Raw genomic sequence first — 115,343 nt, forward strand, 5'->3', positions numbered from 1 at the left:
AAATTTTCCTTAATTTTCCCAATATCGAATTTGCAGATTTTCAACATCTTATGCCTCAAATTCGCCGTATTGACGGGATCGATGATGTGAAGACGACCCTTTTCATGCCAGGAGAGCGTGAAAAAAATCAGCTGTCCGCGATCTTAAGAACGCTGCCCGACCCTGTGTTCTCAATAGACGCTAAAGGTAACATCTTATTGTGTAACGAAGCGGTGAGCGCTGGGCTTGAGATACCGAGCAGTGAAATCGTAGGTACAGATATCAGCGAGGCTGTTAAGGGGTTCAACTTTACAAAGTGGATGGATGGAAAGTCACCAGGTCCACAATCTTCAAAAGTGAAGTTCATTCAACAGGATTATCTTGCCGATATGCTGCCTATAACTGTACCTGATGGTGAGAAAAATATGATCATGGCGGGTGCCGTAGTTATCTTGAAATCAGAAATGCGCCTTGGTCAACAATTTACAGCTTTTCACCAGTCGCCCACCGACAGTTTTGATCGCTTTATTACTCAATCTCCGTTTATGAAACGCGTCGTTCATGAAGCGAAGCGAATCGCTGATTTAGACGCTCCTATTTTAATATTCGGCGAAACGGGAACGGGTAAAGAAATGATTGCCAGAGCATGTCATCAGTCTAGCCGCCGCAGCGAGGGTGCGTTTCTGGCGCTTAATTGTGCTTCATTACCTGATAGTGTGGCAGAAACTGAGTTATTTGGTTATGCGGCGGGCGCATTTAATCAACCAAATGCAAAAGTAGGTCTGCTGGAGCAGGCGAAAGGCGGTACTTTATTACTTGACGAAATAGCGGATATGTCTTCACAGCTTCAGGCCAAATTACTACGCGTTCTTGAAGATGGTGAATTTAGAAGAGTAGGAGATTCTGAGCCCGTTAAGGTAGATGTTCGATTTATTTGCACTACCTGCCGTGATTTAGGACAACTTGTAGAAGAAGGGAGATTCAGAAAAGAACTCTACTACCGCTTAAATGTACTAAGTCTAGTTATGCCATCATTAAAAGACCGAAGACAAGATATCGTGCCTCTTGCCGAGTCGTTTATTGTCCAACACAGCACAAAGCTAGGCCGTCGTCCTGCGAAGCTGAGCAAATCATGCGTTGATTTTCTACAGCAGTATCCATGGCCCGGTAACGTAAGACAGTTGCAAAATGCATTATATCGCGCGTTGTCACTGCTTGATGGCAAGGAAATAACGAAGGAAGATATTCAACTTCCAAGCTGTGCCCCCAGTGTCACCTATATAGATGAGAACTTTGACGGAACATTAGATGAGGAAGTGAAGAAATTTGAGAAGGACCTGCTCAAGCGATTGTACCCTTCCTATCCGAGTACTCGCCAATTAGCCAAAAAGTTAGGTTTGAGCCACACAGCTATTGCTAACAAGCTGCGAGAGTACGGCATCAACAAAGCGACGGTTAAGCTTTAATTCATTCATGTGCTGACCTTTGTTATTTGGCTAGGGTCAGCGCGTTTCGTTATTGTCTCTTATTCATCCAATAGCACAACAACATTACCTGTTACGAAAAATTTACATTGCCTGAATAGCAAGCCTGCTGTGGCATATCTATATGACAGTCGATGTAGTGCGTACATCCTTTCTTACAGCGGAATAAAACTTCGTCGCTCTAACACTTCTCAAGTTATACCGACTAGTGGCATAACTATACCTAGAAACCTAACGCTTATGCACAGAGCTGTAGCGCTGAAGCATCAAATTCGTTGTTCACGCCAATTGATCTAACACTCAAGCTATAAGCGCAGCAAGTAAATTATTCGTCGAGGAAAGAACAATGAAATTAGCGACCTACAAAAATGAAACCCGCGATGGCTGCCTGATGGTAGTGTCGAAGGATCTTTCTCGCGCGTGTAGTGCACAAGACATTGCGAAAACGATGCAGCAAGCATTAGATAATTGGAAAGAGATTGCTCCTCAGCTTCAGATGAAATACCAAGCACTCAATGATAACACGTGCGACAGCGTACCCTTTGACGCGTCTCGCTGCGAGTCACCGTTACCTAGGGCTTATCAATGGGCTGACGGAAGTGCTTATGTGAACCACGTAGAGCTTGTGAGAAAAGCAAGAAATGCAGAAATGCCGGAAAGCTTTTGGACTGATCCCCTGATGTATCAAGGTGGTTCTGACGATTTTATCGGACCTCTTGATGACATCATATTGCCAAGCGATGACTGGGGAATAGATTTTGAAGGCGAAGTAGCGGTTGTCACCGATGACGTTCCGATGGCGTGTTCACCAGAGCAAGCTTCAGAGCGTATCCGTCTTGTTATGCTGGTTAACGATGTCTCGCTTAGAGGGTTGATACCTGGCGAACTAGCGAAAGGGTTCGGCTTCTTTCAATCAAAACCTGCTTCTAGCTTCTCTCCTGTGGCGGTAACACCTGATGAATTAGGCGATGCGTGGAAAGATAGTAAAGTGCACCTGCCTCTGCGTTCAACCTATAACGGTGAATTGTTTGGCAAGCCAGAAGCGGGTCAGGACATGACCTTTGATTTTGGTCAATTAGTTGCACATGCAGCGAAGAGCAGAAATCTAGGCGCCGGCGCTATCATTGGCTCAGGCACGGTTTCAAATAAGCAAGGTACTGATCACGGCTCAGCTATTAGTGAAGGCGGAGTGGGTTATTCATGCATTGCCGAAGTTCGAATGATTGAAACGATTCGCGACGGTAAACCTTCCACGCCTTTCATGCAGTTTGGCGATCGCATTCGCATTGAAATGCTTGATAGAGAAGGCAACTCAGTATTTGGTGCAATCGAACAGCAGGTTAAACCATTGAGTTAACTACTTAGCAGGTTGCTTTAAACGGATATAAGCATTTGAGTGGGTAAATAGGTTTTACCATTAAGATGCTTTGTTGTTTTCCGCACTATTGTTGATGAAGGAAGTTGACTGCAGATAAACAAGTACGAGCAGGCGCTTCCTTAACACTCGTTTGATAAGTGGTGAGTACATGAGTATAAAACTATACGGCTATTGGCGTTCAACTGCTTCGTATCGAGCACGCATTGCGCTTAACTTAAAAGGTGTTGAATACGAGTATGTGCCAGTACATCTTGTAAATAATGGTGGTGAACAGCATAGCAGTGAGTATTCACGGCTGAACCCCGCACACCTTGTTCCAACTTTCGTCGACGAAAACGAAGATATCATTCTTAATCAGTCATTAGCCATCATTGAATATCTTGATGAGAGATATGAGAGTGAACACAGGCTAGTGCCTGAACACTTAACAGATCGGGCGAGAGTGAGAGCGTTGGCGCAAGATATCGCTTGTGATATTCAGCCCATCGGCAATCTTCGCGTGTTAAATGCCCTAAAGGGGCACTTCGATGCTTCTCAAGACGATGTGGCTAAATGGGCCGCTCACTGGATCACGCTTGGTTTTGATGGCATTGAAAAACGTTTACAAACTCAAGCGGGTAAATATTGCTTTGATTTCGACGTGACATTGGCCGACATATGCCTAGTGCCTCAAGTGTATAATGCACAGCGTTTTAATGTGGATATGAATCGCTATCCGCTAATCAGTAAAATCGTAAAAAACTGTAACGAGTTGAGTGCATTTGAACACGCACGGCCTGAAAACCAAGCAGACGCAATTTGAGTGTTAGGGTCAGAGTCGTGACACTGACCCCATAATTCTTTACTACTGTCGCTTAATGGGAAGTTCGGTGGTGTTTTTCACTTGTTTGAGCGCAAAAGTTGAACTTAAGTGGTCAACAAGAGGGAGGTGCGTCAATTTCGTTTTAAGTAAAAACTCGTACTCTTCAATACTTTCCACTATCACTTTCAGCAAATAGTCTTTTTCGCCGCTAGTTGTGTGGCATTCAACAATTTCATCAATGTTTTGAACTGCGTTTTCAAAATCGGTCAGTGAGTCGCCGTCATGATTCTTAAGCGTGACATAGATGAATACTGACACGCCCAAATTCAGCTTTTTGCTGTTTAGCAGAGTGACCTTACCAAGAATAATACCGTCGGCTTCCATTCGCTTGACCCTTCGCCAACATGGCGTATGTGACAAACCAACACGCTGACTTAAATCTGCCATTGATACCGTGGCGTCCTGCTGAAGTACGCGTAAAATCTCACGGTCAAACTTATCCAATTTCATTAACACTGCTTCCGTCGTTTTTATGATGTTTATTATATATCAAAAAAAATTCTAGGATAGCTGTCCTAGAAAAATAGTATTCAAATCTGTTGTGTTTCAGTTTGTAAAATTCATTAACAAACTTCGCAAGGCCTGTCCTCAGAGCAATCAGATACACTTGGCAAAATGTTGCCGATGTTTGCAAGGCCGACTCTAAGGCTCCAAGTGTATCGCAAATAGTTATCATACACTCACATCGACCCAAACGAGCACTGTTTAGAATTCGTGACAGCTCGGGCTTGGGTAGGCTTTAACTCATTACAGTATTAATAGGGAAAATATGTCAGTTTTTGATCACCCAGAGTTCGATAATCACGAACATGTTGCGTTTTATCACGACGAGAAGGCGGGCCTGAGTGCCATTATTGCTGTACACAACACTAATCTTGGCCCAGCACTTGGTGGCTGTCGAATGTGGCCTTATGTCAATAGCGGTGAAGCGTTGACCGACGTACTGAGGTTATCTAAAGGTATGACTTACAAAGCCGCAATGGCTAACTTAGAGCTTGGCGGCGGCAAGTCGGTAATAATCGGCGATCCTCGTAAAGCCAAATCGCCGGAAATGATGAAAGCGATGGGTAAGTTTGTAGAGTCTTTGGGTGGCAAGTATTTCACCGCCGAGGACTCAGGAATTTCTGTAACAGATTTGCAAACTATGGCAACGGAGTCTGACTACATAGCGGGTGTTAAAGCGCAGTATCACTACGCCGGTGAAGTGCCAGATGGAAACCCTGCACCGTCGACTGCCTATGGCGTGTTTGTAGGTTTGAAAGCGACAGTAGAGTATGGTTTAAAGCGTAATTTAGACGGGGTGAGCGTGGCTATTCAGGGAATGGGACACGTTGGGTATCGACTTGCCAAGCATCTACACGAGCAGGGCGCTAAACTCTATGTCGCTGATATTTATCCGGAAGGCGTTCAAAAAGCGGTGGCTGAATTTGGCGCAACTGCAGTGGCACCAGAAGAAATTTTAAGTTTAAACGTTGATGTGTTGGCGCCATGCGCATTAGGTGCTGCAATAAACGATCAAACGCTACCGGCAATAAAAGCAAAAGTCATTGCTGGTGCCGCTAATAATCAGTTGGCACGGGAAGATATTGGTGAATTGCTTCAGCAACGCGGTATCTTGTACGCACCTGATTACGTAATCAATGCGGGTGGGGTGATTGACATCTTTCATCAGCGTATGGAATCAAGTTCTAACGAAGCACTTCGCACACATATTGAACAAATCGGTGAGACGCTAAAAGAAATTTATACCCGCGCAGAGCGAGAGGGCGCCGCGACTAACCGTGTTGCAAACCTTATTGCTGAAGAGAGATTTTCTATAAAGGGTTGAAAACTCAAAGCCAAATAGTCATAATGCGCCCCGCAATCAAGCAGGGGCGAATGACTTTGCTTTGAATGCGAGTTTCTATGGTGGGCTTTTGGTCCTCCCGCAATGATACTCTGTGAACCCGGTCAGGCCTGGAAGGGAGCAGCCGCAGCAGACGACTCATGTGCCGGGATGTGGCTGGAGGCCCGCCACCCAACTATCTACTCTATTTCTTCTATATTGTCTTTTCTGCTTTTTTCAGTTTCATCTAAGTATTTCAACCCCTTGCTTATTGCGTGCTCAACATTCATTTCCATTTGATTGCGTTCACTTTGCGGCAGATAGAATGCCATGTCGACCTCATATCGAATATAGCGCGGTGGAACCTGATTTAACGCAAGGCAACATAAGTCGGCCAAATAGTCGGGACTTTTAGTTTTATCAAGCCCAAGCTTACTTATCCTTTCTAATACAAGATGTTCATAATAGTTGTGAATGTCATCGTCTAGTTTCACCTTGGTTCCCCTTATAATTTTTGGAAGCATCTTGCTTTAGCGGTTTGAATAGTATGCGAGCAATAAATTACACAAGAAGCATCTAGCTTAAAAGCATCTTTAGCTTATACAAACCCTTCAAGCTTGAAATGGATACATTCGTTTACGCCCATCGCGTAACGACGTTACCCTAAGCTATGTAACCTTATAATATATAGCTTGTATTCTGGGTATGTCGAGGTGACGGTGATAGAATTACCCGGTCAAAACCAGTATTAAGGCAGCACTAAAATGAAAAAGAATATAGAGCCTTGCTATTACGGCGATTACTTACATTTAGACAAAGTATTGGGCGCACAAGAATTGCAGAGTGAAAAATACGGTGATGCTGCGCACGAAGAGATGCTATTTATCATCGTACATCAAGTCTACGAACTCTGGTTTAAACAGGTTCTTCACGAACTTAATGCCGTTATTGATACCTTTAATCAAGAAACGGTAAAAGATCAGCAGCTAACTCTCGTTGTACATAGGCTCCAGCGAGTCATACAAATACAAAAATTAATGAATGACCAAATTGCTATTATGGAAACCATGACGCCACAGCAGTTTTTGTCATTTCGAGATTACCTTGTACCTGCGTCTGGTTTCCAAAGTATTCAGTTTAAACGTTTAGAAATTTCTCTTGGTTTAAAACGCGATTTTAGAATCGATTTTGATAAGCAAAGCTTTTATAACCGACTGAACGATAAAGATAGAGCGCTACTAGAGAGTCTCGAGAGCAAACCGAGTTTGTTTGAGCTGGTCGATAATTGGCTAGCTAGAATGCCGCTATTAAAAACAGAGGGGTTCGATTTTTGGCAATACTATAAAAATGCAGCTGACGAAATGTTGAAAGATGACCATCACACCGTTTCTACCAGTGATATGTTGTCGGAGACTGAAAAACGCCAGGAACTTAAAGACCTTCAAGCCACTAAGGAAAACTTCGACGCCCTGTTTGATGAAGCAAAATTCGAAAAGCTTCGAGGTGAAGATAAGTTCCGGCTAAATCATAAGGCGCTATTATCTGCGCTATTTATAAAACAGTATTCAGAAGAGCCTATCTTTAATCTTCCGTTTCAACTGATTACAGCATTAACTGAAATAGACGAACAACTCACTATCTGGCGCTACCGTCATGCAATGATGGTTCAGCGTATGCTGGGTACTAAGATTGGGACCGGAGGGTCTTCTGGGCACCATTATCTGAAGAAAACTACTGAATCTAATCGTATCTATTTAGACTTTTTTAATATGGCAACATTTTTATTGCCTAAAAGTGCGTTGCCTGAGTTACCCGAATCTGTGAGAAAGCAGTTAGGTTTTTATCTACAGTAAATATTAATATGCGAAAAAGTTTATTTATATTAGTAGTTTATCGAAATTTTTGGAGGGTTCTACGGGTAATCGCTCAAAAGAATCGTTTCGTCGCAATTTGTCCTCAAATGAGTTGATCGCTCCGCTCTGTATAGTCAATTATCCTTTTGGATAATATTTATTATCTTTAATAAATACAAAGATTTAGGTTGGCTTAATTGATTTTTCATAAAAGCTTAATACTAAATCGAGACTAACCAGGGAATACGTACATGTATCAAATCAAGAGAAGTGCAGTTGCATTAGCGGTTGCAATGTCAATTGGTGCAACTGCACCAGCTTTAGCAAATAACACCAATGGCTCTATTCAAGGAACATCTGTTCAAATAAATGGCAGCAGCCTTGCAAATGTTAACGTTACCATCGAAAACTTAGATACGGGTCTAACACGTTCTGTACAAAGTGATGAGTCAGGAAACTTCCGCTTTCCATTACTTCCTGCTGGTAACTACAAAGTTACCGCCGAAAAGAATGGATTTCGCACTACCATTCAAGAATCTGTAAAAGTTGGCATTAGCGGCAAAACAAATCTAGATATGCGTCTTGCCAGCGATGACGTAGAGCGTATTGAAGTGACTGGTACTACGATTGCGATGGTTGATGTAACAAGTTCAAGCACGGGTATTATTGTAGATAGCGTTACACTCGATAGAGTACCGGTCCCACGTAACCTGACTTCTGTAGCGCTATTAGCACCAGGTACTACTCAGGGGGACTCAGCATTTGGAGATTTGCCTTCAATTGGCGGTGCGTCTGTGGGCGAAAATGGTTACTACATTAACGGATTAAACATCACTAACTTCCGTACTGGCGTGGGTTCAAGTGAGCCACCGTTTGATATGTACGAAACGTTTGAAGTAAAAACGGGTGGTTATTCAGCTGAGTTTGGACGTGTAACAGGCGGTGTTATCAACGCTAAAACCAAAAGTGGTACTAACGAATTCAAAGCGGGTGCCAACTTTTACTGGGAACCAGATGCACTACGTGAACAGCGTGATTCGTCTCGTAATAACAAAAACAATTTGTATCGCATCGACAATACGCGAGATGAAATAGACGAGTGGGATGTCAATGTCTGGGCGAGCGGTGCACTAATAGAAGACAAGTTGTTCTTCTATGCACTATTTAACCCTCGTTCAGCTGAAAATAATTACGTAAGTGACCAAACAAACACCAGTAGCGGCGTATCACAAAACGGCTTTTTTGAAAAAGATGATGATGCATTTTGGGTTGCCAAATTAGACTGGTACGTTACAGAAAATAATATTCTTGAAATTACTGCATTTTCTGATGAACGTTCAACAGAAATCACGACTTATGACTCTGTTGACGGCGGTGAATTCACTGACGGTCGTGTAGGTTACGAAGATGAAGGTGGGCTAAACTACACGGCCAAATGGACAAGCATCATTAATGATGATTTCTCAATCTCTGCTCAGTATGGCATTAACAAACAAGACAGAACCGTGCGAAGCGAGTTAGATGGCAACCCGGTTGTTTATTACCGCTATGACAGCACGGCAGCGTTCGTTCCAACAAATACATGGGCTAACTTTACGGCAGAGCAAGGCGATGATGAACGTGAAGTTATTCGATTGGATGCTGATTGGTACGCAGGCGATCACTCAGTACGATTTGGTGTTGATTATGAGAAGCTTACTTCAAACAGCAATACCATAAACTCAGGCGGTGCATACTATCTATACTATGTTGATGACAGCGATCTAGCTAACGAGGAAATTTACCAAGTTCGTTATCGCGATTATAACGTCGGTGGTCAGTTCGACTCTGAAAACTTTGCTTTTTATGTTCAAGACCAATGGCAGGTTACTGACACCTTGGTCATTAACGCCGGTATTCGTAACGATACATTCGAAAACTTCAATGCGGACGGTGAGTCTTTCGCTAAACTCGACAATCAGTGGGCACTTCGTCTTGGAGCAGTATGGGACGTGTTTGGTGATGGCGAGACAAAAGCATGGGCGAGCTACGGCAGATACTATTTACCTATTGCTGCAAACACGAATATTCGTCTAGCAGGCGCTGAAACTTACACACAAGAGTACTACGCGTTTGAAGGTTTTGCTGATGAAGCCTTGGGGATCCCTAATCTGACGGGCGCTAAAACTCAGCCTGATGATGTATTTGCTGACGGTACCGCGAAATCACCAGATGAAATTGTGGATCAAAACTTGGATTCAATGTACTCGGATGAATTTATCGCGGGTTACCAATTCCAATTGAACGATGAATGGAGCATGTCAATTCAAGGTACATATCGAGAACTTTCTACCACTATAGAGGATATGGCAATTGATGCGGCGGTTATTGAGTGGGCCGCAGCGAATGGCTACGGCGACGTATCTGATATCTGGGATGGGTTTCATCAGTATGTACTTACAAACCCTAATTCTGATATGCGTATTGGTACTACCGAGCTGCCAGGTGCTGAAGGTGAGTTAGTTTACATGGACCTATCAGCCGAAGATTTGGGCTACCCTGATTCAATTCGTAAATATGCAGCGGTAGACTTTATGTGGCAACGAGCTTGGGACGGAGTATGGATGCTGAACGCGGCGTACACGTGGTCACATAGCTGGGGTAACAACGAAGGCTATGTACGCTCAGACAACGGTCAGGATGATGCAGGTTTAACAACCTTATTTGACCAACCAGGTCTGCTTGATAATGCTTATGGTGACTTACCGAATGACAGACGTCATCAAGTTAAGCTTTACGGTGCTTATGCTGTAACTGACGACTTAACCCTTGGGGCAAACTTACAGTTTTGGACTGGCCGCCCTATAAATGCATTTGGCTATCACCCTACAGATCTCTTTGCTCAAGCCTATGACTCTGAGTCGTTTTTTGCCGGTGGTGAGCCAGCGCCTCGTGGCTCGCGTGGCCGTACGAGCAGCTATTACTCAATCGATGTTTCTGCCTCATACAATATAGATATTGGCGAAGATCAAACATTGGTAGTTCGAGCTGATATTTTCAATTTGCTTAACAACGACCGTGTAACAGAAGTTAATGAAATATATGACGATGAGAGCTCGGCTGACCCAACAAATCCTGATGTAAACCCAAATTATGGTCTACCGACCGCATGGCAAACACCTAGATATGTTCGTTTCAGCGTAAATTACTCGTTTTAAATAGTGTTATAACTTAAAATAAGAATAGGCGCGGGTACACTCTAGGTGTAAACCGCGCTTTTTTATTTGCAAAGTTTAAAAAGTGTACAGGTGGGTTGTTTTTTGTGCTTCAAATGTTAAGCGTAAGTTAATATTTACAAAAGGAGATAAAAAGTCGAAAAAAAATTGAACTTTTGTGGAACACCCGTCTGATCTGAGTTGACCGTCCGCTTATGATGTGGTTATTATCAAAGTGAGGCTTCGACCTTATTAATAATAATTCGTTATATAAACGATTTAAGAAACACACACTAAGAGTTTTAGTGGTCCAGGGAGACAATACATGTTTACAAACTCTAAGCTGGCTAAGTCAGTTAAGCTAGCGTGCGCATTCGGTGCGGTAGCGGCGACAGGAATTAGCGTACCAGCGTACGCTCAAGAAGATGCACAGGTAGAAGAAGCTGCAGTTGAAAAAGTGCAGGTTGTTGGTTCTCGTATCCGCAAGGTTGACTTCGTAAGCAACGCGCCAGTTGCTACTGTTGGTATCGAGCAATTTGAATTAACCAACTCGGTTAACACCGAAGCGCTTCTAAACACACTACCACAAACAATTCCAGGTCTAGACCGTTCGTCTAACAACCCAGGTGGTGGTATCGCTACAGTTGACCTTCGTGGTCTTGGCACAAACAGAACATTGGTTCTTATTGACGGTGTTCGCGCTGTTCCTACTACATCTGGTGGTACAGTTGACATCAACACAATCCCAGCTGCGCTTATCGAAAACGTGGAAGTACTAACAGGTGGTGCATCTGCGGTATATGGTTCTGACGCGGTAGCGGGTGTTGTTAACTTTGCGCTTAAAAAGAACTTTGAAGGCGTAGATTTCAATACAAGTTTTGAGACTACTGAAGAAGGCGACGCTGAAATTTGGAACGGCTCACTTACTTTAGGCGGTAACTTCGCAGATGATCGCGGTAACGTTGTTGTAAGTATGCAGTACACAGAGCGTTCAGCCCTTTTTGCTGACTCTCGTGATATCTCTAGCGTTGCACTTACAGACGCTGCAAACGAAGACGGTAGCCTATTTTTAGAACCATTTGGTTCATCAGGTGTACCTGGTACGTCGATCTTTACTTCATTACCTGATAATTTTGGCGGCGCAGCGATCTTCAATCAAGATGGTTCAATTCGTCCGTTTGTGAGATCTGGTGCTGAGAATGATTTCTATAACTTCGCTCCAGTAAACTATCTTCAGTTGCCACAGCAGCGTCATAACATCACAGCAATGGGTCATTTCGAAATCAATGACACTACTGAAGTGTATATGCGCGGTAGTTTTGCAAACAGTGACGTTCCTCAGCAGCTAGCAGCTACACCTATTTTCCAAACGTCGACGTTTACGCTTGACGGCAATCCATTTATTGACCCAGCAGCTCAACAAATTTTGTCTGATGCAGTCGGTGGTGATGTTGATACTGATGGTGATGGTATTGCAGACACAGGTACCGCGTTCCTTCGTCGTCGTTTGCTAGAAGTTGGTCCTCGTATTGTTGAAGATGACAACACGATGTTCTCAATGCTTGCTGGTCTTCGTGGTTCATTCGGTGATTCAGCATGGACATACGACACGTACTTCCAAACTGGACGTGTTAATCAAAACTCAATTCAGCTAGGTAACGTGAATCGTGGGCGTTTTGACCAAGCGCTAATTCTGGCAACAGACGAAGCCGGCAATGTTGTTCTTGATGCAGACGGAAACCCAAGCTGTGCAAACACTGCAGCGAATGGTTCACTAGTTAGCTGTTCACCTATGAATCTATTCGGTGAAGGCAACATTTCTGCTGATGCAGCAGACTTCCTTCGCACTCGCGTAAACTCTTCTTCAGAGTACGAACAGAAACTTTACGGTTTCAACATCAGCGGCGACACAATGGACTTCTTTGAACTTCCAGGTGGCCCAATTGGAATCGCGTTTGGGTTTGAGCGTCGCGAAGAGAGCTACTCTTTTGACCCATCACAGGATCTTGCAGCAGGTACAATTGCTGGATTCAACGGTTCAGGCCCAGTTGCTGGTGGTTTCGACGTAAACGAATATTTTGTTGAAGCGTATCTACCTCTTGTAGAAGGTGTTGAGTTTGCTGAACTTGTTGATTTAGAGCTGGCATATCGCTACGCAGACTGGTCAACAGTAGGCGGCGTAAATGCTTATAAGATTGCGGGTTCATGGACTGTTAACGACACTCTTCGTTTCCGCTCAAGCTTCAACCGTGCGGTACGTGCTCCAAACATTGGCGAGCTTTTCTCACCACAGAACGAAGGCTTCCCACCAGCTGAAGATCCATGTTCATCTAAAGCGTCTAATCAATCAGATGCAGTTCGCGCAATTTGTACAGCGACAGGCGTTCCTGCCGATGCAGTGTTTACTCCAACACTTGACGCGGTATCTGGCCAGACTCGTCAGATAGGTGGTGGTAACCCTAATCTTCAAGAAGAAACAGCTGACACAATGTCTGTTGGTTTCGTAATTACGCCAATGGACGAACTAAGCGTGTCTGTTGACTACTTCGATATTGATATTGAAGACGCGGTATTCGGTTTTGGTGGTGGTACTAACAACGTTCTTTCTACGTGTTATAACCCGTCAAATGAACTAGGTGGTGTAGGTTCTGCATTCTGTGATGTTGTTAACCGTCGCCCAGATGGCTCTATTGATTTCGTAGAAATTCTTAGCCAGAACGTAGGTTCAATCAAACTTACTGGTGTTGATATCGTAGCTGACTACGCTATGGAAGTAGCGGGCGGTGACATGCGTGTTAACTACCTTGCTACTTACACAACTGAGAGCTCGTTCCAGTCATTCGCTGGTTCAGAGGTTATCGATTGTGCGGGTACATTTGGTAATACTTGTGGCGAGCCAACTCCTGAGTACGTTCACCGTATGACAGTCGCTTGGGGTATGGACGACTTTGACGTTCAGCTTCTATGGCGCTTTATCGGTGCAACTGAAGATGATGATGAAGGTACTGTTTACTTCCAAGAAGACACTGGTTCATTCAGCTACTTCGATCTGTCAGGTACTTACCACATTGGCGAAAACTATCGTCTAAACGCAGGTATTCGTAACCTAGCAGACCGTGAAGCGCCTCGCTTCGGTGGTAATGCTGAGCAGTCAAATACATATCCTGCAACATACGATGTATTTGGTAGAACTTACTTCGTAGGTATCTCAGCTAGCTTCTAATAGCTTATTGCTTTATAAAAAAGTGGGCATTGCCCACTTTTTTTTTGCTCTTTATAAGGAGAATCATGGGTACAATAGACGACTGGAATCAGTACTGGAAAGAAAATCCTGATAGCAAAGTGTTGTTCACTGAAGACAATGGCAAAAGCATTTCAGATTTTGAGCAGTTTTGGTCTCAAAACATACCAAATGATACAGAAATGCAGAGCGTAATAGATATAGCTTGCGGTGCTGGTGCTCTTTTTCAAAGTTTCGGAGATAAACCTTTTAATCGCAAAGTAGGTTTAGATTGTAGTACAGATGCACTAAATTCCTTGAAAAAAAATGTTCCTGATGCCCAGGTTATTTTGAATAAGACGTCCAATCTTCCCAAAGAAAAACTGCTCGAGTTTGATTTTATTGTAAGTCAGTTCGGTATTGAGTATTTAGGTGTCGACGCAATTAAAAACATGCCAACGATGATGAAAGAAGGCTCGAAATTCATTGCACTTTGTCACTACAAAGACGGACACATATATTCTCGATATAAGCGTGAAAAGGAGGGGATGGAGAGCTTATTTGAAATTCATGCCTTCGAAAATGCATTGGAGATAGCTAATCTAATCGCGACTGACCCAAACGCTTATGAAAATCGTGCTAAACAATATCTATCTCATCTATCAACATTGGACAACAAGTGGTGTGCGGGAAGCCTTCATTTCGTCAATGGAATTAAGCAGTTATTTCTATCTTACAAACAATATGCCCATTCTGATATATTGGCATGGATAATGGGCTTTGAGCAGCAGTTAGGAACGATCTATCGTCGCGTCTCTGCTATTTGTGACGTTGCGTTATCAACATCTGACATAAAACAGATAACCAGTGGAAAATATTCAGATAGCTGGGGTGTTCGCCCGTTTTTACTCAAAAATAAAGAATTACCAGTAGCATGGGATTTGAGATTTAATAAAAGAGTGAATAATGAAAAAGCTTGAAAGCATAATGAGCCTTCATCAGAAAGGCCATTTGTCAGAGGCTGAGGCAGGTTATAAAGTACTGTTTGAGAGGAATGCTTCTGATATAAACTTAAATTATCTATACGGAAAATTACTTCTCGATACTAACAGAGCCGAAAATGCTTTGCCGCTTTTGACATATGCATATGAAAAGACTCAATCCAATATTACCGTACTATGTGAATATGCTAAATGTCTTCTAGGCCTAAACAGATATAAAGACGCCTATCGTTGTCTAGCACCTTTTAATAACAATTCATTCGAAACAACAAAGCTCTTTCTTCGAGCCGCTAGCGGTGTTTGTAATGACATCGAACTAGAGAGTTGGTATCAAAAATTAAAAACCTCTCAAAATAATATTGCTTTAACCAATCATGTCGCAGGGCTATTCGATAGTAGAGGAGTGCTTACAAAGGCCGCTGAACTTTATAAAACTGTTCTCAAAGAGGACCAGAATAACACTACAGCGCTGCATAATTTAGCGACAGTTTTTAGGCGTTTAGAAGATTCTGAAAAGGCGCTAAACCTTTTACAGCGAGCTAAATTAAATGGGCTTAACAATTTTCAGCTGTATCATAACCTAGGCAATGCGTATTCAGACCTGAATAAACTTGAAAGCGCAATAGAGTCATATGAAAGAGCCATCCAGTTAAACCCTTATTACGTCGACAGCTATAAAAATCTTGCATCTATATACGCAGAAGTTGGTTTAATCAATAAATCGTTAGCGATTTTTGAGTCTGCCATTCAAAGCGGGAATACTAGCAATGAAATGCTTATTGCATTGGCAGAACAATATTTGCGAATGGGGAACGTCGAGTTAGCTGAAACTTTATTGAATAGTCACCCTAATTTAGATCGTTCGTCGACAGCATATTTACAATGCAAGGCACGCCTATACCACGCAGGTGAAAATTACCAAGAAGCTTTTAAGCTGTTAAAGGATAAAACTGACTCAGCTTTGATGCTAGACGCCGCGCAGTACGCATTGCAGGTAGATAAGCCAGACTATGTACTTAATGCTATGCCACCATTAACAAAATCAAGCGATTCATCTGTTATGGCAAAGGCCTATTTGACTGTGGCAGAGAGACTTTCAAAGCGCAATCTGCATCGAGAAAGTTACTGTCGTTATTCAGAGTTAGTGCGAACTTTCCAGTTACCTGACGTGGTTGGAGGGAAAGCAGCTAGCCACTTTATTGCCTTGTTAAAAGATCACGTATCTCAGTTGCATAGTGCCAAATCGGCACCTCTTCAACAGACGGTCAATGGCGGTACTCAAACTCGTGGGAATATCTTGTCTTCGAAGAATGAGCACCTAGCAGAATTAGGCCTTTTTTTTGAAAACTCTGTCAGGGAATACATATCAGAAGTTGAAGCAATAGAAGATCTGCATGAGTTCGTTGTGTTGCCCAACAAGGATTTTACAATCGTAGGAGCGTGGTCCGTCTTTCTATCTGATAAAGGCTACCATACCAATCATGTCCATCCAGAAGGGCGATTAAGTGCTGTTTTTTATATTGAAATACCATCTGAATTATCACATGAAGAACATGAGGGATATCTGTCTTTTGGTACGCCAAATTTTAAACTTAAAACTGATCTAACTCATGAGTTCACTGTTCGGCCTGAAGTTGGAAAGCTAGTCATTTTCCCCTCTTATTTTTGGCACGGTACCATCCCATTTAAATCTGATGAAAAGCGTTTAACTATAGCATTTGATATCTCATCTTCTTGAATTATAAAAAGAGACAACAATGAAAAATTTTTGGAACAAAGACTTAAACTTCGATGAAATTAAATCGAACTTCGCTAAAGACGGCAAAGTAAGAGTTAACAAAGTATTGGACTTCGAGTTTGCTGCACTTTCATTTCAAGCATTAAACGAGAGAGTTGAATTCGATACCGCCATGTTTGTGGATGGCAAAAATGCTGTGATGAGTAAAAAAGAATGGACTGAGTTAGAAGACACGCAGCGTCAGCAGATATATTTCAATTTAATGGAAAATGCAGCAATGGGTAATGGTTTCTCTTACGGGCGTAAGTACATAACAGCCGAAGAAAAAGACCCATTTCTGCTCAACTTTTATAAAATTGTAAATAGTAAAGAGCTGTTAGATGTAGTTAGTAACATTACAGGAATAAATGATATTAACTACGCTAGCATGCAAGCAACAAAGTATATTCCAGGCCAGTTTTTAACCCGGCATAGAGATGACGTTCAATCTGAAGGCAGAAAATTGGCGTATGTTTTCAATTTGTCGCCAGAATGGCATCCTGATTGGGGAGGATTACTACAATTTTTCAAAGAAGATGGTGAGACCTTAGAAAGCTGGACTCCCTCATTCAATACGTTAAGTTTGTTTGACGTGAAACATATACATAGCGTCACGTACTTAACACCTTTCGCTAAAAAACCGCGATACGCATTAACTGGCTGGTTTGGAACTCGCTAGGTATTTGACCAACTCTCGCAGCGGCAAGCTACAACTTGACTTAATTGATTTAGAAAAGGACGCTTAAGTATATGAATATAATTTAAGCGATCAATCTCGAAAGTTGTAGATGTAAAGAGGTCGTTACTTGACTCATTACACCGTTCCATGTGAGTATACTACGTTCGTAGTACTGACTATTGACGTCAGTGCTACATTCCTGAAACAAAATTGTGAAAGTTTTATACGCCCCTTGCCCGAATATTTTCCTTATCGGCGAGGATTCAAATAAGAAATTTGGTTGGGAACTATGTCCAAAATGAGCAAGAGAACTCTTATTGCTTCTACTGTTATGGGTGCATTCGCACTAACAGGTAGTGCAGTCTCTGCAGATACGCTTGAAGATCTTCATAAAGAAGAAGCGAAAATCCACGCGGCTGCAGCGAAATCTCAAGAAAAAATCAACACGTTGTTTGAACAGTCTCAAGAACTACTTGTTGAGTATCGTCAAACAGTAGATGAGACAGAAAACCTTAAAATCTACAATGATTACATCGCTAGCCTTGTTGCAGATCAGCAGCGTGGAATCGACTCTCTACAGCGTCAAATCGACAGCATCGAACAAACTAAACAGGGCATCGTTCCTCTTATGTTCCGCATGATTGACAGCCTAGAGCAGTTCATCAAGCTAGATCGTCCAATTCACTTAGACGAGCGTCTTCAGCGCGTTGAGCGTCTTCGCGATCTAATGGCTAACTCTAACGTTACTGTTTCTGAGCAGTTCCGTCAGGTACTAGAAGCTTACCTAGTAGAAGTTGAATACGGTACGAAAATCAACTCTTACCAAGGTACTATCGACGACGCAGGCACAGAAGTTACTGTTGACTTCTTTAACCTTGGTCGTACGGCGCTAGTTGCACTTTCTCTTGACCAAACTCACGCGTGGGTATGGAACAACGAAAGCCGCGCATGGGAAAAACTGGGTGACGAGTATCTGTCTTCAGTTGTTGACGCAGTTAAAATGGCTAACAACGTCATTCCTGCGGATCTGATTAAACTACCAATTAGCGCAGCGGAGTAATTGTTAATGAAACCAGTATTCAAATCTCTTTTAGCCGCTGCGACAGTTGCAGTTGCAGCAACCGGAGCTCAGGCTCAGGAAGCAAAGAGCCTGCAAGATCTTCTAGATCAAGTTAAGCAGAACCGTGTTTCTGAAGCTCGTCTAGACAAGCAACGCGAAGCTGAATTCCAATCAGCACGCGCTGACAAACAAGCGCTTCTTCGCAAAGCTCAATCAGAACTTAAAGCTGAACAAAATCGTGGTGACCGTCTACAGAAACAATTTTCTGACAACGAAGTAACACTTAACGAGAAAGCAGCTGAGCTAGACCAAGCAACTGGTACGCTTGGTGAAATGTTTGGTGTAGTACGTCAGGCATCTTCTGAAGCCTATGGTCGTATCTCTACATCAATCGTTAGTGCACAGTTCCCTGGTCGCGGTCAGTTCTTAGCTGAGATGTCTGAAGACTCTAAAGGTCTTCCAAACATCCAAGAACTAGAAGACCTGTGGTTTGCACTACAGAAAGAAATGACTGAAGGTGGTGAAGTTGTTAAATTTACTACTGAAGTAGTTAACCTAGACGGCGGCTCTTCACAGCAAGAAGTTGTTCGTGTTGGTACATTTAACCTTGTTGGTGAAGCAGGTTACCTAGCGTATGACGCTGAAGCTGAAGTTGTTCAGCCTCTAGGTCGTCAACCGGATGGTCACTTCGTAGCTTCTGCTGACGACCTAATCGACGCGACTTCTGGTATCGTTCCTTTCTACGCTGACCCGTCTCAAGGTGCAATCCTTGGTCTATTGAAGCAGAAAGCAACTATGTCTGAGCGTTACCACGCAGGTGGCCCAGTTGGTTACACAATTACGCTAATGCTAGCGATTGGTCTACTAATTGGTGTTTACAAGATGATCACATTGACCATCACTGGTGGTAAAATGCGTTCACAGCTTAAGAACGTAAACAGCCCATCAGAAGGTAACCCTCTAGGTCGTATTCTTAAAGTTTACCAAGAGAACAAAACTGCTGATGCAGAGAACCTTGAACTTAAACTTGATGAAGCGATTCTTCGCGAGCTTCCAAAAATTGAAAGCGGCATCAACGTAATCAAGATTTTCGCAGCGATTGCGCCACTACTTGGTCTACTTGGTACCGTACTTGGTATGATCGAGACATTCCAAACCATCACTCTATTCGGTACTGGTGACCCACGTATGATGGCGGGAAGTATCTCAATGGCTCTTGTAACTACTGCTCAAGGTATTATCGCGGCTCTGCCTCTAATCCTTACTCACAGCATCGTAGCTTCTCGTAGCAAGTCAATCATCCACATTCTTGATGAGCAGACTGCGGGTATCGTAGCCGCTCACACAGAGTCGGAGAAAGCGTAATATGAATTACCTGATTGGATTATTCGAATCGGTCAGGGACTTTATCGCTACCGGCGGTGACGTACTTTACTTCGTTGCTGCCGCGCTCTTTCTCATGTGGGTTTTAATGATTGAGCGTTACTGGTATTTAACCTCGGTCTTCCCAAAGGTGAAGAAAAACATCATCGCGAATTGGGATGCCCGAGCAGATACCACATCATGGTATGCGCATAGAATCCGTGACGCGTGGATTTCTCAAGCGTCAGACGATCTAAACGCTAGAATGCTGATTATCAGAACCATTATTGCAATGTGTCCACTAATCGGTCTACTGGGAACAGTAACCGGTATGATCAGTGTTTTCGAGACAATGGCAACACAGGGCACCAGCAACGCACGTCTAATGGCAGCTGGTATCTCTATGGCAACTATCCCGACAATGGCGGGAATGGTAGCCGCGCTATCTGGGCTGTTCATCAGTTCACGTCTTGAAGCGAAAGTGAAGCTGGCAAGAGAAGGGCTAGTTGATAGCCTGCCACATCATTAGAGAGAGAGATTATGGCTCGAAAAGTCAGAACCGAGGAAGAAGATGCACAGATCGACATGACACCCATGTTGGATATCGTGTTTATCATGCTTATCTTCTTTATCGTTACCACTGTTTTCGTTAAAGAAGCAGGGATCGAAGTCAACAAGCCAGATGCGAGCCAGGCGATACTTCACAAAAATGCAAACATTTTCATCGCCGTAACGGAAGACGGAAATGTATGGCTAGACAAGCGTGAAGTAGCGCCGGACAGCGTAAGAGCGAATATTGAGAGACTGCTTACCGAGCAGCCAACTGACTACGTAATCATTCAAGCTGACGTAAAAGCGAAGCATGGTTTAGTAGTTGAAATTATGGATCAGGTTAAGGCCGCTGGCGTTAACCGAGTCTCGGTAGCGGCAAGGGGATAAGATGTTACGTATACTTGTATCTATTGTACTAGGTGCTGCGGTTGCATTTGCCCTGTTCGTTCTAATGGCTAAGTTGATTGAAAATTCATCTAGACCAGCAGACGAAGTACCGCCTGCACCGGTGATCGATATTGTTATGCAGGAACCAGACGACCAGACGCAAACGCGTACTCGTGTTCCACCACCACCACCGCCTCCGCCTCCTCAGCCTCCTAAAATGGAGCAAGTAGAGCCGGAAGCCGCGGAACCTGATGCAGATGGCTTTAGCTTAGCTATACCAGCTATCGACACAGGTGGTGTAGGTGTAAACATCGGTGGTGTTGGTGCAATGCAGCGTGACGGTGAAGCAACACCTATCGTTCGTATCGACCCGAAATATCCACCTGATGCAGCCCGAGATGGCCGCGAAGGTTGGGTAAGACTGTCTTTCACTATCAACGAAGTTGGTGGTGTTGAAGATATCGAAGTTATTGAAGCTGAACCTAAGCGTGTATTTGACCGTGAAGCACGTCGTGCTCTACGTAAGTGGAAATACAAGCCTAAGATTGTAGATGGCAAGCCGGTTAAGCAACCTGGCATGTTCGTACAGCTAGACTTTAAACTGGAGCAATGATCATGATGAAACGTACATTCAAAATGTCAGCCGTTGCTTTAGTGTTAGGCGCAGGTGCGGTGCTTTCAGCACCCGCTGCCCTAGCGCAGACATCACCTGTTGTTTGTCCTGGCTATGAGAAAGGAAAAACAACGCTTGTAGGTGAGCGTACCGGTAAGAAAGTTCAAAAAGCTTTCGAATTTTACAATGAAGACCTGGTAGATGAGGCGTTAAACGTTCTTTATGAAATCGATCCTTCCGAGGATTTTGATAAGGCGTACGTTAATCGCTTCATTGGTAACCTACTTGCAGCGCAGGAAGGCCAAGGTGGAAAGGCTTATAACTACCTTGTCGATTCTGTTAAAAACAAAGTGCTAAACGACCTAGAGCACGCTCAAACACTTAAGCTTTTAGGTGACTTGAGCATGCAGGAAGAGAAGTATACCGACGCTGTAAAATGGTATAACAGTTGGATGGACTTCACGTGTAAAGAAGATGCCGACGTTTATACTCGCTTGACTCAGGCTTATTATGAATCTAAGCAATTAGATAAAATGATTGAGCCAGCAGATAGAGCTATTGCTTTATACGAAGAGCCAAACAAGAATCCGTATGTTTTGAAACTTACCTCTTATTACGAGCGTAAGATGTATGACCAGACGGTTCTTGTAGCAGAAGAACTTGTTCGTAAATTCCCTGAAGAGCCACGGTGGTGGACTCAGCTAGGTATGTTCTACTTACAGGTCGAAGAGTATAAGAAAGCATTGTCTTCTTTCGAACTTGCAGATATGCAAGGTTTCTTGAAGAAAGAAAGTGAAGCTAAAGCGCTAGCTCAGCTCTACCAAAGTAATGGTATGCCGTACCGCGGTGCGAAGACTTTGGAAAAGTTCATCAAAGCTGGTGTGCTTGAAGAAACCGCTGAATTAACGGCTAGTATAGCGAATGCTTATCACGCCGCTAAAGATTTCAAAACTGCAGCTAAGCTATATGCGAAAGCCGCAGCAGAGACTTCTGATCCAGAATATTATCGCAAGCAAGGTACCTTGTTGCTTATCGCTGAAGATTACAAAGGAGCGGTTAAAGCTCTTGAGAATGCTCTTGAGCGTGGTATCGAAAATCCCGAAAAAGTTCACTTTACGCTTATGGAAGCGAACTTTTATGCTGGAGATTATCGAGCTGCGTACAAGCACGTTCAAGAGGCTAAAAAAGATCGCTCACTACGTCGTAATGCGGCAGCGTGGGAACCTTACATAAAGGAAAAAGCGAAAAACCGCGGTATTAATATTTAATATCCGGAATTAGCTACAAAAGCCTCCCTTGGGAGGCTTTTTTTTGCTTTTAGTTTAAGTGTAAGCTTTTAGAGTAGAAAAAACGTCGTGAAAGTGACTTGTTTGAATGGCTATAGCGTATAACGCATCTAACGGTAATTCACTTTACAGTGTCCAAGAAAGTTACTCAAATGCAGGGCGCAATATTGCTCTAATTGCTGCTGTAGACCCCTTCACACCGTTCACTTTAAAACCGTTGTCTTCCAATACCTCTCTTACAAGCGTCATATTCATATCTGATGCTTCAAATAGTGATATGAGGTAACGTTGAGTATTCATTATTTTTTTAAGCTTATTGAGTACGTATAGGTGAGCACTAAGCAATTCAGTGCCGCTATTGCCTTTGTTTTCTTGTTTGTCACTTATCGCTTCAGGGCGGAGTTTGGCATCGCTTGATAATTTTCTCAGTATGGGCCAAATATCATCTAGCGTTCGCGTTCCTTGGGTAAAGTGGTTTAGCTTGTTTATATAGATTTCTAGCACAGAGCTAGGAAGTTCGTGGAGGTTAAGTGAACTAAGGAAACTCGCTTTGAGGGCTAGAGCTTTTTCAACTAGTTCACCGGTATACTTGTTAAGAGGTAACACAGCCAAAGCGCTAGTTTCACCACTAGCTTTATTAGGTTTTCGACCATAATCAACGATATGAAAGCCATTGCTAGACCAAAATCCATCAAGCCTATTTGTCGCTCCGTAAGACGTTGATATTGCATCAATAGCGCGCTCATGGGCTTTTTCTATTATTTTTTTGATTAGTTGGCCACCAATACCTTTATTTTGAAGCTTTGGGTGAACAGCAATTCGGTTAATTCGCCAATAGCTTTGTGTAGCTGCTTTAAAGTCGACAGACAGCAGTGTTAATCGTTGCGCTCCTAGGTGACCTTTGGGACGTCGCTTACCTTCTGCTATATCAAGAGCAAGATCGCTCAGGTAGTCTCCGCCTTCTATGTTAATTATTGCTGTAGCAAGTACTAGGTCTTTAACTTTAAAAGTCACGACCAGAACATCTGGACTGTCCATTAGGCGCATGAAATCGTCAGGCGTGGTCTGGTAGTGAGCAAGTGAAAGCAAAGACATGATTTGCTGCAGCATGCTCTCGTCTACATCCTCAAAAGAGCAAATAGTAAACTCGCCTGCCGCTAATACCTCTGAGATATCGAGTGATGTAAGAGAGGCTATAGTCTTTTGTATACTGCTTTGTGAATTGGCGCTGCAATCAATACCTTTCACGCAACCATTTTCAAACAAACAGGTTTGATTTAAAAAGGCCTCAATTGGATCGTTTTCAGCCCAACGTAAAGAAGTCGATAGCGTTAGGTGTAAAGTCCCCTTTGGCAAGGAGGGAATGAGTTTATGAATAAACCCCTTTCCTGAGCCTTCGTAGCCTAAAAGTGTGGTGCTTAAAACCCACTGTGGGTTATAGGCTATTATACGTTTGATAACGGGAAGTGGCATGGACGCAGCCTCATCCACTATTACGAGGTCATATTTCGTATTTTCTATGTCAAAAAGCAACTCACTATCGGGCGGAACCCACTTAACTAAGCCTTTAGGCGCGGTTTGTTGTTTCGCTCGCCGAGTTTCCAAACTTGCTACTTGCGACATATACATTTTGACGTTCAGCTTGTCTGCTTCTTCAGATTCTGTAAAGCGGGATAAAACATGAGTTACATTTTCACTACGCTCGCTGGTAAGCAGAACGTTCTTACCTTCTTTGATAACGCTATCAATAAACAGGCCTAAGAGGGATGATTTACCCCTACCTCTTGGCGCTGTGATTAGCGCGTTAAGGCAATTAAGCATATATGCCTGATGCAATTGATAGTACGCGTGCTCTTGCTCTTTAGAGCGAAATCGGGCATGTGTATGCTCGTTGTGAATGGATTCTTGTTTTACACAGTAACTAGAAATATCGGGAAGAACAGTTTCTATTTCAGTATGAAAACCCACGTATGGGTTTTCACGCAAGTTCTTAATAAAGCGAGAACGGTATCGACTATGGTTAAGCGTAAACCCTTCTGATAAGAACGGCACCGATATATTCTCGACCCACTCGTCAGATTTTGGGCAAATAAGTATTAAGCAGCCACTACGCTTAACAATACCCGCTACTGCCATAATGTCACCAGGCTTAAAAGCGTCGCGGCAATCCAATATGGCAATGTCACACTCGACGCCAAGCACTTGCTTTCGCATCTTTCCTTTTAAAGCGTTGCCAGTGAGGTTCGAAATACTTAAGGATGACACCTCATCGGTTAAGTTTCGAAGGTTGGATAAAGTAGCTTCACAAAAGCTATTACTGCCTGAAATAACCAACATTCTTCGGTGAAGTAGAGTAGTAACACGTGAGCCATTTTCGCAGCTATTTTTACTGTAGGGGGCAAGAAGCCATTCGCGTAATTGAGTTAGCGCCATGAATCAACTTTTTAGGTATAATCTAACGCTATATTAGCGATTTATTGTGAGGAATTCGAATGCGCTTTCTTTCTCGGCGTTTAGTTATGCCAAATGATCTTAATTACGCCAATTCTTTGTTCGGTGGCCGCGCGTTAGAATGGATAGACGAAGAGGCTGCCATTTGGGCAATTTGCCAGTTAGAGACCAATTGTTTGGTGACTAAGCATATTGGTGAAATTAGCTTTGAATCACCTGCGATGCAGGGTGACATAGTAGAGTTTGGATTGGAAACCAAGGCGGTAGGCCGCACTTCGATTACTGTAAGCTGTTTGGTGAGAAACAAGGCTACTAAAAAAACTATCTGCTTTGCAGATGACATCGTTTTCGTAAAGGTTGACCCGGAAACTCGCCAACCAACAGCACACGGCAAAACGCTAGAAGGGTTAAAAGCACAGACTGACGATGAAGTACGTCGTCTTAATATGAATATTGACGCTGAATAGCCTCGGGCTTTCAATACCTTATATCTTATAAATATTGTAACCTTAGCTTGATGTCTTATCTGCTTGACGGCGTGTATCGAACTGGTAGACTCCGTCGCAGACGTTGAGGCTACTATTTGAGTGGCTCAACACTATACCAAGGGGTGTCCGTTATCGGTCTGAGATCCACACTTGTGGGAACCCTTAAACCTGATCCGGATAATACCGGCGTAGGGATGGTTCACAGCATAGCCTTATCACCTGCCGTTAGACCCGGATCTTTTTTCTTCAATAAGAACAAGAGATCCCATGTATAAAACACTTTTCACACTATCATTGTTAGCAAGTTCTGTTGCTGCCTATGCACAAGAATCTGCAGTGAACGACACGTCAAAAAACACGCCTTCTGACATTGAACGGGTTGTTGTATCTGGTGACTTTCGACAAACAACACTTGACCAGCTAAGTGCTAGCGCAACTATTTTAGACCAAGAGCGCCTTCGCAGCAGACAGCCGAGTCATATCGACAGTGTGTTAAACAGTATTCCAAATGTTAATTTTGCGGCGGGTGCGTCTCGTGGCCGCTTCGTGCAAATTCGTGGTATTGGTGAGCGTAGCCAGTTTGCTGAACCCATCAACCCTTCGGTGAGCTTTATTGTCGATGAATTTGATTTTTCAGGCCTTGCTGCAGCAGGTATCATTTTTGACACGAAACAATTAGAAGTTTATCGCGGACCTCAGGCTACGCTTTACGGTACAGGTGCACTGGCTGGGGCGGTTAAATTATCCAGCAATAACGTGGGTAGCGACGCGCCAGACTATGTAGAAGCCCGCATTGGTAACAAAGACAGTTACCGCATCGAGGGAGCAACGGGTAACGATATCAATTCCGACTGGGGTTATCGCGTAGCGTTAGTGCATAACCGTAGCGATGGCTTTGTAGAGAATACATTCCTAGATAGAAACGATACCAATAATATTGACGAAACTGCTTTGCGATTTGCTGTTGAAGGCAGCGTGGATGAACGAACCACACTTGCTCTTACCTACCGCTGGTATGATATTGACAACGGCTACGATGCATTTTCCCTTGATAACGACAACAAAACACTGTCTGACGAGCCGGGTTTTGACGAGCATCAAACTCACGCAGTAAGCGCACGCTCAACAACGAGTACAGCCGCAGGGGACTTCATACTTATTGCCACTCATGCCTCTCATAACATTGCTTATGGATATGATGAAGACTGGACATTCACGGGTTTTCACCCTTGGGGTTACACATCTTTTGATGCTTACTACCGCGATGTTGAAACGCAAACCGGTGAGGTGCGTTTCGTGTCGTCTGACAGTGCTGCGCTTTTCGACGGTATGACAGATTGGACCTTAGGCATATTTTATAAAAACACAGAAGAAAAGTTACTTCGTCAGTACACATACCTTGATAGTGACTTTGCCAGTGAATATACCCCAACGACTACCGCTATCTATGCTCAGACTGAAAGCCGTTTGAAGGACAACTTAGTGCTTGTAGCTGGGTTGAGAGTAGAAAACTATGACTTCGACTACGCCGATAACAACCAACTTACACGCGCGTTTGACACCACCATGGTTGGCGGAAAAGTAGCGCTTCAATACACCCAAGGCGATCACTTCTACTACGGCAGCATTTCGCGCGGTTTTAAAGGCGCTGGCTTTAACCCGGACAGCCGAGTGAACGATAGTCAGCGTTTCTTCGACGAAGAATACAACTGGAACTATGAGGTGGGTGTAAAAGGCCCATTGCTAACGCCTGATCTTATTGCTCGTGCTGCGATTTTCTACATGGACAGGACAGATACTCAGATAAGTGATTTTGATGTTGTTACCCGTGATGACGGCACGGCCGGTTTTGTTGATATTATCGATAATGCTGACTTAGGCACAAACAAAGGGGCAGAGCTTGAACTAAGCTGGTTTGCTAGCGATGCATGGCAGTTAGATGCAAGTGTTGGTTACCTAAGCGCCACATTTGAAGGGTATAGACTAGCAGACGGTACTGAAGTGTCTGAGCAAAGACAGGCTCAATCACCTAAGTGGACGGCAAACCTTTACAGTGAGTACGCACTTACAGACACCATACTATGGCGAGTAGATGTAGACTATAAAAGCGAATACCGTTTTTCTGACGGCCATGATGTAACTGCGCCAAGTACGACTCTGGTTAACTCTGAAATTGTTGTGTTACACGGTGATTGGCAGACCTCGTTATGGATCCAAAATGCATTTGACCGCGAGTATTACACTCGAGGTTTTGGTGGTTTTAGCAACGACCCTCGCGATGAATACGCGTTTAACGAACCATATTACCAAATAGGTAACGGTCGCCAGTTTGGTATCACTGTTAAGTACGCGTTTTAAAATAAAAGGAAACAGACATGCAAGTTATGGTTGAACTGTCGTTGTACCCTTTGGTTAACGAATATATTCCGCCTATTCAAGATTTTATTGATAGGTTAAATAGCTACGGCGATATCACGGTGACAACATGTTCTACTAGTACCCAGGTTACGGGGGATTACGCTGTAGTAATGAAAATACTCGGCGACGAAATGCAGAGAACTCACGAAGAAGTAGGGCAGGCCATATTCGTTGCTAAGTTTCTAAATTTCGATGCTATGCAAGCAAGAAAGTCATCTTAATGGCTAACTTCTTTTCAGAGTTTACTTCTCAAATTGCCGCTACTTCATTGTTAGAATGGGTAGCGGTTGTACTTGCCATCGCGTATGTATTATTAGCAGCTAAACAAAATAGCTGGTGTTGGCTGTGCGCCTTTGTAAGTACAGCAATTTACACCTGGCTATTTTGGCAAGTAACCTTGCCATTCCAGTCGGCGCTTAACTTCTTTTACATGATAATGGCGGGGTATGGTTATTATCAGTGGTCGAAAGGGGCGGAAGAAGGCGAGGTTAAGCCAGTTCTTCATTGGCCGCTTTGGTTGCACTTGATCATTGTCCCAAGCATGCTATTACTTGCTTGGGGTCTTTCTGAAGTGGCTGGTTCGCAATTTAATAGTGAGTACCTACTATTAGATGCAAGCATTAACTTACTAAGTGTGGTCACGACATTTATGGTGGCACATAAAATTTTGCAAAACTGGGTTTACTGGTTTTTCATTAATCTAGCTTCGGCATATTTATACCTGCAAGTGGGCTATGCATTGTCTGCTTGCCTTTTCCTAGGTTATGTAGGCTTCGCAGTATTTGGTTATTATCAATGGCTTGTACAATATAAGAAACAAGGTGAACAGGTTGGATATCATCGCCACGCTGCAAAAGGCGCTTAATCTTAGCGAGAATGCAGAGGTTTCGGTACATCCTGCTGGTGCGGTAAACCGTGTTTACCGCGTTCAAGACCCAGCAAATAGCCTATTAAGTTTAAGTGAAGGTAACCCTCAAATTACTTCTCATCAAAAGCTTGAAGATGTCCCCATCGATTTAGCCGTTAAGTGGCTGGGCGATGATGATTTCAGTGGTGTGGAGCGCAAACATCAGTTTGCTTTGCAGCAACAGTTGTATCAAGTAGGGATAGCGCCGCAGCCAATTTGGTTAAGCGATGAAGAAACCATCTGGGTAGAACAGTGGGAAAGTCATAATGCAAGCGATGAGCTTGCTTCAACTAGGCGTCCTGTACACACGTTGGCTGAAACCCTCGTGCGTATCCATTCGCTGTCTATTACCGCCAAGCCATTAAATCTAATTGCAAGGTGGCAGCATTACAGTGATGTCGCAAAGCTTGATACCAATAGTGAGCTTTACTTAAAGGCGCAGGCGCTCGAAAAGAGCGTAATTAAAAGCGAACAAGACGATGAAGACTGCGTATTGTGCCACAACGACTTATTGATTAATCACCTATTGCTTGGTAAAGAAAGCGCGGTCAAGATCATTGATTGGGAGTATGCAGCAATGGGAAATCGTTACTTCGATTTAGCAAGCTGCTGCCTTATCAATAAACTCGACGTGAATGAAAGCGAAGAATTAGTTGTTCACTACGCAAACGTCATGAATATTGACAAAGGCGATGCATTGGATAAGTTTAAGCTACATTCCAACATTGTTCATATAACGAACGACCTGTGGTTTGCTGCACTTAATGCGAATAAAAGTAACTAGACGCAAAGCGTGAAGCGCTATAGGCTTTCCTTTGCATAAAGCCAGTATAATGGTTAGCTTGAACAGGCATACTTGACGTTATTCGATTGAAAAATCAGCGCATTGCGTGTTAATTAAGCATGCAGTGCATGGTAGTGATAAAAAGGCTTTACCTTTTTAATGTCATCCGTATAATGCACAGCGCGCTAGGGGTGTAGTTCGAATTGGTAGAACAGCGGTCTCCAAAACCGATGGTTGGGGGTTCGAGTCCCTCCACCCCTGCCACTTTCTCTTCTTGTGAACAAGTCAGTTCAAACGTAAAAAATATTTTTATGTAAATTTCTTATCTAGCTTTTTCTTTATATTTATTTATCGTCATTTTGATTCGCAACGCATACCGTTAGTGCTTTGTCTCGTGGATTTAAATATTCAAGATTCTATGCGCGAGCTAATACTTGTAAAATAAAAGGTTCAATGTTTGGCTAACTTATGGGTAGGGTTTATTAAGCCTCATGTGCCCACTAAATAGCGCACTTTACGTAAAAGAATGCGATAGTTATTCATTCAGCTCAGCAACTTTAGTAAACTTAGATAAATAACGGTTTATTAGCTTTAGGTCTTTTACGCAATGTCTCTTAGTTCATATCAGCAGGCGGTATTACAGGAAATGGGGATCCCTGTGTGGATCACTAAAGACGCCCATGCGAAGATGAAAAAGCAAGAAGGCTTAAAAGAAGGCAATACCTCAGCGATAAAGTATAGCGCGGCTACTGGCACATCGCCACAAACACCTTTTAGCCAAAACGGCCAAGAAAATAAGTCGCCATCAACGCCAATCTCTCAAGAACAAAAGCAGTCACGCCTTGCCCAATTAAGGGCAAATGTGGGCGGCAGCGCAAAAGATAAATCTCGGTCTAACGATGTTGTCACAGCCAAAACGACGACTCATCATGCGCCATCAAATGAGGTAACTGACAGGAATGTTGCGAATAAATCAGAAGTTGCGCAACGCGAAGCAAAAGGGCCTGCATCGCCAGAAGGTATTCCGTTAAGTGCCGAACAGAAAGCAAAATCACAGCAATGGCTAAAAGACTTGCAGCTAGCCTGTGTTCAGTTGGGTATACCGTCACAGTGGGCTAGCACCATAATGATTGGCCGTACGCTATCGGTAACCGCAACGGCCATTATACTACCAGCCACACCGCTTAAACTGACAACTGTGCAAAAACGGGAGCTGTGGGTGCAGCTTATCAGCGCAGCACGCAAATTAAACCACTCCGCTAACGGCCAGTAGTCGCGTCGATGAAGTTAACAATCGTACCGCCGCAAGGCTTTAACGAGCACATTGAACTTGCCCATGCTATCCATCAAGAGGCGCAAGTGTCGCCTTGGAAATTAAGTACCTTCGCGGACTGTTTCACCAAACCCTATTATGGGGTGTTTGCTTTTGAAAATGACAAGATTATTGGCTATGCCATTATGCTTGAAGTCGTTGATGAAGCTACCCTGATGGATATTGCGGTAGACAGTGGCGCAAGAGGCAAGGGTATAGGTCGCGCTTTAGTTGATTTTGTCATTGAGACATCAGTGAAAAATGCAATGCGTGAAATGTGGCTAGAAGTGCGTGAAAGTAATCATACTGCTATTGCGCTTTACGAGAGCTCGGGGTTTGAGCATATAGAAACCCGCAAAAATTATTACACCGTAAAAAGTAATGATGACGGGAATGACAAGAGTAATGGAAACAGCGCACAAAAAGAAAACGCTAAAATCATGCAGTGGACAAACCCCACCTTAGCCTAGCTTTTGTATTCCTAGGCATATACGTTTCGCGTATATCAAAGCATTATCCGAACTCAGCATACGCTTCCCAGCTTATAGCAGCGCGTGTTTAAATCGCATCACGTTCTCTTCACCTAAGGTAGAATCAGCATGGCTAAAGTGCTCAACAAAGCGATAGTCTCATCAAAGCGATTTGCTATTAATGTGGTTACCTACAAAGAGGGTCATAGAGTGTTAAAACATAATGACCCTATGGGCAGCGGGCGTTACTTTAAATTTAATGTAGTACTAAAAAAGCCGAAGCGCGGCGGTCAATTTTGGGCAGAGAAAGTCATCTTTAATCTCTTTAACCGCATTTACTTTTTTCGGCCAGATAAGTACATGCACAGCGTAAGCAAAATAGAAAGAGGGGAGCGGAAGCTGCTGTCTGTTGCATTGTACCTGTAAGTCATAGTGTTTATCAGTGATTAACCACCCGTATAGCAAAGTTTCCACAAGGTTTTAAAAAGTTGACCATTTGGTCGATAAATTGGCGTGTTTGCACGGTCAGGAAGGTTTTAATCCCTTGCTAATTCACTTATATTTGCGCCCTCAAAATTCTCCGCCTACATTCAGCTTACCGGGCGGTAGAAACTTTTCTTAACGCAGTTCGTGTAATTGGATTTTTTAAAACGCATGTCTTCATCATCGGTGGCGGAAAAAGAGCAATCAAAAGGCATTAAAATGCTTCTGGTTGCGGTGTTGTGTTTAGGACTTAACTGGCCAGGCATGAAATTAGGGCTTGAGATTGTAGGGCCTGTATGGATGGTGTGCTTGCGCTTCTTGTTAAGCCTTCCCGTACTCGCGCTGTTTGTACTTATCACCAAAAAACGTTTACCGGTGCTCAATCGTAAAGATCGCTCGGTGGTGTTGGTCGTTGCCTTTTTCCAGTTTATCCTATCAATGGGGCTTATTACTGTCTCACTGCAGTTTATTCCTGCCGGCACGGCGAGTATTCTTATTTACACCACACCGCTTTGGATGCTGCTTATCGACACCCTATGGTATCGGCAACGTCCACCTTCTAAGCGATTAATTCTAACCGGTATATCTACCATTGGCTGTGCAATGATTTTATTTGCTTCGGGACAACCGGGCGCATGGCTACCGCTCTTTGGTATGTTGCTGGCATCTGCATTGTGGGCGGTCGCTATTCGAAGAGTGTCTTTTCACAAGTGGAAGGGAAGCGTCATTGAAGCTGTCTTCTGGCAGTTTACCATCGCAGGTTTCGCCATGCTTGCTATTGCTCTCATAGTCGAGCCAACACCTAATTTTGGGGCTTACGATATAAGCGATTGGTTACTATTGGCGTACATTGGGCCAGTGGCAACGGGTCTCGGTTTTGGCCTCATGGTAGCGGCGGGGCCTAAATTACCACCAGATAAAATCGTGCTTATTAGTACACTTACGCCGATAGTGGGCTATGTAAGCTCTGTGATATTGCTTAAAGAAACGCTACTGCCTATGGTAATGGCTGGCGCAATATTGATGATAGCCGCGCTAATAGTAAATGGCCTCCCCCAAAGCACACTTAAAAAAATATTAGGTAAAGGCCACGCGAAATAAAGGTTAGTTAAAGGGTTAGTCGAGGCTGTATAAAGTCTAAAAACGCAGAGATACGAGACGATACTGCACTATTTTTGTAGTACACCGCTTGTACCGATTCTCTGCGGTTTGGGCTGACGATGTCGTCGCGAAATAGCGCTACCAGCGTGCCAGCACTGATATCTTTGTGTACCATAAAGTGAGAAAGTAACGCGATACCTTGACCTGCCAAACACAGCTGGCGAATAGTTTCGCCGCTTGACGCACGAAGACTGTACTGCAAGTTAATATCTTGCTTAAGCGGCCATTTATTTAGACTTGGTGAGTCGCTAAAACCAATCAGTTTGTGCTTGTTTAGCGTGCTAATTCCATACTCGCCTTTAGATATGGGATATTTTTCAAGATACTGTGGGCTTGCCACAATATGCAGCTTACTTTTTCCTAAACGTCTAGCGTGCAAGTTAGAATCACTTAAATCACCAATACGTATTGCGATATCGGTTTTATGTTCCAACAGGTCGATAATGCTGTCGTGACTGGTGATATCGAGCGTTATGTCAGGAAATGCTTCTTGAAATTCACCCACTAACGGCGCTAGCTGGTGGAATACAAACGGGCTCGCAGCATCAACCCGAAGTTTTCCAGAAGGGGCGCGCTTTAATAGCCGTAATGCTTCTTCGCCTTTTTCTAATATATTAAGCCCGTCTCTGGCATATTGCAGGAAAAGCTCACCTTCCTCTGTTAGTTCCAATCGTCGGGTAGTGCGATTCAATAAGGTTACATCCAACCCATCTTCGAGCCGGGTTACCGCTCTGCTGACTTTCGCAACCTGCTGATTGAGTAAATTGGCAGCACTGGAAAAACTACCTGTATCCACAACGGTTAGGAACGCTTCTAAATCTTCAGTTTTTGATGAGACTGGCATCGCACACCTTATATTTTCAAATATCGCAAAAGTATTTTGTCATTAGTGCTGTTTTTTGCAAATAAATTTATCGTCAAACTGTACGCACTTTATTAATGGCTTTCAAAAAACGGCGTAGTTGTTCGTTCTAGAGGCCAATGGTGGCGTTGTTAATCAAGCCATCTCGTTAATTACTTTTTGAGGATAATTGAAATGCCTATTGCATTATTTGCGTTGACGTTAAGTGCGTTCGCTATTGGCACAACAGAGTTCGTGATAGTGGGGCTTGTCCCCACCATTGCTACTGATCTTGGCGTTACGTTACCGAGCGCAGGCTTACTGGTAAGCTTGTACGCCGTTGGTGTTGCCGTTGGCGCACCGGTTCTTACCGCCCTTACGGGAAAGTGGAATAGAAAGCATGTTCTGCTTAGCTTAATGGCGCTATTTGTGGGTGGTAATATTCTTGCTTGGCAAGCGCCCAGCTACGAGAGCTTAATTCTAGCTCGCATTTTGACAGGCTTAGCGCACGGTGTGTTCTTTTCCATAGGATCAACTATTGCTACAGGGCTAGTGGCGAAAGAAAAAGAAGCCAGCGCTATTGCCATTATGTTTACGGGCTTAACCGTAGCCTTGGTTACTGGCGTACCTTTGGGTACCTGGATTGGTCAAAACTTCGGTTGGAGGGCAACCTTCCTAGTAGTTTCCGCGCTTGGCACACTTGCGCTAATAGGCAGTGCGTTGCTGGTACCGAACAATCTTAAACAAAGTAAACCGGCCACCTTGAGTGAGCAAATGAAGGTGTTGGTTCAGCCTCGTCTGGTATTGGTGTATCTAATGACGATATTGGGCTATGGCGGCACATTTACGGCATTCACCTATCTCGCTCCTATATTACAGGAAGAGGCGGGGTTTGCGCCCTCAGCTATCAGCTTAATTATGCTGGTTTACGGTGTATCTGTCGCGGTAGGCAATATTTATGGCGGCAAGCTTGCTGACAAAAAAGGCCCAATCCGCGCGCTAACAATCATCTTTTCAGCCCTTGCATTCATCTTGTTTGCCCTGACGTTTACCATGGGCAGTAAAGTTGCCGCAGTGATCACCGTTTTAGTGTGGGGCGCCTTTGCCTTTGGCAATGTTCCAGGACTTCAGGTGTACGTTGTTCAATTAGCAGAGAAGTTTACCCCTAATGCTGTTGATGTCGCTTCAGGTTTAAATATCGCGGCATTTAACATTGGCATAGCAGTGGGGTCAATTCTGGGCGGTGCAATTGTAGACGGCATGCAGCTATCTGATACCGCATGGATTGGTGCAATTATCTCTGTTGCAGCGTTACTTGTTACACGTTACAGCGGCTATTTAGACAAGCGCGCACTCAGTACTGCGAATAACACAACGGGCGCGTAGGGAGGTCACAATGACGACAAATACCTTTGATAAGCTTGCACAACATACGTTCTCAGTAGGTGTAGAGCTTCCGCTAGATAACGACTGGGCGCATTTCGACGCCACAAAAGGTACGCCATTCGGCGTACCTGATATGACCGAGCATCACAGCCGTATTCAATTAGCCGACAAACTAGGGTTTAAAGCAGCGTGGGTAAGAGATGTACCGGTTTATGACCCTAGCTTTGGTGACGCCGCTCAGGTTTTCGAAACCTTCACTTACCTGGGCTATTTAGCGGGTATTACAGACAATATTCTACTAGGCACAGCCGCTGTTGTTTTACCTCTTAGGCAGCCATGGCTTGTTAAAAAGGCGGCAGCAACGGTGCAGCAGCTAAGTAACGACCGCCTTATACTCGGTGTAGCCAGTGGGGATAGACCGGTTGAGTATCCGTTGTTCGATGTCGATTTTGACAGTCGCGGCGAGCACTTCAGGCAGTCACTTGAAATTGTAAAGCACGGTGAGAATTCCCTTAAGCCTGGCATGTCGCTGTTACCGCGCTCAACCACGCCGCCATTGTACGTTGCAGGGCTCGCTCAGCAAAGCCCTCAGTGGGTTGGAGAAAATATGGACGGTTGGCTGGCGTATCCAGGTACACCGAACGAGCATGTAAAGCGCGTAGAACTATGGCGAAATGTCGCGGGCAACAAGCCGTACGTTAGCTTTATTCATCTTAATTTGGTTGAAGACGATGAAGCGCCCATAAAACGCCACCGATTCGGGGTTGAAACTGGTGTAAATGGGCTTATCAAAGAACTCAATGCAATGAAAGACGCGGGGGTTGATCATATTGGCCTGCACTTCAGACGTAATACGCAACCAGTAGAAGGCGCGATGCAGCGCATTGCTGACAACGTATTACCTCACTTTCATAAATAACGGAACCAACAAGGAGGCATCATGCCGAATGTAAATCAGTCACAATCTAAAATTCCTTCGCTAGGTGCAGGCACGTTCCGCTTAAAAGACGATGAAGCCTATAACAGCGTGACAATGGCACTTGAAGTGGGTTTCCGTCACATTGATACGGCGCAAATTTACGGCAATGAAGAAGCGGTAGGGCGTGCTATTAAAGACGCTATTACAAACAACCTTGTTGCACGTGAAGACCTTTACGTCACCACCAAGGTGTGGAATGACAAGCTGAATAAAGCAAGTTTTGTGGATAGCGTGAAAGAGAGTTTGGAAAAGCTTCAACTGTCGTACGTTGACCTGCTACTTATTCATTGGCCGTCACCGGAAAACGGCGAAAGCATGGAAGAGTACCTAGGTGAATTGCTGCGCGTTAAGGAGCTGGGGCTCACAAAAGAAATTGGTATTTCTAACTTTACCGTTGCACAAATTGAAGAAGCGGTGAATATCTTGGGCGAGGGCGTTATTTCCACGAATCAGGTAGAGGTGCACCCTTATCTTACTAATGAAAAAGTGCGTGCAGCGTGTGAGAAACACGGTATTACAGTGACAGGATATATGCCGTTTGCTGTTGGTAAAGTGTTAAAAGACGAGACCATCATTGCAATAGCAGATAAGCACGGTGTGAGCACTGCTGAGGTAGTGGTAGCCTGGGAGCTGGCCCATGGTTTAGTCACTATTCCATCGTCGACTAAGCGCAAGAACCTGGAAACCAATTTCAAAGCGCTTGAACTTACCTTGGGCGCTGACGATATCGCAAAGATTGACGCGCTAGATTGTGGCGACCGTCAAGCTAACCCAGATTTTTCACCTGCGTGGGACTAATCGGAAAAATCACTGTGTTAAGGAGCTTTTATGCAAGCTAACGTTTGGCAATTTGAACAAGCTGGCGCATCACTGGTAAAGCAGGTACGCGAGTTTTCTGAGCCGAAGGCAGGACGTATTGTCGTGCGCAACTATGCTATTGGCATTAACCCAGTTGACTGGAAGTTTATCGATGATAACCCGCGCGACTGGGAAAAAGGGCATATTCCCGGTGTGGACGGTGCGGGTGTTGTTGTCGCTGTAGGTGAGGGCGTTGATAACAATCTATTGGGTAAGCATGTGGCTTACCATCATAGCCTAAGTGAAAACGGAAGTTTTGCCGATCATAGTGAAGTGTATGCTAGCCGTGTAATGGTCGTGCCGGAAAGCGTTGATTTTGCACTAGCTGCTGCGTTGCCATGTCCAATGCTTACTGCCTGGCAAGCGTTCAGTAAAGTGCCGGTCCGAAAGGGGGCTGACGTGTTAGTCAGCGGTATGGGCGCCGTTAACAAATTGCTGGCGCAAATGCTTTCTCAGGCCGGTTTTAATGTACATGTTATCTCAGGGAGCTTTTCGCAAGAGCAAGCCGGTGAGATGGGCGTAAAAGCCATCCATCGCGGTAAACCTGAAGGACAAACATTTTACGCGCTTTTCGACGCGAACGGGCCAGACTATGCGGCGTCACTTGTACCGCTTCTTGAAGCAAATGGTCATGTAGTGAGTATTCTAGGTCGTATTGAAGTGCCTGTTGATGCGCCTTTCACGCGTACTATTTCTTATCATGAGATAGCGCTAGGTGCGCTGCATGATTATGGCGATTTGTCACAGTGGCAGCGTTTGGTGAAAGACGGTGAGGCTCTACTTGAGCAAGTTGCTGCGCAAACGTTGGTTGTCGAAATACCTAACGTGTTTGAATTCGATAATTTGAACAAGGCGCTGCAATTTTCAAAAGAAGACAAACGAAAGGCAGTGGTTGCGGTTTCATAAAGCCGGAATGATTAAGTTTCTTCCCTTATCTTTGGCTACGTAAAGGGCTTTATCAGCTCGTCTGAAGGCTTCGACAATATCGTCGGGGCCTTTACATAAAGTCCAACCTATACATGCCCCTAACTTTCTATCGTCAATCGATGCAATGGCTAACTGGTTGATGGCACTGTGGACAGTTTCCAGTTGCTTTGCAAACTCGTCGGCTTGGGTGGTCTTGCTTGTATTGAGCGCTTTTACGCGCTTTGCAATGGCAAACTCTTCTCCACCATAGCGCGCTGCTACTTGCCACTCATCATTAAGCGGCGCAAGAATCTTAGCAATGCCTTTTAGTACTTCGTCACCGACATCGTGACCAAATGTATCGTTGATACTTTTAAAGTGATCTAGGTCAATTAGCGCAATGGCTAGCGCCTCATGATCGTGTAAGGTTTTATCAAACGTATTGTCTACGAACATATCCAGCGTACGCCGATTGGGCAATTCGGTTAAACTATCTTTGGAAGCCAGTTCTGCCAACGTGCTATTCGTTTGTTCAAGTGCAAGGGTGCGCTCTCTTACCAGCGCTTCTAATTTTGATGCCTGCTCACTTTTTAACTTAGCAGCTTCTTTCTGTGCGTCTCGTTCTCTTTGAACAACTTTCACCATATAGCTTGCGGTAAGTGCAACCATAAATAGGCATGTCATAACTAGCCCAGTCATAAAGGTGGCAACGGGTTCGAGGTAAAGGTCTACTTCAAAAAGTGCAATAATGGTAAGGATTAGCGTGCTAAAGGTTACAGGAAGCATAGCGGCGGCAAGCCATTTGGCTCTATCAGAGCCCCGTCTATGCTCTACAAAGATAACGATACCCGCTATCAGTATATAAGGGAAAAAGAGGAGTACAGGCAGTTTTAAGGCAATATCTAACCCCACTGTTTGCCACAGTAAAATACCCAGCAGCGGAAGCACTATGCAAAAAGCTTTAATTGTTTTTGCCCCGTAAACCTCATGGTCGTCTCGCGCGAGTGTCTGAAACAATACCCAAAATGCAGTAATCAATACCGAATAAATGCTTATGGCGTAGCTAATATCGTTCAACCCCGGCGTATTTGGCCACAGTAGTTCAAATGCGTAACCGAACACGCGGAAAAACCAAAATGTTGTTGCAAAAATAAATGATGCAAAACTCAAAAAAACTAAGTTACGGCTGGCAATATAGCCTAATACACAAAGTAGGGTAAGCAGCCCCATTGCGCCGAAAAATGCCATATCCCGCTGCAAGGTTTTCATATACAAGTTACTGTAATACTCAGGTGTGGCGACCGAGAAACTGTATCTTAAAATCTCACCAGACATAGTGCCGGTAAACTCAGTATAAGAAGACGGCTGCAATACAGAGGGGAAATGATAGTTGGGCGTATTCACCGCTCGAGTACTGTAAGGTGTACTGTCGCCGGTTTCCCATTGATAATTGCCATCGGTGACAACTAACGTTTTCATTGCAGGGAAACTTATTGAAAACCAGACGGGAACTTGCGTATCTAACTGATTGTAAATACGAACTTTGAAATGCAAATACTGTGACGGCGACCTATCAATAACATCAGTGCTATAAAACCATTCTTCTTCGCCGGTTATAGTTGCTGAGTTACTTACCGCAAAAACTACATCGTTATCTAAAGACAACATAGTTTGTGAGTTATTGAAATTAGCTGCGTTGGCCGTTTGGCAACAGCATGCTATTACAAGCCATGCGAGCAATGTTCGCAGCATTCATCGTCCTTGTTTTATTGGTTTTTTTTATTTACAGCTCAATATAGCACATAGTTTCAAAAATTTAGTACGCATTAAATAAAACATAAGTATAGGTAAATCGCCTATTTCTTGTAGCGTTTTTAGCGTGGATAACTAACTAAGGTCGTGACAGAACGCGAAGCTAATAAAATGTGTGATGTCGTGTCGCTTGATAGGTATTGAGAGCGCGATGTACAACGTAAATAACACACAGGCTAAGTGCAATGGCAACCACTACCGATGAAAAGCGATACAGCGCACTATAAATAATATCCTGCTGAGGTGAGAGTGACTGGCCGTACAAAATGCCAAAGGTCGTTAGCACACCGAAGCCAGTACCAGCACCACCTCCGCCTAAGACATGTTGGCGGCTGATGAAAAACACCAATATCCATAAGCTAAAGCTAGCAAAAAATAACGTATCACTGTAATTGAGCAAAATAAGCTGGGCGAGCAGGGCAAGATTACAACCAATGAGTGTACCCAGTGCCCGTTGCCATCCACTCATCGTTGCGCCTTTCCAACAAAGTGGAAATAGTATCAAGGCGCTCGCAGCTTGTGCTGATATCGAATCTACTAAGTCAAAGGTTTGGAACACAGCAAAGGATAATGTGGCGACTGTCGTACATAAGATAACTTCGTGACGAATACTCGCTTTATCTTTTGTCGCTTTGGGCAAAGGCGTGCGCGGCGCTTCATCTGGAAAAACAATATGCAAGGCGAATGCAATTATCAATGCCAACAGAATTGCACCTATGTTTGATATGACCAATGCATAGATATCTATTCCATCACTACTGTAGCTGGCAAAATGAAGCTGCAGCGATAGTCCTACAAGGGAAAAGGCCCCGAATAAATACAGCGTACCTTTACTCATTTGCCAAAACAAAAAAGCAAAGGTTGCTGCGATTAATGGTGTAATAAGCAGCGGATGGGTGCCAAACAAACCATACACTACTAGCACAACCATTGCCGGGAACACGGTCGCTGCAAGAAACTGTCTTATTATGTGCCCATTTAAAACAGCTACCAGCCCTAACAATAAGATGGGATAAAGGGTAAAAAATATTGGGTTCGGCCAGTCCATCGCCTTAGATATCGTAAACCCGAGAGTCGCGCCGCTGGCAATCCTAAGCATCTGTTGGAAATCGTTTTCACTGAGGTGTGTTTTCATAACCTGCTTTAGTAGATGTAATGCAATAAACTGATAAAGCGAATTTGTGCATTCGCAACAAAACTTTCTATAGGGTTATTAGGAACAATTTGAACCGTCGCCCGGGCACCACTTGTCAGATGGTTTAATGAAGCTTCACTTTCTTCTAAGCTGATGTGAACACGCTGGCGCTGCGCGTCACGTACCCATCGGTTCGATTTTTCAACTGCGGCTAGCGTACCGTTTGCTGACAGTTGGCCATCACTAACGCCAGCCTCGAAATCTTCCACCTGCGCCGAAAAGACCTCCCCAGGTATCGCATCAAAAACAACTTTAGCACGCACGCCTTTCTTTACATTGATTAGCGACTTTTCTCTAAAGTCAGCAACCAGGTCAAGCCTATTATCTACAACAGATGCAAGGGGAGCGCTTTGTTTGGCATAGGTTCCTTTTGTCACCTGCATATTTGCCATAATACCGTCGTGGGGAGCCTTTATTCTGGTGTATGCCAGATTTAATTCGGCAAGATTTTGCGCGTTGCGGGCTTCTCGATATTTGAGGTTACGATCTCCTCTTTCTCCTCTAGCAACAATTTGCTGGTTTAATTCAGCTTTAAGTGCGCTTAATTCAGCCTCGGCGCTTTGAAGTTGAGCGTTAGCTTTATCCACGTCTTGTTGAGAAACCACGTTGCTTTCAATTAGGGTGTTTAACCGTTGATAATCACTTTTGCGCTCTACGAGTGTGGCGGTCGCGGCTGCTATTCTTGCCTTCATTGCTTCTGCCTGGGCGTCAATTTGAGCGTTTTCTTGTGCCACATTTGCTAAGTCAATCTGCGCTTTTTCAAGCGCAATATGGTAGGGTGTATCGTCAATCTCGAACAATACTTGCCCTTTTTTAACATATTGGTTATTGCTAACTAGTACTTTAGTGATTGGGCCATTTAGCTGAGGTGATATTTGTGTAACCTGATGGTATACCCTTGCCTGAGGTGTCATTGGCATGCGAATATCAGCAACTACAAAATATACAAAACAAGCAGCAAAGGCTACTAACGCCAGTTTTACGTACCTTGCAAAAGCTTGGTCGGGTGTTCTTTCACTCACTAATTCGCCTCCAGTAGCCGAACGGCATTTTGCTCAATTTTGTTAATACATAAAGCCATTGTATTTAGCTCTTCATCGGATATACCTGCATAGACCTCATCCCGCAGTGCAGCCAGCGTGCTTTCAATATCGTTCATACGGCCTTTTCCCATTGGTGTGAAATAAAGCAAACGGCTTCGCTTATCGTTGTCATCAACAATACGCTTGATCAAACCCGCAGTTTCCAATTGCTTGATTGTTCTAGTCAGGCTCGGCATCTCTATTTCAAGACTTTCTGCTAATATTTGTTGGGTACATCCTTCGCCAAGCAAAGACATATGAATCATCACACGCCATCTCGATTCAGTGAGGTCAAGGTGGGCTACAGATTTAGAGACCGTTTTTCTGCACGTTCTTGAGGTACGTGCAAACAGCGCGATTAAGTGAAGCGGCATAGGTTCTGAAAACATCATCGTAATACCTGTTGAAATACTTAGCATGCTAAGTATTTTATTTGCTTAGCATGCTAAGTAAATGGTTATGGGACGAGTAGGTTAATAAGTTCGTCGAGCGTCTACGTGAAGGTTTTCGTTAAATTGAATGATAAAAACTTGAAGGCATCTTTGAAATTAAACCGTGGATTCATTTAACCCCTTATGAGGCAGATGCTACGTAATTTCGCTCTACTGTTACGGCCAGTAAAATGCTAAAATCCGCGCAATTAATTACCAAGCCGTATCAAGCGTTTCAACGCAATATACAATTTGCGCGGATAAGCATTGCTTATCCGGTGAAAAACGCGCCTGTAAGTTATTGGTTTACAGGGATAATAGATAACGAAGATAAGTATTGATGTCAGATAAGAAACTTCTAGAAGAGATTAAAAAGCGACGTACGTTCGCAATCATATCGCACCCGGATGCGGGTAAAACCACGATTACCGAAAAAGTATTGTTATTCGGGCGCGCCCTGCAAACTGCCGGTACCGTAAAAGGAAAAAAGTCTGGTCAGCATGCTAAATCTGACTGGATGGAAATGGAAAAAGAGCGTGGTATCTCGGTAACTACCTCGGTCATGCAGTTTCCTTATAGCGATCACTTAGTAAACCTGCTGGATACTCCAGGGCACGAAGACTTTTCTGAAGATACCTATCGTACACTGACGGCCGTTGACTCATGCCTTATGGTTATCGACGCCGCGAAAGGTGTAGAAGACAGAACCCGAAAGCTAATGGAAGTTACCCGTCTGCGCGATACGCCGATTGTAACTTTCATGAACAAGCTTGACCGCGATATTCGCGACCCTATGGAACTGCTTGATGAAGTAGAAACCGAGCTTGATATTCTGTGCGCACCAATCACTTGGCCAATTGGCTGTGGTAAGAGTTTTAAAGGTGTATATCACCTGCACCGCGACGAAACTATTTTGTATCAAAGCGGCCAGGGTCACACTATCCAAGACGTGCGCATCATCAAAGGGTTAGATAATCCTGATTTAGATACTGCAGTAGGAAGTGATCTTGCTGAAACCTTACGTGACGAGCTAGAGCTTGTACGCGGTGCATCTAACGAATTCGAACAAGAGCTTTTCTTGGAAGGTCAGCTAACGCCAGTATTTTTCGGTACAGCATTAGGTAACTTTGGTGTTGATCATATGCTTGATGGTTTGGTTGAATGGGCGCCAGCGCCACTAGGCCGTGAAACCGAAGAAGGGACTATTGAAAGTACTGACGGCAAGTTCAGTGGCTTCGTATTTAAGATTCAGGCCAACATGGACCCGAAACACCGCGACCGTATTGCGTTTTGTCGTATTGTGTCTGGTAAGTATGAGAAAGGCATGAAAATGCGCAACAGCCGCCTGGGCAAAGATGTTCGTATTTCCGATGCACTGACTTTCTTAGCAGGCGATCGAGCTTTACTAGAAGAAGCTTATGCCGGCGATATCATCGGCTTGCACAACCACGGTACTATCCGAATTGGTGACACTTTTACGTCAGGCGATAACTATCGCTTTACTGGTATTCCAAACTTTGCGCCAGAGCTATTTAAACGTATTCGCTTGAAAGATCCACTTAAGCAAAAACAGCTGCTGAAAGGCCTTATTCAGCTTTCTGAAGAAGGCGCAGTTCAGGTGTTTCGACCCCTTGCAAACAACGATTTGATCGTAGGCGCGGTTGGTGTGCTTCAGTTTGATGTGGTAGTGGCACGACTAAAAGCCGAATACAACGTAGATGCACTTTATGAGCACGTGAATGTTGCAACAGCCCGTTGGGTTTACGCGGATGATGAGAAGAAACTAGACGAGTTCCGCCGTAAAGGTGAGCAGAACCTTGCCCTTGATGGAGGCGACAACCTGACGTACATCGCGCCAACAATGGTGAACCTACAGCTATCGCAAGAGCGTTACCCAGATATTCAGTTTACGAATACGCGCGAAAACTAAGCTAGAAAAAATTAATTAAAGACAATATATATTATGAACATACATGCACTATTAGTTAACCGTTTCACTGAAGCGCTACAAGAGATGGGCGTAGAAAATGCGCCAGTGCCAGTTTCGCGCAGCGCTCGACCTGAATTTGGTGAGTATCAGTTTAACGGCGCGATGGCGCTAGCCAAGCAGCTTAAGCAAAAGCCTCGAGATATTGCAGAGAAGATTGTTGAGACCGTTAAACTTGACGATATTGCCAGTAAATTAGAAGTGGCTGGTCCTGGCTTTATTAACGTACATTTAAATGACGATTGGCTGTCTAATCAGTGTGAGCTATCGCTAACCGATCCGCGCTTGGGTATTGCTAAGTCGAAAGAACAGAACATTGTAGTAGACTATTCATCGCCAAACTTAGCGAAAGAAATGCACGTGGGGCACCTGCGTACGACCATCATCGGCGATGCAGTAGTTAAAGTACTCGAGTTCTTGGGTCACAACGTAATTCGCCAAAACCACATGGGCGATTGGGGCACCCAGTTCGGCATGTTGCTTGCGCATCTGTCAGACAAGCTTCAAGAGGAAGTGGCGGAAACTGCGCTATCTGACCTAGAAGACTTTTACCGCGAAGCCAAAGTACGTTTCGATGAAGAAGAAGGCTTTGCCGACCGCGCCCGTGAATACGTGGTTAAACTGCAGGGCGGAGATGCGCAGTGCCTCGCACTGTGGGAAAAGTTCATCGATGTATCTATCGCTCACTCAGAAGAAGTTTATGACAAGCTAAACGTAAGCTTGACCCGTAAAGATATTATGGGTGAGTCTGCGTACAACCACGACTTAGCTAATGTAATCAGCGACCTTAAAGTGAAAGGCCTTGCAGTAGAAGACCAAAGTGCACAGGTAGTATTTATTCCAGAGCTTGCTGATAAAGAAGGTAACCCTGCGGTTTACATTGTTCAAAAGTCGGGCGGCGGTTATCTATACGCAACAACAGACCTTGCGGCAATGCGCTATCGCAGTGGCAAGCTAAATGCTGACCGTACGCTGATTCTTACAGATGCTCGCCAAGCGCTGCACTTCAAGCAAACTGAAATTGTAGGCCGCAAAGCAGGCTTCATGAAAGAAGAGCAAACATACGAGCACTGCCCGTTTGGTATGATGCTAGGCAGTGACGGTAAGCCATTTAAAACCCGTACCGGCGGTACGGTTAAATTGGTTGAACTGCTTGATGAAGCGGTTGAGCGAGCAGGTAAACTGATTGCCGAGCGTGACAACGAGTTAAGTGAAGACGAGCTTAAAGAGGTTGCACGGAAGGTAGGTATTGGCGCCGTGAAATACGCTGACCTATCCAAGAACCGTACAACCGACTACATGTTCAATTGGGACTCAATGTTAAGCTTCGAGGGTAACACGGCACCTTACCTCCAATATGCATATACCCGAGTGAAAAGCTTGTTCAGAAAAGCGGGTGTTGATATGGCAACAATGCCTGTTGATATTAACATCGTTGAGAAACAAGAGCATGCGCTCGCTGTGCTGCTCATGCAGTTTGAAGAAGTAATTGGCATGGTATCGCGCGAGGCGACCCCTCACGTGTTGTGTACTTATCTCTACGATGTGGCGTCAGCATTCATGACATTCTACGAAGCCTGCCCAATGTTAAAAGACGGCATTGAGCCAACTGTACGTGATAGTCGTTTAGCCTTGTCAGCTTTGGTTGCCAATACGCTAGAGAAAGGATTAACTCTACTTGGCATCGAAACACTAGAAAAAATGTAGTGTTCGCGGTACAACATAGGTAGTGATATTGAAAAGGCTGACATTGATTGTCAGCCTTTTTTATGCTTAACGCAAACTACCAAGAGAGCTAGCTTGTCGGTATCAATAATTGATTTTGCATTTCAAATAAAACCGATAGGCCGACAGATCTTTATAAACAAGAAGACTAAATAGTCTATTCAAATTAACGACAGGAAACCCAAATGACTAAGATCCTTGCATTTGCAGGTAGTACCCGTAAAGGTTCGTTTAACCAAGCTATTGTTAACGTTGCTGCTGAAGGCGCCCGTGAAGCTGGCGCAGAGGTTACCGTTATTAACCTAGCCGACTATCAAATGCCAATATTTAATGAAGACGAAGAGGCTGAATTTGGCATGCCTGAAAAAGCACAGGCGTTCAAAGAATTGCTAATGAGTCATGATGGTTTTCTTATAGCATCACCAGAATACAATTCTAGCTACCCAGCACTGTTGAAAAACGCTATCGATTGGGCATCACGTATGGGAGAAGGCGAAAAGCCACTGCAAGCGTATCGCGGTAAAGTGGCGGGGATCATGGCAGCGTCGGCCGGCGGGCTAGGCGGTATGCGCGTGCTGGTGGTACTAAGAATGCTGCTTGAAAACTTAGGTACTATGGTGTTACCAAATCAAAAAGCAATCGCAAAAATAAATACGCTTATGGAAGATGGCGTAATTACGGATGAAAAGACGATTAAACAACTTAAAAACTTGGGTAAAGAAACAGCTGAGCTGGCAGGTAAGCTAGCTTAAGACATAAGAACAGAGTAGCTAGAGTAAGCCGTCGACACTCTAGCTACGCATAGCGCAGTTTTCGTATCCATGTTAAATAAATATGCTTTTGAAATTGCCTCAATTAAATGGTGCGCTACCTAACACGACAAACAGATAGCACCATCAAGCCTTCTCATTACCTTTCTTAGTAAGAATGAATTTTAGTTCACGAGACAACATAAAAAACCAACTCTTGGCCAGTCGCCAATATCGCTTTGATGTCATAGTCTAGCTAAGTGCTCTCGCACATCACTTAAATTGAAAAAGGAGCTTTATTATGGAAGAAATTAACATTAACGAACTCGATGAAGTCGCAGGGGCAGGGATTGTTGGCGATGTTATGTATGGTATTGGTTACGGTGCTGGGTATGCAGGTGGCTATTTCTACAGTCATGTGATGACGTCAAACCGCTGGTTAGACGATGTCGCTGAATTCGTACTGCCTTAAGGAGCTTTGCTATGGAAGAGTTGAATCAAGAAGAACTAATGCAATGTAGTGGCGGTTACTTAGGTCGTGTATTGACCTATATGGCTTTGGTTGATTTGGCCTATGAATTCGGCAGAGGACTTGGCAGCGGGTTCTACGATGGGGTAAACGAGCCAGAAATTCCTTAATATTAATCGAGCAGGCTTAGGTCTGCTTCTTTACCTTTAGTTAAGCATGGACAAAGTAAATAATCATGGAAAAGAAAAATTATAGCCACGTAGCATTTTGGTTTCTTGTTGCGATTAATATTATCTCTCTTTTTGAGAGTATCATCTCTACAGAAGGGTTTTCGCTTCTAACAGAGCCTGAGTTTCAGAACTTACTCTTACTCGCAATTCTTCAAAAGATTGCAAAGCTCTCAAGTACAGATGAATCGAGAGCAGGCAACATCGATTAAGGTATTATGTTTCGACCCCTTTATTTTAAATTGTTGACCGTGGCGAAAAAAGCCGCTTAATCGAGAGCGGCTTCCTTACTATATTTCCTAGAGCTATGTTTGAGCTATTTTATGCCGCGCTGCGTTTCTAAGTAGCTGGCAAAGCTACCAAGCCAGTGGCTTCCCATATAGTGCATATCACCAAACACAGCGTTTAATCCTGCTTCACGGTGTACTTTTAGGGTTTTCTTCAGTACCGGCAAGCGTGCATCATTATCTGGCAAAGCACTTATAATGCCTTCAATCATCCACGCACGGCTGATATTTAGCCCGTCTAGGTGAGCGAGCTTACCATCTGTTTTGTCAGTCACAGTCGCAGGCGCTAGCCAATTTGATGTGCTAGCTGTGAGGCTAGGAAAGAATGCTGAAAGCCATTGGCTGTATTCATTTTTAGCCATTACTCGACGCATTAGGTCGGCTTCGGCCAAACACGGTGATAGAAAATCCTGTCCTGAGGGCTCGTAGGCTAGGGGGCATTGCTTATCAGCTTGGTAATATTCTTTTACTCTAGATGTAAGCAGTGCTTCAAAGTCCTTGTTATCTGTTACCTTAGCCCAGTCTAACATTAAGCCAAAAGCAAAGGCGGTTTGACTGTGTTCACCGGTTCGGATTGGATAAGCCAGTTTGGGTAGCCAGGCACTTACTCTCGCCACAATTTCTTCTTCAAGCGGTAGTAGCGTGTCCAACCAGATCTTTGCTTCTGGAGTTGATGATTGACGTAGTTCCGCGGTTAATTGTAGAAACCAAGCAAGACCATAGGGGCGCTCAAACGACGCATTATTCTCACGCTTAAGGCTAGCCAATTCACCTTGAATGTTCTCTGTCGTAAAGCTGATATTAAGTTTTTCAATAATCTCTTCTTTATTCACCGCGTCTTGCGCAGTGTTTAGCATTCTTACTAAAAGCCAATGGCCATGAACTGATGAATGCCAGTCTAAACAACCATAAAATGTTGGGTAGAGTTGACTTGGTGCTTTAACGTCGTCGCCGTTATTCATCATGTGTTTCACTACATTTGGAAACTCTTGATGAATACAATGAAGCGCGAGGTTAGCAAAAACGCTTTCGTAATTGTTGTTAGGAACGCCGGCGTTGGCGGTCGCGTCTGCGGCTTGGTCAATACTAGTGTTGCTTGTGTTCGCAGTTTCAACAGTCGACGTACTGGTAGCAAAGGCAGTGTGTGCAGCAAACGCTGTGGCAAATGCAACCGTACAGCTAACAACGTTTTTTATTTTGATCATAATTTTGCGCGCTTTATCAATGAGAAGTATATCGCCAATGTATAGAGATAAACGCTTTGAATAAAGTGCTGCGCGATACATAACGCCCCAGCACTTTAAACAGCAGAAACAGGCTATTTAAGCAGGGACTCCGATGGCCTCTAGTTTGGTGGTGTATTCATCGAATGAGCCAATGGTCTTTTCTACCCAACCAGCATTATAGTAAGTTTCACCATACCGCTCTCCGCTGTCGCACATAAGCGTTACGATCGATCCCATTTCTCCTCGCTGCTTCATTTGTTCAGCAATACTTAATGCGCCCCATAGGTTTGTGCCGGTAGACGGGCCGGCTTTAATTCCCATGGTATTGTTTAACCAATGCATAGTAGCAATACTGGCCGCGTCGGGAACTGCGATCATGTCGTCTATAACGTCGTGCTGAAAAGAGGCTTCAACTTTAGGGCGTCCTATCCCTTCTATGCGGCTTCCACGGGTAGCAGTAAGTGTATGATCGTTGTTTTTGAAGCTATCAAAAAACACACTGAATTCTGGATCTACCACGACAAGCTGAGAAGAGAGACCTTTGTAGCGAATGTAGCGCCCAATGGTGGCTGATGTTCCACCTGTACCTGCACTCATAACCACGGTGTGTGGAATAGGATGGGGCTCGGCTTTCATTTGCTCAAAGATACTCTCAGCAATATTGTTATTGCCACGCCAGTCTGTAGCGCGCTCTGCGAAAAGGAACTGATCCATAAAGTAGCCATTAAGCTCGTGAGCTACTTTGGTTGCTTCGCTGTGCATTTGCGTAGGGCAATCTACAAAGTGACACTGCCCGCCATATCGCTCAATAAGCGCGATTTTACTTTGGGCGGTAGATTTAGGCATAACCGCAACAAACGGAACGCCAATCATTTTAGCAAAATAAGCTTCAGACACCGCTGTGCTACCTGACGAGGCTTCAACTACAGTAGTTCCTTCTACAATTTTTCCATTACAAAGGGCGTACAGAAAAAGGGACCGGGCTAGACGGTGCTTTAGGCTGCCTGTTGGATGGGTGCTTTCATCTTTAAGGTAGATATCAATATCTCTAAAAGCGATCTGCTCTAATTTGATTAAGTGCGTATCAGCCGAACGTTGATAATCTGCATTGATAATATTGATCGCTTTTGAAACCCAGCTTTTCATAACTTTCTCTCATTCACCCAAAATGCGAAACGTTAAGCGTAGTTCGCTTGACGCTAGCTGTATAAAACAAAATTAGAGTATCAGTTAAGAGCGAGTATTTGATTCTATTATTTTAGTATTAGTGCTTTATAGTAAAAAATATTTCTTTCATAGGTCTCATTTATGAAAATAAATTCCGTTTTTATGTAGGAGCGAGAGCATGACCATCTTGTTGATACAACGATCTTTATTAAAACAAAAAAGTTCAGATAAGCCGCTAAAGTTGCTATCTTTGCATTTCGCTTTTACTTACAGGTAACAACATGAAAAATAGGGCACTTTTCTGTGCAATAGCTCTTTTACCCGCATTATTCGTATCTACGCTGGCTAGCTCGCAAGAAGAGCAAATGCTTAAAGTCGCAACGTTTAATGTAAGTATGGAAGCCACTAACTACAAAGCCTTAGGCATGGAGCCGAGCGACAAAGTACTTCAGCATGTTCTGTCTACGGGCGAGCACTCTCAAGTTAAAAATATTGCTGAAGTTATTCAGCGCGTAAACCCTGATATCTTGATGTTGAACGAATTCGATTACATTGCTGATAAAAGTAAAGGGGTAGAGGCTTTAGTTAAAAACTACCTGAACGTCTCGCAACGCGGTCTTGAGCCTGTGGATTACCCATATACGTATGTGGCCACAGTCAACACAGGGGAGCCCACGAAATTCGACTTAGATAACAATGGCAAAGCAGAAGGTTTTGGTGGCGATGCATATGGCTTTGGGCTTTATCCCGGGCAATATGGCATGGCGCTTTTGTCAAAATACCCAATTGATGTTGATGGTATTCGCACCTTTCAGACGTTTAAATGGCATCACATGCCTCATCCACAGGTTCCTATTATTCCCGATGAGAGCGGAAGTACTGATAAGGGCAAGCCATGGTACGACGTAGAAGAGTGGGCCGCGCTAAGGTTGAGTTCTAAGTCTCATTGGGATGTGCCGGTGAAAGTAGGAGGTAAAACCGTGCACATACTTGCTATGCATCCAACACCACCTAATTTCGATGGAAGCGAGGATCGCAACGGCAAGCGCAACTTTGACGAAATTAGGCTTATGGCAGATTACCTGTCGCCCGATAAAGGTGCCTACATCTACGATGATAATGGCGAGAAAGTCAGCCTGTCAGAGAACGCGCGTTTTGTACTTGTTGGTGATTTTAACGCGGCGGATATTGGAGATAAACATCGCGAGGGTGTTATTGAACAGTTGACCGAGCACCCGTTAGTTAATAATGACATAATTCCAACAAGCGCAGGTGGTGCAGGCGCGTCAAGTGCAGAGTTTAGTAACCGCTTTACTGCCTATTGGGGAGCCAGAGCTGACTATGTTTTGCCATCTCGATTTGGCTTCGATGTGAACGATGCTGGCGTTTTCTGGCCTGCAAAAACCAGTGACCTATATCGATTAGTTAAAGACCGCGAAGCCAGCTCAGATCACAGGTTAGTTTGGATTAGCTTGTCGTTGACAGAAGATAACTAAAAACCACAATTTTTGTGTTAGTTAATAGATAGAGGTATTATTACACCGTCTATCTAATAACGTACCGAGAAGCCATTGAAGTTTGTGTCTCTCACTTTTGTGATGTGTTTGCTGTGGGTGATACCCATAGATGGCTTTTCGGTAGAGTCTTCTCAGCTCATGCCGCTCAACCGGTATTTCCCTCAATCGTGGGGAACGAAAGACGGGCTTCCTCACAATAGTATTCACGCATTAGCACAAACGTCCAATGGGTATCTATGGGCGGGTACTTGGGAAGGTGTTGCTCGGTTTAATGGTCAGCAGTTCACTGTATTTACCCGCGGCGCGCAAACAGGATTACCAGATTCCGGCATTCGAAGCTTGTATTACAACAAGCCCCGCGACGAGCTACTCGTGGCAGGAAACCGAGGCGGTGTAACGTCGCTTATTGCCGAGCAGTGGCATGCTCAAGCACCTCTGTCTTCAATGGTTAATCATGCATTCAGAGACAGTAATAACGTGTTGTGGTTTGCGCTGGAAGACACGGGTGTTGCAATGAGAACGCCTGACGGCACGCAAAAAGAATACATTGTAAATTCGAGTGCTTACCGCATAATCGAAGACGGATTTGGAGTAATCTGGATTGCAACAAATCAAGGCTTATTCAAATACATAAACGATAAATTTCAGCTAGCTGTACCCGACCACAACATACTCTCTGGTCCATCATTTACTCTCGCTCTTGATAGCAAAAAACGTGTTTTAGTTGGCACAGAACACGGTGTTTGGCAGCAAAGAAACGGTACCTTCGCGCTACTTCACAACTCACTTGCCGACAAATCAATTAGTAGTATTTTGCTTGATCATCAAAATAGCATTTGGGTAGGCACCATCAATCATGGCCTTTATCGTCTGAGTGACTTAGGCCTAGAAAAATTGGATGCGACAGCAGGTCTTCCCAATAACCGCGTTTTTTCACTGCTTGAAGATTTGGAAAAAAATATCTGGATTGGCACTAATGGTGGTTTGTTTAGGCTGCGTCGCGCGCTATTTACCACATTCTCGCAAAGCCAAGGAATGAGTGGAGACTTTTTGCGAACTGTTTTGCAAACGTCTGATGGCAAACTTTTATCAGGTGGAAGTGCTGGATTAGATATATTTTCCAATGATGCGTTTTCCAGCGCATCGCTCACTACGGGTGAAGCTTTTTCTGTACTCAGTTTGGCAGCGGTAACTGAAGAGGTAACGTTAGTTGGCACCTATACAAAAGGTGTGCTGCGATATGAAAATGACCAACTTACTCCTTACCTCAATAGAGATTTAGGGTTACCGAGTAATGAAGTAAGGGCCATTCTTTTAGCGAAGGATAACAGTGTTTGGTATGCCACGGCGCAAGGTATAGTTCAACAAACGCCAGATGGAAAGCTAATCCATTTTAATGAACAAAATGGGCTACCTGCCCATTTTTCGATGGGCTTGGCAGAAGATCGTGAAGGACGAATCTGGATTGCTACAGGGATAGGGCTCGCCTATATCCAACAGGGTATTGTGCACACAGTGTCGTTTCCTGAACATTCAGATGCGCAGCACGCGTTTAGTTTTAGCGTTGTTGAAAAGGGAACTTGGATTACAACCGATCGAGGCCTTGCGTATTTTGACAATGCTACTCAGGCACTTAGTGTAATCGAAAAGTCGCAGGGGCTTCCAGTAGATAAACTGTTTTCAATCGGTATAGATCACAACAGCGGTGTATGGCTAAGTTCAAACCAAGGGGTCATTCTCACTTCACTATCAAGTCTTAAGGAGTGTCTGACACATCCAAGTGCATTATTGGAATTTGAGCATTTTAAGGAAGAAAATGGCCTAGCGAGTATTCAAATCAATGGTGGGTCACAGCCATCTCAGTTTGTCGATGTAGACGGAAATGTTTGGCTTCCTACTGCGAAAGGGCTCGCCACAGTAACGCCTGCAAACCTTGCCATGTTGAGTGAATTCCCTATTCCGGTAAGTATAGAGGCGGTACTACTGGACGGTGCTGACCAGCAATTTGATACGGATAAAAGGGAAGTAGACGTAACGCCGTTAACCACGCGAGTTGCGTTTCAGTATGCAGGGTTGGGTTTCGCTATGCCTTCGCGTATAGAGTATCAGGCTATGTTAGTAGGATATGACCAAGATTGGGTTAACCGTCATCAATTTAGAATGACTGAATACACTAATTTAGCACCTGGTCGTTATCAGTTTAAAGTACGTGCTCGTTATATTGGTGGTCCCTGGCAAGAGATTACGTCACCATTTTCTATTCGCGTGCTCCCCAGCATTTATCAGACATTTGCTTTTAAATTCTCGGTATTTCTTTTCTTCTGCTTCGTTATCTATGCACTTTACAAAGTACGTTTTCATCACTTGAAAAAATCAGAAATGATTTTAAAACAAAGGGTCGATGAACAAACCAGATCACTAGAATTACAAACCAAGCGGTTCGAGTTCCAAGCAACTCATGATGATCTAACGGGTATTGCAAATAGACGAGCATTCGACCGCTGGCTTGTACAATATTTTGAAGAGGCTAAAGCGAAACAAACTCCTCTATGTCTTGCCGTTATCGATATTGACCATTTTAAACAGGTAAATGATCAGTACTCTCACTTAGTAGGAGATAAAGTCATTACTGAGGTCGCCCGTATATTAAATCGCGAAGTTCCGCATTATGCTAAATGTGCAAGGTGGGGCGGCGAAGAGTTTACTGTGTTGTTACCCGAATATGACTTGGTAAATGCAAGGGTTGCTATGGATCATGTTCGAAAAATCGTGGCAGCACATGATTTCAGTTTTATAGCGCAAACGCTGAAAGTCACAATCAGTATTGGTGTAGCAAGTGCAGATGGCGCGAGAGATCACGACAGAATGTTAACCCATGCCGACCAAGCACTTTACACTGCAAAAGAAAATGGCCGCAACCAAGTGACCATTTTCGAGTAAACGATAAGTGGTGTAGTGGTTAATTACTACAACATCTTTAACCTGGCTTTGCCGTAAAGCTTTACTGTGGCGATTGACCCAACTGCGCTTCTTCGCGTTCTCGTGAAACTGCCTCGAACAGCGTAAAGTAAGCCACCACAGCAAGATTAGCGACAAACCAAAGGTCTTTAATAACGAACTGACCTAGACGGTTGACGATAGTCGTGCTGTTAAAGGTATCCGGCACAGTAAACAAAAACGTTTGTGTCATCAGAAAAACCGATAAACAAGCCAGTCCGCTCGCAATGATCACCGGCTTGTTTTTAGTAAAGATGCCCGCACCCAATAGCAGTGCAAAGAGGACATCAAACCCACCAATTACATTCGATGCCCCCTGTATGCTAAACACAGCATATAGCCACGACATAAACGGTGATGTTTCAACTAGCCCCACAATCGCATTAGCTTCAAACTCGAAAAACTTCATGCCTCCTATCCATAATAAGACCATGGCTACAGGAGCAAAGTTGAGGTATGTCAGTTGCTTGTGCGAAAATTTTTCGCGATAAAACAAGAATAGGAAAAGCGGTAATACTGCGAAGTACTTGATGATGCCTTGACCGCTGCCAATAATCGGGAAGCCCCCTAAATCGGCCATCCATCTTGTTGGTGATAATAACGTCAGCAATGGAATGGCAGTTACAAAAGCGGCATATAGTGTTACTGCTTTTGCTGAAACAAGGTTAAAACGTGCTGCAATGGTCATTAACGGCAGTAACAGCAATGCGATACCAGAAAAAGCACCAAGGGCACTCTCGCTCAACACAGTGTCTAACGAGTAGAAATTAAATGTAGCGATAAGTGCATTGGGGTTTGCACCCAATAAAAATGTTAGGCCAAGAACTGCGAAGCTAATAGTGAGCAATGCGGTGACCATGTTTTCGGTTTGGTTTAGTGTCATAAAGCGTCCGTAAATACTGCTAGTTTTGCGAAGTGTATGTAGAGACCCGTCGAGGTAGCACTAAAATTTCATAGGTTTGATAATTTAGTAGGCATAGCGCAATAAGCAAATAAGGATTTATCGACAAAATAAGAATTTATCTAATAACGGTTGTCATAAGTAGCAGCGGTATTAAATAAATTAGATCTTAAGTAATGTGGGGCTTAAGTAGTTTGGCTTTTAAATAGTAGTGGTTTAAAAAGTAAAATAAATTGAGAGAAAAAAATGAAACAAGCAAGCAGTAGAGCACAGAAGCGCTTTAGGATCTGGTTAATAGCAGGCGTGTGTGCAGCCTTGTCTGCTTGTGGCGCTCAGCCCCCAGAACCTATTGATGAGCCAATCGCGAGTGTTGAAGACGTCGAAAGATTAGAGCAAGTCGTTGATACCTCATTGCCTTTGGTGCAGCAGGCCTATTCCATTGAGTCTGAAAAAGTGTGCGATAAACACGGTGGTAACTGGAAGAAAGTAGGCCGACAGCAGGCGCATGCTTGTGTGCTACCAGCAAACGATGCTGGTAATGCGTGTAATGACAGCAGCGAGTGTGAAGTGGCTTGTGTTACGGAAAACAATCAGGTGAAAGCTGGGCAAAAAGCCAGTGGGGTGTGTTTAGAAACTACCGACCTATTCGGCTGTAGAGCCTATGTGTCTAACGGCGTTGTGGAGCATACCCTTTGTGTTGATTAAGCGATCGTTAAATGAAGCGCACGCGTTCGGCAACGCGCTTCATGGAAATTACGTTAATTAGCGTTGGGGAACTCGATTTTGTCCAGTTCACTCGCCGTTTCATTGCACTCACCTAATAGGTGAAGCCTATCTTCGGTTTGGTGTGTATCTAGTTTTAAAAAGCCCGTTTGGCAGTAGCCGGTCTCATCCAGTTTCTCATCAAGAGATGTATAGAGTTGCTCAGTCATTCTATCGCTGCTATGTGACGAGCCTTCCCGACTTTCCTGTCCTTGGTGACCGCCACGACCACTTCGTTCGCCTCCCTGACCACGGCCGCCTTTACCGCCACCTTTGGCACCGTCACGATGCTGCATTAACGGAATGCTAAAGGCGAAGAGCTTGGTACCGTCTTGCTTGATCTTCGTTTCAAAAAATATTTCATCCATGTCTAAAGGTGGTGGCCTATGAGCGCACGCACTGACAATCAAAGAGGTCGTTATTACTAATAGTGTTTTATTCATTTTATTTAACGCTTATTTGAACCACGTCACTTTGAGATTCGGAAGCTTCTATGGTTGCAATTTGCAGTGTAAGTTTTAGGTAAAGTATTTCCGACTTTTTTGGCGTGTTTACTATTGAATGGATACCAAAGTTCAATGGCTATTTATAAATAAAAAACCTACTTTTATTGCAGAGAATATAAGAGTTAGCTAATGCCGTTGAATAAATTGAAGGTATTTATAATTTCAATTCTTCTGTGTTTCGCACTTCTAGTGAGTGAAGCGAATGCTCAAGATTTAACGAAATTAAGTCGCTACGATCAGGTAACGTTCAATGCGATAACCCTCTGGTCGAATAATAACGAACAATTGAATAATGAGTTAAGCGATCAAATTAAGTCGTCAGGTCTCCCTCAAGATGATTCCTCTCTGGGGCTTATCTTTAAACATGTTATCTGGGAAGGTTTTAATGGAGATAAAGCAGTTGAAAACTGGTTTAGTCGTCCAAGTAGGCTAATTGGTACAAATGATTGGGAAGCCCTTAGAAGCCTAGATGCTCAACTTTATGCTGGAGTTCGCTCGTACTTTATTTTTTCGAGTTCGGATAGACGTGATGGAAGTGAACAACAAGTAACTCCAGCGATAGAAAAGCTTAGACGCTTAAAATCTGAAATGCTCGAAGCCTCAAATAGTAAGGCTGTCGCTCTTGTTAGTGCATGGTTAGGCAATGAATTTCAATCAAATTCGCATATTGACGCATTAGTTGAATTTAAATATTCGTTTAATTATTTGAACGTTGAGAAAAAAGATTCGTTCAAAGCTATGCTAACTCAAAGAGAAATTGCCGCATATATAGCGAATATCCTTATAGAGCTTCAGCTTTACTCTGAAGCCTTGCTGTACGGAGATTATATTCTGTCGATAGTGCCTGTAAGTGAGCGATATTCTGTAGATTACATTGCTTCAGTCCAAGCATTGACGCAACTAGGGCGCTTCTCGGAAGCTTTAGCAAAATCAGAATCGGCTGTTGAATTAGCAACAGAGCAGGACGATACAGATAATCTGATTGTCGCGTTAATACTTAATTTATCTGTATATACGCATTATATGACCGAAGCCGAAGTCGATAAAATAAGAGGTTTGGCTGGGCGAATAGCGGCCGTTGTTGAAACAAGCACCGGCAATAGCTCTTCGCCAATGATAGAGGCCTATATTCAGACAGCTCTAACTCTAATTGAAGCATTAGATGGTAATGACCCTGTCATGTTCTCTAAGGAGGTTGATACTCTTACTGAAAAATATGAGACTTGGGCAGCACTGCATCCATTACCAACGGATATCAATCTTAGGCTTTATCAAAATCTCCAGAGAATTTATGAAGTAAAGGGAAACTACAAAAAAGCGTACCAATTCGCCACTAAATATCGGTCGCTTAAATTAGATAGAAACCAGCTTATCTCACCCTCAAACGCTAATCTCGGTAATGACTTTCTCTCAAAAGAAATTGAAATCACTGAACTTAGAAACATAAAAATTAATAGAGAAAAAGACCAGTTGACTAACCAAGCTAATTTTCTAAAAAGTATATTGTTTGGCGGTTTAACTATTATTCTCGGTTTCACCACGCTGTGGTACCGACGTCGACACAATATCGCCAAAGCCTTGGCAGACGTAGACTCTCTGACCGGTGCCTATACTAGGAGAGCTATGAACAGTTGGTTGACCTTTATTTCACCTGAACAGGTTAATTGTGCAGTCCTCTTAGATGTTGATCATTTTAAAAAAATTAACGACAACTATGGGCATAACTTGGGAGACGAAGTGCTCAAAGCACTGAGTCAAATCATCATAAAACGCATACGTAAAATAGATCGCTTATGCCGGTATGGGGGAGAAGAGTTTCTGTTGGTCATACAAGCTACAGATATCTCTGAAGCGTGCGCAATAATAAATGTTATTCGAAAAGAAGTAGAGGGCATTGAGTACTGGGGAGAACAGGAAGTACCATTTAACGTAAGCTTTTCTGCCGGTATTGTAACATTTAAAAGTACTGATAAGATTGAGTCAGTATTGGAGCGTGCCGATCATCTTTTATACGAAGCTAAAAGAACGGGAAGGGCAAAAACGTTAACAGAATAGCTCTGATAAAGGGGCATATGTTTACGGTCTACGCTTAGTTTAATAACCAAGAATAGAGTAAACTCATTAATATCACTCTATGCTAACAGGGATAAGTTCCATGCTTTCCAACATCATTCGCTTTGCGAAAAACATCATCGTGTCGTTAATTGCGATCTTTGTGTGTTTTGGTGTTCTCGACTTCTTGTGGCTTGGCGTTATTGCGGATGGCTGGTATCAAAGTGAAATGGCTCCTCTGCTTAGAAGTCAATTTATCACGTGGCCTTGGGTGGTATTTTACCTCATGTATGGATGTGTGGTGTTTGTACTTGCTGTGGTGGCGAACAGAGATAAGTCGTTACTTTATGCTGGGATCGATGGCGCGCTATTAGGGTTGGCCAGTTATGGCGCCTACAATTTAACGGCGTACAGCATTATTGAAGGTTTTACTTTGTTTATTATGTTGATTGACTGGGCGTGGGGCACGTGCCTAACCAGCGCAAGCGCCATGGCCGGCTGGTTAGGGTTTCAACTGGTTAAGGGAAAGAGTAGCGAATAATGCGTTTTAACACGCTGGCGTATTGTTTTAAAAAGCTGCCAGTGTTGTAGTGCATGCCGTGTTCTTCGAATACGGCTTTTACCTTGGGGGCCATCTCTCGGTAGCGTCTGGCTGGGATATCTGGAAACAGGTGGTGCTCAATTTGAAAGCTTAAATGCCCAGTAAGCACGTGAAACAGGTTTCCGCCCTTTATGTTCGACGAGCCCAGCGCTTGTCGGTAGTACCATTGCCCTCGGGTTTCATTAACACAATCTTCTTGTTTAAACGTTTCCACGTCGCCAGTGAAATGGCCGCAAAAGATAATAGTAGATGTCCATAAATTGCGTAGTAAATTGGCGATAAGGTTGCCGATAAACACCCACAAAAATAACGGCCCAGCTAACAAAGGAAATAGTACATAATCTTTTACTAACTGACGCGCCCCTTTGCTGAAAAAGCGCTTCTTAAGCTCGCTATGGGTAATCTGATTCTTGCGGTTATCTTTTTTCTTTCCAAAGAAGACCCGTTCTGCAGCCATCTCGTGATAAGACACGCCCCACTGAAACATCACGCTAAGTACGATATAAGTTGCGAACTGCCATAAGTTTTTTACACGCCATCTGAAATCGTTAGACAGGCGAAGCAAACCATAGCCAAAGTCTCTATCTTTGCCAATAATGTTGGTATAGGTGTGATGTTCGTAATTATGAACGCGATTCCAACTTGCGCCATCGCAGGCAATATCCCACTCATAGCCTTTCGAATTAATATGTTTATCGTTCATCCAGTCGTACTGACCGTGCATCACGTTATGGCCAATTTCCATATTGTCGAGTATTTTAGCCGTTGCTAAGCTTAATACGCCGGCAACCCAAAGCAGCGGTTGAATGAACCCCAACATCAGGAGTATCCGGCCGCTCCATTCGCAAATTCGCTGAATGAGAATAATACGTCGAATATAGGCCGCATCTTCAGCACCTACTTTCTGTTTAATGTCGGCTTTAATTCCATCAAGTTGGGCTGCAAGTAGCTCGTAGTTTGGTTTCTTTTCGGCGCTCGTTGCGCCAATTTCTTGAGTCTTATAAGTTTCACACTCAGGTAAGCGTGTTTGTTCAATCGCGCCTTCACGGTGTTGTTTGTCTATTGCAACGCTAGTGTTCATAGTTGAATCTCCAAATCAGTAACGGCTTGTGATACACACAACTGAATAAGTTGTTCTGCGCTATCTGAAAGTTCGCCAGTACGGGTATCTCTTACCACGCCCCTTTTCTTAACACATTGGCACTGATGACAAATTCCCATTCCACAGCCATAGGTCACAGGTTGCTCTGCTTGTTGAAGCTGTGAAAGCAGGGTTTGCTGATTGTCGATAGTCAAAGATTGGCCATTGTGAATCAAAGAGAAGGTTTCGCTTTCGGTAAGGCTGGTGTTGCTCACCACAGGTAGCGCAGCGAAATGTTCGCTTGAAACAGGCACGTTAATTGTTTTTGCATAAGTTTCTACTTGCTCGAACATGGTATGTGGGCCACACACTAACCAGTGCGAATCAGCAAAGTAAGATAAATGGGCTTCTACGTCCCCATCTTTTTGCTTAGTTAAAACATCATAGGTGAAGCTTTCACAGCGTTTACTGAAGGCAGATAGCTCGTTAAGCAATACGTGTTCATTAGGCTTAGCAAAATAAAGCAAATGCACCGCTTTTTGGTTTACCTGTGCATTGTTAATAGCATCGTCAAGCATGGCAATGAAAGGGGTAATACCTGAGCCACCCGCAATCATAAGAAGAGGCTTTTGCGTTTCAGGCCATACAAACTCTCCCATGGGGGCTGAGATATTTACCCATTGATTAGGCACACAGGTATGTAGGTAAGGGGTTAGCGCGCCTTGGGCTTTTACCTTAGTCACCAAGCGGATCTGCTTGTCTCTTTGGTGGCTATTAGCACCACTTGCTATGGTAAACACGCGAGTGGTGAGCCTGCCGTTAATTTCTATGGTCAACCCGATATGCTGCCCCGCGGTATGCGTGGGCCACGAACTATCTGGCTCAAGCACTACCTCCAGCATATCCGTGCTTAAGTTTTTTACTGTTACAACTCTGGCTCTGAAATATCCATCGCGCCATGCTGGCTTAATTTGCTGCATCAGTACTTCCCAATAGCCCTTCCAAGAGCCGTGGTGGAATATGCGATCAGTAAATTTATCTAGTAATAGTCTCAATGTAGAAGTCACACCTATTTATCGTCGAGATATTTTCAATACAAAAAAGATAAAAATATTTAAGCGTACAAGTGTACGCTAATTCAGCGAACAAGTGTAAGCTTAATTTTTTCTGCGTCAAGGGGGATAGTGAATATTTGGTGTAACGTCGTCGAAATGGACTAATACTTTTGCGAAAAATGCAAAAGTGCTTTGTAAAAAGTACGGGTTCTAACAAAGCTAATGGGCCTCATTTATGAGGTTACACAAAATGAAATTTCAAAAATGAAAAACTTAAAGGACCCGAAATATGAAATTACTTGAAACAGTATCACTGGCTGGAAAAACGCTTAACAATCGTATTGTCATGCCGCCGATGACCCGTTCTCGTTCAACCCAGCCTGGTGACGTGCCCAATGCCTTAATGGCAGATTATTACGCCCAACGCGCAAGCGCTGGTCTAATTGTCAGCGAAGGCACACAAATTTCTGCGCTAGGTAAGGGCTATGCGTGGACGCCGGGTATTTATACCAAGGCGCAAATTGAAGGCTGGAAGTTGGTAACAGATAAAGTGCATGAAGCGGGTGGTGTGATGTTTGCGCAACTTTGGCACGTGGGTCGGGTTTCTCATCCATCAAATACAGAAGGGCAGCAGCCTATCAGTGCATCAGCAATTCAAGCCGAAGGGGTAAAGGTATTCGTGGATGAAGACGGCAACCCTGGCTTTGTAGAATCGGTCATGCCACGAGAAATGAGCATTGAAGATATAAAAACCGTGGTAGAAGAGTATCGCGTTGCGGCGCGCAATGCCGTAGATGCCGGCTTTGATGGTATTGAACTGCATTCTGCCAATGGTTATCTACTTAACCAATTTATTGACTCTCAGAGTAATGCAAGAACTGATGAATACGGCGGAAGTGTACAAAACCGCATTCGCTTCTTACAAGAAGTGGTGCAGGCCATATCTGAGGAAATTGGCGCTGATAAAGTAGGTGTGCGTTTAGCTCCACTAACAACGTTAAATGGTACAGTGGATGACAAGCCGGAAGAAACTTACCTTGCAATAGCTTCAATGCTTAATAGTTTCAAGATTGGCTATATGCATATTGCCGAAGCCGACTGGGATGATGCGCCACAAATGCCAATATCATTTAAACAGGCGATTCGTGAAGCCTTTAGCGGTCTGCTCATTTATGCCGGAAAGTACGATACAGAGCGTGCCGAAAAAGCGTTATCTGAAGGCTGGGCAGATATGATAGGTTTTGGTAGACCCTTTGTGGCGAACCCCGATTTGCCCTATCGATTAGAGAACAATTTACCGTTAAATACGCACAACCCAGATACCTTGTTTGGTGGCGGTGAGAAAGGCTATACAGATTATACGTTTGCTAAATAGCCGTAAATGTTACGGGGTGGACACTACTGCGCATAAAGGAGTTAGGCTTCTTTATGCGCTTTTTAAACTATCTATACGCGCTAAACTTTATAATAAAGAAAACGTTAGTGTTTTTAGTTAATTTACGTTCGGCCAATTGCAATGCGATTGAAATATCACACCTGGCCTAGAAGTTGCGGTTTCGAAATAGCCAAGCGGCGATACCACTTCCAGCTATTACTATTGAGGCGATCAGCCATAGTTTTGAAACAGGATTACCGTTAGGGCACTGCAGCGCCATGGTTGCGCCGGCTAGATTTTGACAGTCAACAAGTTGGCCTAATGCCAATACTAAGAGACCAAGCAGTACTCCGATAACAGCATAAGACAAATTATTTAACGACATACCTTTCCTATTACTTTTCCATTTATCGCTTATAACGACTTTACGGTTTGCACTGCACACTTGCACAAGGCGTAAATGTGCTAAACCAGTGCATCAAATTTAGATGCCAAGAAGCGTCGGGTGCTTCATAAGTTTAATCTTATGGGCTTTGAAAGTATTACCAATGCCTCCTGTAAGCCGTTTATCGGTAATATCATTCAATTCACCTTAAGCGACTAAAAAATGTTCGCTAGCTTACGCAAAAATTGGGTCGCAATATTTGCGCCAACCCCTATCAAAATTCCTTCAAATTCGGTACTATCCGCGGTCTTAAATTTTTAACGAAATAAGCGGACTATGTTTGAAATAAACCCCGTTACTAATGCGATAAAAGATATCCGCGAGCGCACCGAAGCGCTTAGGGGGTATCTTTGACTTTGATGCAAAGTCAGAGCGTTTAGAAGAAGTTAGCCGAGAGTTAGAAAGTCCTGATGTTTGGAACGAGCCAGACAGAGCACAGGCACTTGGCAAAGAAAAAGTGGCCCTTGAGCAAATCGTTCAAACAATTCATCAGCTTGATCAGGGAACAGAAGATGTCGAAGGTCTTGTTGAACTGGCTGTTGAAGCCGAGGATGAAGACACCTTTAATGAAGCGCAACGTGAACTAGAAGGCTTAATTGAACAGCTAGAAGTGCTTGAGTTTCGCCGTATGTTTTCTGGTCCCAATGATGAAAACGACTGCTATATTGATATTCAGTCGGGCTCTGGTGGCACAGAAGCGCAGGATTGGGCCAATATGCTGCTTCGCATGTATCTGCGTTGGGGTGAAGCCCACGGTTTTAAAACTGAACTTATTGAAGTATCAGACGGTGATGTAGCCGGTATTAAAAGCGCAACTTTGCGTATTCAGGGCGAATATGCATTTGGTTGGCTACGCACTGAAACAGGCGTACACCGCTTAGTACGTAAATCGCCGTTTGACTCGGGTAACCGCCGTCATACTTCATTTTCATCAGCGTTTGTATATCCAGAAATTGACGACGATATCGATATAGATATTAACCCGTCTGATTTACGTATAGATACCTATCGCGCATCGGGCGCAGGTGGACAGCACGTAAACAGAACGGACTCTGCGGTACGTATCACCCACGAGCCAACGGGGATTGTGGTGCAGTGTCAGAATGACCGCTCGCAGCACAAAAACAAAGATCAGGCGATGAAGCAGTTAAAAGCAAAACTTTATGAGTTTGAACTGCAAAAACAAAACGCTGAAAAACAAGCGATGGAAGACAGCAAGTCTGATATCGGCTGGGGAAGTCAAATACGCTCATACGTACTGGACGACTCTCGCATTAAAGACTTGCGCACTGGCGTGGAAACACGTAACACTCAAGCCGTGCTAGATGGCGACTTGGACAAATTTATTGAAGCCAGCCTGAAGTCCGGGCTGTAAACCGAACAACGAAGTGAAAGGTTATGACTGACCAACAAACAGACGATAACAAATTGATTGCAGAGCGCCGAGCTAAGCTAAGCGCTATTCGCGAGCAGTGCCGTGCGAACGGTTTCCCAAACAGCTTCCGTCGCGAAAACTATGCGGATGAGCTTCAAGCTAAGTTCGGTGAATTCGACAAGGAAACGCTGCATGAGCAGGGTAACAAGGTAAGCATTGCCGGCCGTATCATGGCAAAGCGTGGTCCTTTCATGCTGCTTCAAGATATGACAGGCCGCATTCAGGCATACGCAGATAAAGACACGCAAAAAGCCCTTAAAGCAAAATACGGTGCGCTGGATATTGGTGACATTATTGGCGTAGCGGGCGACTTGCACAAGTCAGGTAAAGGCGACCTATACGTAAACGTGGAACAATACGAGCTGCTTACTAAAGCACTGCGTCCATTGCCAGAAAAATTCCACGGTTTGAGCGATCAGGAAACTAAGTATCGCCAGCGTTACGTTGACTTAATTACCAGTGAGCAAACCCGCAAAACCTTCATGATCCGCAGCAAGATTGTAAGCGGCATTCGCAACTATCTTACCGAACGTGACTACCTAGAAGTAGAAACACCGATGCTACAGGTTATTCCAGGTGGCGCGACGGCTAAGCCATTCGTAACGCATCACAATGCGCTAGACATCGATATGTACTTGCGTATTGCGCCAGAGTTATACCTTAAGCGTTTAGTAGTTGGTGGTTTCGAGCGTGTGTTCGAAATTAACCGCAACTTCCGTAATGAAGGTTTATCAACGCGCCACAACCCAGAGTTCACTATGCTTGAGTTCTACCAAGCATATGCAGACTACAATGACCTGATGAACCTTACAGAAGATATGCTGCGTACTCTGGCCGAAGATATTCTTGGTACAAGTATCATCAAAAACACAACCAAGGACGCTGAAGGTAACGTAACGTCTGAAGTTGAATACGATTTTGGTAAGCCGTTTGACCGCTTAAGCATGGGCGAGGCTATTCTTAAATATTGGCCAGAAGCTGATGAAGCCGCTATCCGTGACCCGGAAGCTAACCTAGATGCGCTTAAAGCGATGGCAAAACAGCTTCACATCAAAGAGCCTGAAGTTGACGGTATTTGGGGTGCAGGTAAGTATCTTTGTGAAATCTTCGAAGCAACAGCAGAAGAAAAGCTAGAGCAGCCTACATTCATTACAGAATACCCTTGGGAAGTATCACCGCTTGCCCGTCGGAATGACAACAACCCATTCATTACCGATCGCTTCGAGTTTTTCGTAGGCGGGCGTGAGTTAGCAAACGGCTTTAGCGAGCTGAACGACCCAGAAGACCAGGCGGAACGCTTCGCGAAGCAAGTTGAAGAAAAAGATGCAGGCGATGATGAAGCTATGCACTTTGACGACGATTACATCCGTGCCCTTGAATACGGCTTACCGCCAACAGCGGGTGAGGGTATTGGTATCGACCGTCTAGCGATGTTGTTTACCGATAGCTCTACCATTAAAGATGTTATCTTGTTCCCACACATGAAGCCTCAAGCGCCAAAAGATGGGCAAGAAGCGGGTGAGCAAGAGTAAAAACGGTTATAAATGCTAAGGCTTTAAACACTTAGCGCTTTAACACGCTCTACCAAAAGGGTGTTCTCGGGAACGGGGATACCCTTTTTCTTTGCCATTTCCACAATATAACCATTAATGGCATCGATTTCTGTTCGCCTGCCGTGGACCACATCTTGGTGCATGCTGGAGTAGTTTTCACCTGTTGCTTTGGCTACCGACAGTACGTTTTCATGGACTGACCGCGCATCGAAATCTAGCCCGTACGCTTTCGCTACCTGTGTGAACTCGTTGCAAATAGCAATACGGATTTGTTCAAACTCAGTGTTACCAATGTGCTTATTTTGAATATTGTGAAGTGCCGTTAGTGGATTAATTACGGCATTAACGGAAAGCTTGGTCCATAGTGCTTTTAAAATGTCACTTTGGTATTGCACGGGCGGGAGCGCACTATCTAAGGTAGCAATTGCATTTGCAAGCAACGGTGCTACTTGAAAAAGGTCTGCAAGCTTTTGAGGTGATGGTTTATCTACATTAGGCGCGCCAACTTGCGTTGCCCCTAGCCCAGTAGACTTCACATAAAAATCGCCGCTCAATGTACTTTCTTTTAACGCGCCATGACTCGTTGTAGCAAGAAGCAGCGGATAATCAACGCCTAACAAATCTCGTGCAGCCTCTAGCCCGCCCATACCGTTGTGCATCAGCACAACCGTCGGTTTTTGAGTGAGGTAGGGAAGCCATTGTATTAGAGCAGCGTTAAGTTGATACACTTTAAGTGGGAGTATTAACACATCACCTTCTTCAAGAACGACAGGCGCTGGCATAGCGGCTTTTAGTGCAATGCTTTGACCATCTTGCCAACGTGCGCAAGCCGGCATGGTCCTAATATTTCTGGGGTAGCAATCATACGGCACGCCATTTTTATGAGCACTCGCTGCAATTAAACTTCCGATGGCACCGCCACCGACTATGTGTAGTTTTCCCATTAATATTTATCAAATGTTGTATTAGGTTGCTGTTGTACTTATGCGGAACTGGTTTATCTTAATGACGCTCTTCTAAAGATTCGGACAAGAAGCGCCCTGGAATTGACGGCCATGGGTAAGAGTCTGGTGCACTAAGCTCCTTGACCCAAGCGCGTACGTCTTCTTGGTTAATTACTTCGCCTGTATCAAAAGGTGCGGTTACCGCTAATTCACCTTTGGATAAAGGAAGGCGCAAGTGCCAAGCATGAAGGTAGAGCCTGTCTGATGCCGCACCGCCGTATAGTGTATCACCCAAAATAGGGGCCCCGACGCTTTTAAGCGCGACGCGAATTTGATGGGTTTTCCCTGAATGAGGTTTAACGACAAAGCCACGAGTTCCGGGTTTAGCTGCGCTACTGAAAAATTGAGTTATCGCTGGACTTTCCTGGGTTTTAAGCAAAATACGCTGGCCGCCGCGACGATTTTTCATATCGCCGATTATTATGCCCTGTTTCTTTTTCGGTTTGCTTCCGCTTAAGGCTAAGTAGTATTTGCTGACCCGTCTTGATGAAAAAAGTTCGCCGATTTCTGCCGCCACAGTAGCATTTTTAGCCAAGCATAAGCATCCTGAGGTACCGGTATCCAAACGGTGGCAAAGGTGCAATTCTTCAACGGCGAGCTGCTTTTTTAAAACAGTAACAATGCCGTCTACCTTTCCTGCTTTAACGCCTTTAGTTGCCTCTTGTTTTACGCCAGTGTCGTCGACAGCGTCGTGCATGGCAACGCCAACAGGCTTATTAACGACAATAAGATCAGCGTTTTCAAAGAGGATAGGGATCTGCAGCACTAGCTATTTTCTAACTCTTCGATTGCGTCTTCGTAATCTAGTTCGTCGACTGCATCGATAATAGCCGTGCGTTTTTCTTGCGGTAAGGCAAGAGCATCTAGCCATTCGTCCAGCTTATCCTGGGCAATAAACTCACTGGCTTTAAGTGCAGCCAATAGCTGCTTTCGCGCTTGTTCAGCGGCTGCGCCACTTGCAGGAGCTGAAGCGGTAACCTCTGGCTCTGTGATTAACGCATCTACCGTAGCAATGGTTTCATCTAGCACGGCGATAAAAGCAGGGTATTCATCAGCTACCCGCCCGTCGTTTCGAAAGCTACTTTCAACCGGCTTGCTGGCGTTATGAAGCGCAAACATACCTAGGTTGCCCGTTACGCCCTTGAGGGTATGAACAAGTGAATACGCCTCAGTGAAGTCACCCTTTTCAATATGCGCTTGTAAGTCAGCGTCAATAGAACGATATTCGTCCGTGAACTTACCCAGTAGGGTGAACAACAGTTTTTTGTTACCACTCAACTGTGACATTCCGAAGTCTATATCAAGTACTGTTGTTGACTTATCCATACATCTATCCTTTTATTTCGCAACTTCTTTTTGGACAACTTCTAGTCCAAACGCAAACCATTTGTCAGTTCATTCGTACCACTTAACGAATTCAACTGGCTAAAGCCTTTATTACTAAAGACTATGAAGTGTAAGTGTATTTCAGAAATACACAAATTAATACAGTCAGAACAAAGTCGAAGCAAGTAAAGCGTTAAAAAGTCTGGTAGTCTTCGAAAATTCGCTCGTGCTTATGAGATCGCAACTTCATTCTTAACCGTCAAGTTAAGTGGTTACGGCAAAGTGTTGTTAGAGTGAAGGCGAGTGAAAACATGTAGTAATTGAAAAGGAATCATCATGTCAGGAAAACTGACCCTTCGTACCTTCTTTATAGCCATAGGCGTCATTGCAGTATCAGCGTGCCAGCACGTGCAGGAAGAACAGGCGAATAGTAAATCAGGTACCGCCGCAACTACGTCAAGTAGCGTTTCTATTCCTTACGAAAAGTATACGCTTGATAACGGGCTGACCGTCATCCTTCACGAAGATCATTCTGATCCGCTGGTTCATGTCGATGTAACCTATCACGTCGGCTCGGCACGAGAAGAGATTGGCAAATCTGGCTTTGCTCACTTTTTCGAACACATGATGTTTCAAGGGTCAAAACACGTTGCTGATGAACAGCATTTTAAAGTTATCACAGAATCTGGCGGCAATCTAAACGGCACGACTAATACCGATCGCACTAACTACTTTGAAACTGTGCCGGCAAACCAGTTAGAAAAAGTGTTATGGCTTGAGTCTGACAGAATGGGCTACCTGCTAGAAGCCGTAGACCAAACTAAGTTTGAAAATCAAAGAGAGACAGTTAAAAACGAACGCGCACAGCGGGTAGACAATCAACCTTACGGGTTGCGTTTTGAGCTTAATGGCGAAGCGCTTTATCCTGAAGGGCATCCTTATTCGTGGATGACTATTGGTTATGTAGAAGACTTAGATCGAGTAGACGTAAACGACCTGAAAGCCTTCTTTAAGCGCTGGTATGGCCCTAACAATGCTGTGCTCACCATCGGTGGCGATATCAATGTAGCCAAAACTAAAGCCTGGGTGAAGAAGTACTTCGGCGAAATACCAGCAGGCCCCTCAGTAGAAGAACCTGAGCCCCAGCCGGTAACGTTAAACGAAACCCGTTATGTAACGTTAGAAGATAAAGTCCATCTTCCGCTTCTTCAAATAACCTATCCAACGGTATACGGTCGCCACGAAGATGAAGCTCCGCTTGATGTTTTAGCCGATATTTTAGGTGGTGGTAAAACTTCTTTGTTTTATAAAAATTTAGTAAAAGAGGGCATGGCAGTGCAGGCCGTGGTGTCTCACCCTTGCCGTGAACTCGCCTGTGAATTTCAGCTACTTGCCTTGGCTAATCCAGCAAAAATCACCTCACTCTCAACACTTCAAAATGTGCTGAATGAAACTCTAAAAGAGTTTGAAGCACGTGGCGTTACAGCCGATGATTTAGCTCGCACAAAAGGTAAAATTGAAGCGCGTACGGTGTTTGGCTTACAAAGTGTGTCAGGCAAAGTGTCGGCGCTTGCTGCTAACGAAACATTTTACCAAACGCCCGATTTAATAGCCGAAGATATTGCGCGCTATAACGCGGTAACGGCTGAAGACATAATGCACGTTTATAAAAAGTATATTAAAGATGCCAACAGCGTAGTGCTAAGTGTAGTGCCGAAAGGGCAGGTGCAGCTTGCTGCGGCCGAGCAGAGCTTCGAGCGCCCGGTAAGAAATATTGAGATAGAAACCACAGAGGTTACAGATGACGAAGCCTTTACCAGCGCGGCATCAAGTTTCGATAGAAGCGAAATGCCAAAGGCGGGTGAGGCACCAGTTGTAGAAGTACCTGATTATTGGGAAGCTGAACTTGCTAACGGTATAGAAATGCTTGGCGTTACCAGTACAGAAACACCAACGGTAACGTTAACGCTAGGCATGGATGGTGGCATGCTGCTAGATCCTGAAGGTAAAGCGGGAACGGCTTATCTGACGGCTTTGCTTATGAATGAAACTACAAAAAATTACAGTAACGAAGAATTGGCTAACGAGCTTGCAAAGCTCGGAAGTGCTATCCGATTCAGCACGGCTGGTAGGTACTCGCAAGTCTATGTATCAACATTAACTAAGCATTTAGATGAAACCTTAGCGCTGTTAAAAGAAAAGTTGTTCAATCCAGCATTTGCGCAAGAAGACTTCAACCGCATGAAAGAGCGTGTTGTACAGGGGCTACAGCAGCAAGCTAAAACGCCATCAAGCCTGGCGCGTCGTGCACGAGATCTTGTCTTGTTTGGTGAAGAGAATCGCGTAAGCCTGCCTGACGAAGGTACATTAGAATCAGTACAAAACATCACGTTAGAAGACGTTAAAGCGTTTTACGCCAATTATTACTCACCCGAAAAAGCGAGCATTGTTGTTGTCGGCAACTTACCGAAAGAGACCATGGTAAATACCTTAGGCTTTATTGGTGAGTGGCAAGGTAAAACCTATGAGTTCGCTGATTACAGTGACTTCCCTAAGTATGAAGAAAATCAGATATTCTTAGTAGATAGCCCTGAAGCGGTACAGTCGGTGGTATACATGGTTGATCGAAGCCTACCTTTTGATGCAACCGGCGATCACTTTAAGTCTCGTCTTATGAATTTTCCGCTAGGCGGAGCATTTAATAGCCGGATAAATCTGAACCTTCGAGAAGATAAAGGTTTCACCTATGGAGCAAACAGCGGTTTTGTGGGTGGTAAAACCCTTGGATGGTTTGAAGCAAGTACCGACCTAACCGCTGCCAATACCGGTGAAGGTATCGCTGAAATTTTAAAAGAGATTAATCGCTACCGCACAGAGGGCGTGACTGAGAAAGAAATAGCCTTTATGCGCAATGCCTTTACGCTAAGCGATGCGTTAGAATTTGAAACGCCTGCTAGCAAGGCGCGCTTCCTAAGACAGCTACTTAGCTACGATTTGGAAAAAGGCTACCGTGAAGAGCAGCTTGCCATTATCAACAATATTGATAAGGAAAAGATGGATGCGTTAGCAAAGCAATATTTGAATCTCGATAAGATGCAAATTATTGTAGTAGGTGATAAAGCTAAAATTTTGCCTCAGTTAAACGCGCTATCGATGCCAATTATCGAGTTATCAGTAGAGAGTAATACCCGAGAAACGTTAAACTGATAGATTGATTTTTGTTGAATTAACACTATTGCCCCCCATAACAGGGGGCAATATTGACATAACGGACCACCATTTTGACTGTAGACTCATCCCGTTTTGAAGCGCGCATCGCTGCGCTTAAGTCACCCGAGTTCTTAGCTGCGCTAAAAGATATTAAGCGCGGAGTAGAGCGTGAGGCCCTTCGTATAAACCCAAATGGTACGTTGGCGCAAACGCCACATCCCAAGCCACTGGGCTCTGCGCTTACTCACGATTCAATAACTACAGACTTTTCTGAATCACTGCTTGAGTTTATTACGCCGCCAGAGAATAGCAGTGCCAAAACCATCAATCAGTTAAAAGATATCCATAAATTCGTTATCGATAACATTGGTGACGAGCAGATATGGCCACTAAGCATGCCGTGTTTCATCGAAGATGAAGCCGACATTCCTATTGCTTACTTTGGTGAGTCAAATGTAGGAAAAATGAAGCGGGTTTACCGTATAGGGCTTAAAAACCGTTATGGCAGTATGATGCAGGCTATTGCTGGCGTTCATTTTAACTTTTCTCTACCTGATAGCTTTTGGAAACTATGGGCTGAACTGAACGGAAAAGAATATTCGCAAGACCAGGTTTCAGCGGATTATTTTGGGTTAATTCGCAACTATCGTCGCCTTTGTTGGTTAATACCTTATCTTTATGGCGCATCTCCTGCACTTTGTGGTTCATTCCTAAAAGGTAAAAAGCACGCTTTGCCGTTTGAGAAAGTGGGTAAAGGTACGGTTTACATGCCTTATGCCACGTGCCTTCGAATGAGTGACTTAGGCTATACCAGTGCCGAGCAATCGTCCCTTAAAATCTGTTACAACCAGCTCGATAACTACGTCAAGCTGTTGCGGGATGCCATGAATACGCCGTCTACGCGCTTCAGCCAGTTTGCTGCTGGGGATGGTGGCAATTATCAGCAGCTTAGCCGTAATATTATTCAGATTGAAAATGAGCTGTACTCGCCTATACGACCCAAGCAGCCTACTAAGTCAATGGAAAAGCCAACAGACGCTTTGGTTCGCCGCGGTATCAATTACATTGAAGTACGAGCGCTAGACGTTAATCCGTTTGCCGCAGTGGGTATTTCACAAACCCAGTTTGACTTCTTAGATGTATTTTTGGTTGCGTGTCTATTATTGCCAAGTGCTGAGCTTGATGAAACCCAACTTAACGAAGCGAAAGAGAATATGAACCGAGTGGTACTAGAGGGGAGAAATCCAAATCTAGTGCTAAAAAATGGCGGCGTAGATATTACATTACCCCAGTGGTGTACTTCTCTGTTTGAGTCTTTCGAGCAGGCCGCTGAATTACTTGATATGGCTAACGATACTTCTCGCTACGGTGAAGCAGTAAAAACTGAATTTGCCAAAGTACAAGACCCCGATTTAACGCCGTCAGGCAAACTGCTTTCTATGCTTTTAGAAAGCGACAAAGATAATGGCGTGTTGGGCTTAGAACTGGCACAAGCTTATCAAGCTGAGATGAAGTCTTTTGAATACACGGATACGGATGCTGCTGGATTTGCTGCGCAATCTGACGTGTCGTTTGCTGCTCAAAAAGAAATAGAGGCTGCTGATGTGAAAGACTTTGATACATTCATTCGTGATTATTTCGCTGAGGCCCCAGCAAAAAAAAATGCCTGACATAGGTCAGGCATCAAAGGGTTCCAGGGAAACACACATTTTACTAGAACATTAGTTAAGACAAGCTATGAACCAAAAGTTCAAAAAATTGGTTGTTTTTTTATCAACCCTCATCGTTCTTTTTCCGCTGTTTATCGCTGGGTGTGCAACTACGCCTCCTAAAGACATCAGTAATTTGTGCGAAATATTCTATGAAAAGGACGATTGGTATGATGCAGCTGCTGATGCCCGCGATAAGTGGGGTGTGCCTATACATGTTCCAATGGCCATGATGTATCAAGAAAGCTCCTTTCGTCACGATGCACTACCACCTCGAGATTATGTGTTCTTCGGGCTAATTCCTTGGGGACGTGTCAGTTCGGCGTATGGTTATTCCCAAGCCAAAACTCCGACGTGGTCTGACTATATGAGAGAAACAGATAACAGTGGTGCGGATCGTGATGATTTCGAAGACGCTATCGACTTTATGGGATGGTTTATTTACAAGTCGCAAAAAGTGAACGGTATTTCTAAATGGGACGCCTACGCACAATACCTTAACTATCACGAAGGATGGGGCGGCTATAAACGCAGAAGCTATGACAGAAAACCTTGGCTTAAGAAAGTGGCGGCAAAAGTAAAAGCCCGCTCGTTACGCTACGCGACACAACTTAAAACCTGCGAAGAGGACCTGCAAAAAGGTTGGTTTATGAAGCTGTTTAGCTAGCTTTTAAAAGTGAGTATTTATTTAGTATTAAAGACGCGGCTTGTAAGTCGCGTTTTTTATGCCAGTAACAAAATGAGTCGTAAAAGAAAAAATGAGGGATAGACGGGCGTCTATCCCTCAGCGACGCTAAGCCAAGACCGTTTTTTACCCAACGTCGAACAGGCATTTACAAGATAGTGCAAATGAGAATGATTTGCAATATCTTTTTGGTGTTGTTTTTATTTTCGTTAGGTGTCGACTTGCCCTTACGATAATTTCACATTTTGTTTGTCGGTTCTTAGGCGCTATTTTTATAACTGCCTTATACTCTATGTATAGCGATTGTTGCTCTAGCAGATTAAGGAAAGTGGTAACTGTGATTTATGGACAATGAAAAATTTAGTGCGCATGGTGATGTTAAGGCTCACTTTATCCAAGAAAGAAGAATTTTAGCTATCGACTTAAAAGGCCCTTTCAATTTAGAGTTTATCCGTAAATATCAACGGGTGGTGGGCGGCGAAAGAAAAAATATAAATGTGCCGTGTTGGGCCAGCTTAGTAAACGTTCACGGCCTAGCGCTAGCTCCCTTGGAAGCGACGGTAGATGCACAACTGATAGTGGATGAAGCCGTTGATTCAGGGCTTGTTGCCACCGCCGTAGTACTTCATGAACCAGAGGGGCTCGCACTGCAGCAAAAGTTCTGGTCTAGAATTTATGATGCATCCACACTCCCTTTCCAATTTTTTAGCGAAACACCGAAGGCCTCAGAGTGGTTGAGCGAGAAAGTTGCTTCTGCTATGCGTGCTAAGGGCGTTTATCAAAACAACAACGTTTTAAGGTAAAGATTAACAAAGTAACGCTGCAAGTGGTGCGTTTTTCTTTTTAATATCACTTTCCCAGCCTTTTGAAATGATCTAAGCATAGCGATATGTCTTATCAATTGTATGAGGCATTATAGGAGGTAACCATGAAAGGAAGTCATCATCAGTATCGCTTTTTCAACGTCAATAACGTGCTATTCGATATACCAAGCAACGTATACGACGACAGAACAGTGGACGATTGGTTTACCGCGATTGCTAAAGAAGGGGGAAAGCGAGAGCATTGGGTAATATTTTCTATTCCAGATAAAAGTTTAACAGTCACCCATACCGCAGCAGAGCAATTCTGTAATCGATTGCCTTATTTGAAACCTTACGGCTGCCTTGGCTTTTTGCTTTTAGCATCACACACTAACGCTAAAATTTTCCAACACAGTTTGAGAGCTACACCGTCTAACTTTGATGTGAAAGTGAGTGAGTCTATGGAATCGCTCTGTAGGTCTGCTGAGCTAATGTTAGGAAGTGTAAACGAGCTCAATATCTTTAATCGGTTTGGAACGCAATAGGGTTGTAATTTTGGTAAGCAATAACCCTAACTACTTTTGAAAAGGGTTAACAGCTCATCATAATTTGACATAGATCAAGCATGATAGCCGCAGTCATAAGACTAATTTTTGCTATTGATCTAGATCATAATCTTCAAGCCAAGTCTTCTCTATTATTCATTTAGCTAAAGAGGAGACTTATTATGATGTGGACTATGATGAAAGACCCAGTGGTGTGGGGCTCACTATTAGGTATAGGCATTATTATTGCGATGATGATGTATTATACCTATCTGTTCATGCACAACAGTGCAGACGAAGATAAATAGATCGCAATTCGCAGCATTGCCCTAACGTTTATTGTTTTGAAGCGGTATATCAATAAGTACTAGCAATGCTGCTTGACCGCCGTATTCGAGAGGGGCCTGATGGAAAGCACGTACGTGTGGATGCTGAACCAAGTAATGGGGAAGGGCTGCTTTTAACACGCCCTGCCCAAAACCGTGCATGACGCAGACGCAATCAATTAACTCTTTTCTTGCGGTATGAATAAGTGCTGCAAGCTCTGCTTTTGCCATTTCTCGGGTTAGCCCATGCAAATCTAGGGTCATTTCTGGCGAGTAATCGCCACGGCGCAACTGTTTCAAAATATGCGTAGACTCACCTTCTTGGCAAAAGCGCATAGGGCCCTCTTGCGGTAATGCCGCTTGATACATGTCAGAAAAATTGAAACTAGCTGCAAGTTGCCTGCTGTGTTTTAGGTGTTTACCTTTTACCTGCTGCGACTTCTTAAATAACTCAACTTGCTTATCGGGCTCTACCTTATCTTGTGACATAGGTGTGACGCCCTGCATTACATCAGCAAATGAAAAAGTCTCTTCTTCAACGCTCGATGACGGGTTTTGCTTGTTAGCGCCCTCTATCCCAGCTCGCCCTACAGGCCGCTTTGGTTCAGAAAGTTGCTTCTTTAATGCTTTGAGCTCTTTTTTAAAGGTTTTCATCAACGATAGCTTGGGTTAATACACTCGAGTTTAACGATTCAAAACGCCTAAATTATAACGAATAGAAAGATTCGGTACGTAGTTAATTATGTGAATCGGTATGAAGTTTGGGTATGATACCAGCTTTGAAATTTTTGATGTACCCAAACGCCATGACCGATAAGTTTTACCTTGAAGAAGCCATTGAAGATCTGCATACCCTGTTAGATATGACACGATGGGCAACCAGCCGTTTTAACGACGCGGCTTTGTACTTTGGTCATGGTACTGATAATGCGTGGGACGAAGCGACTAGCCTCGTTATGCAAGCCTTACATTTGCCTCACCCTATACTAGAGCAGGTGGGCGATAGCGTTATGGCGTCTCGCTTAACAAAAAGCGAGCGAGAGAAGATTGCAGAGCTTGTTTTAAAGCGCGTACAAACTCGCATGCCGTTGCCTTATATTACAAACGAGGCCTGGTTTTGCGGTATGCCATTCTACGTGGATGAACGTGTGCTTATTCCACGTTCGCCATTTGCCGAACTCATTCAAAATGAATTTACGCCTTTTGTTGAGTCAGCGCCAAATACTATTCTCGACATGTGCACAGGCGGTGCGTGTATAGCTATTGCACTTGCTCATGCATACCCTGAAGCCCAAGTGGATGCCGTTGATATTAGTACGGATGCACTAGAAGTGGCCGACATCAATATTCAGGAACACGGTCTTAGTCATCGCGTTTATCCAATTCAGTCAGATTTGTTTTCTAGCCTAGAAGGGCAGAAATACGACCTGATCGTGTCTAATCCGCCTTATGTTGACGCGGAAGACATGGCTGACTTACCTGAAGAGTATCATCACGAGCCTGAACTAGCGCTCGCCGCAGGCGACGACGGCTTAGACCTCGTGGATATTATGCTTAAAGATGCGCCAACTTACCTTAATGATGGTGGCTGGCTGTTCGTAGAAGTAGGCAACAGTGAAGTGCACATGAATGAAAGGTTTCCTGGCTTAGAAGTCATTTGGCTAGAGTTTGAAAATGGTGGTTCAGGTATTTTTGCCGTGCGCAAAGACACACTCGTACAGTATTTTAGTAGTAAGGATTAATAGTTAATTATGTCAGGTAACAGCTTCGGAAAACTTTTCACTGTAACCACGTTTGGTGAAAGCCACGGCATTGCAATTGGCGGTGTAGTAGACGGTTGTCCTCCAGGTCTTGAGATCACAGAAGAAGATCTTCAGGTGGATTTAGACAGACGCAAACCAGGCACTTCGCGCTATACCACAGCGCGAAGAGAAGACGACGAAGTACAAATTTTATCTGGCGTATTTGAAGGCAAAACAACCGGTACTAGCATTGGTTTGTTGATTAAAAACAAAGATCAGCGTAGCCAAGATTACGGCAATATTAAAGACCGCTTCCGCCCTGGTCATGCCGACTATACTTATGATCAAAAATACGGTAGCCGTGACTATCGCGGTGGTGGTCGTTCGTCAGCCCGCGAAACAGCTATTCGCGTAGCCGCTGGCGGTATTGCGAAAAAGTACCTCAAAGAAGTGCACGGCATTGAAGTGTTGGGTTATTTATCTCAGCTTGGCCCTGTTAGCGTTGATAAGGTAGACCACAGCATCACCAATACCAACCCGTTTTTCTGCCCAGATGAGTCTAAGTTAGATGCGCTGGACGAATACATGCGTGACCTTAAAAAATCTGGCGACAGCATTGGCGCAAAAGTGTCGGTTGTAGCTAAAAATGTCCCTGTAGGCCTAGGCGAGCCTGTCTTTGATAGGCTGGATGCTGAAATCGCCCACGCCATGATGGGTATTAATGCTGTAAAGGGCGTAGAAATTGGTGACGGTTTTGATGTAATCAACCAAAAAGGTAGTGAACATCGCGATACGCTAACGCCCGATGGTTTCTCTTCAAACCATGCAGGTGGCGTATTAGGCGGCATTTCTACCGGTCAGGATATAGAAGTGCACATGGCACTTAAGCCGACCTCGAGCATTTCGGTACCGGGTAAAACTATCAATAAAGACAATGAAGAGATTGATATAGTAACCAAAGGACGTCACGACCCGTGCGTAGGTATTCGTGCTGTACCCATTGCTGAAGCCATGCTGGCGCTTGTATTGATGGATCACTTGCTGCGTCACCGTGCGCAAAATGCGGGTGTGCTATCAACGACTAAGCCGATTGCGGGTCAGGCATAGCGCTTATAAGCCCAACGCCGCATTCTAACGACCGCCACATTCACGCGGTTTACAAATACGCGCAGCACTAAAAACATGCTGCGCTAATGAATTTTACTATTCGCCACTACCCGTTTTGCGCTAGTGGCGTTTTTGCATATGGAGATGTGAATTGTCATCTAATGGTCTAAACCACGCCAAAAGCGCTGATACAGGCACTAAAAGTAGCAAAGCTGCGCTCTTTATCCTCGCTATTACCTACTGGCTTTATTTCGGGCAACTTGGCGTACTTGTTCCATACTTGGGGATCTTTCTCGATGGTCGGGGTTTTTCTTCTGCCGAAATTGGTGAGCTTTTTGCCGTCATTACTCTAGCGCGTATTCTAGGCCCAGGCTTGTGGGCAGGCGTTGCCGATAAGACGGGAAACGCCATAGGCGTCATGCGTTTAGGCTGCTTGCTCACCGTACTGACTTTCAGTTCGGTGTTTTACTTCACCAGTTTCTGGGGGCTTACGCTGGCGTTCGGCCTTATGATGATGTTTTGGACAGCGGTATTGCCTCAGCTTGAAGTCATCACTATGAACACAGTGGCGAAAACCAAGGCTACCTATGGACAAATAAGGCTATGGGGAAGTGTTGGATTTATTTGCTTGACGGTAGGTGTGGGTAAGGCGCTAGATATTTTTTCTACCGATACCCCTGTGCACGCTAGTATTGGCGTACTTGCGCTTTTATTTATAAGTACCTTGTTTATACGCGCGCCGAAAGAAGCTGCGCCTGAAACGTCTGCGGCGGGAAGTATTTGGAAATATGCCAAACAAAAACCTTTCGCTATCTTTATTTTCGCTTCAGCGTGCTTGCAAATTAGCTTTGGTGCGTATTACGGTTTTTTCGCCCTTTACATGCGCGACCTTGATTACAGCGGCCAACAAACTGGCATCTTTATCGCGCTTGGGGTACTTGCTGAGGTGGGGATATTTCTGGTTGCACGCAGGCTTATTAGTCAATTTGGCGTGTGGAATTTAATGTTTGTAAGCATCGCGCTCACAGGGCTACGTTGGTATGTGATGGCGGCATTTGCTGACAGCTTTATGGTGATCGTATTAAGTCAGCTTATTCATGCATTGAGCTTTGGGTTAACCCATGCGGTATCGGTACACTTTATCCACCAGTTTTTACCTAAGGCGTATCACAGCCGAGGGCAAGCAGTGTACATTAGTGTAGCGTTTGGATTAGGTGGCGCATTGGGTAATTACATGGCGGGGCAGCAATGGCAGCAGGGCACTAACGCTTATGAGACATTCGTTACCGCGGCGGTGTTTGCCGCCATCGGCGCGCTGTCATTACTATTGTGTTCACGAAAAGAGATGGAAAGCGCGCGAGCAGCTTAATACCTCTTTTTGAAAACGTACCGCAGGCTTATCCCTGCGGTGCGCGTTTACACTCCGATATTACTTCAACGCCGTCAGCCCCATTATCTTGTTCTAGACGTACATCGAATTTCCAAAGTCTATGCAGGTGGCGCATAACTTCATCTTTTGAATCGCCTAGCGGAATACCCCGCTGAGGAATATAGCGCAGAGTCAATGACCGGTCCCCACGCACATCCACGTTATGCACCTGAATGTTGGGCTCTAAATTACTCAAATTGTATTGGGCGGAAAGCTTTTCTTTAATAATTTGATAACCCCTTTCGTCGTGGATAGCGCTGACTGCTATAAAGGGTTTAGCGGTATCATCTTCAAGAGCGAATAATTTAAAGTCTCGAATCACTTTTGGCGATAAAAACTGACTAATAAAGCTTTCGTCTTTGAAGTTTTGCATAGCGAAATGCACGGTTTCCAGCCAGTCTTTACCTGCAATACTGGGCAAATATTTATAGTCTTCCTCAGTTGGCGACTGACATACCCGTTTAATATCCATGAACATGGAAAAGCCAAGTGCGTATGGATTAATGCCGGAGTAATAAGGGCTGTTGTACTCAGGCTGCATTACGACGCTTGAATGGCTGTGTAAAAACTCCATCATAAAGCGGTCGCTGACCAAACCCTCGTCATACATCTCATTGAGAATGTGGTAGTGCCAAAAACAGGCCCATCCTTCATTCATTACTTGGGTTTGTTTTTGCGGATAAAAATACTGTGAGACTTTGCGTACAATACGCACAATTTCCCGCTGCCACGGTTCAAGTAATGGGGCATTTTTCTCAATAAAATAGAGTAGGTTTTCTTGTGGCTCTTGCGGAAAGCGTATTTTTTCTTTGTGTTTGCTGTGCGGGCTATCGGGTAAGGTGCGCCAAAGCTCATTCACTTGGGATTGAAGGTAGGCTTCGCGCTCTTCTTGCCTGTTCTTCTCTTCTTGTAGCGAAATTTTCTGAGGGCGTTTGTATCGGTCAACGCCATAATTCATCAGAGCATGACACGAATCGAGCGTGTTTTCGACCTCATCATAACCGTACTTCTGTTCGCATTTAGCAATGTAGTTTTTAGCAAAGACAAGATAATCGATAATAGAACTGGCATCGGTCCAGGTTTTAAATAGGTAGTTGCCTTTAAAGAATGAATTGTGGCCATAGCATGCGTGAGCCATCACCAGCGCCTGCATAGTAATGGTGTTTTCTTCCATCAAATATGCAATGCAGGGGTCAGAATTAATAACAATTTCGTAAGCCAGTCCCATTTGTCCACGGCGGTATTGTTGCTCGGTTTGAATAAACTTTTTGCCAAAGCTCCAGTGCGTATAGTTAAGTGGCATGCCTATGCTGGCGTAGGCATCCATCATTTGCTCGGCGGTAATAACCTCAATTTGATTAGGGTAGGTATCTAGCTTGAACTTTTTAGCGATGCGATCGATGTGCTGTTCATACTCTTCGATAAGCGGAAATGTCCAGTCGGGTCCATCGCTTAATAAGTGGCGTTTTGATGTTTCAGGCTTGCTGTTTTCTTTTGCCATAGCGTTGGTTGTCATATTAGGCTCCTTGCTGCGCATCTTGTTCTGAGCGTTTGAATAGCTCTCTGAAAACAGGATAGATGTCGGCCTGTGTTTGTATGTGCTTACATACAAAGTTGTCGTGAGTGGCGGCCACTTTCTCATATTCTCGCCACAAACTTTGGTGCTGCCTCTCGGTTATCTCGATATAGGCATAGTAACGGGTTGCGGGTAGCAGTTTAGCGGTAAGCAAGTCACGGCACTGCGGCGAGTCATCAGCCCAATTATCACCATCTGACGCCTGTGCTGCATAGATATTCCAGTCGCCATCGCTGTAGCGCTCGCGAACTACCTCGTCCATTAGCTTCAAGGCACTAGAAACAATGGTGCCGCCAGTTTCTTGTGAATAGAAAAACTCCTGCTCGTCCACTTCTTTAGCCTGTGTGTGGTGGCGAATGTATACCACATCTACGTTTTCGTAAGTGCGACTTAAAAATAAATAAAGCAAAATATAGAAGCGTTTTGCCATTTCTTTAGTGGCTTGGTCCATAGAGCCAGACACATCCATTAAACAAAACATTACCGCTTTACTAGAGGGAAGCGGGCGCTTGTCATAATTTTTAAAGCGCAAATCAAACGTGTCGATAAAAGGCACTCGGGCAATTTTGGCTTTAAGTGCGTCTATTTCTTCTTTTAATGCATTAATAGCCAGCGTATTGTCGTGCTTGTCTTCTACAAGCAGAACCAGCTTTTCTTCAAGCTCTTTGAGTTTCTTTCTATCACTTCCGCTTAGGGCAATACGCCTTGCTACAGAACCTTTGAGTGAGCGAACAATATCAAGATTACTCGGCACACCATCGGTCTGATAACCTGCGCGGTAGGTTTCAAATTGGGTGACTTTATCGAACTGATTTTTCTTTAAATTTGGAAGCGCTAAATCTTCAAATAGTAAGTCTAAATATTCGTCTTTGGATATTGAAAAGACGAAGTCGTCTTGCCCTTCACCTTCATTGCTTGCGTCGCCTTCACCCGCACCTTTACCACCGCCACCTGGCGGTCTGTCAATTTTATCTCCTGCGGTGAACTGGTCGTTGCCTGGATGGACAATATCTCTACTGCCACCTCGCCCGGTATGAAAAATAGGTTCAGAAATATCTCTGGCTGGAATGCTAATTTGCTCGCCAGAATCTAAGTCGGTAACAGAACGTTTGCCCACTGCATCAGATACAGCACGCTTTATCTGCTGTTTGTAACGCTTGATAAAGCGCTGGCGGTTTACCGTACTCTTGCCTTTACTGTTTAACCTTCGGTCTATGAAATGCGCCATACACACCTGCTTGAGTTGTTGTGAACCACAAGTACCGGTACTAAAGCGCGCTTAGCGCACGCTTTAGTACCCTATACGTTCTGAAAGCTTCCAGCCTTTAGGCTATGACGCTTTTCGTACGCGTAGGTACCATTCACAAAGCAAGCGAACTTGTTTTTGCGTATAGCCTTTTTCGGTCATACGATTTACAAAGTCGTCGTGCTTTTTCTGCTCTTCTGCTGAGCCTTTGGTGTTAAAGGAAATAACGGGCAGTAAATCTTCCGTGTTAGAGAACATCTTCTTCTCAATGACGGTGCGAAGCTTCTCATAACTTGTCCACGCTGGGTTTTTGCCGCCGTTATTCGCACGGGCACGCAAAACAAAATTAACGATTTCGTTACGGAAGTCTTTCGGGTTGCTGATGCCAGCGGGCTTTTCTGTTTTCTCTAGTTCAGCATTAAGCGACGCTCTATCAAACAGCTGCCCGGTTTCTGGGTCGCGATACTCCTGGTCTTGGATCCAAAAATCAGCATAGGTCACATAGCGGTCAAATAGGTTCTGCCCGTATTCAGAATATGATTCTAAATAAGCGGTTTGAATTTCTTTGCCTATGAACTCCACGTAGCGGGGGATCAGGTAGCCTTTCAAAAACTCCAAATACTTATCAGCGGTTTCTTGAGGGAACTGTTCCCGTTCAATTTGACGCTCCAATACATAAAATAAATGAACTGGATTCGCTGCAACTTCTTGATGATCGAAATTAAACACGCGAGAAAGGATCTTAAACGCAAAGCGGGTTGATAAACCCTCCATGCCTTCGTCTACACCGGCGTAATCTCTGTACTCCTGATAAGACTTCGCTTTCGGGTCGGTGTCTTTTAAGCTTTCTCCATCATAGACCCGCATTTTCGAAAACATGCTGGAGTTTTCTGGCTCTTTTAAACGGGATAGCACGGTAAATTGCGCCAAACATTCCAGCGTATCAGGTGCACATGGGGCGCCGTTGAGTTCACTACTATCGAGTAGCTTTTTGTAGATGCGAATTTCTTCGCTTACTCGCAAGCAGTACGGCACTTTTACAATATAAACACGATCTAGAAAAGCCTCGTTGTTTTTATTGTTTCTAAAAGACTGCCACTCTGATTCGTTGGAGTGAGCCAGTATCAACCCGTCGAAGGGAAGGGCTGAGAAGCCTTCCGTTGGATTATAGTTGCCTTCTTGGGTGGCGGTTAATAGTGGATGCAGCACCTTAATTGGTGCTTTAAACATTTCAACAAACTCCATTAAGCCTTGGTTGGCTTTACACAGCGAGCCTGAATAGCTGTAAGCGTCAGGGTCATTTTGTGCATATTGCTCTAGGCGACGAATATCGACCTTACCTACAAGAGCCGAAATATCCTGGTTGTTCTCATCCCCAGGTTCGGTTTTGGCGATGCCCACCTGGTCAAGTACCGATGGATAAACCCGAACCACTTTGAATTGGGTAATATCGCCATTGAACTCATGAAGGCGCTTGCGAGCCCACGGTGACATTATTGATTTTAGATAGCGCTTAGGAATGCCATATTCTTTTTCTAATATGTCGCCATCTTCTTTGACGTCGAATAGACAGAATGGATGATCATTTACCGGTGAGCCTTTAAGCATGTAAATAGGTACATGCTGCATTAGCTCTTTAAGTCTTTCAGCCAACGACGATTTTCCGCCGCCAACTGGGCCGAGTAAATAAAGAATTTGTTTCTTCTCCTCGAGGCCTTGTGCGGCATGCTTGAGGTAAGAGACAATTTGTTCGATAGCCTCTTCCATGCCATAGAATTCTGAAAAAGCTGGATAACGAGAAATGACGCGGTTAGAGAAAATGCGGCTTAGCGCCGGGTCGTTGGCAGTGTCGATTAGTTCTGGCTCACCGATGGCTTGTAACAAACGTTCTGCAGCGTTTGCATAAGCACTTTGATCTTCCTTACAAATTTCAAGGAACTCCCCTATGGTGAACTCTTCCTGTTTTCGCTCTTCATAGCGACTTTGATAGTGTTCAAAAATACCCATGAATACCCCTTAAATACGGAACCCCGTAATTTCAGCTTAGTAGGTATTTGGGAAAAGGATAGTAATTATTGTGTATAGTTTTTAATCTTTTCGTCTAATGAAAAATGCAACTTTTATAGGAATTTAGTGTCTCTTAATGAAGCTTTTACATAAACAAAAGCCCCGCTAAAGAGCGGGGCTTTTTTATTCGTATTTTTTAACGCTATGTAGTACAGAGTGTGTACTACAGAAAAACGTAAGGCTTACGCAAAGTTTTTGCTTGCGAATTCCCAGTTAACTAGAGCCCAGAAGTTTTCTAGGTACTTAGGACGCGCGTTACGATAATCGATGTAGTAAGCGTGTTCCCAAAGGTCAACTGTAAGTACTGGTGTTAGGTCATCGCCAGAAATAGGTGTTTCAGCGTTGCTAGTGTTAACGATATCTAAGCTACCGTCTGCAGTTTTAACTAGCCATGTCCAGCTAGAACCGAAGTTGTTTACTGCTTTGTCGTTGAACGCTGCTTGGAAGTCTGCAAATGAACCCCATTTTGCGTTGATCGCATCAGCTAGTGCGCCAGTAGGCTCGCCGCCGCCATTCGGGCTAAGGCAGTGCCAGTAGAACGTGTGGTTCCAAACTTGCGCTGCGTTATTGAAAACACCGCCTTCAGAAGATTTGATGATTTCTTCTAGGCTTTTGTTTTCCATGTCAGTACCTTCAACTAGGCCGTTAAGCTTAGTTACATAAGTAGCGTGGTGCTTGCCATAGTGGTACTCAAGCGTTTCAGCAGAAATATGCGGTTCTAGTGCATTTTGTTCGTATGGTAATGCTGGTAGTTCAAAAGCCATGACGGTCTCCATGTTGGTTTAGTATTGTAGTCTAAAGCACACTTATCTTCGCCTGTTCAATAAGTGCCAGTCAACGCTTAGCTGACTATATCACTTTAGACGCTAAAGCATATCCCAGATGTGGGGATAAAGTCTTATAACTCAATGACAAAATTGTGAATTTTTTTTCAAAATCTATTTTGTGGAAATATAGCGTTGGTAGATATACAGGTAGATAGGGATAGAGCGTACTAAAAGATCAATTCAGTTATGGGTAATTAAAAAGGATTTTATGATACCCTTTGCCTTGATAAATCATTCATGCATTCCCATCTTATCGGGAATACACTTTTGTGCTCAGAGGAATCAAATGGATAATACTGAAAATCAATCAACGCTAGATAGAATCAAGCAGCAAATCGAAGAAAACCCAATTTTGTTGTATATGAAAGGTTCTCCTAAACTACCTAGCTGTGGCTTTTCTTCACAAGCATCACAAGCGTTGATGTCATGTGGCGAACCATTTGCTTATGTAGATATTCTACAAAACCCTGATATTCGTGCTGAACTGCCTAAATACGCAAACTGGCCTACATTCCCACAGCTATGGGTAGAAGGTGAGCTTGTTGGTGGTTGCGATATTATTATTGAAATGTTCCAACAAAACGAACTTCAGCCGCTTATTAAAGAGACAGCTGAAAAATACAAAGAAGAAGAGTAAGACTTTCGATTTGTAGCAGATTTCTGACATCTTAAATGTCGATTAAAAAGCTGGCTTTATGCCAGCTTTTTTCATTAAAAACCGCCAAAAACGCCTCACTTTTATTCCCGTAAAAACTATATAGACAGGTCAGAAATAAAGATCCTCTATGGTCTAAAAAAATATTTTTATTTTGTCGAAAAAGGTTTGTTTTTTAATATCTTGCGTTCTATAAAATCAATCGTCTGACCACAAATGAGTCAGTGTTGAAGGTATAAAATAACAACCTCTCGGAACACTTTTTTATTGTGCGAATAGCGCTAAAAGTGTTTTAGAGAAAATCCGGGAAACCACCATGAATACATCCTTGTCTTTATTGACTAAAAACGTGCGCGGCGTACTTGCTGCTTCTGCGGCGTTTTCAGTAATGGCTACAGCACCAGTTTACGCGCAAGAAGCTGAAGAGAGTGCTAAAGCTGAAGATTATGAACAAATCGCCGTCGTTGGTTCACGCGCAGCGCCTCGCTCTGTAGCAGACTCAGCGGTTCCAATTGACATTATTTCTGACGAAGAGTTCAAGCAGCAGGGTGCCACAGATATGGTATCTATGATGCAAACTGTCGTTCCGTCTTTTAACGTTAACGACCAGCCAATTAACGATGCATCGACGCTAGTTCGTCCTGCAAACCTTCGCGGCATGGCATCGGACCACACACTAGTGCTTGTAAATGGTAAGCGTCGTCACCGCTCTGCGGTCATTACTTTCTTAGGTGGCGGTCTTTCAGATGGTGCACAAGGTCCTGACATTTCTGTTATTCCAGCAGCGGCACTGAAGCAGGTAGAAGTCCTTCGTGACGGTGCAGCAGCGCAATACGGTTCAGACGCCATTGCTGGTGTAATTAACTTCGTACTTAATGATGCGTCGGAAGGCGGCACATTTGAAGCCCGCTATGGCTCTTACTACGAAGGCGACGGCGATATGATTCAGCTGTCAGGTAACGTGGGTTTACCATTATCTGACAAAGGCTTTCTTAACCTTTCAGCCGAGTACCGTACTGCCGACGATACGTCTCGCAGCGTTCAGCGTGACGATGCTGCTGAACTAGTAGCTGCGGGTAACACCTTTGTTGCAGACCCTGCACAAATTTGGGGCTCTCCTGAAATTAAGCATGACATTAAGCTTTTCGCTAATGCGGGACTTGAGCTTTCCGATACGTCAGAAGCGTATATATTTGGTAACTTTGCCGAGCGTGAAGTTGAGGGGGGCTTTTATTTCCGTAACCCGCACAACCGTGGTGGCGTAAATGATGGAGGTATTGATCCTGCTGATCGCAACGGCGACGGCGTGATTGAAGAAGGGGAAGGTTTTCAGTTGCTGCTAGTTGGTGACTTAACAGGCGATATGTCTGGGAACTGCCCAACAGATATACGCGTTGGCGACAATGTTCTTACTAATCCACGCTACATCAATGAAGTAGCGAACAACCCAGATTGTTTTGCGTTTAACGAAATGCTTCCAGGTGGCTTCACACCTCGCTTTGGCGGTACGGTAACAGACATGTCTCTTGTCTTTGGTACTAAAGGCGAGTTAGACAACGACATTACCTATGACGTAAGTTTAAACCTTGGTCAAAACGAAGTTGATTTTGCTATTAGTAACACTATCAACCCGTCACTTGGCCCAGAAACGCCAACGTCATTTAGCCCCGGCCGTTACACGCAGTCTGAGCAAACTCTTGATATTGATTTTACAAAACCTTTCGATGTTGGTTTATATGAGCCGCTATTCGTAGCGACTGGCTTTCAATACCGCAACGAGAGTTATGAGAGCGTTGCAGGTGATACTGCCTCTTATGAAATAGGTCCGCTGGCGACACAAGGCTTTGGCATTGGCTCAAATGGTTTCCCTGGCTTGGCGGCCAATAGCCAAGGTCGTGTGTCCCGCAACAACATCGCGCTTTACATTGACGCTGAAGCCTATATCACTGAAAACTTCATGCTAGCCGGTGCGCTACGTTACGAAGACTTCTCTGATTTTGGCGATACCACGAAAGGTAAAATTGCTTTCCGTTGGCAGGCACTTGAGAACATTGCGTTCCGTGGTGCATTCTCAACTGGCTTTAAAGCGCCTACGCTCGGTCAAAGTAACGTTCGTAACGTAACCACAGCGTTCGGTACGGGTGGTGAGCTTATTGACCGTGCAACGTTGCCTCCAACCGATCCGGTATCACAGCTTAAAGGTGGCGAGCAGTTAACGCCTGAAGAGTCAGAAAGTATCACGTTTGGTGTGGTAGCCGATTTCGATAATGGCTTATTCATTACCGCTGACTACTACAACATTGAGCTGACTGACCGTATTAGTACCGCGTCTGGTATCGAGTTAACTGACGAAGATATCGCTGCACTGCTTGCGCAAGGCATTAATGATGCGTCTAGCTTCCAAGAGATCAGTTTCTTTACCAATGACTTCGATACAACGACAGAAGGTGTAGACGTTGTAGCGAACTACGCAATGGAAATGATGGGCGGTGAAACTAAGTTTTCACTTGCTTACAACTGGACGTCAACAGAAGTAGACCGCGCGTCAGAGAATATATCTGACTTCCGTATTCGCATGCTAGAAGACAACCTTCCAGCAGTGCGCTACAGTGCAACAGCGAATCACACCAACGGTGATTGGCGCTTCCTTGCACGCTTGAACTATTACGGTAGCATCTTTGAAGATCACTTAGATTCTGCATTGCCTATTGATAAAGTAGGTTCAGAGTTTACTGTGGACTTAGAAGTAGCTTATAACTTCACTGAAGAGTTTACTGTAACGGTAGGCGCGAAAAACGCCTTTGATGAATACCCAGATGAGAATACACAGTATGCCGGTATCGCAGGTTCGTTGTATCCAACTACCTCACCAATTGGTATTAACGGTGGCTTCTATTATCTAAGAGGTGTTTACACGTTCTAATCGCTAATGCTAGCGAAAACAACTTTCACAATTGTTTCGACGTGGAGGGGGGCGTTAGCTCCCCTTTTATTTTCAATATCGAAGATCATTTGCGTGAAAAGTTAGGAATAAACAGGCATTATTGATGCCATTGTAAGCAATTCGAAACACACAACTTTTATTATTATGGCAAGAAAGTCGACAGTAGCTGAAACCTTTTTAAAATACCGCTCGAAATTAATGCGCGCGGTGGGTTCTATTGTTGGCGCTGACGATATTGAAGATATCGTGCAAGAAGCCTTTATAAAGAGCTACGAAGCAGAATTAAAACAAGAAATACAATACGAGCGAACATACATGCTCAAAACAGCGCGTAACTTAGCGCTAAACCATGTTGCAAAAGCTGAAAATAAAAACAAACAGCAGCTGGATGACATGGATATTTTGCCTTACGAACTTGTTGGGCACAGTTTAGAAAAGAATGTAGAAAGTAAAGAGCGCTTTATTCATTTTTGCCGAGCGACAGACACACTGTCAGCTGATGTAAAACGCGTATTTTTACTGAAAAAAGTATATGGCATGCGACAAAAAGAGATCGCGGAACTTGTAGGGCTAAGTGAAAGTACCGTAGAAAAGCATGTCGCCAAAGGTTTAATGATGTGCTCTAGATATTTAGCTGAGCTGTCAAAGGACAGTGCACCTTCCCGTGCCACTGCTACCGCGACTCAGGACATAAGCAGTAGTTAACATGAACAATATTCGCCAGTTTTCAAGCAAAGAAGATATTCAAGAGCAAGCCTGCCTTTGGATAAGCCGTCTCGATCGCGGTTTAAAAAGTGACGAAAAAGTAGAATTAGACGCCTGGTTGGCAGAGAGTAATGCCCATCGCCAAGCTCTATTAGATGCCGCAAGCTTGTGGGATGATATGTCTGTGCTTAATGAACTAAGCGGTCTGTTTCCACAACCGACAACCCGTAGTACCGCTAAAAAACAAAGCTTGCCGAAGGCTGCAGTGTGGAGCATCGCTGCCACCTTCTTAGTCATGGCAATTGCTGTTGGCGTCATTGTTCAGCGTACATGGTTAAACAGCGCTCCTGAGTTTGCCGCTGTAAGTCAAAAAGTACAAACCGGCGTTGGAGAACAGAAAAATATAACACTAGCCGACGGTTCTCAGCTTCATCTGAACACTAATTCCACCGTAACTGTGGATTTCACATCAACAGCACGCAATATTGTGCTTTTGAAAGGCGAGGCTCATTTTGAAGTGGCTCACGACACGACACGACCTTTCTCTGTTACCGCAGGAAATAATACGGTTACCGCGGTGGGTACAGCGTTTAATATGCAGTATGTTGATGACAATGCATTCGAACTTGTTGTTACCGATGGGAAAGTGTTAGTTAAAGACCGCTTCAAAGCCTCATCATCCAATGAGTCTTTGTTTGGTAAGCGCCCTGTTACAGAAGAAGGCCTGTTGATGTTTGCAGGTGAGAAAGCCACTGTTTTAGGTAAAGTAGAAGCTCGTGAAAGTATGTCTCAAAATGAAATCGATGATGACCTAGCGTGGCAGCAGGGCATGATTGTTTTCAAAGGCGAGCCCCTTGAATCTGTCCTTCTTGAAATTGGGCGATACACGCCGGTTCGTTTTCATATTTCTGACGACAGTTTGCGTAAACGCAGAGTGGCGGGCTATTTCAAAGTTGGCGATATAGACGGTTTGTTATCGGCACTGGAGAGCAGCTTTAATATTACCTACGAGAAAGTCACAGAGACCAGCATTGAGCTCAAGCTGGCGAAAAGTTAAATATTTCGGAAAGTAAGATGTTATGGGGTATTCCTTGTTGGCATCAATTTATTTAATGTGACACTATAATTAAAATAATAAGTACATCGATTATATATCTTGCACCACAGCAATTTAGCGATAAGCAGGCAAACCAAAAAGGCAATAGAGAAGCTGCATGCCCTTGCGTGTTCGGCGAGTTGCTTTTCGCAAAAAAAAACAGAGTGGTCTTCATACTTTTCGCTTACATCGCCTTTACATGTTGCTTCAAGTGTATGTTTGTTTTTATTCACAACACAGTCACTTCATGCGCAAGACGAGAGCCCTTCACCTTTAAAGAAATCTACACACTCTGAAACTCTTACGGTAACAGCGCCTGATGCTTTTAGTTTTTCTATTCCTGCACAAAACGCTAACGAAGCCTTAACCGAATTAGCTAAACAAGCCAACACCACGCTTTTATTTCCTTTTGACTTGGCGAAAAAAGTGACGACCAATGCGCTTAAAGGAACCTTTACCTTGAGTGAAGCATTGGCACAGCTACTTGAGGGGACCGAATTAGCGGTGGTCGCCGATGAAAATGGGGCGTTGAGTATTCGTTCCCGTGCATCGCTGACAGCACGAAATAAACAACCTGAAGATAATGAACAGCAAGATGACGAGGGCGCAAACGGGCTCGAAAAAATTGCTATCGTTGGTTCTCGTAACGCGCCTCGAAGTGCAGTCGACTCGGCGGTTCCTCTTGATGTTATTGGCGCAGATAAACTAAGTTCACAGGGTAATAGCGACGTCCTTTCCATGCTAAGCGTTATGGTGCCTTCTCTTAACGTGAACGACCAGCCCATCAATGACGCTAGCAGCTTGGTGAGACCCGCTAATTTAAGGGGGATGTCGTCAGATCACACTTTGCTGTTATTAAATGGCAAGCGACGCCATCGCTCAGCGGTTATTACCTTTTTAGGTGGTGGTTTATCTGATGGTGCTCAAGGCCCCGATATATCGGTCATACCTGCCTATGCGTTAAAACAAGTTGAAGTACTGCGAGACGGGGCGTCTGCCCAATATGGTTCAGATGCTATTGCTGGTGTGATCAATTTTGTGCTTAAAGATGACCGCGAGGGGGGGAGCGTTGCGCTTAAAGTAGGAGGGTACAGCGAGGGCGATGGCGAACTTTTTCAAATACAGCTTAATAAAGGCTTTGCGTTAGGAAAGTCCGGGTTTTTCAACGCTACTGCAGAATATCGACAGCAAAACGGCACATCCCGTTCGGTACAGCGAGACGATGCTCAGGCGCTAATCGACCAAGGAAATAGCTTTATTGCCTCGCCGTCTCAAATTTGGGGAGCCCTTGATGTTAACGAGGATATTAAGCTCGCGCTCAATGCGGGTGCTGATATTTCTACAACCTCTCAATTTTATAGTTTTGCAACTGCTGCGAGAAGAGAAATAAACGGCGGTTTTTATTTTCGAAACCCGCAAACTCGCGAAGGGGTATTTAGCCGAACGGATCCGAATAGCGGCGAAAGCCGCCTCATTGTTGCCGATTTAGATGGGCTAAATAGCGGTATAGCGTGCCCTTCAATATCTTTATCAAATGACAACGTACAAGAAAACCCCGATTACCAACTTATCGCAGATAACACGACCTCACTTGGAGCCAATTGTTTTGCCTTCAATGAATGGTTTCCTGGTGGTTTTACTCCTCGCTTCGGTGGAACGATTACCGATGCTTCTATTGCAATGGGTATAAAGCATGAATTGCCTAAGGGGTGGGCGATGGATATCAGTGCCACCTTGGGCTATAGCGATATTGAGTACACTATATCAAATACGGTCAATCCTTCGCTTGGCACGCAAAGCCCAACGACCTTTTCGCCAGGCGGAGTATCGCAGGTAGAACGCACACTAAACCTAGACTTTACCAAACTTATCCAGACCATTTTTGAGGACCCTGTGAGCATTGCTGCTGGGGTTGAATGGCGAAAAGAGACCTATTTCCAGAAAGCGGGAAATGAAGCCTCGTATGTTGCAGGCCCTTTCGCTTTAGAGCCACCGATTGGCTTAAGTGAAGGCTTCTCAATCGGCTCGAACGGTTTTCCAGGTTATCAGCCTCAGTCGGCTGGTCACTGGAGTCGCAGCAACTGGGCAGCGTATGCCGATGTGGAGTTTTATGCAACCGAAGCGTGGCAGTTTGGTATAGCAACGCGGGTCGAGCATTTCAGTGATTTCGGATCAACTTTCGATGGGAAGCTAAGTACGCGCTACACACTTAACGATATGTTTGCACTGCGAGGTTCTGTCAACACGGGCTTTAAAGCCCCGACGGTGGGGCAAAGCAACGTTATAAACGTGACCACTGCCTATGGTGTTAACGGTTTAGAAGACCAAGCAACCTTGCCTCCAACCGATCTAATTTCGCAGCAGCTTGGCGCCACACCGCTGACGCCTGAAGAGTCAGTAAACTTTAGCTTTGGTGTGGTTATGCAAGCAAGTGAGAATTTCTTTGCTACGCTAGACTATTTTAATATTCGTCTTTCAGATCGCATCAGTACTACATCGGCCATTCCTTTAACCGATAGCGACGTTAATGCGCTTATTGCGCAAGGGCGCCCCGATGCGGCTCGATATAATTCAGCTAAGTATTTTACCAACGATTTTGATACTAAAACCCAAGGTATCGATTTAGTTGTTAACTACAATTTTTTGTTAAGTGACTGGTCAAACTCTGTGTTAGTTGCCTATAACTGGACAGACACGCAAGTTGAACGCGTATCTCTGTATCCGGTGCTAAGCGATGGGGGAATAACGCTTTTGCCCAACTTAACAGAGGCTCGAATACGTATGTTAGAAGACAACCTTCCTGCTCATAGAGGGAGCATTACGTTAGAGCAATCAAAAGATAAATGGGCAATGACATGGCGTTTAAATTACTACGGTAAATTCTATGAGGACCATCTTGATGCTTCGGCAGGTCTAGATATTTACGGCAGTGCGCTAACCACTTTCGACGCTCAACTCGCTTGGAAAGTGTTGCCTGATATTCAGCTTACTTTTGGTGCGCAAAACTTGTTTGATGCGTTGCCAGATGAAAACCCGTTTAAAGGTGAGGTTGGAGCGCTTTATCCACCCACATCTCCGGGCGGCATTAATGGTGCGTTTTACTATGCTGGTGTGGAGTATCGCTTTAAATAGCTAATAGTTCTGACCAAGCTGATTTGCAGTAAGGTGAGGGTGGTGAGGGCGTTAAAATGAACCATCCAAGATGGATAAAACTTCGAGTTAATAGATAGGGTAAGCTTGTCTGGAGTCACGTTGCGCTAGTTAGCCTACGTCTTTAAAAAGCGACTCATCAATAATGGTTTGGTCGATAATCTGTTGCGCCATGCTGATGCACTTACCGCACTGTGAACCTAGCTCTAAATGTTGACGTAACTCACGCACATTTCCCACGCCGTTTTCTTCAACCGCCGCGCGAATGCTTTTATCCGTTACCCCATAGCACATGCAAACAAACATTAAACGTACTCCAAATAAATCTGTAAATGATAATAATTGTTATTCTTTATTTTGGCAAGTAGATAATGGCAGATTTAATAAATCGGAACTGGGTAATGACTGTGCAGTTTCGCTTTATACTGATAAGTTATTGGTAGGAGCAGTAAAAAAACTCATTGTTTAGCATTGTTATTTTTCTATTCGTACCTATTTTCTGGGTAGGAAATTTCTCATCAAAGTGATTGCGCAATGTAATCGCTTCTATTATTACAATCCAAATATAAATGGAGAAACTCATGAGTGTATTAGTTGGCCGTCCAGCACCAGATTTTACTGCAGCTGCGGTACTTGGTAGCGGTGAAATCGTAGATTCTTTCACACTAAGTGAAGCTATTAACGGCAAAAAAGCGGTTGTATTCTTCTACCCACTAGATTTTACCTTTGTATGCCCGTCAGAGCTTATCGCTTTTGACAAGCGTTTCGACGAGTTTAAAAAGCGCGGTGTTGAAGTAATTGGTGTTTCAATCGACTCTCAATTTTCACACAATGCCTGGAGAAATACCCCGGTAAACCAAGGTGGTATCGGTCCAGTTAAATACACTCTCGTTGCTGACGTGAAACACGACATCTGCCAAGCATACGATGTTGAGCACCCGGAAGATGGTGTAGCTTTCCGTGGTTCATTCCTAATCGACGAAGAAGGTATGGTACGCCACCAGGTAGTAAACGACCTTCCACTTGGCCGTAACGTTGACGAAATGCTTCGCATGGTTGATGCACTAGCGTTCCACGAAGAGCATGGCGAAGTTTGCCCAGCAGGTTGGACTGAAGGTAAATCTGGTATGGACGCATCACCTGAAGGTGTAGCTAAATACCTATCTGAAGAAGCAGATAAGCTATAAGCAAACCTGTTAAAAGATAATAGAAAAACAGCGCCTTTTGGCGCTGTTTTTGTTTATGGCGTTTATCGAAAAAACTATTCTTGATTTTCTACTGGCCAGCCACCTAACGCCTTATAGCGATTTACCATATAGCAAAATAGTTCGGTGGTTTTTTGTGCATCGTAAAGGGCGCTATGTGCTTCATTTTGGTCAAACGATATACCCGCCGCTCGACATGCTTTTACCAGTACAGTTTGACCAAGAGCAAGGCCCGCTAGGCTGGTAGTATCAAAAGAAACAAATGGATGAAAGGGCGTGCGCTTTATATTACAGCGCTCAATTGCAGCATTGACGAAGCTTTGATCAAACGTTGCGTTATGAGCAACGATAACAGAACGCTGACAGTCTGCATTTTTCTGCGCTTTGCGAATACCTTTACATAAATCCTTCATGGCTTCGCTTTCCTCAATAGCTCCTCGTAATGCGCAATTCGGATCGATGCCATTGAACTCTAATGCCGCGGGCTCAAGGTTAGCACCCTCGAACGGATCTATGTGGTAGTGAAAGGTTTGATCAGGATGCAGTATTCCGTTTTCATCCATTTTCACAGTAACCGCAGCTAACTCTAATAAGGCGTCAGTACTTGCGTTAAATCCGGCTGTTTCAACGTCGATAACAACGGGAAAATAACCTCGAAAGCGCTGGCAAAGAAGGGGCGGATTGGCAGACATAAACACTCTTGTAAGACTAGATTGCAGAAACTGGTTGGCCGCTTACATGCGCACCTACCTGCGAAACTTATGGAAAACAGAATTATCGCAAGGATATCTTCGAGTTGCTAGTTTCAATTTAAAAACCGCGTAGGATGGAAGTGATAATTGTACGAAACGGTGATGGTATTAAGCGCTAAACTTTTCTACACTTTGGACGATAATGATATTAATCATGAATTTTTTAAAAACTCAGTTTGCGGCTTAGGAAGATTGAGTACAATTCATGGCGCTTGATAAGTGGTGGGCGTATCAAAGGCCTACATCAATATTAGTGTGACTTTCGTTATGGTGTCGAAATGGTGTTGAAATTAAAATATATCGCTTTATTGGGGATGGTGGGGTCATTGTCATCCCATGCTGCCATGCGGCAATATTCTGCAACCATAGAAAGCTCCAACTGGCGTATTGATACTGACACGCGCCTGCAATGCACACTTAATCACGAATTGCCTGGTTACGGCGAAGCTATGTTCACAAGTTCAGCTTCGAAGCAGCTGAACATGGAATTTGAATTGGACATGTATTTGTTGCCAAGCAAGTTTGGTGTAGCTGCGGTTTACTCTGTCCCACCGAAATGGATGCCCGGTGTAGCGCCAAAGACCATTGCGGATATGACTATTCGTAAGCAGTACAATGGCGACCTGCCACAAGATGCAGCATGGACCATGCTATCTGAATTAGAAAAAGGCTTTTGGCCCACGATTTACTATCAAGACTGGTATAACAAATATGACCAGGTGAGCGTGGCATTAAACGCAAGCAACTTCTCAGGCGTGTATCGCGACTTTGTTAAGTGTGTGTCGAACCTGCTTCCTTTTAGTTTTGATGACATTGCTTACACCGTATTGTCTTATCAGAATAACAGCACCGAACTTACTAAGTATTCACAAAAGCGTTTAACAATGATTGGCGAATATTTAAAAGAAGACAGCGAATTGGAGCTTGTGCTTCTCGATGGATACACGGACAGTTACGGTGGCCGTTACAACAATGAACAATTGTCTATTCGACGGGCTAATGAAGTAAAAAGCTATCTAACTACGCTAGGTGTACCTGAAGATAGGATCCAGCTGACTGGGCACGGTGAAAAACGTCATATCGCGCCTAACGATACGCGAGAAAGCCGCGCGCAAAACAGACGCGTAGTGGTGCGATTATCTAAGTCTTAGGCCCTTGCTCAAGCGCCTCAAACCCGGTGAGGTTGCCTTAGTTTGGTTTGTCTCGCCAGGTTAATACAGGCATTAAGTGGTCGGTGAATACGCCATCAGCCTTCACGACCTTGTGTAATGCGTCCAAAGTTTGTTCTCCAGTCATGCCCGTCGGAAGGGCATCCTGACGATAAGTGTAGGGATGAATGATTAGCTTGTTATCGTGGGCGTACTTGACCCAGCTAGCTGTCTTTATTTCCCCTTTAGCCATCGCCTCAGTATCCATTAAATGGCCCAACCAAGGGCCTACTCCGTTCGCGTACGTCGCAACTTGCTTCATGCCTTCTTGCGTACGCAGCCAATCGTAGTCGGTGTCGCTTTCACCCCAATCGTTCTCGCCAATTAGCATAACCACTTTGCCCTTATAGCCAAGGGTTTCACGAATACGCTTAACTTCGTTAAAGTCAAAGCACTGCAGGTAACTATTGCCGTTTTCTCCCGCAAACCCGTAGTTTTCCAATGCGTCAATAACCATCTTACTGGCATCAATACCTTCAGCAATGTGAAAGGCAGGAGACTTTACTTCTGGGTAAACGCCTACAGACGTGCCGAATTGGCGATTAAGTTCGCTAATTAGCTCAAAGTGTTCACTTAAGGTAGCCACTTTAAAATTAGCCTGCGTGCCGCGGTACCTACTTTTAAAAACTTGCCTCCCGTTACTATTAGCACGCTCATGTACCTGCAATGTTCGAAGCTCTTCGAGGGTGAAGTCCCGGGCATAATAGCGTCCGTCCTTTCGGTGACGCGCGGGGAAAATATCTTCTACATTAGTAACTGTCTCTAAGTGAATGTCATGTAGTACCACAGGGATGTTATCTTTAGTTATAACAACATCCTGCTCTATAAAGTCAGGACGCAGGGAGAACGCTAGCGTGGCTGCTTCAAGAGTGTGCTCCGGCAAATAGCCAGAAGCACCGCGATGCGCGATAACGGTAAAATGCGGTCTTTCGCTAGTGGTAGGTTCTGCTTCAGCCTGCGAGGTTTTACTATTCAAAGCATTAGCTGCAAACGTACCCTCAGAGGCAAGGGCACCTGTAAATACCACCACAAACGCAGGCAGTAACGACGTCAATGTAATCTTGAATCTATTTCGTAACCTAGCATTGACCTTTGTTCGAAGCTCAAGCTTGTTCGTCGAATCAGTTACAGCCTTGCCAGTCCGGTTTAAACAAGATAATAAGCGGTTACCTAGCATGTAATTGCTACTCCATGTGTTTACTTTTATCGCCATCTTATTTTTGCCGTACATTTCATAAGAAGTTTATGTTACGAGTGCTTAAAAGGCATCGGCGACGTCGTGCTGCTACAGTGAAATAGACTTATTTTGAATAAGTTCTATGGCATACCCATCTGGGTCGCGAACAAAAGCGATGACGGTCGAGCCACCTTTTACGGGACCGGGTTTACGATACACGTCAGCGCCATTTGCTTCTAAGTTTTCACAAAACTGATAGATGTCGTCTACTTCAATGGCGATGTGGCCGTACGCGTTACCCTTATCGTAGGTGTTGTCACCCCAGTTATAGGTAAGCTCTAACACAGTGCTATCGGTCTCTTCTCCATATCCTACAAATGCGAGGGTGTACTCATACTCTTTGTTTTCTGATTGTCGAAGAAGGCGCATGCCCATCAATGAGGTGTAGAAGTGAAGTGACGCCTCTAAGTTTTCAACTCGAAGCATGGTGTGAAGCATTCGCATAACTATTTCCTATTTGAACCATCAGAATTATCAGATGATACACTGCATTGTAAGTGCGCGTTTGCGGTTGCCAAATGTACTCAGAACTATAGCCACGCAGAGCTACATTCATACAAAGTCCTGCTGAGTAATTTCGTTGGTAAACGCAAACGACACACTATAATAGTAGGGAAATGTTAACGCTTTAAGACAGTTTTATAACTGCACTTAAACGTATTAAAAACCCCACATGCCGATATTATCAATTTTAAGTCGGCGAGGCTGGCTTAACAGGTAGACCACCATTTTGCCCAAGTCTTCGTTTTGAATCAGACCCTCGTCTACCTTCTCTGAACCTGTTTTCTGTGACTGAATAAGTGCAGGGTTGAGCGAATGTACGTGAATGCCATAAGGCCGCACCTCCTCTTGAAGAGCTTTCCCAAGCCCCACTAATGCGAATTTTGACGCACAATAAACGCCCGCATTAGCATATCCATTTAGTGCCGCCTGAGAGGCAATATTGATAATGTAACCCTCTTGGTTTTCAATCATATGGGGCACTACTTGCTTACACATAAGGAAGGAACCTTTTACATTGGTATCCATCACTTCGTCCCAATCGTCTTCGCTGGTTTCCCAGATAAGCGTTTCTTTACCAAACCCACTGTTATTGATAAGAACGTGAAGTTCGCCAAATGTATTTTTAACTTCTTTTACAAAACTTGCTACTTCATCACTTTTTGATACATCACATTTTGCTCCAATGACTTTACCGGGGAATAGCGCATCTAATTGTTCAACTGTCTCGTTTATCGTTTGTTCAGTGCGTCCGCAGATAGCTACTTTCATTCCTGCATCTAATAGAAAGTGGGTTATTGTTTTACCCAGCCCCTTACCACCGCCTGTTACAATGGCGGTTTTATCCAATAATGAGTACATGTCTGTCATAATTAAGGCCTAGCGAAAAAAGAATAAGGTTAACTTAGCTGGTATTGGCGTTATACAAACATACGTATTCATTGTGGGCCTGTAATAAGGTCGCATTGGAATGCTTGAAAAATAATCCCGAAATAATTGGACATGGCGAACAATTACCTGTACTGTCTCGCTCGCTCTAGATATGTTTTATGCTTTACCTAATACTGCGCTGTACCTTTCTTTATACCTTCAAATTGAAGTGCTAGATAGATATACAACTGCTTTACTAGCTTAGTTATGTCTATTGCTATTCGGTGGCTTCCACCATTACATCAATTTTTTAAAAGGTTATTATTATGTCTAATTCTGTAAACGGTACAGTTAAGTGGTTTAACGAAGAAAAAGGTTTCGGTTTCATTACTCCTGAAGCTGGTGGCAAAGACGTATTCGTACACTTCCGTTCAATCACTTCTGACGGCTTCAAGACTCTTGCTGAAGGTCAAGCGGTTAGCTTTGAAGTTGAACAAGGCCAAAAAGGCCCACAAGCTGCTAACGTAACAGTTCTTTAAGACCTGTAAGCAAGCTTAGGGTTATTTCTCTTATCTGAAGTAACCCGCAAAGATGGGCTCTTTTACACGGTAAATGTGAAAAGAGCCTAATTTTCGTTTTTAGATTTCTTAACCCAACCTGCGAGGAATTCAAAACAAACTATATCAATAAAGAAGTATCTAATATGCAATTTCAAAACTCTATCTCTACCATTAACAGCCTTATTCCAGGTGCGTTAATTTCAAATATCTCCATAAATAAAACAGCTGTTGCCTTTAAGCATGCGAATACCTATCGACATGTTCAGTTATCATCAAGACAAGAAGCAAAGCGATTCATTGATCAGCTTATTCAAGAGAGCTAATTAAGCTCACTACACTTGCCAGTGCTTTTTGAGTGGGCAATTATCTATTCGGATTGGCATAACTCACGGCATTAAAGCTAAAAGGTTATAGGTCTTGCGTTTTCAGTAGTGCAACTGCGTGGTATGTATAAAGCGCTGTAAATAAAGGCGTGCTGTTGCAAGAGAAGCATTGGCTAGTACGGGTGTGTACTAACCAATGTCATTATAGAAATAACCTGCGACTATTATTTGGCTTTTAAGTCGACGTCTGAATCTGCTAACAGATATATGCTTGCTGCATAAGCTGCAATGTTTTGAGCCAGTTCATCAGGGTTAATTTTGTCTAATGTGTCATCAGGCGTGTGATGAAGATCGAAATAATCTCGACCGTTCTGGTTCAACCGGATAGTTGGTACGCCTTTCGCTGCTAGCGGTATAATGTCGGGGCCACCACCGGCAACGTCTGAGCCACCGCGAATTATACCCAGAGGTGACAAGATCTTTGCGATTTCATCTACCAGTACTGTTGCTTCAGGGTTCACATTCGACACAAGTTGCCAAATTGTTTGCGCGCCAAAATCAGACTCTGTAGCAAGTACGTGGTTAGCAAGGTTTTTTTCATGCTGTTTTGCATAAGCAAACGCGCCTAATAGGCCCACTTCTTCAGCGCCAAACATAACTACACGAATGGTGCGCTTAGGGCGTTCAGGCAGTGATGCGATTAATGCGGCTGCGGCTGTGGTAATAGCAACGCCCGCACCGTCATCAACAGCGCCAGTGCCTAAGTCCCAACTATCTAAGTGTCCGCCAATGAGCACAATTTCTTCAGGCTTTTCACTACCGACTAAATCCAGTATTACGTTGCCGCTGTTTACTTCGCCTTTCCACTTTGACTCAGAGTGAAGCGACAACGACAGCGGCTTGCCTAAATTGTGTAGGCGTCGTAAGTGATCAGCGTCGGGGTTAGAAATAGCTACAACAGGAATGTCTGCCCAGTTATCACCGTCTGAGCTCATCATGCCAGAGTGAGGGAAGCGGTGAGAGTCTGAGCCTACCGAACGCACAACTAAGGCTTCAGCGCCACCACGTTGCGCATGTTGCCAACCAATGCGTCTACGCTGATTTGCTTGGCCATAGCCCGCACCCGTTTGGCTTTTTACCATGGCATCGCCATCGACAAACGCAATTTTGCCTTTCAGCGCACCGTCATTGACCGCGGTTAGCGCGTGAATATCCCTGAAATACACGATGTCAGCGTTTATCTCGCTCTCTGAAGGAGCCGCTCCACCTAGCGCTGTGCCATAAAGCGGTTGGGCATAAGGCGCAGTAAGTGAAATATGTAAATGACCCCTGTCCCAGAAGGGCATGGTAAACTCTTCAATACTCACTTTATCAAATCCGAGGCGCTCTCCTACCTTAACGCCCCAGTCTCTGGCTCGCTTTTCAGCTTCCGAACCGCCAAGGCGTGGGCCTATCTCTGTAGTTAGTGATTCTACCATTCTATAGCCTAAGTCACTTTTCAGCGCTTTTTGAATTAGCGTTTCCGCATTTTTCTTTTGCTCGTCTGTAATGGGTGAAGTTTCAGCAAAAACACCGAAACTGCATGCACTTACTAATGCACCAAACGCTAGATTCCTAGCGATATTATTCAATCGGGACATGTGTTCTCCGTGGATTATTTTTATATTTTTGTTTATTTGCGTGAGCAAAAATATGACGTGCTTATCATAGCCAAATTGAGATGTGCTTTCGAGGTAAACCACAAGCCGAAGTCGTAAGTTAATCGCAAAGCAGGTCTACTTGGTGATTAAAAAAAGTGTTACCTTCTAACAAGGAAAAAATTACAAGGAAAGTAAATATGAAAATACCTCTCTATACTTATTTCAGAAATAGAACATTAGCCATCTCTGGCTTTATCAACGATAAGACTTACTTCGCTTCACTGGTTTGTGCATTTTTGCTTGTTGGCTGTGGCGGTAGCTCAAATGATAATGACGGTGTAGTGAGGCCTGATTCAATGCTGGGAGTATGGTTTGGGAACACTTCAACAGTTGAAGGCGGGCAAGAAGAGGTTGTTATTGCGGTCTCCTCTAAGGGTAAGACTATTGTATTTTCACAAGCCTCGCGAGACACGCTTATTGCTCATGGCGACATAAGCGAAGGTACTTTTACTTCTGACGATACCATGCTGTATCCAGGCGAAGGCATGACTAGGCATGGCACAATGCAGCTCACAGCGAATGGTGGCAGCTTAGAAGGCTCAGCAACAGTATCGGGTCTTACCTTAAATTTCTCTGCCAACAAGGTGGGCGTTACTGAGGATGCTTCACTTATCGATATTGCTGGCAATTATTCAAGTTCTTGGTCTGATAGCGCTTACACTCGTTCGTTTGCTATCGATAACGAAGGTATGATCAGCGGTTCAGATACTAATGGTTGCGTATATTCAGGCTCTGTCGAGCCAATTAGCGGGATCAGTTCACTTTTTGATATAACGATTAAAGCTGAGGTTTGCTTTGAAGATTTCGAGTACGAAGGGCTTCTCGCTTATGGTGTATTCCCCTTTGAATATCAAAACTCAATTGTTGAGAGAAATGGTATTGTCTTAGCAGCAGAGGCCTCATCAAGAGCTTATGCTTTTCGCCAATTTAGCCCTCAAGATTAGTGTTATCCGATATTCAAACAAGGAGTTGATAGACTCCTTGTTTGAATCGCAGACGCTTGCGTCAAGTTTTATTTGCGCTTCTTCTTAAGCGCCAACTTTTGCTTTTTCTCTTGTTCTTTTAGCACTTCGTTTATAAAGCTCTTTCTGCCGAATTCACGGGTAATAGTACACCTATTTAAATCAAAACCGCGGGCAGGGCAGTATTCTCTACCGTACAAGATAATCTGCAGATGCAGGTCGTTCCATCTTTCTTTGGGGAACAGGCGTTTTGCATCGCGTTCTGTTTGCTCTACGCTTTTTCCGTTAGACAAACCCCAGCGGTACATTAAACGATGAATATGAGTATCTACCGGAAAAGCAGGAATACCAAAGCCTTGGGACATAACCACAGCAGCTGTTTTGTGACCAACAGCAGGCATCGCCTCCAGCGCTTCAAAGTTTGCAGGCACTTCACCATCGTGTTGTTTAATGATCATGTCAGACAAATGCCAAATGCCCTTCGATTTCATAGGCGATAATCCACAAGGGCGTATGATGTCTTGTATTTCTTCAATACTCATTAGCACCATGTCGTAGGGGTTATCTGCGCGAGCGAATAGCTTTGGCGTAATTTGATTAACACGCTCGTCGGTACATTGAGCCGACAATAGAACAGCAATAAGTAAGGTATAGGGATCTTTATGATCTAAAAAGATAGGAATTTCCGGATAAAGGTCATCCAAAATTCGCATGATTTCTTTTACTTTTTCCTGCTTAGAAAGCGGCTTAGCCGGCTTAACTACATCATTCATGTCTATATACTTTTTTGTGTATGCTTGGTCTAGTACATATTAATATCTGAGTGATGCTGCATTGGTAATTGAGCAGTAAGCGGCAACACACTTCTAGACATTAAATTAGCTCTCAGCGGTAACTCGTACCCGCTCGGCCTTCACTGCCGGCGTTGTTTGCTTAGCGGCTAACTTCGCATCGATACTATTTTTGATAGCAATGAGCAGGCCCATGCCTAAAAAGGCGCCCGGCGGTAAAATCGCAAGCAAAAACGGGTTTTCAGTGTCAAATAGCGTTATGGTCCAGTGAGAAGCGATTGGCCCGAATAGCCTATCAGCACCTGCTAACAACGTACCTGCACCCAATATTTCGCGCATACCACCCAAAATAACCAGCACTGCGGTAAACCCCAATCCCATCATAAGCCCATCGTAGGCTGAGGCGAGTGGCCCATTCTTTGACGCAAAAGCCTCGGCACGACCTATAATGGCGCAGTTAGTTACAATCAGTGGAATGAAAATACCTAATGCTAAATAAAGGTCGTAGGTGTAAGCATTCATTAATAGTTGAACGATGGTTACAAATGCTGCAATGATCATAACGAAAACAGGGATGCGGATCTCGTTTCTTACTACATTTCGAACGAGTGAAACGGTAACGTTACTGCCAATTAATACCAACATGGTAGCCAGGCCAAGTCCTAAACCGTTAATAAAGGTAGCGGTAACGGCTAGTAGGGGGCACAATCCTAACAGCTGTACTAACGCAGGGTTGTTCTTCCAAAGTCCTTGCAAGGATAGGTCGCGAAAGTCAGTCACGTTATAACTCCTCTACACTATGAGGTTGGGTTTCATCCACGTTAACGTCATCTATTGTTTCAACCGAATCTGTTGTTGCACAGGTGTTGGGGGCGGAGAATAACGCGCTTTGGTTAGCTTGTGCGTAAACTAAAGCCTCACGTACGGCTGTAACTACCGCTCTTGGCGTTATAGTAGCGCCTGTGAATTGGTCAAATTCGCCGCCATCTTTTTTGACTTGCCATGGCGCTAAATTATCTGGTGAGAAAGACTTGCCTCTGAAGCTTGTGATCCAGTCGCTTACTGCAAGCTCTATCTTATCACCAAGCCCAGGGGTTTCTTTGTGTTCGATAACGCGTACGCCAAGTACTCTCATATTGGTTGTTTTTATTTCAGGCGTATCCATTTCGGGAGAACTCTCGTCGAGTTTTGCCATATCGGTTAGCGGTAGTGCAGAAGTATTGAGGTTTTCACGCTCACTGCTACGGGATTCGTTTTGCATACTTTGTTGTTTATCAATGCCAATATGCGTATCTACTTTTACTCCAACAACAATATCTATATCACCGCTGTAACCATCTGGGGCAGTGGCTTCCAACACAAGCGCGCTAGGTTGGCCGTTTAGCGTAGCACGGTATACCTTATGAGCTTTTCTCATGCCAAGTTCGGGGGCATCGACTTCTGTGCAGTTGGCGTAAAGGGCATTGTCGTGGAATTCACTAGGCACAACTTCATTAAGTACGCTTAGTAGCTTTTGCTGCTTTTGTTGCTCAATTTTGTTTTGGGTGCCGAAAAAGGTTAACGCTATTAACGCTGTGGTGACAACGGCAAACGCACCTAACATAAGGCCGTTTTTGGCCAAGCTTTCTTTCATCATTACTGCTTACCTCGGCCTTTGCCCATATTTTTACCGTAAACGCGAGGGCGGGTGTAATAGTCAATAAGTGGTACCGCCATGTTCATAATGATCACAGCGAACGCTACCGCATCGGGGTAACCACCAAATGTGCGTATTACAACTACCCAAAATCCAATCGCAGCACCAAATATAATTCGGCCTTTTGGCGTTGTCGACGCTGAAACCGGGTCGGTTGCGATAAAGAAAGCGCCTACCATTACAGCACCATTGAACAGATGAAATAGCGGTGAAGCATAGTAATCGGCGTTAGCTAAATGAAGCAGTGATGCACAAACAAATACACTCAGCAGCATGCCACCTGGGATATGCCAGCTAATAACGCGGGTCTTCCACAGGTAAAGACCGCCAAGTAAATAGGCAAGGCTCACCATTCCCCATCCTGCACCCGCAGCGTCGAATACTCCGCCATCGAAAATTGGATTAGCTAATGACTCTGAGTATGTTACGCCTTGCGTTAGGTCGGTTCTCAATGTGTCTAACGGCGTCGCCATGGTTACACCATCGGCAATAGTTTTAAGCTGAGTAACATCGTAGCCGCTGGTAGTGAAGCCTGTAAATATTAATGATAGCGAGTCAAAGAAGCTTGGCGTAACACCAGCATGGGTTGCAGGCGGTAGCCATAGGCTCATGGCTGCCGGAAATGAAATAAGCAAAACCACATAGGCTATCATTGCGGGGTTAAAAATGTTGAAACCAAGCCCGCCATAGACTTGTTTAGCAACCGCGATCGCAAAAAATACTCCAATGACCGTCATCCACCACGGCAGAGTAGGCGGAATACTAATAGCGATTAACAAGCCTGTTAAAACCGCGCTGTAATCAGTAAGTGTGCGTTCGATAGGGCGCTTTCTTAAAAATAAAATAACCCCTTCAATTACCAGTGCACTTACTACTGCAATAACCGCTTGAATAAGCATGCCCCAACCAAAGAAAAAAGATTGGGCTATCATGCCTGGGATCATTGCGTAAATAACCATGCGCATGACCTGTCCGGTATCGCGTTTAACCCGTTGGTGTGGTGAACTCGATAAACTTAACTTCATTCTGATTCTTTCTCTTGTTCAGCCGCCGCTTTTTTCGCTTTTGCTTTTGCAATGGCTGCCGCTATACGTGCTTTCTTTTCATCTTGAGCAGTGGGTTGAGAAGTTGATTGCACGCTTGGTACTTGTTCTGCTTCACTAGACGACTCGCTCTGCTCATATTCCTTGTGACTTTCTTGTTCAGCAGTATCTTGTGAGGCTGCTAAATCGTCATTACCGCTTTGAGCAAGTTTCTTTGCTTTGGCCTTTGCCACAGCGGCAGCAATGCGGGCCTTTTTCTGCTCCGCTTCGCTTAAGTTACTAGATGAATCTAGGGCGTTATTATTCTGTTCACCATTGCCTTGGCTGCTGACGTTTTGAGGGTTTTCATCTTTTGGCGAGCTAGCGTCTTGGCTGTCTGTGTCAGCTTCGCCAACAGGACTAGATGCTTGTGCTTTTTGCGACGCGGCCTTCTTGGCTTTAGCTTTAGCAACGGCAGCAGCTATCCTAGCCTTTTTTTCGTCTTTAGCACCCATTTCATCTAGCTGTTCAGTAGACTGATCGTCTTGCTCCTCGCCAAATTGAGTGGACGTAGCCTGCTCAGGTTGGTCGCTCGTGTTATTTTTAGCGGCTTTTTGCGCTTTTGCTTTAGCAACTGCCGCTGCAATTCGCGCTTTTTTCTGTTCCTCAACTGATAGCTCTGCGTTAGTTTCAGTATTGGAAGGATTAGTATTTGAAAGATCCGCAGTTGTTTGGTCTTGAGAAGCCACTTGGTTTTCTGTCGACGCATCTGAATGCTGGCCAGCTTGGGCTGCTTTCTTGGCTTTCGCTCTGGCGATAGCAGCGGCAACTTTGGCCTTTTTATCATCGTCTGGCGAAGGAGTCTGAGCCGCCGGCTCACTGGCGTTCTCAGCCTTATCTGAACTTTTAGCTTGGGCTGCTTTTTTCGCTTTTGCTCTGGCAATTGCGGCGGCTACTTGGGCTTTTTTATCGTCTGCTGCTGGGTTAAGTTCGTCAGCGTTTACTGGTGTGTTGTCGTCCTTAACCTTGGCTTGCATTGCCGCTTTTTTCGCTTTCGCACGCGCAAGCGCCGCCGCTACTTTGTCCTTAGCCTCAGTTGCGCCAGCATCAACCGTGCTATTTGCATTATCCACAGTTGCAGCATTTTGTTCTTTGGCCTTGTTCGCGGCTAAGCGTGCTTCTTTTGCTTTTCTATGTTTAGCTTCACGCTCTAGCTTTTCGCGTTCTAAGCGCTCTTTACGCGCCTCAAATCGCTGTTTGGCCTTCTCAGCTTTATTTTTTTCATCACGCTGAATGCGTATTTCGGATTTAGCCTGGCGGTAGTAATGCACCAAGGGGATTTCACTGGGGCAAACGTAAGCACATGCGCCGCACTCTATACAGTCGAAAAGGTCGTATTCTTCGGCTTTATCGTATTCTTTTGCTTTGGCGTGCCAAAACATTTGTTGGGGGAGCAGTGATGCAGGGCAAGCATCGGCGCATGCGCTACAGCGAATACACGGGCGCTCTGCACTATCGTCTACCAGCTCTTTTTTGGCCGGAACTAATAAACAGTTTGTGGTTTTTACCACGGGGATTGTAGCGTCTGACAAGGTAAAGCCCATCATAGGGCCACCCATAATCACTTTGGGCGCTTTTTGTTTTTTCGGATTGTAGTTTGCTTCGTCTAACAGATGAGAGACGGGCGTACCCAATAACGCTCTAAAGTTGCTTGGTGATTCAACGGCTTCACCAGTTACGGTAACAACCCGTTCAATCAACGGCTTGCCGTGTAAAATAGCATCTGCAATGGCGTAGCAGGTACCCACGTTAAACATCATCACGCCTACGTCGGCTGGCAATCCATTCCTTGGCACTTCTCGACCAGTAACTACCTGAATCAGCTGCTTTTCACCGCCGGCAGGGTATTTAGTTTCAACGCTAACAACTCTGTAGTCTTTTTTATCCTGGCAGGCAATATTGAGCGCCTCAAACGCTTCGGGTTTATTGTCTTCAACCGCAACAATAATTGCCTTGGGTTCGATAAGGTGAGTCAGAATGTCTAATCCCTGGCGTATTTGCCATGCGTGTTCGCGCATTAACCGGTCATCAGATGTGATATAGGGTTCACACTCAATCCCGTTTAGGATAAGAAATTCTACAGGCTTAGACGTTGAGGTTTTTATATGGGTAGGAAAACCTGCGCCGCCCATTCCTGAAATACCAGCTTGGCAAATAGCTTCTATAAGCTTGTTCTTATCTATGTCGCTATAATTTGCTATTGGAGATAGGTCGCACCATGTGTCTTTACCGTCAGGGCGTATCGAAATACACATTTCTGTTAGGCCGCTAGGGTGCGCTACAACATGTGGTGCAATCGCAACAACCTCGCCCGAGGTTGGCGCATGAACTGGCACAGAAAAAGGTGATGAGCTTTGCGATAGAATTTGGCCTTTCAATACGGTATCGCCAACTTCTACGCAGCAGATACCGTCTGAGCCAATGTGCTGCCTTAAAGGAACAATCAATAATTCGGGTAACGACGGTTTCTTTATTACTGATGTATTAGATAGAGATTTCTTATCGTCGGGATGTACGCCACCTGGAAATGAGTACATCTTTCCCGCTTCAAGGGTTTCTATAATTGAATCAAAACTTGGATACATCACAATTACGACACCATTTTGATGGGGATATCACCTTTAGGCGATGATTCAAAATCCCACTTCCATGTAGAAGTTGTTTGAGCAATTGGCACCATGTCGATACAGTCGACCGGGCAGGGATCTACACATAGGTCGCACCCTGTACATTCATCAGTAATAACCGTGTGCATGTGTTTGGCGGCTCCTAAAATGGCGTCGACAGGGCAGGCCTGAATACATTTGGTACAGCCGATACATTCGTCTTCGCGTATAAACGCGACTTTTTTAACGTCTTCTTCGCCATGAGCAGCATCAAGGGGTTTAGGTTCAACTCCCATCAAGTCTGCGAGTTTTTTAATTGTTGCCTCGCCACCAGGTGGGCACTTATTAATATCATCACCTTCAGCAATTGCCTCAGCATAAGGCTTACAGCCCGGATATCCGCATTGGCCACATTGAGTTTGTGGTAGTACGGCATCTATTTGCTCAACAAGCGGGTCGCCCTCAACTTTAAAGCGAATGCTCGCGTAGCCCAGAACCAAGCCAAAAATAAGCGCAAGGACGCCAATGGCAACAACGGCGAATATAATTGCGGTAGATATCGTCATTACACTTTCACCAGTCCACTAAAGCCCATAAATGCTAGGGACATGAGACCAGCGGTTATCATAGCGATTGAGGCACCTTTAAAAGATACAGGTACATCAGCAGCAGCTAAACGCTCACGCATGGCCGCAAATAACACCAGTACAAGAGAGAACCCCACAGCAGCGCCGAAACCATAAATTAGACTCTGCATGAAATTATGCTGTTCGGTAAGATTTAGTAGCGCTACACCAAGCACGGCACAGTTGGTTGTGATAAGAGGAAGGAATATACCTAACAACCTATATAAGGTAGGGCTTGTTTTGTGCACGACCATTTCTGTGAACTGAACCACCACTGCGATAACAAGAATAAAGGCTAGCGTTCTCAGGTAACCAATGCCCAGTGGAGCAAGTAAATAGGTTTCAACTAGGTAGCTCGACGCAGAGGCAAGGGTGAGTACAAATGTGGTAGCCATAGACATGCCCATGGCGGTTTCTAGTTTTCCAGATACACCCATAAACGGACATAGGCCGAGAAACTTAACCAACACAAAGTTGTTAACCAGTACTGTACCAATCAATAGCAGTAAAAATTCAGTCATGAATAAAGCAATTCCTTTGAGGAATCTTGACGGACAACGCCCGCGAATTAAAAAGAAAAACAGATTAGGTCTATTATCCCTTTTTAGAACGGGTTTAACAACTTGATTGAATTAGGGTTATTTAATGTCTAAACGCGTTGTTTTAGGAATTAAAATAGATTGGAGTGTGTGAGACGATTTAGAAGCCAACTAAGTGGCTCCCCCTCCCCGACTCGAACGGGGGACCTGCGGATTAACAGTCCGTCGCTCTAACCAACTGAGCTAAGGGGGAATCGACACCTAAGTTGTTTGCTGAAGTTGGCTCCCCCTCCCCGACTCGAACGGGGGACCTGCGGATTAACAGTCCGTCGCTCTAACCAACTGAGCTAAGGGGGACCTGTGCTTCAACGGAGGCGAATATTAAAGACGTACTTAGGAACTGTCAACAACATAAATGAAATATTTGTGCTGACTGTGCAAAAAATAGCTTTTTACGGCTTTTATGTTCATTTTGTCGTCAATGCTGAGAAAGTGATGGTTAATAACTGCCCATTATTACCTCTTTGTTTATAAACAAGTGTGGTTTTAGTTTCTAAAGAAATGGTTTTTTCTTTTTTCTTATATATCCCAGTAAAGTTAAAGGCTATAACTAAAAAGAATAAAAAATCGCTTCCATACTGTTATTATGTACAGCGTTTAATAAATCTGTAACCTGTACCTGAGGATTAAAAGGTTAGTCACCACTTACGTGATGAGAAATTAATCGAGCACAAAATCCCGCCGAATATGGTCTGGCGGTAGTTATCCACTAAATCTGTGGATAACTATGTTGATAGCTTAGATTCGTCTGCTGTTTTTGCGAGATCAAGTATCACTTGATCTAAGTGAACATTGCATTGAATATTGCAATAGTCTTTACTATACAGTGTCTTAGGTGTGTTTTTGTGATCGTTGTTCTCGATCTAAATAGATCGGTTGAGCAAAAAGTAGCTTGTGTGTTAATTCAACGAATGACTAAATGCTATCCAACTAAATCGGTGGCAACCTTTGCTGGTTTACGAGTTATTAACATTTTTGTTGGTCTTTCAACCGTTAAGCTGTGAAAACCTAAAGTATATGTAATTCGCTAGTAGCTATATTAAAAGTGAAATGAATTAGAAATTAAACTGTCATGGATTCATCGACACATTAGTTGCATAAAATTACTGACAAAGTACAGCTTTTGTTGAATACCGACCAAATTCGTAAAGTGTATGTGCTTTTATTAAAAACACAGTATTTCTTCTCTCTCTCTTATGCTTTGCTATGTTTATCGAAACAGCATAGCTAAATAGCGTTTACTCTTTTACACTAGCGCGCAGTTAATGAGGGGATTTTAGTCAGCCGGAGCTCTAGTGATAAAAAGTAACGCTAAACAACGTACTTCTGACTTGTTGGAAGGAGACATAGGCACAACGTTAAAGCGTATGACTATTCCTATGATATTGGGGATGGTAATGATGATGAGCTTTGGGCTGATCGATACCTTTTTCGTGAGCTTGTTGGGCACCGATCCTTTGGCCGCTATTAGTTTTACCTTTCCCGTTACTTTTACTGTAATCAGCCTGAATATTGGTTTAGGTATAGGTACGTCGGCAATTATAGGGAAATTACAGGGTAGCAAGGAGGTAACCAAGTCCCGACACTATGCTACAGGCTCGCTGATGCTGTCTGTTTTGCTTGTTGGAATTTTGGCAGTTATTGGCTTTCTTACCATCGAGCCAGTTTTTAAACTGCTAAATGCTTCTGAGAATCTAATGCCTTATATTTCTGATTATATGGGGCTGTGGTATTTTTCAAGTATTTTCCTTGCTATGCCGATGGTGGGAAACAGCGTTTTGAGAGCCTGTGGTGATACGCGTACACCTAGTATCGTTATGGCTACGGGTGGCGGGCTGAACGCTTTGCTCGACCCTCTCTTTATTTTCGGTTTTGGTCCTATCCCTGCAATGGGAATAAAAGGTGCTGCTCTAGCTACTTTTATCGCGTGGATTGTTGGCGCTTTGTGGATACTTTATATCTTGGCTGTTCGCCGAAAGCTTATGTTGCCTCGGCTTCTGACACTCGCCGAGTTGCGTGATAGCAGCCGTGAAATTCTCAAGATAGGACTGCCTGCGGCAGGTGCAAACATGCTGACCCCTGTCGCTGGTGGTGTAATGACTGCTGTCGTTGCTGGTTACGGTGCTGAAGCGGTTGCAGCTTGGGGAGTAGGTAATAGAATGGAGTCCATTGCCAGTATTGTCGTGCTAGCACTTTCTATGACGTTGCCTCCTTTTATAAGTCAAAACGTAGGAGCAGGACAGATAGAGCGGGTAAAAAAAGCATATTCGCTTACACTGAAGTTTGTTCTGATTTGGCAGTTCGGCATTTTTCTTGTCATGTGGGCACTGTCTAGCTGGATCGCCGTCGCTTTTGCTAATGAAGTCGAAGTCAGTATCTTAATACAGCTGTTTTTGATGATAGTGCCGTTAGGCTACGGTATGCAGGGAATTATCATTTTGACTAACTCATCGTTAAACGCTATGCACCGCCCCATGACGGCATTGATATTAAGTGTCATCCGCTTATTTGTTTTCTTCGTACCAATCAGCGTTGCGGGTAGTTTTTTCTTCGATCTAAAAGGACTATTTGCCGGAACCGTCATTGCCAATATCGCAATGGCATGCGTTTCACTTGTTGTTTTCAAGCGAGCGGTTGCTCAGCTTGAAATTGACTCGGTAAATTCTTAGTGCGGCGAATGCCAATCCCGGTTAGGGCGATTTTTTAACGGATGTGTCCGCAAGCGATATTTAAGCAATAAGCTAAAGGAAAGGTTAAGTTAATGAGCAGAGGTTTTGAGCTTCATTCTAAATACAAACCAGCGGGCGATCAGCCTAAGGCCATCGAAGCCTTGGTAGATGGCCTGGAGAGTGGCTTGGCCGGCCAGACACTGCTGGGTGTTACGGGGTCAGGTAAAACCTTTACTATGGCCAACGTCATTAAAGAAGTGCAGCGACCCACGCTTATACTGGCACACAATAAAACACTTGCGGCTCAACTTTACGGTGAAATGAAAGAGTTTTTCCCTAATAACGCCGTAGAGTACTTTGTTTCATATTACGATTACTACCAGCCAGAAGCCTACGTTCCTAGTACCGATACCTTTATTGAAAAAGACGCGTCGATAAATGATCACATTGAACAAATGCGTTTATCTGCTACTAAGGCACTAATGGAGCGCCGCGACGTTGTCATTGTAGCCAGTGTTTCGGCTATTTATGGCTTGGGCGACCCAGAATCTTATATGAAAATGCTGTTGCATCTTCGCCAGGGTGACACCATGGACCAGCGTGACATTTTACGTCGCCTTGCTGAACTGCAATATAAGCGCAACGATTTGGCCTTTGAGCGCGGTACCTTCCGAGTGCGTGGCGATGTAATAGATATCTTCCCAGCCGATTCTGAAAAGCAAGCCGTACGGGTAGAGCTGTTTGACGATGAAATAGATAAAATAAGTCTATTCGACCCGTTAACGGGCGCGGTAGATAAGTCTGTTGTTCGCGCGACGGTTTTCCCAAAAACCCATTATGTTACACCGCGAGAGAAAATTCTGAATGCTATTGAGCATATAAAGGATGAATTGGGCGAGCGAAAAAAGCAGCTTCAGGAAACGAATAAGCTTATTGAAGAACAACGCATTTCACAGCGTACCCAGTTTGATATCGAAATGATGATGGAGCTTGGATATTGTTCTGGTATTGAAAACTACTCCCGCTACTTGTCGGGACGAGCGCCGGGCGAGCCACCTCCAACCTTATTAGATTACTTTCCAGCAGACGGCCTGATGTTTATCGATGAGTCTCACGTAACCGTTTCCCAAGTAGGGGCTATGTACCGTGGTGATCGCTCTAGAAAAGAAACCTTAGTTGAATTTGGATTCAGATTGCCATCTGCATTAGAT

At 44.2% G+C, this 115,343-nt stretch carries 100 protein-coding genes, 3 tRNA genes, 1 other RNA gene and 1 riboswitch (2 of these 105 only partly in view); of the genes, 66 read left to right on the plus strand and 38 right to left on the minus strand.

The features are described from left to right. The 3 genes from tyrR to maiA all read left to right on the plus strand — a co-directional run. Positions 1-1,445, plus strand: the 3' portion of a protein-coding gene (gene tyrR, locus V7R55_RS04105) for a transcriptional regulator TyrR (protein WP_334057572.1). It extends 112 nt beyond the left edge of the window; only the last 1,445 of its 1,557 coding nucleotides appear in the window; its start codon lies beyond the left edge, outside the window; its stop codon occupies positions 1,443-1,445. 364 nt (positions 1,446-1,809) lie between these two features. Beyond that, complete coding sequence (locus V7R55_RS04110; protein ID WP_039222978.1) at positions 1,810-2,820, plus strand: fumarylacetoacetate hydrolase family protein; 1,011 nt, start codon at positions 1,810-1,812, stop codon at positions 2,818-2,820. A 169-nt stretch (positions 2,821-2,989) separates the two neighbouring features. Next, positions 2,990-3,643, plus strand: coding sequence for a maleylacetoacetate isomerase (gene maiA, locus V7R55_RS04115; RefSeq protein ID WP_334057574.1), 654 nt, complete (start codon positions 2,990-2,992; stop codon positions 3,641-3,643). 42 nt (positions 3,644-3,685) lie between these two features. Here maiA and V7R55_RS04120 read toward each other — a convergent pair whose 3' ends face one another. After that, positions 3,686-4,153, minus strand: a complete 468-nt coding sequence (locus tag V7R55_RS04120) for an Lrp/AsnC family transcriptional regulator (RefSeq protein WP_014948689.1) — start codon at positions 4,151-4,153, stop codon at positions 3,686-3,688. Positions 4,154-4,472: 319 nt separating this feature from the next. Between V7R55_RS04120 and V7R55_RS04125 the strand changes: the two genes are divergently transcribed. Continuing rightward, positions 4,473-5,531: a Glu/Leu/Phe/Val dehydrogenase dimerization domain-containing protein gene (locus tag V7R55_RS04125; protein WP_334057576.1), complete on the plus strand. Its 1,059-nt coding sequence runs from the start codon at positions 4,473-4,475 to the stop codon at positions 5,529-5,531. 86 nt (positions 5,532-5,617) lie between these two features. Beyond that, an RNA gene (ffs, locus tag V7R55_RS04130) (signal recognition particle sRNA small type) lies at positions 5,618-5,714 on the plus strand. Positions 5,715-5,728: 14 nt separating this feature from the next. Here ffs and V7R55_RS04135 read toward each other — a convergent pair. Continuing rightward, on the minus strand, positions 5,729-6,022 hold the full coding sequence (locus V7R55_RS04135) for a late competence development ComFB family protein (RefSeq protein ID WP_334057578.1): 294 nt from the start codon (positions 6,020-6,022) through the stop codon (positions 5,729-5,731). 270 nt (positions 6,023-6,292) lie between these two features. Here V7R55_RS04135 and V7R55_RS04140 point away from each other — a divergent pair, with 270 nt between their 5' ends. From V7R55_RS04140 to V7R55_RS04195, 12 genes are all read left to right on the plus strand, one after another. Then, positions 6,293-7,381, plus strand: a complete 1,089-nt coding sequence (locus V7R55_RS04140; protein WP_239245461.1) for a tryptophan 2,3-dioxygenase family protein — start codon at positions 6,293-6,295, stop codon at positions 7,379-7,381. A 251-nt stretch (positions 7,382-7,632) separates the two neighbouring features. After that, a complete protein-coding gene (locus tag V7R55_RS04145; protein WP_334057581.1) occupies positions 7,633-10,578 on the plus strand; it encodes a TonB-dependent receptor in 2,946 nt (981 codons plus the stop codon). Between the two features lie 322 nt (positions 10,579-10,900). Then, positions 10,901-13,798, plus strand: a complete 2,898-nt coding sequence (locus V7R55_RS04150) for a TonB-dependent receptor domain-containing protein (protein ID WP_334057583.1) — start codon at positions 10,901-10,903, stop codon at positions 13,796-13,798. Positions 13,799-13,863: 65 nt separating this feature from the next. After that, positions 13,864-14,775, plus strand: coding sequence for a class I SAM-dependent methyltransferase (locus tag V7R55_RS04155; RefSeq protein ID WP_334057584.1), 912 nt, complete (start codon positions 13,864-13,866; stop codon positions 14,773-14,775). Next, positions 14,762-16,534, plus strand: a complete 1,773-nt coding sequence (locus V7R55_RS04160; protein ID WP_334057586.1) for a 2OG-Fe(II) oxygenase family protein — start codon at positions 14,762-14,764, stop codon at positions 16,532-16,534. Before V7R55_RS04155 ends, V7R55_RS04160 begins: the two co-directional genes overlap by 14 nt. Positions 16,535-16,553: 19 nt before the next feature. Continuing rightward, positions 16,554-17,252 carry a 2OG-Fe(II) oxygenase family protein gene (locus V7R55_RS04165; protein WP_039222957.1) on the plus strand — a complete coding sequence of 233 codons (699 nt, stop codon included), beginning with the start codon at positions 16,554-16,556 and terminating at the stop codon, positions 17,250-17,252. A 298-nt stretch (positions 17,253-17,550) separates the two neighbouring features. After that, positions 17,551-18,312: a DUF3450 domain-containing protein gene (locus V7R55_RS04170; protein ID WP_014948702.1), complete on the plus strand. Its 762-nt coding sequence runs from the start codon at positions 17,551-17,553 to the stop codon at positions 18,310-18,312. Positions 18,313-18,318: 6 nt separating this feature from the next. Continuing rightward, a complete protein-coding gene (locus V7R55_RS04175; RefSeq protein WP_334057589.1) occupies positions 18,319-19,677 on the plus strand; it encodes a MotA/TolQ/ExbB proton channel family protein in 1,359 nt (452 codons plus the stop codon). 1 nt (position 19,678) lies between these two features. Further along, positions 19,679-20,203, plus strand: a complete 525-nt coding sequence (locus tag V7R55_RS04180) for a MotA/TolQ/ExbB proton channel family protein (protein WP_012517736.1) — start codon at positions 19,679-19,681, stop codon at positions 20,201-20,203. Between the two features lie 11 nt (positions 20,204-20,214). Continuing rightward, positions 20,215-20,613 carry an ExbD/TolR family protein gene (locus V7R55_RS04185; RefSeq protein WP_012517737.1) on the plus strand — a complete coding sequence of 133 codons (399 nt, stop codon included), beginning with the start codon at positions 20,215-20,217 and terminating at the stop codon, positions 20,611-20,613. Position 20,614: 1 nt separating this feature from the next. After that, positions 20,615-21,226, plus strand: a complete 612-nt coding sequence (locus V7R55_RS04190; protein WP_039222948.1) for an energy transducer TonB — start codon at positions 20,615-20,617, stop codon at positions 21,224-21,226. 2 nt (positions 21,227-21,228) lie between these two features. Then, positions 21,229-22,494 (plus strand): hypothetical protein, encoded by a 1,266-nt coding sequence (locus V7R55_RS04195; protein WP_334057590.1) that lies wholly within the window; start codon positions 21,229-21,231, stop codon positions 22,492-22,494. A gap of 162 nt (positions 22,495-22,656) precedes the next feature. Here the strand turns inward: V7R55_RS04195 and V7R55_RS04200 are convergent, their stop codons facing one another. Beyond that, complete coding sequence (locus V7R55_RS04200; RefSeq protein ID WP_334057592.1) at positions 22,657-24,945, minus strand: GNAT family N-acetyltransferase; 2,289 nt, start codon at positions 24,943-24,945, stop codon at positions 22,657-22,659. Between the two features lie 59 nt (positions 24,946-25,004). On the opposite strand from V7R55_RS04200, the gene V7R55_RS04205 reads away from it, so the two are divergent. The 10 genes from V7R55_RS04205 (at position 25,005) to V7R55_RS04250 (ending at position 32,926) form a co-directional block, all read left to right on the plus strand. Further along, on the plus strand, positions 25,005-25,430 hold the full coding sequence (locus V7R55_RS04205) for an acyl-CoA thioesterase (protein ID WP_159495175.1): 426 nt from the start codon (positions 25,005-25,007) through the stop codon (positions 25,428-25,430). Between the two features lie 129 nt (positions 25,431-25,559). Then, positions 25,560-25,663: riboswitch (TPP riboswitch) on the plus strand. 55 nt (positions 25,664-25,718) lie between these two features. After that, the gene (locus V7R55_RS04210; RefSeq protein WP_334057596.1) at positions 25,719-27,809 is read left to right on the plus strand and encodes a TonB-dependent receptor; all 2,091 of its coding nucleotides are present in this window, start codon (positions 25,719-25,721) and stop codon (positions 27,807-27,809) included. Between the two features lie 17 nt (positions 27,810-27,826). Further along, positions 27,827-28,090 (plus strand): hypothetical protein, encoded by a 264-nt coding sequence (locus tag V7R55_RS04215; protein WP_334057598.1) that lies wholly within the window; start codon positions 27,827-27,829, stop codon positions 28,088-28,090. After that, complete coding sequence (pnuC, locus tag V7R55_RS04220) at positions 28,090-28,734, plus strand: nicotinamide riboside transporter PnuC (protein WP_334057600.1); 645 nt, start codon at positions 28,090-28,092, stop codon at positions 28,732-28,734. Before V7R55_RS04215 ends, pnuC begins: the two co-directional genes overlap by 1 nt. Then, a complete protein-coding gene (locus tag V7R55_RS04225) occupies positions 28,700-29,560 on the plus strand; it encodes a phosphotransferase (RefSeq protein WP_334057602.1) in 861 nt (286 codons plus the stop codon). Before pnuC ends, V7R55_RS04225 begins: the two co-directional genes overlap by 35 nt. Positions 29,561-29,747: 187 nt before the next feature. Beyond that, positions 29,748-29,824: transfer RNA gene (locus V7R55_RS04230), tRNA-Trp, on the plus strand. A 343-nt stretch (positions 29,825-30,167) separates the two neighbouring features. Continuing rightward, on the plus strand, positions 30,168-30,833 hold the full coding sequence (locus V7R55_RS04235) for an alanine acetyltransferase (protein WP_334057604.1): 666 nt from the start codon (positions 30,168-30,170) through the stop codon (positions 30,831-30,833). Between the two features lie 8 nt (positions 30,834-30,841). Further along, the gene (gene rimI / locus V7R55_RS04240; RefSeq protein WP_334057605.1) at positions 30,842-31,342 is read left to right on the plus strand and encodes a ribosomal protein S18-alanine N-acetyltransferase; all 501 of its coding nucleotides are present in this window, start codon (positions 30,842-30,844) and stop codon (positions 31,340-31,342) included. Between the two features lie 129 nt (positions 31,343-31,471). Continuing rightward, positions 31,472-31,768, plus strand: coding sequence for a 2OG-Fe(II) oxygenase (locus tag V7R55_RS04245; protein ID WP_334057606.1), 297 nt, complete (start codon positions 31,472-31,474; stop codon positions 31,766-31,768). Positions 31,769-31,996: 228 nt separating this feature from the next. Next, positions 31,997-32,926 carry a DMT family transporter gene (locus V7R55_RS04250; RefSeq protein ID WP_334057608.1) on the plus strand — a complete coding sequence of 310 codons (930 nt, stop codon included), beginning with the start codon at positions 31,997-31,999 and terminating at the stop codon, positions 32,924-32,926. 7 nt (positions 32,927-32,933) lie between these two features. On the opposite strand, the gene V7R55_RS04255 is transcribed toward V7R55_RS04250, so the two are convergent. Next, positions 32,934-33,830, minus strand: a complete 897-nt coding sequence (locus V7R55_RS04255; RefSeq protein WP_334057609.1) for a LysR family transcriptional regulator — start codon at positions 33,828-33,830, stop codon at positions 32,934-32,936. Between the two features lie 192 nt (positions 33,831-34,022). On the opposite strand from V7R55_RS04255, the gene V7R55_RS04260 reads away from it, so the two are divergent. From V7R55_RS04260 to V7R55_RS04275, 4 genes are read left to right on the plus strand one after another with little or no spacing between them, the layout of a single operon-like run. Beyond that, positions 34,023-35,213, plus strand: a complete 1,191-nt coding sequence (locus V7R55_RS04260; protein WP_334057611.1) for an MFS transporter — start codon at positions 34,023-34,025, stop codon at positions 35,211-35,213. A 10-nt stretch (positions 35,214-35,223) separates the two neighbouring features. Continuing rightward, positions 35,224-36,132, plus strand: coding sequence for a TIGR03571 family LLM class oxidoreductase (locus tag V7R55_RS04265; protein WP_334057613.1), 909 nt, complete (start codon positions 35,224-35,226; stop codon positions 36,130-36,132). 21 nt (positions 36,133-36,153) lie between these two features. Beyond that, complete coding sequence (dkgB, locus tag V7R55_RS04270; protein WP_334057615.1) at positions 36,154-36,990, plus strand: 2,5-didehydrogluconate reductase DkgB; 837 nt, start codon at positions 36,154-36,156, stop codon at positions 36,988-36,990. 30 nt (positions 36,991-37,020) lie between these two features. Next, a complete protein-coding gene (locus V7R55_RS04275; protein WP_334057617.1) occupies positions 37,021-37,956 on the plus strand; it encodes an alcohol dehydrogenase catalytic domain-containing protein in 936 nt (311 codons plus the stop codon). Here the strand turns inward: V7R55_RS04275 and V7R55_RS04280 are convergent. The 4 genes from V7R55_RS04280 to V7R55_RS04295 form a co-directional block, all read right to left on the minus strand. After that, positions 37,951-39,708 carry a diguanylate cyclase gene (locus V7R55_RS04280; protein WP_334057618.1) on the minus strand — a complete coding sequence of 586 codons (1,758 nt, stop codon included), beginning with the start codon at positions 39,706-39,708 and terminating at the stop codon, positions 37,951-37,953. The two genes, V7R55_RS04275 and V7R55_RS04280, sit on opposite strands and share 6 nt — an antisense overlap. Before the next feature lie 163 nt (positions 39,709-39,871). Then, the gene (locus V7R55_RS04285) at positions 39,872-40,903 is read right to left on the minus strand and encodes a DUF2955 domain-containing protein (RefSeq protein WP_334057620.1); all 1,032 of its coding nucleotides are present in this window, start codon (positions 40,901-40,903) and stop codon (positions 39,872-39,874) included. 8 nt (positions 40,904-40,911) lie between these two features. Further along, a complete protein-coding gene (locus tag V7R55_RS04290; protein ID WP_334057622.1) occupies positions 40,912-41,985 on the minus strand; it encodes an HlyD family secretion protein in 1,074 nt (357 codons plus the stop codon). Next, complete coding sequence (locus tag V7R55_RS04295; protein WP_334057624.1) at positions 41,985-42,437, minus strand: MarR family transcriptional regulator; 453 nt, start codon at positions 42,435-42,437, stop codon at positions 41,985-41,987. The genes V7R55_RS04290 and V7R55_RS04295 overlap by 1 nt, the downstream gene beginning before the upstream one ends. Before the next feature lie 379 nt (positions 42,438-42,816). Here V7R55_RS04295 and prfC point away from each other — a divergent pair, with 379 nt between their 5' ends. The 6 genes from prfC to V7R55_RS04325 all read left to right on the plus strand — a co-directional run bounded on the left by prfC (position 42,817) and on the right by V7R55_RS04325 (position 47,845). Next, complete coding sequence (gene prfC / locus V7R55_RS04300) at positions 42,817-44,406, plus strand: peptide chain release factor 3 (protein ID WP_334057626.1); 1,590 nt, start codon at positions 42,817-42,819, stop codon at positions 44,404-44,406. Positions 44,407-44,439: 33 nt separating this feature from the next. Next, a complete protein-coding gene (gene argS / locus V7R55_RS04305) occupies positions 44,440-46,170 on the plus strand; it encodes an arginine--tRNA ligase (protein WP_334057629.1) in 1,731 nt (576 codons plus the stop codon). A gap of 203 nt (positions 46,171-46,373) precedes the next feature. Further along, complete coding sequence (locus tag V7R55_RS04310; protein WP_334057631.1) at positions 46,374-46,940, plus strand: NADPH-dependent FMN reductase; 567 nt, start codon at positions 46,374-46,376, stop codon at positions 46,938-46,940. A 298-nt stretch (positions 46,941-47,238) separates the two neighbouring features. Next, positions 47,239-47,409 carry a hypothetical protein gene (locus V7R55_RS04315; RefSeq protein WP_334057632.1) on the plus strand — a complete coding sequence of 57 codons (171 nt, stop codon included), beginning with the start codon at positions 47,239-47,241 and terminating at the stop codon, positions 47,407-47,409. An 11-nt stretch (positions 47,410-47,420) separates the two neighbouring features. Beyond that, positions 47,421-47,576 (plus strand): hypothetical protein, encoded by a 156-nt coding sequence (locus V7R55_RS04320; RefSeq protein WP_334057634.1) that lies wholly within the window; start codon positions 47,421-47,423, stop codon positions 47,574-47,576. Between the two features lie 65 nt (positions 47,577-47,641). Next, positions 47,642-47,845, plus strand: a complete 204-nt coding sequence (locus V7R55_RS04325) for a hypothetical protein (RefSeq protein ID WP_334057636.1) — start codon at positions 47,642-47,644, stop codon at positions 47,843-47,845. A 104-nt stretch (positions 47,846-47,949) separates the two neighbouring features. On the opposite strand, the gene V7R55_RS04330 is transcribed toward V7R55_RS04325, so the two are convergent. Then, complete coding sequence (locus V7R55_RS04330; RefSeq protein WP_334057638.1) at positions 47,950-49,206, minus strand: DUF2891 domain-containing protein; 1,257 nt, start codon at positions 49,204-49,206, stop codon at positions 47,950-47,952. Positions 49,207-49,242: 36 nt separating this feature from the next. Then, a complete protein-coding gene (locus V7R55_RS04335; protein ID WP_334057640.1) occupies positions 49,243-50,292 on the minus strand; it encodes a PLP-dependent cysteine synthase family protein in 1,050 nt (349 codons plus the stop codon). Between the two features lie 302 nt (positions 50,293-50,594). Between V7R55_RS04335 and V7R55_RS04340 the strand changes: the two genes are divergently transcribed. Next, entirely contained in the window at positions 50,595-51,809 is a 1,215-nt protein-coding gene (locus V7R55_RS04340) for an endonuclease/exonuclease/phosphatase family protein (RefSeq protein ID WP_334057642.1), read from the plus strand. 102 nt (positions 51,810-51,911) lie between these two features. Continuing rightward, a complete protein-coding gene (locus tag V7R55_RS04345) occupies positions 51,912-54,770 on the plus strand; it encodes a ligand-binding sensor domain-containing diguanylate cyclase (RefSeq protein ID WP_334057974.1) in 2,859 nt (952 codons plus the stop codon). A gap of 61 nt (positions 54,771-54,831) precedes the next feature. Here V7R55_RS04345 and V7R55_RS04350 read toward each other — a convergent pair whose 3' ends face one another. After that, a complete protein-coding gene (locus tag V7R55_RS04350; protein ID WP_334057644.1) occupies positions 54,832-55,710 on the minus strand; it encodes a DUF417 family protein in 879 nt (292 codons plus the stop codon). 264 nt (positions 55,711-55,974) lie between these two features. On the opposite strand from V7R55_RS04350, the gene V7R55_RS04355 reads away from it, so the two are divergent. After that, positions 55,975-56,433, plus strand: a complete 459-nt coding sequence (locus tag V7R55_RS04355; protein ID WP_334057646.1) for a hypothetical protein — start codon at positions 55,975-55,977, stop codon at positions 56,431-56,433. Positions 56,434-56,486: 53 nt separating this feature from the next. Here the strand turns inward: V7R55_RS04355 and V7R55_RS04360 are convergent, their stop codons facing one another. Continuing rightward, positions 56,487-56,858: a hypothetical protein gene (locus V7R55_RS04360; protein WP_334057648.1), complete on the minus strand. Its 372-nt coding sequence runs from the start codon at positions 56,856-56,858 to the stop codon at positions 56,487-56,489. Between the two features lie 327 nt (positions 56,859-57,185). Between V7R55_RS04360 and V7R55_RS04365 the strand changes: the two genes are divergently transcribed. Both V7R55_RS04365 and V7R55_RS04370 read left to right on the plus strand, forming a co-directional pair. Further along, positions 57,186-59,051 carry a GGDEF domain-containing protein gene (locus V7R55_RS04365; protein ID WP_334057650.1) on the plus strand — a complete coding sequence of 622 codons (1,866 nt, stop codon included), beginning with the start codon at positions 57,186-57,188 and terminating at the stop codon, positions 59,049-59,051. Between the two features lie 100 nt (positions 59,052-59,151). Continuing rightward, complete coding sequence (locus V7R55_RS04370; RefSeq protein ID WP_334057652.1) at positions 59,152-59,589, plus strand: DUF2177 family protein; 438 nt, start codon at positions 59,152-59,154, stop codon at positions 59,587-59,589. On the opposite strand, the gene V7R55_RS04375 is transcribed toward V7R55_RS04370, so the two are convergent. After that, the gene (locus V7R55_RS04375; protein ID WP_334057654.1) at positions 59,567-60,730 is read right to left on the minus strand and encodes a fatty acid desaturase family protein; all 1,164 of its coding nucleotides are present in this window, start codon (positions 60,728-60,730) and stop codon (positions 59,567-59,569) included. The two genes, V7R55_RS04370 and V7R55_RS04375, sit on opposite strands and share 23 nt — an antisense overlap. Then, complete coding sequence (locus V7R55_RS04380) at positions 60,727-61,785, minus strand: flavin reductase family protein (RefSeq protein WP_334057656.1); 1,059 nt, start codon at positions 61,783-61,785, stop codon at positions 60,727-60,729. The genes V7R55_RS04375 and V7R55_RS04380 overlap by 4 nt, the downstream gene beginning before the upstream one ends. Before the next feature lie 289 nt (positions 61,786-62,074). Between V7R55_RS04380 and V7R55_RS04385 the strand changes: the two genes are divergently transcribed. Then, positions 62,075-63,160 (plus strand): alkene reductase, encoded by a 1,086-nt coding sequence (locus V7R55_RS04385; RefSeq protein ID WP_334057657.1) that lies wholly within the window; start codon positions 62,075-62,077, stop codon positions 63,158-63,160. Positions 63,161-63,326: 166 nt separating this feature from the next. Here the strand turns inward: V7R55_RS04385 and V7R55_RS04390 are convergent, their stop codons facing one another. Next, positions 63,327-63,545 (minus strand): hypothetical protein, encoded by a 219-nt coding sequence (locus V7R55_RS04390; RefSeq protein ID WP_334057659.1) that lies wholly within the window; start codon positions 63,543-63,545, stop codon positions 63,327-63,329. Positions 63,546-63,881: 336 nt separating this feature from the next. Here V7R55_RS04390 and prfB point away from each other — a divergent pair. Together prfB and lysS are read left to right on the plus strand one after the other, a co-directional pair. Continuing rightward, positions 63,882-64,980, plus strand: a protein-coding gene (prfB, locus tag V7R55_RS04395) for a peptide chain release factor 2 (protein WP_334057661.1) whose coding sequence is annotated in 2 segments (ribosomal slippage) — positions 63,882-63,956 and positions 63,958-64,980 — 1,098 coding nt in all. Because the reading frame shifts where the segments join, the coding sequence is not laid out codon by codon here. Positions 64,981-65,003: 23 nt separating this feature from the next. Further along, on the plus strand, positions 65,004-66,572 hold the full coding sequence (lysS, locus tag V7R55_RS04400; protein WP_334057663.1) for a lysine--tRNA ligase: 1,569 nt from the start codon (positions 65,004-65,006) through the stop codon (positions 66,570-66,572). Between the two features lie 23 nt (positions 66,573-66,595). On the opposite strand, the gene V7R55_RS04405 is transcribed toward lysS, so the two are convergent. From V7R55_RS04405 to V7R55_RS04415, 3 genes are read right to left on the minus strand one after another with little or no spacing between them, the layout of a single operon-like run. Beyond that, entirely contained in the window at positions 66,596-67,537 is a 942-nt protein-coding gene (locus V7R55_RS04405; protein WP_334057665.1) for a ketopantoate reductase family protein, read from the minus strand. A 58-nt stretch (positions 67,538-67,595) separates the two neighbouring features. Beyond that, positions 67,596-68,363, minus strand: a complete 768-nt coding sequence (locus V7R55_RS04410) for a pseudouridine synthase (protein ID WP_334057667.1) — start codon at positions 68,361-68,363, stop codon at positions 67,596-67,598. Next, positions 68,363-68,923 carry an Hpt domain-containing protein gene (locus tag V7R55_RS04415; protein ID WP_334057669.1) on the minus strand — a complete coding sequence of 187 codons (561 nt, stop codon included), beginning with the start codon at positions 68,921-68,923 and terminating at the stop codon, positions 68,363-68,365. The genes V7R55_RS04410 and V7R55_RS04415 overlap by 1 nt, the downstream gene beginning before the upstream one ends. A 336-nt stretch (positions 68,924-69,259) precedes the next feature. On the opposite strand from V7R55_RS04415, the gene V7R55_RS04420 reads away from it, so the two are divergent. From V7R55_RS04420 to V7R55_RS04445, 6 genes are all read left to right on the plus strand, one after another. Further along, positions 69,260-72,130 (plus strand): M16 family metallopeptidase, encoded by a 2,871-nt coding sequence (locus tag V7R55_RS04420; RefSeq protein ID WP_334057671.1) that lies wholly within the window; start codon positions 69,260-69,262, stop codon positions 72,128-72,130. 74 nt (positions 72,131-72,204) lie between these two features. Beyond that, positions 72,205-73,803 (plus strand): glutamate--cysteine ligase, encoded by a 1,599-nt coding sequence (gene gshA, locus V7R55_RS04425; RefSeq protein ID WP_334057673.1) that lies wholly within the window; start codon positions 72,205-72,207, stop codon positions 73,801-73,803. A 67-nt stretch (positions 73,804-73,870) separates the two neighbouring features. Then, a complete protein-coding gene (locus tag V7R55_RS04430; protein WP_334057675.1) occupies positions 73,871-74,509 on the plus strand; it encodes a transglycosylase SLT domain-containing protein in 639 nt (212 codons plus the stop codon). 362 nt (positions 74,510-74,871) lie between these two features. Further along, on the plus strand, positions 74,872-75,330 hold the full coding sequence (locus V7R55_RS04435) for a hypothetical protein (protein ID WP_334057677.1): 459 nt from the start codon (positions 74,872-74,874) through the stop codon (positions 75,328-75,330). Between the two features lie 125 nt (positions 75,331-75,455). Next, positions 75,456-75,875 carry a hypothetical protein gene (locus V7R55_RS04440; protein WP_334057679.1) on the plus strand — a complete coding sequence of 140 codons (420 nt, stop codon included), beginning with the start codon at positions 75,456-75,458 and terminating at the stop codon, positions 75,873-75,875. 182 nt (positions 75,876-76,057) lie between these two features. Further along, positions 76,058-76,183: a hypothetical protein gene (locus V7R55_RS04445; RefSeq protein WP_334057681.1), complete on the plus strand. Its 126-nt coding sequence runs from the start codon at positions 76,058-76,060 to the stop codon at positions 76,181-76,183. A gap of 21 nt (positions 76,184-76,204) precedes the next feature. Here the strand turns inward: V7R55_RS04445 and smrB are convergent, their stop codons facing one another. Next, positions 76,205-76,855 carry an endonuclease SmrB gene (gene smrB / locus V7R55_RS04450; RefSeq protein ID WP_334057683.1) on the minus strand — a complete coding sequence of 217 codons (651 nt, stop codon included), beginning with the start codon at positions 76,853-76,855 and terminating at the stop codon, positions 76,205-76,207. 152 nt (positions 76,856-77,007) lie between these two features. Here smrB and prmB point away from each other — a divergent pair, with 152 nt between their 5' ends. The 3 genes from prmB (at position 77,008) to V7R55_RS04465 (ending at position 80,419) form a co-directional block, all read left to right on the plus strand. Beyond that, a complete protein-coding gene (prmB, locus tag V7R55_RS04455) occupies positions 77,008-77,943 on the plus strand; it encodes a 50S ribosomal protein L3 N(5)-glutamine methyltransferase (protein ID WP_334057976.1) in 936 nt (311 codons plus the stop codon). Positions 77,944-77,952: 9 nt separating this feature from the next. Continuing rightward, a complete protein-coding gene (gene aroC / locus V7R55_RS04460; RefSeq protein WP_334057685.1) occupies positions 77,953-79,050 on the plus strand; it encodes a chorismate synthase in 1,098 nt (365 codons plus the stop codon). Positions 79,051-79,201: 151 nt separating this feature from the next. Then, entirely contained in the window at positions 79,202-80,419 is a 1,218-nt protein-coding gene (locus tag V7R55_RS04465; protein ID WP_438823572.1) for an MFS transporter, read from the plus strand. Positions 80,420-80,447: 28 nt separating this feature from the next. Here V7R55_RS04465 and V7R55_RS04470 read toward each other — a convergent pair whose 3' ends face one another. From V7R55_RS04470 to sodB, 4 genes are all read right to left on the minus strand, one after another. After that, positions 80,448-81,995 (minus strand): SpoVR family protein, encoded by a 1,548-nt coding sequence (locus V7R55_RS04470; RefSeq protein WP_334057687.1) that lies wholly within the window; start codon positions 81,993-81,995, stop codon positions 80,448-80,450. Between the two features lies 1 nt (position 81,996). Then, positions 81,997-83,283: a YeaH/YhbH family protein gene (locus V7R55_RS04475; RefSeq protein ID WP_334057689.1), complete on the minus strand. Its 1,287-nt coding sequence runs from the start codon at positions 83,281-83,283 to the stop codon at positions 81,997-81,999. A gap of 102 nt (positions 83,284-83,385) precedes the next feature. Then, complete coding sequence (locus tag V7R55_RS04480) at positions 83,386-85,308, minus strand: PrkA family serine protein kinase (protein WP_334057691.1); 1,923 nt, start codon at positions 85,306-85,308, stop codon at positions 83,386-83,388. Positions 85,309-85,550: 242 nt separating this feature from the next. Next, positions 85,551-86,132 (minus strand): superoxide dismutase [Fe], encoded by a 582-nt coding sequence (sodB, locus tag V7R55_RS04485; RefSeq protein ID WP_025254504.1) that lies wholly within the window; start codon positions 86,130-86,132, stop codon positions 85,551-85,553. 349 nt (positions 86,133-86,481) lie between these two features. Between sodB and V7R55_RS04490 the strand changes: the two genes are divergently transcribed. The 5 genes from V7R55_RS04490 (at position 86,482) to V7R55_RS04510 (ending at position 94,727) form a co-directional block, all read left to right on the plus strand. Further along, positions 86,482-86,832 carry a Grx4 family monothiol glutaredoxin gene (locus V7R55_RS04490; RefSeq protein WP_136780857.1) on the plus strand — a complete coding sequence of 117 codons (351 nt, stop codon included), beginning with the start codon at positions 86,482-86,484 and terminating at the stop codon, positions 86,830-86,832. A gap of 334 nt (positions 86,833-87,166) precedes the next feature. Continuing rightward, the gene (locus V7R55_RS04495) at positions 87,167-89,773 is read left to right on the plus strand and encodes a TonB-dependent receptor plug domain-containing protein (RefSeq protein WP_334057695.1); all 2,607 of its coding nucleotides are present in this window, start codon (positions 87,167-87,169) and stop codon (positions 89,771-89,773) included. A gap of 165 nt (positions 89,774-89,938) precedes the next feature. Continuing rightward, positions 89,939-90,499 carry an RNA polymerase sigma factor gene (locus tag V7R55_RS04500; RefSeq protein WP_334057696.1) on the plus strand — a complete coding sequence of 187 codons (561 nt, stop codon included), beginning with the start codon at positions 89,939-89,941 and terminating at the stop codon, positions 90,497-90,499. Position 90,500: 1 nt separating this feature from the next. Next, positions 90,501-91,556: a FecR family protein gene (locus tag V7R55_RS04505; RefSeq protein ID WP_334057697.1), complete on the plus strand. Its 1,056-nt coding sequence runs from the start codon at positions 90,501-90,503 to the stop codon at positions 91,554-91,556. A gap of 99 nt (positions 91,557-91,655) precedes the next feature. Further along, positions 91,656-94,727 carry a TonB-dependent receptor domain-containing protein gene (locus tag V7R55_RS04510; RefSeq protein WP_438823573.1) on the plus strand — a complete coding sequence of 1,024 codons (3,072 nt, stop codon included), beginning with the start codon at positions 91,656-91,658 and terminating at the stop codon, positions 94,725-94,727. A gap of 129 nt (positions 94,728-94,856) precedes the next feature. Here the strand turns inward: V7R55_RS04510 and V7R55_RS04515 are convergent, their stop codons facing one another. Then, positions 94,857-95,051, minus strand: coding sequence for a bacterioferritin-associated ferredoxin (locus V7R55_RS04515; protein WP_334057701.1), 195 nt, complete (start codon positions 95,049-95,051; stop codon positions 94,857-94,859). Between the two features lie 275 nt (positions 95,052-95,326). On the opposite strand from V7R55_RS04515, the gene V7R55_RS04520 reads away from it, so the two are divergent. After that, complete coding sequence (locus tag V7R55_RS04520; protein ID WP_334057703.1) at positions 95,327-95,932, plus strand: peroxiredoxin; 606 nt, start codon at positions 95,327-95,329, stop codon at positions 95,930-95,932. Between the two features lie 74 nt (positions 95,933-96,006). Here the strand turns inward: V7R55_RS04520 and rnt are convergent, their stop codons facing one another. Continuing rightward, positions 96,007-96,642: a ribonuclease T gene (gene rnt, locus V7R55_RS04525; RefSeq protein WP_334057705.1), complete on the minus strand. Its 636-nt coding sequence runs from the start codon at positions 96,640-96,642 to the stop codon at positions 96,007-96,009. A gap of 338 nt (positions 96,643-96,980) precedes the next feature. On the opposite strand from rnt, the gene V7R55_RS04530 reads away from it, so the two are divergent. Continuing rightward, entirely contained in the window at positions 96,981-97,853 is an 873-nt protein-coding gene (locus V7R55_RS04530; protein ID WP_334057707.1) for a flagellar protein MotY, read from the plus strand. A 37-nt stretch (positions 97,854-97,890) separates the two neighbouring features. On the opposite strand, the gene glpQ is transcribed toward V7R55_RS04530, so the two are convergent. The 3 genes from glpQ to V7R55_RS04545 all read right to left on the minus strand — a co-directional run bounded on the left by glpQ (position 97,891) and on the right by V7R55_RS04545 (position 100,518). Beyond that, positions 97,891-99,123, minus strand: a complete 1,233-nt coding sequence (gene glpQ / locus V7R55_RS04535) for a glycerophosphodiester phosphodiesterase (RefSeq protein WP_334057709.1) — start codon at positions 99,121-99,123, stop codon at positions 97,891-97,893. Positions 99,124-99,195: 72 nt separating this feature from the next. Further along, the gene (gene gloA, locus V7R55_RS04540) at positions 99,196-99,591 is read right to left on the minus strand and encodes a lactoylglutathione lyase (RefSeq protein ID WP_334057711.1); all 396 of its coding nucleotides are present in this window, start codon (positions 99,589-99,591) and stop codon (positions 99,196-99,198) included. A gap of 216 nt (positions 99,592-99,807) precedes the next feature. Beyond that, positions 99,808-100,518 carry an SDR family oxidoreductase gene (locus tag V7R55_RS04545; protein WP_334057713.1) on the minus strand — a complete coding sequence of 237 codons (711 nt, stop codon included), beginning with the start codon at positions 100,516-100,518 and terminating at the stop codon, positions 99,808-99,810. Between the two features lie 326 nt (positions 100,519-100,844). Here V7R55_RS04545 and cspE point away from each other — a divergent pair, with 326 nt between their 5' ends. Both cspE and V7R55_RS04555 read left to right on the plus strand, forming a co-directional pair. Continuing rightward, a complete protein-coding gene (gene cspE, locus V7R55_RS04550) occupies positions 100,845-101,057 on the plus strand; it encodes a transcription antiterminator/RNA stability regulator CspE (protein ID WP_025254517.1) in 213 nt (70 codons plus the stop codon). 164 nt (positions 101,058-101,221) lie between these two features. Continuing rightward, the gene (locus V7R55_RS04555) at positions 101,222-101,401 is read left to right on the plus strand and encodes a hypothetical protein (protein ID WP_334057716.1); all 180 of its coding nucleotides are present in this window, start codon (positions 101,222-101,224) and stop codon (positions 101,399-101,401) included. A 224-nt stretch (positions 101,402-101,625) separates the two neighbouring features. Here the strand turns inward: V7R55_RS04555 and V7R55_RS04560 are convergent, their stop codons facing one another. Then, positions 101,626-103,041, minus strand: a complete 1,416-nt coding sequence (locus V7R55_RS04560) for a M20/M25/M40 family metallo-hydrolase (protein WP_334057718.1) — start codon at positions 103,039-103,041, stop codon at positions 101,626-101,628. Between the two features lie 197 nt (positions 103,042-103,238). On the opposite strand from V7R55_RS04560, the gene V7R55_RS04565 reads away from it, so the two are divergent. After that, entirely contained in the window at positions 103,239-104,045 is an 807-nt protein-coding gene (locus V7R55_RS04565) for a hypothetical protein (RefSeq protein WP_334057720.1), read from the plus strand. A 68-nt stretch (positions 104,046-104,113) separates the two neighbouring features. On the opposite strand, the gene V7R55_RS04570 is transcribed toward V7R55_RS04565, so the two are convergent. The 9 genes from V7R55_RS04570 to V7R55_RS04610 form a co-directional block, all read right to left on the minus strand. Next, positions 104,114-104,836: an endonuclease III domain-containing protein gene (locus V7R55_RS04570; RefSeq protein WP_334057722.1), complete on the minus strand. Its 723-nt coding sequence runs from the start codon at positions 104,834-104,836 to the stop codon at positions 104,114-104,116. A 105-nt stretch (positions 104,837-104,941) separates the two neighbouring features. Next, positions 104,942-105,634: an electron transport complex subunit E gene (locus V7R55_RS04575; RefSeq protein WP_334057724.1), complete on the minus strand. Its 693-nt coding sequence runs from the start codon at positions 105,632-105,634 to the stop codon at positions 104,942-104,944. Between the two features lies 1 nt (position 105,635). After that, positions 105,636-106,490, minus strand: a complete 855-nt coding sequence (locus V7R55_RS04580; RefSeq protein ID WP_334057726.1) for an RnfABCDGE type electron transport complex subunit G — start codon at positions 106,488-106,490, stop codon at positions 105,636-105,638. Further along, complete coding sequence (rsxD, locus tag V7R55_RS04585; protein WP_334057728.1) at positions 106,490-107,575, minus strand: electron transport complex subunit RsxD; 1,086 nt, start codon at positions 107,573-107,575, stop codon at positions 106,490-106,492. The genes V7R55_RS04580 and rsxD overlap by 1 nt, the downstream gene beginning before the upstream one ends. Next, complete coding sequence (gene rsxC, locus V7R55_RS04590; protein ID WP_334057980.1) at positions 107,572-110,217, minus strand: electron transport complex subunit RsxC; 2,646 nt, start codon at positions 110,215-110,217, stop codon at positions 107,572-107,574. The genes rsxD and rsxC overlap by 4 nt, the downstream gene beginning before the upstream one ends. A 5-nt stretch (positions 110,218-110,222) precedes the next feature. Then, on the minus strand, positions 110,223-110,804 hold the full coding sequence (gene rsxB / locus V7R55_RS04595) for an electron transport complex subunit RsxB (RefSeq protein WP_014975992.1): 582 nt from the start codon (positions 110,802-110,804) through the stop codon (positions 110,223-110,225). Continuing rightward, entirely contained in the window at positions 110,804-111,385 is a 582-nt protein-coding gene (gene rsxA, locus V7R55_RS04600) for an electron transport complex subunit RsxA (protein WP_014975993.1), read from the minus strand. The genes rsxB and rsxA overlap by 1 nt, the downstream gene beginning before the upstream one ends. Before the next feature lie 194 nt (positions 111,386-111,579). After that, positions 111,580-111,656 (minus strand) — tRNA-Asn (locus V7R55_RS04605). 27 nt (positions 111,657-111,683) lie between these two features. Beyond that, positions 111,684-111,760: transfer RNA gene (locus V7R55_RS04610), tRNA-Asn, on the minus strand. A gap of 998 nt (positions 111,761-112,758) precedes the next feature. On the opposite strand from V7R55_RS04610, the gene V7R55_RS04615 reads away from it, so the two are divergent. Next, complete coding sequence (locus V7R55_RS04615) at positions 112,759-114,132, plus strand: MATE family efflux transporter (RefSeq protein WP_438823574.1); 1,374 nt, start codon at positions 112,759-112,761, stop codon at positions 114,130-114,132. Positions 114,133-114,224: 92 nt separating this feature from the next. Further along, positions 114,225-115,343 carry the 5' portion of an excinuclease ABC subunit UvrB gene (gene uvrB / locus V7R55_RS04620; RefSeq protein ID WP_334057731.1) on the plus strand. It continues 897 nt past the right edge of the window, so only the first 1,119 of its 2,016 coding nucleotides appear in the window; it begins with the start codon at positions 114,225-114,227; its stop codon lies off the right edge, out of view.

Origin of the sequence: Alteromonas sp. S005 (assembly GCF_036864475.1) — a bacterium.
Lineage (GTDB): Bacteria > Pseudomonadota > Gammaproteobacteria > Enterobacterales > Alteromonadaceae > Alteromonas.

Excerpts from the sequence above, each read along its gene's own strand:
- V7R55_RS04110 (WP_039222978.1), top strand. The coding sequence starts at position 1,810 with ATGAAATTAGCGACCTACAAAAATGAAACCCGCGATGGCTGCCTGATG.
- maiA (WP_334057574.1), top strand. The coding sequence starts at position 2,990 with ATGAGTATAAAACTATACGGCTATTGGCGTTCAACTGCTTCGTATCGA.
- V7R55_RS04120 (WP_014948689.1), bottom strand. The coding sequence starts at position 4,153 with ATGAAATTGGATAAGTTTGACCGTGAGATTTTACGCGTACTTCAGCAG.
- V7R55_RS04125 (WP_334057576.1), top strand. The coding sequence starts at position 4,473 with ATGTCAGTTTTTGATCACCCAGAGTTCGATAATCACGAACATGTTGCG.
- V7R55_RS04140 (WP_239245461.1), top strand. The coding sequence starts at position 6,293 with ATGAAAAAGAATATAGAGCCTTGCTATTACGGCGATTACTTACATTTA.
- V7R55_RS04145 (WP_334057581.1), top strand. The coding sequence starts at position 7,633 with ATGTATCAAATCAAGAGAAGTGCAGTTGCATTAGCGGTTGCAATGTCA.
- V7R55_RS04150 (WP_334057583.1), top strand. The coding sequence starts at position 10,901 with ATGTTTACAAACTCTAAGCTGGCTAAGTCAGTTAAGCTAGCGTGCGCA.
- V7R55_RS04155 (WP_334057584.1), top strand. The coding sequence starts at position 13,864 with ATGGGTACAATAGACGACTGGAATCAGTACTGGAAAGAAAATCCTGAT.
- V7R55_RS04160 (WP_334057586.1), top strand. The coding sequence starts at position 14,762 with ATGAAAAAGCTTGAAAGCATAATGAGCCTTCATCAGAAAGGCCATTTG.
- V7R55_RS04165 (WP_039222957.1), top strand. The coding sequence starts at position 16,554 with ATGAAAAATTTTTGGAACAAAGACTTAAACTTCGATGAAATTAAATCG.
- V7R55_RS04170 (WP_014948702.1), top strand. The coding sequence starts at position 17,551 with ATGAGCAAGAGAACTCTTATTGCTTCTACTGTTATGGGTGCATTCGCA.
- V7R55_RS04175 (WP_334057589.1), top strand. The coding sequence starts at position 18,319 with ATGAAACCAGTATTCAAATCTCTTTTAGCCGCTGCGACAGTTGCAGTT.
- V7R55_RS04180 (WP_012517736.1), top strand. The coding sequence starts at position 19,679 with ATGAATTACCTGATTGGATTATTCGAATCGGTCAGGGACTTTATCGCT.
- V7R55_RS04185 (WP_012517737.1), top strand. The coding sequence starts at position 20,215 with ATGGCTCGAAAAGTCAGAACCGAGGAAGAAGATGCACAGATCGACATG.
- V7R55_RS04190 (WP_039222948.1), top strand. The coding sequence starts at position 20,615 with ATGTTACGTATACTTGTATCTATTGTACTAGGTGCTGCGGTTGCATTT.
- V7R55_RS04195 (WP_334057590.1), top strand. The coding sequence starts at position 21,229 with ATGATGAAACGTACATTCAAAATGTCAGCCGTTGCTTTAGTGTTAGGC.
- V7R55_RS04200 (WP_334057592.1), bottom strand. The coding sequence starts at position 24,945 with ATGGCGCTAACTCAATTACGCGAATGGCTTCTTGCCCCCTACAGTAAA.
- V7R55_RS04205 (WP_159495175.1), top strand. The coding sequence starts at position 25,005 with ATGCGCTTTCTTTCTCGGCGTTTAGTTATGCCAAATGATCTTAATTAC.
- V7R55_RS04210 (WP_334057596.1), top strand. The coding sequence starts at position 25,719 with ATGTATAAAACACTTTTCACACTATCATTGTTAGCAAGTTCTGTTGCT.
- V7R55_RS04215 (WP_334057598.1), top strand. The coding sequence starts at position 27,827 with ATGCAAGTTATGGTTGAACTGTCGTTGTACCCTTTGGTTAACGAATAT.
- pnuC (WP_334057600.1), top strand. The coding sequence starts at position 28,090 with ATGGCTAACTTCTTTTCAGAGTTTACTTCTCAAATTGCCGCTACTTCA.
- V7R55_RS04235 (WP_334057604.1), top strand. The coding sequence starts at position 30,168 with ATGTCTCTTAGTTCATATCAGCAGGCGGTATTACAGGAAATGGGGATC.
- rimI (WP_334057605.1), top strand. The coding sequence starts at position 30,842 with ATGAAGTTAACAATCGTACCGCCGCAAGGCTTTAACGAGCACATTGAA.
- V7R55_RS04245 (WP_334057606.1), top strand. The coding sequence starts at position 31,472 with ATGGCTAAAGTGCTCAACAAAGCGATAGTCTCATCAAAGCGATTTGCT.
- V7R55_RS04250 (WP_334057608.1), top strand. The coding sequence starts at position 31,997 with ATGTCTTCATCATCGGTGGCGGAAAAAGAGCAATCAAAAGGCATTAAA.
- V7R55_RS04255 (WP_334057609.1), bottom strand. The coding sequence starts at position 33,830 with ATGCCAGTCTCATCAAAAACTGAAGATTTAGAAGCGTTCCTAACCGTT.
- V7R55_RS04260 (WP_334057611.1), top strand. The coding sequence starts at position 34,023 with ATGCCTATTGCATTATTTGCGTTGACGTTAAGTGCGTTCGCTATTGGC.
- V7R55_RS04265 (WP_334057613.1), top strand. The coding sequence starts at position 35,224 with ATGACGACAAATACCTTTGATAAGCTTGCACAACATACGTTCTCAGTA.
- dkgB (WP_334057615.1), top strand. The coding sequence starts at position 36,154 with ATGCCGAATGTAAATCAGTCACAATCTAAAATTCCTTCGCTAGGTGCA.
- V7R55_RS04275 (WP_334057617.1), top strand. The coding sequence starts at position 37,021 with ATGCAAGCTAACGTTTGGCAATTTGAACAAGCTGGCGCATCACTGGTA.
- V7R55_RS04280 (WP_334057618.1), bottom strand. The coding sequence starts at position 39,708 with ATGCTGCGAACATTGCTCGCATGGCTTGTAATAGCATGCTGTTGCCAA.
- V7R55_RS04285 (WP_334057620.1), bottom strand. The coding sequence starts at position 40,903 with ATGAAAACACACCTCAGTGAAAACGATTTCCAACAGATGCTTAGGATT.
- V7R55_RS04295 (WP_334057624.1), bottom strand. The coding sequence starts at position 42,437 with ATGATGTTTTCAGAACCTATGCCGCTTCACTTAATCGCGCTGTTTGCA.
- prfC (WP_334057626.1), top strand. The coding sequence starts at position 42,817 with ATGTCAGATAAGAAACTTCTAGAAGAGATTAAAAAGCGACGTACGTTC.
- argS (WP_334057629.1), top strand. The coding sequence starts at position 44,440 with ATGAACATACATGCACTATTAGTTAACCGTTTCACTGAAGCGCTACAA.
- V7R55_RS04310 (WP_334057631.1), top strand. The coding sequence starts at position 46,374 with ATGACTAAGATCCTTGCATTTGCAGGTAGTACCCGTAAAGGTTCGTTT.
- V7R55_RS04315 (WP_334057632.1), top strand. The coding sequence starts at position 47,239 with ATGGAAGAAATTAACATTAACGAACTCGATGAAGTCGCAGGGGCAGGG.
- V7R55_RS04320 (WP_334057634.1), top strand. The coding sequence starts at position 47,421 with ATGGAAGAGTTGAATCAAGAAGAACTAATGCAATGTAGTGGCGGTTAC.
- V7R55_RS04325 (WP_334057636.1), top strand. The coding sequence starts at position 47,642 with ATGGAAAAGAAAAATTATAGCCACGTAGCATTTTGGTTTCTTGTTGCG.
- V7R55_RS04330 (WP_334057638.1), bottom strand. The coding sequence starts at position 49,206 with ATGTATCGCGCAGCACTTTATTCAAAGCGTTTATCTCTATACATTGGC.
- V7R55_RS04335 (WP_334057640.1), bottom strand. The coding sequence starts at position 50,292 with ATGAAAAGCTGGGTTTCAAAAGCGATCAATATTATCAATGCAGATTAT.
- V7R55_RS04340 (WP_334057642.1), top strand. The coding sequence starts at position 50,595 with ATGAAAAATAGGGCACTTTTCTGTGCAATAGCTCTTTTACCCGCATTA.
- V7R55_RS04345 (WP_334057974.1), top strand. The coding sequence starts at position 51,912 with ATGTGTTTGCTGTGGGTGATACCCATAGATGGCTTTTCGGTAGAGTCT.
- V7R55_RS04350 (WP_334057644.1), bottom strand. The coding sequence starts at position 55,710 with ATGACACTAAACCAAACCGAAAACATGGTCACCGCATTGCTCACTATT.
- V7R55_RS04355 (WP_334057646.1), top strand. The coding sequence starts at position 55,975 with ATGAAACAAGCAAGCAGTAGAGCACAGAAGCGCTTTAGGATCTGGTTA.
- V7R55_RS04360 (WP_334057648.1), bottom strand. The coding sequence starts at position 56,858 with ATGGATGAAATATTTTTTGAAACGAAGATCAAGCAAGACGGTACCAAG.
- V7R55_RS04370 (WP_334057652.1), top strand. The coding sequence starts at position 59,152 with ATGCTTTCCAACATCATTCGCTTTGCGAAAAACATCATCGTGTCGTTA.
- V7R55_RS04375 (WP_334057654.1), bottom strand. The coding sequence starts at position 60,730 with ATGAACACTAGCGTTGCAATAGACAAACAACACCGTGAAGGCGCGATT.
- V7R55_RS04385 (WP_334057657.1), top strand. The coding sequence starts at position 62,075 with ATGAAATTACTTGAAACAGTATCACTGGCTGGAAAAACGCTTAACAAT.
- V7R55_RS04390 (WP_334057659.1), bottom strand. The coding sequence starts at position 63,545 with ATGTCGTTAAATAATTTGTCTTATGCTGTTATCGGAGTACTGCTTGGT.
- lysS (WP_334057663.1), top strand. The coding sequence starts at position 65,004 with ATGACTGACCAACAAACAGACGATAACAAATTGATTGCAGAGCGCCGA.
- V7R55_RS04405 (WP_334057665.1), bottom strand. The coding sequence starts at position 67,537 with ATGGGAAAACTACACATAGTCGGTGGCGGTGCCATCGGAAGTTTAATT.
- V7R55_RS04415 (WP_334057669.1), bottom strand. The coding sequence starts at position 68,923 with ATGGATAAGTCAACAACAGTACTTGATATAGACTTCGGAATGTCACAG.
- V7R55_RS04420 (WP_334057671.1), top strand. The coding sequence starts at position 69,260 with ATGTCAGGAAAACTGACCCTTCGTACCTTCTTTATAGCCATAGGCGTC.
- V7R55_RS04430 (WP_334057675.1), top strand. The coding sequence starts at position 73,871 with ATGAACCAAAAGTTCAAAAAATTGGTTGTTTTTTTATCAACCCTCATC.
- V7R55_RS04435 (WP_334057677.1), top strand. The coding sequence starts at position 74,872 with ATGGACAATGAAAAATTTAGTGCGCATGGTGATGTTAAGGCTCACTTT.
- V7R55_RS04440 (WP_334057679.1), top strand. The coding sequence starts at position 75,456 with ATGAAAGGAAGTCATCATCAGTATCGCTTTTTCAACGTCAATAACGTG.
- V7R55_RS04445 (WP_334057681.1), top strand. The coding sequence starts at position 76,058 with ATGATGTGGACTATGATGAAAGACCCAGTGGTGTGGGGCTCACTATTA.
- smrB (WP_334057683.1), bottom strand. The coding sequence starts at position 76,855 with ATGAAAACCTTTAAAAAAGAGCTCAAAGCATTAAAGAAGCAACTTTCT.
- prmB (WP_334057976.1), top strand. The coding sequence starts at position 77,008 with ATGACCGATAAGTTTTACCTTGAAGAAGCCATTGAAGATCTGCATACC.
- aroC (WP_334057685.1), top strand. The coding sequence starts at position 77,953 with ATGTCAGGTAACAGCTTCGGAAAACTTTTCACTGTAACCACGTTTGGT.
- V7R55_RS04470 (WP_334057687.1), bottom strand. The coding sequence starts at position 81,995 with ATGACAACCAACGCTATGGCAAAAGAAAACAGCAAGCCTGAAACATCA.
- V7R55_RS04475 (WP_334057689.1), bottom strand. The coding sequence starts at position 83,283 with ATGGCGCATTTCATAGACCGAAGGTTAAACAGTAAAGGCAAGAGTACG.
- V7R55_RS04480 (WP_334057691.1), bottom strand. The coding sequence starts at position 85,308 with ATGGGTATTTTTGAACACTATCAAAGTCGCTATGAAGAGCGAAAACAG.
- sodB (WP_025254504.1), bottom strand. The coding sequence starts at position 86,132 with ATGGCTTTTGAACTACCAGCATTACCATACGAACAAAATGCACTAGAA.
- V7R55_RS04490 (WP_136780857.1), top strand. The coding sequence starts at position 86,482 with ATGGATAATACTGAAAATCAATCAACGCTAGATAGAATCAAGCAGCAA.
- V7R55_RS04495 (WP_334057695.1), top strand. The coding sequence starts at position 87,167 with ATGAATACATCCTTGTCTTTATTGACTAAAAACGTGCGCGGCGTACTT.
- V7R55_RS04500 (WP_334057696.1), top strand. The coding sequence starts at position 89,939 with ATGGCAAGAAAGTCGACAGTAGCTGAAACCTTTTTAAAATACCGCTCG.
- V7R55_RS04505 (WP_334057697.1), top strand. The coding sequence starts at position 90,501 with ATGAACAATATTCGCCAGTTTTCAAGCAAAGAAGATATTCAAGAGCAA.
- V7R55_RS04515 (WP_334057701.1), bottom strand. The coding sequence starts at position 95,051 with ATGTTTGTTTGCATGTGCTATGGGGTAACGGATAAAAGCATTCGCGCG.
- V7R55_RS04520 (WP_334057703.1), top strand. The coding sequence starts at position 95,327 with ATGAGTGTATTAGTTGGCCGTCCAGCACCAGATTTTACTGCAGCTGCG.
- rnt (WP_334057705.1), bottom strand. The coding sequence starts at position 96,642 with ATGTCTGCCAATCCGCCCCTTCTTTGCCAGCGCTTTCGAGGTTATTTT.
- V7R55_RS04530 (WP_334057707.1), top strand. The coding sequence starts at position 96,981 with ATGGTGTTGAAATTAAAATATATCGCTTTATTGGGGATGGTGGGGTCA.
- glpQ (WP_334057709.1), bottom strand. The coding sequence starts at position 99,123 with ATGGCGATAAAAGTAAACACATGGAGTAGCAATTACATGCTAGGTAAC.
- gloA (WP_334057711.1), bottom strand. The coding sequence starts at position 99,591 with ATGCGAATGCTTCACACCATGCTTCGAGTTGAAAACTTAGAGGCGTCA.
- V7R55_RS04545 (WP_334057713.1), bottom strand. The coding sequence starts at position 100,518 with ATGACAGACATGTACTCATTATTGGATAAAACCGCCATTGTAACAGGC.
- cspE (WP_025254517.1), top strand. The coding sequence starts at position 100,845 with ATGTCTAATTCTGTAAACGGTACAGTTAAGTGGTTTAACGAAGAAAAA.
- V7R55_RS04555 (WP_334057716.1), top strand. The coding sequence starts at position 101,222 with ATGCAATTTCAAAACTCTATCTCTACCATTAACAGCCTTATTCCAGGT.
- V7R55_RS04560 (WP_334057718.1), bottom strand. The coding sequence starts at position 103,041 with ATGTCCCGATTGAATAATATCGCTAGGAATCTAGCGTTTGGTGCATTA.
- V7R55_RS04565 (WP_334057720.1), top strand. The coding sequence starts at position 103,239 with ATGAAAATACCTCTCTATACTTATTTCAGAAATAGAACATTAGCCATC.
- V7R55_RS04570 (WP_334057722.1), bottom strand. The coding sequence starts at position 104,836 with ATGAATGATGTAGTTAAGCCGGCTAAGCCGCTTTCTAAGCAGGAAAAA.
- V7R55_RS04580 (WP_334057726.1), bottom strand. The coding sequence starts at position 106,490 with ATGATGAAAGAAAGCTTGGCCAAAAACGGCCTTATGTTAGGTGCGTTT.
- rsxD (WP_334057728.1), bottom strand. The coding sequence starts at position 107,575 with ATGAAGTTAAGTTTATCGAGTTCACCACACCAACGGGTTAAACGCGAT.
- rsxC (WP_334057980.1), bottom strand. The coding sequence starts at position 110,217 with ATGTATCCAAGTTTTGATTCAATTATAGAAACCCTTGAAGCGGGAAAG.
- rsxB (WP_014975992.1), bottom strand. The coding sequence starts at position 110,804 with ATGACGATATCTACCGCAATTATATTCGCCGTTGTTGCCATTGGCGTC.
- rsxA (WP_014975993.1), bottom strand. The coding sequence starts at position 111,385 with ATGACTGAATTTTTACTGCTATTGATTGGTACAGTACTGGTTAACAAC.